Consider the following 115,343-nt stretch of genomic DNA (forward strand, 5'->3'; position numbering starts at 1 on the left):
CCGCTCGGCATGGTCCATGAACAGCACCAGACCGGCCCCGAAAAGCAGAGTGAACAGCCCGCGCATTTTCCCGTCGATCAGCACGAACTGGGCCAGCCATAGCCAGTTGTCATAGGCATGGAGCGGTGTCGCGAAACCGCCAGGCCAGGTATAAGCCAGAAACGGCTGACCGAACCCGACGATATTGGCCGCAAGGATACCCATCACCGCGACCCCACGGGTGAAGTCGAGGCTTTCCAGACGTGAATAGCCGATGGGTTGTTGCGCGCTGGATGCTGGAAGCGGAGTATCCGCTGCGGAAATATCGTCTGCCATACTCTCTCCGCGCCTCAGCGCTGCACGTATCAGGTTATCGCGCGGAGAAAATACCTCTGATCGATATCAGCGGGTGACAATACATCCCTGCCCTGCCGCCTTCAGCGCGTTACACGCCGATTGCGCGGCAGCTCTTGTCGGCCAGCCACCGGCCAATAACCGTGTCAAACGGCCAGCGGGCGCAGTGATTTTGGTTTTGCCGGACAGCACCCCACGGTCACCGATGCGCGACCACAGCTTGTCCGCATTGGCAGCGACGGAGAATGCCCCAAGCTGCACTTTCCAGGGGCCATTCTGCTGCACAGCCGGTGCCGGTTTCGGGGCCGGTTTCGGGGCCGGGGCAGATGGCGGTGCGGCTTCCGCTGGTCTGGGTATCGCCCGCGCCACCGGTTTCGGCGCGGCTGCCGGGGTATGCATAGCGAAGTCAGCTCCGGCATGCGCCGGGCTTTCCGTGCCAGTGGCGCGCATCGCTTCAGCGACAGCCGCCTGAGCTTGTGTCACCGCGGGCATCTCAGGCCGCGATGGCGGCACAGCAACGCTCTCCACCGGTTGAGGCGGGCGTTGGTTTGGCAGCACCGAGGGCACCGCACTGGCGACCTGTGTTTCGGCAGGGACGTCGGCAGCCAGATCGGCGGCTGCCATCTGGCTGGCGCGGGTCGCGTCGGCGTCTTGCCGCATCTTGATGGCCAGCGATTGCGCCGCCTGTCGTTGCGCCAGCGGGACATATTCGTCCATTTGCTGCAACGCTGGCCTGGCCTGCGGCAACCCCGCACCGTTAGCCAGCGTTAGCAAGGCATAGGCACGCTCCCAGTCCTTGGGGACAAGATCGCCGTTGAAGTGCGCGATGCCCAGCAGGTATTGCGCCCGCGGATCGCCGCGACCGGCAGCGGCTTCGATATACGGTATGGCTTCCCGACGCTTGCCATCCTGAAACAGCAGCAGCCCATAGTTATCGGCAGCCTTCAGATGCCCTTTGGCAGCGGCTTGCGCGTACAGCGCCTGTGCCTTTTTAAGATCGACCGCCACTCCGCGCCCAAGGCGATAGGCCTGCGCCATATTGAACAATGCATCGGGATCGCCTTTGGCGGCAGGCTCGCGCCATTCCGCGACAGCCCGTGCATAGTCACCCGCAGACCAGGCATCGACCCCGGCCTTAACATCGGCCAGCGCAGGCTGAGCGGCAAACAGAGACAGCCCGGCTGCGGCGAAAATTGTGTAGTGCCAGATCGGCTTCATTGCGGATGCGCCCCCTCTGATGCGCGTTGCCCGGTCATTCGAGAGACTGGCATAGTGAACAGCGCGTTAGCAAAAGGTTTCTGCCACGCATAATTTTCCCACTTGGGCTGGGAATCCCCTCGTAACGGGCAGGCCCCCGCTGAGGCGGCGTTAACTCAATATTAGGGCTGAAGTGCGATTTCCCTCTGTGGAAGGCGTGCAGTGCGCCTTGGCAAATGGCAATTCAGGGGGAACAGCCTTGCGCGTTCTGGCATTGGCTTCGCAAAAAGGGGGATCGGGCAAGACCACCCTGTCGGGACACCTGGCGGTGCAGGCGCAACGCGCCGGTGCAGGCCCGGTCGTGCTCATCGATATCGATCCGCAAGGTTCGCTGGCCGACTGGTGGAACGAACGGGAGGCGGAATACCCGGCCTTTGCCCAGACAACCGTGGCACGCCTCGCGTCGGATCTGCAGATTCTGCGCCAGCAAGGCTTCAAACTGGCGGTAATCGATACCCCGCCCGCGATCACAATGGCAATTCAGTCGGTGATTTCGGTTGCCGAACTGATCGTCGTGCCCACGCGCCCCAGCCCCCACGATCTGCGTGCTGTCGGTGCCACAGTCGATTTGTGCGAACGTGCTGGCAAGCCTCTTGTCTTCGTAGTCAACGCTGCGACGCCGAAAGCCCGGATCACATCCGAAGCTGCGGTTGCGCTCAGCCAGCATGGCACAGTCGCGCCGGTCACATTGCACCATCGCACCGATTTCGCCGCATCCATGATCGATGGGCGCACCGTGATGGAAGTCGATCCCGAAGGGCGCTCCGCCGCAGAGGTTGCCGCCTTGTGGAATTATGTCTCCGACAGGCTGGAAAAGAACTTCCGCCGTACAGTCTTCGCCGCACCCAATTCGCTGTCAGCCATTCCAGGCATCAATCGCGCGCAAGGTGGCTTCGGCCGCCGCGTTGCCCAGTAACGCGCGCGGGAAGGATCGCCAAATATGGTCGACGCTAACTTCGCCTCGCTCAGTCCCTCGCTGCTCGCTCGCAAGGGCGGTGCGAAACCAGCTATGCGGCCGCAGCACGCGATGATGGCGTCGATGCCGCACGTCGCACCGTCCACATTCTCCGGTAATGAAGAAACGCTGGAAGATCTTGGCTGGAACGACATGGGTGAGGAATCTGCACCCGCGCCCGCGCCCGCCGAACCGATCTATCTCACCCCGGCCCCGCACAATCCAGATGCGGAAGCCGAAGCACAGGCCAACGATCGCGCCGCCGAACGCCAGCTCAACGATCCTGCCAGCGACGTGCGTCGTCCGTTTGTGGTGGAACAGCAGGCCGAACTGGCCCGCGTTGTTGCTGGCATTCGCCATACCGACACCAAGGGAAACAAGCCGGGCAAACGCGTCGCCTTCACTTTGCGACTGGATGCCGAACGCCATCTGAAACTGAAGCTGGCGAGCACGATCAACAATTGCAGCGCCCAGCAGCTTGTGACCGAAGCACTCGATGCACTGATCGCTAAAATGCCCGAAATCGAAACACTCGCTGCTCAAGTCAAGCATCGCTGACAGGATTACCCAAGGGGATAATACCATGATCCGCACCAACCGCACTTCTCGCACGATGGCTCTTGTCGCCGGAACCGCGCTCGCCTCAATGGCGCTCGCCGGCTGCACGACGAAAGCCGCGCCGCGCGCCGATCTGTCGGCCAGTCAGGCCGAACTCGCGCTGAAGAAAGGCAAGGCTGACAAAGCAATCGAACACGCCGAGGCCGCTGTTCTGGCCGATGGGCGCAATCCCACATATCGGGCCACGCTTGGCTCTGCCTATCTCGAAGCGGGTCGCTTCGCTTCGGCGATGACCAGTTTCGACGATGCGATGAAGCTGGGCGATACCAGCCCGCGCACCGCGCTCAGCTATGCCCTCGCCGCCTCTGCCGCCGGGCAACAGCAAAGCGCGCGCGCCGTGCTGATCGACTGGCGCGACAGTATTCCCGCCGCCGATCTGGGCCTGGCGATGGCGCTGGCAGGCGATCCTAATCAGGGGGTTCAGATCCTCGCCAATGCAATCCGTTCTGGCGACAACACCCCGAAAACCCGCCAGAACCTCGCCTATGCCTATGCGCTGGCCGGTAACTGGCAGGCCGCGCGCCTGATGGCGGGGCAGGATGTTCCCGGCGATCAGCTAAACGCCCGGATGACCAAGTGGGCCGCTATGGCGCGCCCGGAAGATGCCAATACACGGGTGGCCACTCTGCTCGGCACCAAAGCCAACGCGGCCGATCCGGGGCAGCCGGTACAGCTGGCATTGGGCAATCACCCGAATGCCGAACAGCTCGCAGCGGAAGCCGCCGCCTATGCCGCGCCCGAGACACAGATGGCGTCCGCGAACGATGCCGTTCCAGTTCAGGCCAGAGCTCCGGTTTCTGAAACCGTGATGGCGCACGGCGGCGGTGAACTTCCCGCACTCAATCGGAGCGCCGCGACGCCCCGCCCGGCACAGGTTGCTAGCGCAGCTCCGGCAGAACCCGCTCCGGCACTCGCAATCGCAGAGCCTCAACCGGCACACCCGCGCACGTTCGAAACGGCTTTCTCAGCCAAAGCACCCGTTGGGGCCAGCGCACCGCAGATGATGGAAGCCGCCGTCGCATTTGCGTCGAAACCGGTTGTCCAGCGGACCCCCGCCCGCTTCGGAGCGGTCGCTCCGAAATCGCAGCAAGATCGCATCGCCAGCCGGAAAGCCCAACTGGGCAACGGCGACCATCTGATCCAGCTCGGCTCGTTCCTCAGCGAACAGGGCGCGCGCCGTGCATGGGGCGTCTATGCCAAACGCTATCCCGAACTGGCGAACTACGACATGGTCATCACCGAAGCGAATATCCGGGGCAAGCACTACTACCGCGTATCGGCAGGCGGCTTTGCCAGCGCAGGCGCCAACAGCCTGTGCTCCACCATGAAAGCGCGCGGTCAGGGTTGCTTCAAATGGGCCCAGGGCAAGCCGTTGCCCGGCGCAGTGAACAACGGCATCCGCATGGCCAGCCGCTAAACCCACCATTCAACAGACCACCGAAGATCGGCCCTTCCCGCTAATCGACCGGGAGGGGCCGATTTCGTTTCAGCCGACTGCGACGCCGCCTTTGTAAAGCGCGGTGACCCGGCCTTGCGTCGGTTGCCCGTCGAACGGGGTGTTGCCAGCACTGGCGGCCATTTTGCGGCGGTCGATAATCCACGGGCGTTCGGGATCGACCAGCGCAACGTCGGCTTCGTACCCGGTAGCAAGACTACCGGCATTGACGCCAAGGATGCGCGCCGGGTTGGTCGCCAGCAATTCGACCGCGCGCGGCAGATCGACGATCCCGTCCCGCACCAGCGTCAATGTCATCGCCAGCAGCGTTTCAGCTCCGGCCATCCCCGGTTCGGCATCGGCAAACGGCAGGCGTTTATCTTCCGGGCCGCGCGGATCGTGGCCGCTGGAAATGACATCTATCGTACCATCAGCCAGCGCCTCTCGCACAGCATGGCGATCATCCTCGCAGCGGAGCGGAGGCGACAGGCGGGCAAAGGTGCGGAAATCCATCGTCGCGAGATCAGACAGCATGAAATGCGCCGGCGTCACACCCGCTGTTACCGCAACCCCGCGCGCCTTCGCAGCGCGCACCAGATCGAGGGCAGCACGTGTCGTCACCTGGCGGATATGGAGCCGCGCCCCGGCCAGTTCGGCCAGCGCGATATCGCGCGCCACCGCCAGCGCTTCGGCCTGCGAGGGCGCAGAAGGCAGTCCCAGCCGCGTGGCGATTTCGCCCGCGGTAGCCACGGCCTTACCCGTCAGACCGGCATCTTCCGCATGGCTGACCACCACCATATCCAGCATCGCGGCATATTGCAGCAGCCGCAGCATCACGCCCGAATCCGCGATCCATCGCCGCCCGGTTGCCACCGCGACTGCGCCCGCTTCGCGCATCAACGCTATTTCAGCCAGTTCCGTGCCCGCCAGCCCGGCAGTCGCCGCTGCAAGGGGATGGACCCACAGGTCCGGTTTCCCGCTTTTGGCGATGAAGTTGACCCGCGCCGGATAATCGAGCGGCGGGTTCTGATCGGGCATCAGCGCCGCACGGGTGATCCCGCCGAAATGGAATGCCTCCTTGTCGATAGCGAAAACGCCCAGATCGACCAGACCGGGGATGACCAGCGCCCCTTTGGCATCGACAATCTCGTCGCCATCGTGCGGACCTTCGAACCCGGCGATGATCCCATCCGCCAGTCGCAGCGCGCCATCGCGCACGCCATCGGCAGTGACCAGCCTGCCGCCGGTAATCGCGAGGGGTCGCGCCTGTTTCATGCCGCGTCTCCCCATCCTGCCAGCCCGCGTCGGCGGCGGGTCAGCACGTCGAGACAGGCCATACGGATCGCCACGCCCATTTCCACCTGCCGGGTAATGATCGAAAGTTCGGCCATGTCGGCTACGTCGCTATCGATTTCGATCCCGCGGTTCATGGGGCCGGGATGCATCACCAGCGCATCGGGCGCTGCCAGTTCCAGCCGCGCTTTGCTCAGCCCATAAAGGTGCCGGTATTCGCGCGGGCTGGGTATGAACTGGCCGCTCATCCTTTCGTTTTGCAACCTGAGCATCATCACCACGTCCGCCCCGGCCAATGCCGCGTCGAAATCGTGGAATATCTCCACCCCCATCGCGTCGACATCGGCAGGCATCAGCGACGGCGGCGCGCAGACACGCACGCTGGCGCCCATCGCCTGCAAGGACAGCATGTTCGACCGCGCCACCCGGCTGTGCAGCACATCGCCACAGATCGTTACCGAAAGGCCCGTGAAATCGTCGGCCGTGTGCCCTCGCTCGCGGAGAGCGTGGCGCAACGCCAGCGCATCGAGCAGCGCCTGCGTCGGGTGTTCATGCTGCCCATCCCCGGCATTGAGCACCGGGCAATCGACCTGTTCGGCAATCAGTTCGACCGCACCCGAACTGCCGTGACGGATCACGATCGCATCGGCCCGCATGGCATTCAGCGTGATCGCGGTATCGATCAGCGTTTCGCCCTTCTTCACGCTCGACTGCGCGGCATGCATGTTCACGACATCCGCCCCCAGCCGCTTGCCCGCAATCTCGAAACTCAACAGCGTGCGGGTGGAATTTTCGAAGAAGGCATTGATGACAGTAAGCCCGGCCAGCAGATCGGTGTGCTTGTCAGCACCACGGTTCATCGCCACCCACTGTTCCGCTTCGTCCAGCAGATAGAGGATTTCATGCCGTTCCAACCGCCCGATCGCCACGAGGTCGCGATGCGGGAACGCCAGTGCGCCCGCCGGGTAACGGCCCGCTGGAACGCCAGCTACCGGATATTTTTCCGCCGATGTCATTGAAGTCATGCCCTTGATCGAGTGAGGTCAGCCGGTCAAGCGGTTTCACACTGGCGCCCACGTCATCGAACCGATAGGCTGGGCGCCAGCTTATCGGAATCAGGGGAATAATCCGCATATGTCGTTTGCCCGCAAGGTCTGGCACCTGCTCGTCGCTATCAAGGACGGGCTTTCGCTGGTCTTCCTCCTGCTGTTTTTCACCGCTCTCTATATGGTCCTGACTGCGCGGCCCAACCCCGGCCATGTCCGCGAAGGGGCGCTGCTGCTCGATCTCGACGGTTCTATTGTTGAGGAAAAAACGGCCATCAATCCTTTATCCGTCCTGCTTTCAGGCGAAGCGCCTGCAGGCGAATTCGATGTGCAGGATCTGGTCCATGCACTCGATACCGCGGCTGACGACGATCGGATCAAGGCGGTGGTGATCGATATGTCGCGCTTCATGGGCGGCGGTCAGGTCGCGATGGAAACCGTTGGCGCCGCACTCGACCGGGTGCGCGCTGCGAAGAAACCTGTGCTGACTTTCGCCACGGTCTATACCGACGACGGCGTGATGCTGGCCGCCCATGCCAGCGAGGTATGGGCCGATCCGATGGGCGGCGCTGTTGTCGCCGGACCGGGCGGCAAGCATCTGTATTACGGCGACCTTCTCAAACGGTTCAAAGTCGATCCGCACGTCTTCAAGGTCGGTACGTATAAAAGCGCGGTCGAACCTTATCTGCGGTCCGACATGTCGGAACCGGCGCGCGAGAACTACACCCAGTTGTACGGATCGCTGTGGAGCGAATGGAAGGCCGATGTCGCCAAGGCCCGTCCCAAGGCGAAGATCGACCAGATTGCCAAAGATCCGGCGGCGTGGGTTCAGGCGGCCAACGGCGATTTCGCTAAGGCCGCGCTCAATGCCGGGCTGGTCGACAAGCTGGGCGACCGGGTCGAATTCGGCAAACGCGTTGCCAAGATCGTGGGCGAAGATCCGTGGAACAAGGATCCGGGTGCATTTGCCAGTGTCGATCTCGATCCCTGGCTGGCCGATAATGAACCCGAAACGCCGGGCAAGCCGATTGGCGTCATCACCATCGCCGGTGAAATCGTCGATGGCGATGCCGGACCGGGCGTTGCCGGGGGTGATCGAATTGCCGGCCTGCTGAACGATGCGCTCGACGACGATCTGGCCGGGCTGGTGGTACGGGTCGATTCGCCCGGCGGTTCGGTTATGGCCAGCGAAGAAATCCGCCGTGCCATCCTGCGTCTGAAGGCTCAGGGAATTCCGGTCGCGGTATCGATGGGCAACCTCGCCGCCAGCGGGGGATACTGGGTTTCGACACCGGGCGACCGGATATTTGCCGAACCCACTACGATCACCGGATCGATCGGCATTTTCGCAGTCGTTCCGACATTCGAAAAGACACTGGCAGATTATGGCGTCTATTCCGATGGCGTGCAGACCACTGCGCTCAGCGGGCAACCCGACCTGATCGGCGGGTTCAATCCCGAAATCGAAGCGATCATGCAATCGGGCATCGAAAACGGATACCGCCAGTTCCTCACCCGCGTCGCACAGTCACGCAAGATGTCGACAGAGGCGGTCGACAAGATCGCGCAGGGGCGCGTGTGGGATGGCGGCACCGCGCGCCAGATCGGCCTGGTCGATCAGTTCGGCGGTCTGCCCGATGCACTCGAATGGGTCGCCAAACAGGCAAAGCTGAAGGATGGCGACTGGCACGCACAATATCTCGGCAAGGAACAGACCCGTTACGACACGATCATCAAGCGGATCGTTCAGGGTGGCGATTCCCACGGCCGCGCAGCCGTTGCGACCGGCCCGGACATGGTCGCCGTGATGGCAGGCCGCCAGCAAGCACAGCTGGCGCAAGTCAGCAGCGATCTGGAACGGCTGATGCGCGCACAGGGAATGCAGGCCTATTGCCTCGAATGCGCGCCCGCCGTGCAACCGCGCAAATCGCGCCCGACGGCACGCTGGCTGGCAACGCTGGCCGCATTGATAGATTGAGACAGACCGAACGCGGATAGCCTCTTGCCATCACCGCAGGGTGATGGCAAAGGCGCCGCTTCGCGAACGCGATGGGCGCGTAGCTCAGTGGTAGAGCACACCCTTCACACGGGTGGGGTCGCAAGTTCAATCCTTGCCGCGCCCACCATCTCTTCAATGACTTAGAAGATATGGTGCGCCATCCCGCGCAGAGCTATTTTCAGGGTAGTGAAAAGCGCTCTTTCGCTACGACAAATGCGGGCGAATTTCTCCCAGTTCTGCTTGATAGCCGCTTTGAGTAAGCCGGTATCCTAAGCCACTGTCGCCGTGGATCAGCTTGGCAGTGCACATTTCTCCTAGCCGATTTCGTACTGAGCCCCCGGTCGTTGTGAATATGAAGTCGCCGCCGTTCCACTTGGGTAGGGCCTCGACCAATGTCCACGCCGGGGCGGAGAGCGGGAACACGTGCGGTCGCTTCGTCATGTAGCTGACGGCCGGTATCTCGACCGCGCGCTGCACCTCGTGGATCCATCCACGATCGAGCCCGGCGACCTCCGACCGGCGCTGGCTGGTCAGTATCAGGAGCCGGACCATGTCCTCGAACGGATAGGCGCGTCCGTCGCGGCCGGAGTGTCAGGCGCTTGTGAATCCGGCCCTTGGAACTGCGGCCCAGGTGCTGTCCTTGCGGAAGAATCGACGCATGCCGTTCAGGCGATACCAGAGGTTGATCTGGCGATATCCGAAGTTCTCGACCACCGCCGCCATGCCGATCCTCAGCAGGTCCCTGGCCGACGGTGTGCGTTTGAGTTGCTGTTCCTCCAACACGAGTGTGCCAACACTGAGGACGCACCCGAAAACGACCGACACGAAGAAGAAGGCGACTGCCATCATCGGGTCGAGCAGGCCCAGCAATGCAGCAGCGGGCAAGACGAGGTAGCCAAGAAGTTCGGCTGGGGGGCCCAAAATGTCCTCAAGCACGATCTGCGGCAAGGCGAGCAAGCCGATGCGTCCGTATCGCGGATTGCCGATCATTCCGCGATGGTGCTGCAGCGTCTCCAGCGCACCCTGCTGCCACCGCGCGCGCTGGTTATCGAGGCCCTGCAGCGCAGCGGGCGCTTCTGTCCAGCAGACGATATCCGGCACGAAGGCGATGCGATATTCGCGTCTGTTATCGCGCATGAAGCGGTGCATCCGCACGACGAGCTCGAGATCTTCACCGACCGTGTCGTGCCGATAACCGCCCATCTCGACCAGCGTCGAGCGACGGAACAGGCCGAACGCGCCCGAAATCAGCGTCAACGTGTTGGTATGGGCATTGGCGACACGGTTCATCAGAAACGCGCGCAGGTATTCGACGATCTGGAAGCGGGGCACCATTTCCTTGGCGATTCCGATCTTCTGGAGCGATCCGTCTTTGATCGTACAACCATTGGCGATGCGGATCGCGCCACCCACCGCGATAAGGCGATCATCATACATGAAGGGCTCGGCCGCACGCAGTAACCCGTCGGGCTCAATGATCGAGTCTGCATCGATGATGCAGACGAGCGGAGTCCGCGCGAACCCGATCCCCGCATTGGCTGCATCGGCTTTGCGCCCGTTCTCCTTGTCCACGACCAACAGGTTCGGATAGCGGCGCGAGCGATAGGTCCCGAGGATTTTGGTGTGTTGTAATGCGGCGATCTGCGTTGCCTGCGCCTCGTACATGTCGAATGAGCGGAGCAGTTCGCCAAGCGTATCGTCTTTCGAGCCGTCGTTGACCACGATGATTTCGTGTTCGGGATACTCCAATGCCAGCAGCGCCTTCACGCTCTGCACGATCGATAGCTGTTCGTTGAAGGCGGGCGCAATCACGGAAATGGGTAACGCGAGGTCGGCATACCGGTGCCAGAGATCGCGCGCGCCGTCGCCCGGCTTCACTCGCGTCAGGAACACCCACGCCGCAATCAGCAATTGAGCCAATGCAACGAGGTTACGAAGCGCAACCACAACAAAACACGTGAATGCAATCCAGACGATACCGGTGGAAAGAGCGTATATGGTTCCAGCCCAGCTCATGCGACAGGAGCCGCCTGAGGTGTAACATCATCGACGGGTTCAAGTTGTTCCAGCGCCTGCTCGGCGCGCAAGCGGACCCATAGTTCGGGGTCGTGGCGCAGCTGGGCGATGGCGGGCACCGCCTTGCGCAGCCCCAGGCGAACGCTCGCCCCGATTGCCTGCAGGCGAACCGCGGGCACAGGGTCCGTAAGGCCTATCATAATCCAGCGCCTTGCCGCAGGATGCCCAAGCCGAGCGGACGCGCGCATCACCGCACAACGAATTTCGGGATCGGGATCGTTGGACGCCTTATCGAGCGTGTCGATTGCCCCCATGTTATCCGACCAACCGAGCGCGTCGATGATCTGCACTCGCCATGCGTCTTGTAGCTCGTCCTCAAGCAGCAATAGCATTTGCTCGGGATAGAGAGGGGCCGCCGATCGCAGCAGAGCGATATCGAGCCGGGTTGGCTGTCGGCACAGCGCATTTAAAAGACGCAGCGTCTCTCGCGGGGGCGGCAGCGCACCATTGGCACCTAGTGCAAATGCGGCTTCCAGCCGGACTCGCGGGCTGCGGTCGCTGGCCATCATTTCCCGCAATCGACCGATACAGGCCTCGCTACCAAACTGCTGCATCGACTGGATCGCGTTGATGCGGCTGGATCGATAGAGGCTGTGCGAAATGCGAAGTGTCTCCCTGAGCACGCCGTCGAGTTCTGCGATTTGCAACAGGCGCGTCCGCTCGCCTCCTCTGAGCAGAGGAAGAATCCGCGATATTGCTTTCAGACGGGCCCGACGGGGCCAGGTGTCGGCTTCCGAAACCTTGTGGCCCGCGACCCGCTGCAGGTAGCTGCGGGTAATCGCCGCATCACGCTCGTCCCGGCGCGCACGGTTTCTTTCCGAGAGGTAACGACGCAGGACAAGAGCGAGAAAGACAATCGTGATCGCGCCGGCGCACAGCGCGGTCGTCACGACAATGTCCTGATAAAAGCTCACTGTGGCTTGAACCGGTACGTCAGCGTCAACATGCCTGCATAGCGGCGATAGCTGTTGGCGCGGTTTTCATAGCTTCCGGCGCCGCTGAGCACGAGGGTATCGCTGACAGGAAGGCGAACGCCCGCCGCCAGACTTCGCAGCTGCCGCAAGCCGTCGGCCTCCGCCTCGGGATAGCTCGCAGCGATCAGGAAGATGGAGGTATCGCGCTCACGTCCGTAATCGAGCCTCACTGACCCGCCCAGGCGATAACCATCGTCGCCGCCGAAAATGTTGATCGCCCGGCCGCTGAGGGTGAAGTCCCGATCGAGCGCAATGCTCAGGCCAGGCTGGAGTGCGGCAATAGTGCCGGTGTCATAGTCGGCGACACGAACATCGGCCAGCACCGCCACGCCGTCACTTACACGTAACTCGCCCCCCGCGCCGACACTCCACCGCTCCAGGAAGTCGGGCGACGGGACCGCTGTTGCAGCGACATATACGACGCCATCGGCGATCTGGTGATCGGTGCGCACACTGATGCGCGTGTCGATTGCAGCGCGCTCTTCTCGCATCACGCCGAACGTGATCGTGTCACCGCGAGATATATCGAGTGCAGCGGCCAGACTCTGGGTGTTCCACGTCTGGCTGAAACCGGCTGCCGTCTTGATATCGGAAATGCCGGCGCTCACCGATATCGCCCTCATGCGAAAGCCTTCAGCCGCTTCTTGCTGTGTAAGGAGCGCGGTCAGCCGGTCAAGTTCGGGATAATCGGGATTGCGGGCCGCAATGGCAGCGGTGGCGCGCTGCGCTGCCGAAATGTCCCCACGCCAATACAGGATATAGGCGCGGGCGAGCGCAACATCGAGATCGTCCGGTGCGAGCCGTGTGGCCTCGTCGATCCGATCCAGCGCCAGATCGAGCTGCCCGGCGCCAGCCTCCACCATCGCGAGCCGCCGCAAGAGATCGGGATCGTCAGGCGACGCGGCAAGCATGGGCAACAGGATTTGCCGTGCGCGCTCGAAGTTGCCTTCGTCACGCGCCTCAGCCGCAGTATTGAGCCTTTCAGCGCGCGAAGTGTCGGGCTCTTGCCCCGCAAGGGGCGCGCTGAGAATGCCGATGAGGAGTGCGAAAATTCGACAGTCGCACTTCATTGTGTGGCTTCGACAAGTCCGGATATGCGAACCAGCAGCTCCTGAGGGATGAAAGGTTTCGTGAGGTATTCTGCGGCCCCGCTCTTCAAACCGGCAACGATGTCCGCTTCTCCATTGCGCGCAGTAAGCATGACAACGGGAATATCCTTCAGGTCGGGGTCCGCTTTCAACGCCGTCAAAACCGCCGGTCCCGACATGATCGGCATCATGGAATCCAGCACGATCAGGTCTGGGCGAATCTCCTTTGCGGTTTCCAACGCCTGTGCGCCGTCGCTCGCCGCAACCACCGAATAGCCAGCCCCTTCAAGACGGAACTTAAGGATCTCGACCAGGATCGGATCGTCGTCAGCAATGAGAATATCAGCCATAATTCGCTCCGGTTTGCGAAACTTATAGCGGGACGAGGTTAAGGCCATCTAAAGCAATGCCTTTTGTATGTCGCCAAGCGCCGACGAAAGCACGAAATCGGTTCATCCCAAGGGCGCAGACGGCATCAGCCGCCCGCGAATGTTTTTCAGCAAGGTGATGACCTGCGCTTCTTCACTTGTTGCGTTCAGTTCGTGCTGGCTGGTGCGACAGTCATCACCGAGTTCCTCCTGCCCGAAATAGGCAGCTACTCCCGCGATCTGGTGTAAAAGGCCCGCGATTTCGCCCTTTTCTTCATCGCTCACCGAACCCTGCCCGATGGCGACTTCGATCGCATGGAGCGCAGCCGCTTTCCTGTCCTCGAACATTGCGCGCAGGCGCAGATCTGTCTCCTCCTCGAAAGGCTCGTCGGCGGGCTGATCCTCGCTGGCCAGGCGTGTGGACCATGTGCCGATCGCGGAAGAAAGTGCATTCATCCGAAGCGGCTTCGCCAGATGTGCCTGCATCCCTGCATCCACACATTTCTGGATGTCGTCGGAATAGGCGTTCGCAGTTACGGCGATGATGGGGAGCGTTCCCTCACTTATACCAGCCGCGCGAATTGCGCGGCTCGCCTGAAGGCCGTCCATCTTCGGCATTTGCATGTCCATCAGCACCATGTCGAAAGGCTTCCCCTCTCGACTGGCTTGCATAACTGCGTCGAAGGCTTCCTGCCCGTCCCGCGCGAGACTACAGTCATGACCACACTTCTCGACCATGGCCATCGTAAGTTCCTGGTTCACTGGATTGTCTTCAGCTACAAGGATCTTCAGCCGGGCCGTGTGGCTGCAATTCTGGACCGGAGGCGACATTGGAACGGACGCGATTTCCCCTTCGCTCTCCTGAAGAGGCAGGCTGAGAATAAAGGTTGAGCCTTTGCCCAGCTCGCTTTCGGCGCGAAGTTCTCCGCCCATCAATTCGGCAAGTTCGGCACTGATTGGAAGGCCAAGGCCGGTACCACCATACCGCCGCGCGATCGTGTCATCAGCTTGGGTAAACTTGTCGAAAATGCTATCCAGACGATCTTTGGGAATACCTATTCCGGTATCGCGGACGGCGATGAAAATCCTGTCCGTATGATCGGCTGGCCGATGGCGGACCGACGCCGAAATCTTGACCTCGCCTTCCTCGGTGAATTTGAGAGCATTGCCAACCAGGTTCAGGACGATCTGCTGCAGACGCATCTTGTCTATCATCACGCGGGCTGGGATCGCCGGGTCGATTTCGAGGGTCAGCTTTAGGGCCTGCCTGTCCGCGACGGGCTCCATCAGCCGCTGGCAGCTTCGAAGCATGTGCCGAAGGTCTGTCGGTTCGCTGGCAATCGCCATCTGCTTGGCTTCGATCTTCGCGAAATCCAGCAGATCGTTCAGAAGCCTGAGCATCGCATTGCCCGAGTCCGCGATCATCTGAAGTCGCCGCTTCTGCTCCGGTACCTGTTCCTCTTCCAGCGCCAGTTCGGTGAAGCCGATGACCCCGTTCATCGGCGTGCGGATCTCATGGCTCATGTTCGCAAGGAAGCTCGATTTCGCTTTATCGGCGGCACGAGCTTCCTCGATCGTTTCGGTCAGCCGCTCGCGCATCAGTGTTTCATCGGTGCGGTCGATGATGACGCCAATGACTGCGGTCAGCTCGCCGCTCTCGTCCGCTTCGATCCGCCCGCGCACCTCGACGTGGCGCAGCTCGCCTTCCGTGGTCAGGAGTCGCGCCTTGAAACTGTACGGCTCACGCGTGGTCATCGCCGTCTCCAGAGATTCCTCAACCAGACCGCGGTCATCGGGATGATAAAAGTCGATGGCCTTCTCAAGATCAGGCGTGTCGCCCGGCTCCAGTCCATGCAGGCGATGGACTTCGTCGGACCAGCGGACCTGATCGGTTACTAGGTCGAGATGCCAGTGGCCGATATGCGCGGTCGCTTCAGCCAGTTCGAGCATGCGGTTATGTTCCGCCAACTCCGCCGTCGCCCGGTTGACCTCTCGCACGACGTGACCTTCACGCCGGAGGAAGATCGCAAGGAGGATGCCGAGTAGCACGGTGATGCTGAGCCCGCTGAAAAGGGCAAGCGCAGGTGCATCGGAAAAGGACCGCTTTTCGAAAGCGCGGAGGCTCGTCCAGCGAAGGGTGAACGGTTGCCCCGCCAAACTGATGGTTTCCGTGAATTCAAATTTAGGGTTATCGGCTACCTCATCGGTCGCGTAGAGGAGCGCACTCGGATCGGTCTTGTCGCCATGGAATACCTTAAGCGCGAAATCCTTGCCCTGTTGCGGGGTCAAATCGGCCAGGAGTTCTTTTGCTACTAGTGGCGAATAAACCCACCTGCCAGTTGGCTGACCGGCTTCATCAAGGATGGGGCTCACCAGCAGAAAGCCTGCCCCCTTGTGCTCATCCTGCACCAGCACGATCGGGCGTGTCAGAACCGGATCACGCCGGGTAGTCGAAAGTGCAATCGCTTCGCGCCGTCCCTCTTCGAAGGCAAGATTCAGACCAAGTGCGGCCAGGTTCTTGGATAACGGTTCGATCCGGTTAATGATGAAATGCTGCTTGCGCTCGACCCGCGGATGCACGTCGAACCTGTCTCCAAACTCACGCGCGAACCGTTTCTTGAAAGCCGGCAGATCATCATCCGCAACCTCCTCAAACAGGCCGAAACCACGCATCCCGGGATAAGCACGCTCCATATCCAGCCGGGCGGTGTATTCGCGCCATTGCGATGGCGTGGCACCGCCATTGACGGTCACGAAAGCGGCACCGCCCTCTAAAGCGCGCTGATAGATTTGCAGACGATGGCGCAAGGCCTTGTCCGTGTTTGCTGCCATCGTCGCCAGGTTGGCTTCGGCTTGATCGTACTCGCGCTCGTAGAGGAATTGCCAAACATAGAAGGTCAGCAGCAAGGTGGCGGCGAGGCTGATCGCGACGAGTGCGCTTGCCCCTTGCAGTGACCGCGCTTGCCAACGCACATCCACCGGCGACCGGTTGGACAGTAGCAGGATGGGCAATACCAGAATCACGCCAAGCAGATCGCCGAAATACCAGGTCAGCCAGTTTCCCAGAACCATCGACGAATCGATCGCGCCGACAATGGCGAGTGTGGAGACCCCCATAGTCGGCGCAATGACGCATGGGAGGATGACGACCAGCAGCAGAGTGATCGCAAGACGTTGAAAATTAGAAAGTTCGATGCCATCTGCGAACCGTCGGGCCATCGACAATCCGGCCAAAGCCTGCAAGCTGGCTCCGACCCCCAACACCGAGGCAATCGCAAACACCCGCCAGTTGTCTCCAAGCGCGGTCGAGCTATCGAAGCCATTCGTGGCATTCAGCAGGAAAGAGCCGAGCCAGATACCGGGCCACAGCCAGCGCCCGCGCATGAGCAAAGCGCAAAGGGCTATGCCCGAAGCGGGCCAGACAATTGTCGCGTAGCCCGGTGGTACAGCCAGCGAGATGCCAATATATCCTCCGACGAAATAGGCGATGGCCAAGATCGCGATATCGCGAAAGAGCTTTAGATGGAGACCATCCTGCCAAGTGGGCGGGTGCTTATCTGTTTGTATCTCAACCATACTATCCCAGACATGAGCGATATCTCTCGATGTGTCACGTATACCGAAGGGAGGTTAAGAAGTGCGAAGGAAGGTTGATCGACATTCCGCACGCATTGACTGGCGAAGCTAGCCAGAGACGACGTGATCGCAAGCGCTGCCTCGCTTCTGAATCGGTAGGGGTTGCTCATCATCATCTGGCCTCATCGCCCGAGCCTGTCGGTGTTCGAAGGCCTCCTCATCTCACGTTCGGCTTGGGTGCTGTGTGCGAGAGCTGCCACATCCTGCCCCAAGGCGTGCCGCACAGGCCCGTAAACCTGAGGTCTAGATATAGTCGCGTTCGGCCTTGGACGGACCGCCGATAAGGTGCGTATCGCTACTGTGCGGCTTTGCCGAACTGCCGTCTCGTGGGATCATGCAGTATTTCCATTGCCCAAATGATCAACAGCCCGTCACTTGTGGCATCATGTAATACAGCGCGATCTACTGAGTATTTGCCTCCATTCTCAGCCAATTGATCTCGCAACAATCAAGACACAGTGATTTTCCATTGAGATCGCGCCAAATCGATCAACTGGTTCCAGAGGCTTTTGCATCGAAGTCGATATCGCCTTTGTAAAGGCGGCGCAGTGTTGCAACCATAGCTTCGAACGATTTGTCCAATGCGATATTGGTATTGTCTGTCGGGGAAATATAGATCGATTTCCCCCTGGGCTCGCGCATCAGAAAGCCGCTTTCCACCAGATGGCCGACTTTCCGATGAAGTGTGCTGATGGGAAGACCGAGGACTTCGGAAAGGGCGGAAAGGTCATATAATTTCCCCTGCAACCTTCCTTGAACCACCGTGCGTATAATCAGGCAATCGACTGGGTTGCCCCACATCCCGGTTTCCATCGCGTAAAAACGATTGAGGCATTCTATGATTTGCGCCTGCACTTCAGCCCGTATGGCTGCGGCTTGTTGCTTGCCTACATCCCGATCACTAACCAATTCTCTGCGCTCCTTTTGGATGTCTGCGCCACCCTGAGTTTCCAGTTTGGAAAGGTCGGTGATTGGAAGCAGAGAGCATTTAGTCACAAACTATCACGGAGTTCAAACACAGCTGAAGGAAGCGCCTGGCGCCTTCCAATTGGCGTCTGGGAATAGGAAGCGGGGCATCATGCCAAAACATATACTCGTGGTAGGCGGCGGCATTGGCGGAACAATGACGGCAAACGGCATTGTTAGCAAATTGTATCCGGAGGTTGCGTCCGGAAAGGTCAAGGTGACCCTGCTGTCGGACAGCCCATGGCACTACTACAAACCGGCATTCATGTATGTCGCCTTCGATATGTTTTTTGAGGGCGAACTGCGCCGTAAACAGCAGGGGTTGTTGCGTCCGGAAATCACCTTCCAGGTCGATAAGGTGATGTCCTTTGATTTTGCCAATTCGAGCGTGAAGACTGCGAGCGGCAAGACGATCGGATACGACTATATCGTGGTTTCGACCGGATGTGTGCCCGCGCCGGAGCGGATTGAGGGGCTCAAAGAAGCCGGTGACTACTTCTACCAATATGACCCCGCGCGCCAGCTTTCGGAAAAGCTGCGTACGCTGGAAAAGGGGCGTGTGTTCATTACCGTAAACTTCCCCGAAACACCCAACGTGCCGCACCAATGTGGGATTGCGCCGATGGAAACCACCCTGATGCTCGACGAGTATTTGCGCCGCAAGGGTGTGCGCGATCAGGTGGAAATCGTCTATACCTATCCGACGGTGTCGCAGCTGTTACGCAATTGCCTGTTCCTTCAGGAAGAAGTCTGCAACGTTCTGCCGCCCATCTTTGAAGAGCGCGGGATCAAATATGAACGTGGCTTTACTCTGGCCAAGGTGGACGCTGAACGAAAGGTCGCGATCTCAGCAGAAGGTGAGGAGCAGGATTTCGATATCCTTATGTCCACTCCACCGATCCGCGCTGTGGATGCCGTGTTGCAGAGCGGCGTCTCGCAAGCACCCAACAACGAGGGGTGGTTGCCAACGAACCGTGATACTCTTCAGCTTGAAGGATATCCTAACGCATATGTCATGGGTGATACGGTCGACCTTCCGATCTCCAAGGCCGGCGGATCGTGCCACAATCAATCTCCGGTTATCGCGAACAACATTGCAGGCGACATCCGACTGGGGAGGACCATCGACGTCTATGACGGCAAGGTTCAGGCGATCGCTCAGATGGGCCTGAATGCGGGTATGCCGCTTTGGTACGACTATGATGAGGACGTACACCCTACGCCTCCGACAAAGGTCGGCGGTCTTATGCGCAAGGCCTTTAACCGCGGGATATATTGGTCTGTCGCGCGCGGTATCGTCTAAAACCCCAAAACTTCAAAAGGGAGGCCAGAATGGCAAATCCTACCAACACCGCAGCGGGCGGACCGCTGATCGAACGGCTTAACCAAGAGAGTGCATTTGCCGATAAGGCGACGGAAGCGGGGTTGATTGACCTTGCAAACAAAGTGGCGCCCCTCATTCAGGGCCGTCGCTTCCACAACGTTGTCGATTTGCTCTCACTTGTTGCCGACGGTGTCGATATGGCCGATGATGCCATGATCCAAAAGATGATGTCTGGCTATGAGGACCTGGTTAGCAACGCGTGGATGCTTTCCAATGCGGTCCGCTATGCGACCAACGAGGCTGGGCAGCAGCCGGTGCCATCCCGCATGGGGTTGCTACGTGCAGCAGGGGATGAGGATGTACGTCGAGGGTTGCATTTCATGATCCAATTCCTGGCCGTGCTTGGGCGACAGACCGCACATGGTGCAGTAGAAGACTGAATATGCCCTCCGCTTCCGGGGCTCTCGCCAGACTCTATCAGCCGCGCATCCGGGAGCATGCCGCCCGGGTGCGGGGGGATAAGCGGCTCGAACGCCCCGATGTGACCGTGACCTGCCGCAGCCCTGTTTGCGGCAGCGCGATCACATTGGACTTGCTCATCCATGATGGGGCCTTGACCGCAATCGGTTGGAAGGGGCGAGCTTGCACCCTCGGAATGGCATCGTTGGGGATCGTTGTCCGCTCGGCCAGCGGACAAACAAAATGTCAGATTGCAGAGGTGGGGCGCAGGCTTTCAGGCCTGTTAAGGGGAGAAGAAACAGAGTTTCCTGAGGCTTGGGCCGAGCTATCGATCTTCTGCGCGGCACGAGAATATCCGACGCGATTTGGCTCTATCGTGCTTCCATTCGACGCGATCGCAGAAGGCTTTGCAAAGGCCAGATAGTTGTAGGCTCAGGACCCATTACTGGCGTCAGTGGTGATCCTGAAGAATCGCGAGACGATAGTCCCCTTTCAACATTTAGGAACCTGAAACCAGACAGTCTTCTGCCTGCCCAAAAGCCGACGGGTGACAACTGTTGAAAGCTGCAATTGTGCCTTTGGAGGAGGAGCCCGGAGCGAAACCAGGCCCCACCCGTGATCGACCAACCGGTACTAGAATTCTCCGATCACTCCAACACGCGCAGTGGTGCTCTTGCCGCCTGCGTAGGAGACTCCGGCGGTAAACGCGAAGGGCTCTTCGGTGTTGGCCCTTGCCGCGATCGAGGCGCCGAAGGCCGCCTGGCCGCGATAGATCGAAGTGTTCGCGGTATAGCTGACCCGGCCCGGTGCCGAGGGCATGGGCGCCGCCGTCAGCGCGGCCGAAGCAGCGATCCCGCGATTGGTCGCGGTCCGCTCGCTCGCTGCCATTTCGTACAGATCGAAGACACTGCCCTCGAGCGAGGACAGGCGCGTATCCATCCCGTCGAACCTGCTGAGGTCGAGGGTGGTCGTGCCCAGATTGCCCTGTGCATCGGTGGTGACGAGCGAGACCGGGCCGGACTGGCGGGCATTGCTTTCGGCGGACGCAATCCCGGCGAAGGTGTAGGTGCTCTCGCCAGAACCGATCGCGACCTGCCCCGCCTGTGTTGCGACCGCCCCGTTGCCGATAGCCACCGCGCCGGTGCCGGTCGCGCTGGCACCGTTGCCGAGCGCGATGGCGCTTTCGCCGATGGCCGAGCTTTCATTGCCCAGCGCCACTGCCCCGGTGCCAGTCGCGGTGTTGTTCGCGCCGAGCGCCACCGCGCCGGTGCCGGTGGCAACATTGGGATCGCCGATTGCGACCGCACCGTCTCCAGAAGCGATATTGCCCGCGCCGATAGACACGGCCTGGCCGTCCTGCGCTTGCGCCTGGTAACCGATCGCGACCGAGCGTTCGCCGCTGGCACTGGCACCCGATCCCATGGCGAGCGCATCCTTGCCCGTGGCAGTGGCGCCGGGGCCGGTGGAGTTGCTTTCGAAGAAGGCGAGCTCGGCGGCATTTGCGTCGGCCATCTTCTGTGCAGCCTGAGCCTCGTTGCGGGCCAGATCGGCGGCGCTCTGTGCCTTCACCGCTTTCTCGAATGCTGCGTCGGCGGCGTCCTGCGCCTCGGCCACGCCGACCGTGGCGTTGTCGGCCGCAAGCTGAGCGGCGCGCGCTTCCTCCCGGGCAGCATCCGCCGTGCTCTGCGCATTGGCAGCGTTCTGAAACGCCTCGTCGGCGCGGGTCTGCGCGGCATTCGCTTCGGTGCGCGCGAGATCGGCTGTGCTCTGCGCAGCGGCGGCAGCATTGGCGTTCGCGGCAATCTGCGTGTCCTGCACGTCGTTCTCTGCCAGCGCCTGATCGGCACTGTCGTGCGCGCTTTGTGCATTGGCGAGGGCCGTGTTGGCCGTGCCTTGCGCCGCATCGGCAGCCTCCTGCGCGTTTGCAGCGGCGGTGGCGTTGTCCGCGATCTGCGTGTCCTGCGCGTCGTTTTCGGCCAGCGCCTGATCAGCACTGTCCTGCGCGTTCGCGGCGTTGGTGAGGGCCGTGTCCGCCGCGTCCTGCGCGGCCTCGGCGGTAGTTTGCGCGGTCCCGGCACTTGTGAGCGCTTGGTCCGCCGTGTCCTGCGCCGCTTCGGCCGTTTCCTGTGCCGTCGCGGCGTCGGAAAGCGCCTGGTCCGCCGTATCCTGAGCGGCATTCGCAGATGACTGCGCCGTCGCAGCAGCGGTGGCCACGGTATTCAGCTGGCCCACGGTCACGGCGTCGCTGGCGTTTACGCCGTCTGCCAGATTAACGATCCGGCGGGTGATCGCGGCATCGTCGGCATCGATATCGCCGTCTCCATCGGTGTCTACCGTGCCCGCTCTCGCGCCCAGCGAGATAGTGTCGTTCTCAGTCGCTAGCGAACGGAAGCCGAGCGCCACAGCGCCGGTGACGTTTTCCTGCACCTCTGAAAACGTGCCCAGAGCGACGGAACCGGAAGCGCCGTCGGCGGCGTAGGCTTCATGACCGAGCGCTACGCTATACATGGCGTCTGCATAGCTGTGTTGACCTGTGGCGGTACTGTAATCGCCGCGTGCTCTGCTGAGCTGGCCTGTCGCGGTGCTGTAATCACCGAATGCCCAGGTGTTCCGGCCCGTGGCGGTGCTGTATGCCCCCCTTGCGTCGGCCCATTGACCCAAGGCGGTGCTGTAATCACCGGTTGCTCCAGCGCTTTCGCCTAAGGCGGTGCTGTCAAGCCCACTTGCCTCGCTCCGGTCGCCTATGGCGGTGCTGTCACGCCCACTTGCCTCGCTGTCCACACCGCATTCAGTCGACCCCGGTCCCGAGCCAATGTTGCACTCTGGGGTAGTATCGGCAGATGCGGGGGCGGCGATGATCGCCAGAATCGTCACGCTGGTGCCGGCAAGGAGGGTGCGGGAGAGTTTCTGGAAGGTGTTCGACATGGGTTTTCTCCGGATGGTACAAAGCAGGTAAGCAGTCGCGCGGTCAGGACGGCCGAAGGTGCGTATCGATGCGCAGAGGACCGTTGCTGCCGCCGGTGACGGGCAGCCGATGGAGATGCGCGACGGTTTCGAACCCCGGCACCTTGGCCGCGGCGATCGCGCGCTCTTCCATCAGGATGTGGGTGGGTTCGGCGGACAGGCTGGGGAAATGGAGGCTCGCCACGGCGGTCGCGTTGCGCTCCGCCATGCCGAGACCGGGGGCCTTGCCGGGCCAGCGCGTCGAGAAGTCCGTGCCTACCAGCAGGATCGCGCCGTCGAGAATGAAGGCCGGTACCAGCGCGTTCGCGCATACGGGCAGCGTGATCGCAGCAGCCAACGACAACAGGCGCGCACCAGAGCACAGGTTTGAAGCAATCACGGCGCGCCCCGAACGTCTTACCCAATCAGATCTGGAGGCATTCGGAAACTTGGTTTCAAGCCGCCCGAATTCCGCTCCCCGGAGCCATTTCGGCCCCTGTTCGGACTGAGACTGCAAAGCCGCTGCGCGTCGCGCAACAAGCGGCTGCCGAGTTGCAACAGCGGATGCTGAACTGCAGAATTAAGCGAATTCTAACGCGGTAAACGCAGTGGTCGGGACATTGGCGGCGCGAAGGTGCTTCCCATCGGCGCGCCAGATTTTACAAGATGGATTTCGCAATCTTTCGTTCCATCCGAATTCGCAGGCAAGATTGATGGGTTTCGAACATCGCTATCCGAAAGTGGAAATGCACGCCGAAGCGCATCCGCGGCTCGGCGGTGGGGTCGCTGTGTGGAAATTCGATGCCCTTCCCGACATGCTCGGCCCCGATTGCTGGGCGGTGGTGGCGGCCCGCCTGCTCCTGTCGCAGCCGTTCGAGCCGGGTCTTGCCGCGGTCCTTGAATTCATCGGGCGCTCGGCGCGCGCCGACAGGGCCTGGGTGCTCCGTTTCAACCAGGATCTCACTACGATGCGAAACACCAACGAATGGTGCGCCAGCGGGATCACTTCGCATGTCGAGGATCTGCAGGACGTGCCCGTCACCATGATCGGCGACATGCTGCTGCCACTCAGGGAGGGGCAGACCTTGGCGATCAACGATGTCGAATTGCTCGGGCGCGGGATGCGCTCGATGCAGCGCGAGTTCCGCTTGCAGGGCATTCGCAGCACGCTGACGGTGCCGGTGATGGCGGAAGAAGGGCTGGTCGCCTGCATCGGTCTCGACTGCAATCGTCAGCAACGCGACTGGACGGAAAGCGAAGTGCACGCCCTCACCCAGATTGCGGCGCTGATCGGCGTCAGCCGGATCGAAGGGGCACCGCTTACGCGCGAGCGAACCGCCCCGGCAAGCAGTGCCTCCGCGCGGCTTTACCTGCGCAGCGGACATTCGGCGCGCGGCGTGGATCCCGAGGAAATCTGCGCGGTCGAGGCCGACGGCAGCGGGACGACAATCCTGCTGGCGAGCGGGGAGACCGTGCCAGACGATCGTCCGTTACGCTGGTGGCATTCGGTTCTGCCCGAACAGATGTTCCTGCGGACCCATCGCTCCGCGATTGCCAATCTGCGCAAGGTGGAGCGTTTTCAGCGTCGTTCCCGGGGGCAAGACCCCGAGCTGATCCTCAAAGGGAGCGAACGGCCCACGCCCGTCGCGCGCAGTCAGGTGCCCGAAGTTCGTCGCCGACTGGGAATGTAGAGATCATCGAGGATGGAAGTAGACTCAGGGCCAATTCAGCAGAAGCAGTTGGTGAAGCTGCATCGGCAGTCAGTATCGTGTACTGCGAACCGCATAACGAAGTTAGCGAACCGCGCCTTTAGGCGAAGGCTGATCTCGCACCAGAGCATCATCGACTACGTCAAACATGGCCTCTCGCAGTCTCGGTGACCTTCGCAACAACGACACCGAGCAAGCCTCAAATGCAGCAGCACTTTCGAGCACGCGGTGGCGCGTGATGCTCAAGGATCAAGGAAATGGCCTGAGCAAGCAGCCCCACCCGGACCAGATCGGTAAGCACGCTATGCCGCAAAGTGTAGAAGGACGTTGTCGAAGGTAGCTCCGCCGCATCGACGGCTCGCTTGATCGGGTACTTCCACGCATCCTTGTTCCATGCCTGACTCAGCCAGTTCCGCCCAAGCCTGTGCGTCCTTTCGTGCGGCAGCGAAAACCTTGTGACCGGTCAGGTCGCCATAGTTATCTATAGGCCCGCGGGTATATCCAACCTTATCCGTGTCATAGACTAGAGCAAAGCCGATGCCCCTTGCACCCCGCCCCGCTCATCGGCGCGTTGAGAGCGGATAAGAGCGCTCCTTCGGGGGGTCGTCGATCAGCCCGGATTGGCTTCTACCCGAGCGGAAATGCTACCAATCCCCTCAAAGTGAGCATCCGTAACACTGCCGGATGCGATTTCATGAACACCGGTAATCGCCCCGCTGGAAACCCACCAGCCAGCCTGCGGTTCGATCTGACGTTCGGCAAGATTTTTCAGCAGAAACCGCACAGCACCAAACGGACCATCCAGCATCGTCGCCGTCGTGGCCTCGCCCACTCTCCGGCCATCGATATCAAGCGAAACGACGACTTGGTCGAGGTCCGCCCAGCGATCCCTTTCCACCCGTTTGCCGATCAGCAATCCGGCATTGTTTCCATGATCGGAAACCGTGACGCACGGACCATCCGCATTTATCTTTGCATAAGGGGACGCGGCCACTTCGATCCCGATGCGGACCTCGTCCACCCAGTCCATCGCTTCGATGCGATCTCTGGGCAGCGGGCCGCCCTTTGGGGCCAGTCGAAGCATGAACTCCGCTTCCACGGCAGCGAAACCGCCATCGAAAATACGAAATACATTGCCATCAGTCCGCTCGGACTGGATAGCATCTTCGAATGCCGGCCCGATCAGTCGATTTGCACCGAGGCTTTCGCTGAGCGGCGGACCGATCTTACCCACCTTCCAGCCGCCGATCGCACGATCCCAAATCGAAATTGCTTCGTCCTGTATCCGATAAGCCGTGGAGAGATCAGCCGGACGCACGCCAGGGTAGGAAGCGATGGGCGTCCATGACCGGCGGGCGTCAACAAACGCATGTGCAATATCGCCCGCTGCGGAATTCATTCGTGTCCCCTGTGGAAGTTTATTCGATAGCTCGACTTTGACGAAAAAGGAAACCGGTGTCAAAACGATTCTGAATTCGTGCTTGCGGATATAATCCGGCGGTGCACTCCACTTCGGCAATGGGTAGCCTATAGGTTGAGTGCAACGATCGAGAAGGATTTGAAAGAATGTCTAAGTCCGGTTCGGCACCGACTATCAATGACGTTGCACGCATTGCCGGCGTGTCGAAGAAAACTGTCAGCAGAGTCATCAATCGATCGCCTCTGCTGAAAGACGCAACACGACAAAAGGTCGAGAAGGTCATTGCCGAGATTGGCTATATCCCAAACCCGCAGGCACGAGCCCTCGCCCTACGCCGCAATTTCCTTCTTGGCCTGCTGCATGACAACCCCAACGCACAAACCGTTCTGAATTTTCAGGAAGGCGTGCTCGACGCAATCCGCGACACGGAATTCGCCCTTGTCGTGCGCCCGGTCGATCGCCACTCGCCGGACATGCTGGAGGATATTCGCAGCTTTCTCGAACTGCAGAGGCTTTACGGTGTGCTTCTGTTGCCACCGATTTCCGAGAACGACGAGCTGGCGCAACTTTGCCGCGAAATGGGTTGCGGCTATGTTCGCATGGGATCGGCCGCACTGGATGAGGCCGAACATCTTGTTCAGTCCAACGACCGGGAAATGGTCGAATCGGTGATCGATTACCTCGTCGAACTGGGACATCGGCGGATCGGGCTGATCGAGGGGCCGACAGGTTTTCGCTCTGCCGCCGAACGCCGGGAAGGCTTCCTGTCGGCAATGAAACGCCACGGTCTCGATGTACCGGACAGTGCGACCGCACAGGGGACATACCGTTTCAATTCGGGCGTCGAGGCCACCAACAAATTGCTGAAAGCCGAGCCGCGGATAACAGCCCTCTTCGCCAGCAACGACGAAATGGCGGCCGGCGCCTATCACGCAGCGAGAGAAAGGGGGATCGAAGTCCCCGGGCAGCTCTCCATCCTCGGGTTCGACAATTCTCCCATTGCCGCACACATCTGGCCACCTATGACAACCGTCGGATGGCCAATCCGCGAAATGGCCAAGGCCGCTGCGTTGAAACTGGTCGATCCGGGATCTGACGGTGCATCGCCGTCCTGCTTCCCCGCGCGCCTTGTCACCCGCGACTCGGTCGCCCCTCCTCCAAAAGAAGGCTAAAACACGAGGTTGAAATGCAGCCCCGTTTCAGTCTAGACAGATTAATGACACCGGTTTCCTAATACTGCGAATCGGAGATAACCGGAACTGTGACAACGCTCAGGCGAGCAAGGAGACTCTTATGAAGATCGCCCTCATTACCGAAAACAGTCAGGCCGCCAAGAACGGTATCATCCACGATGCGCTGACAACCGTAGCCGAGCCGTTCGGCCATCAGGTTTTCAACTACGGCATGTACAGCGCCGACGATGAAGCATCGCTGACTTACGTCATGAACGGCCTTCTCACCGGCATCCTGCTCAATTCCAGGGCAGCCGATTTCGTGGTTACCGGATGCGGCACCGGCATGGGCTCCATGCTGGCATGCAACTCGATGCCCGGCGTGTTCTGCGGCCTTGTCATCGATCCCACCGATGCGTTTCTATTCAGCCAGATCAACGCGGGCAACGCCATCTCCATGCCATATGCCAAGGGCTTCGGCTGGGCAGCGGAACTCAACCTTCAGGATTGCTATCGCAAGCTGTTCGAAAACGAGCCGGGCCTTGGATACCCGAAGGAGCGGGCCGAAGTGATGAAGAAGAACCGAGGAATCCTGACCGATCTCAAGCAGGCATCCTGCCACGACATGCTGACTGTCCTCAAAAACGTAGATCAGAACCTGCTGCGGGCTGCAATCGCCGGAGAGCGTTTTGCCGAGTATTTTTATCCCAATTCGCAGGACGATGCGATCAGCGAGTACCTTCGCAACCTGTAAGTACATGACGTAACGTGGCTGAATATTCGCTCGAAAATTGAGCGCAGCAAGAGAGGGAGAGAAATGTCGACCACCGCCTTCGATTTGACGGGACGGACAGCTGTTGTGACCGGTGCCAACACAGGTATCGGACAGGGCATTGCTGTCGCATTGGCTGAGGCGGGCGCAGATATTGCCGCGGTAGGCCGCAGCGAAGCGACTGAGACCGCCAATAAGGTGCGCGCTCTTGGTCGCCGCTGCGAGCTTATCTCTGCCGACTTATCGTCGATTGCCCCCGTCACGGAGGTGATCGAGAGCGTGGTCGACAAGTTCGGCAGGCTGGACATTCTGGTCAACAATGCCGGGATCATCCGGCGGGAAGACGCGCTTGATTTCTCGGAAGAGGATTGGGATGCAGTGGTGGATACCAATCTCAAGTCGCTCTTCTTCCTCAGTCAGGCGGCGGCCCGCCATATGGTCAGCTGGGCATCGCAAGATGGCGAAAGAGGGAAGATCATCAACATCGCCTCGATGCTGACCTTTCAGGGCGGAATTCGCGTGCCGAGCTATACCGCCAGCAAAAGCGGTGTTGGCGGCCTGACAAAGCTCATGGCCAACGAATGGGCGCCCCGCGGGATCAACGCGAATGCCATCGCGCCCGGCTACATCGCGACCAACAATACCGCCGCATTGCAGGCCGATGAGACCCGCAATCGGCAGATTCTGGAACGTATTCCCGAACAACGCTGGGGCAATCCCGCCGATATCGGCGGAGCGGCGGTGTTTCTAGCCAGCAGAGCAGCGGATTATGTGCAGGGGCATATTCTTGCAGTCGACGGCGGATGGCTCGCCCGATGAACCCATCGTCGAAACTGGGCCATGTCGTGTGCTTCGGTGAACTTCTCCTGCGCCTCTCGCCAGCGCCGGGCACGCCGTTGACGCGGACAAACCACCTCGATCTGCAGGTGGGCGGTGCCGAGGCGAATGTCGCCATCGCATTGGCGAGCCTTGGCGTTCCGGTGGAAATGCTCGGTGTTGTGGCCACCAACCCGCTTGGCCTCCGTGCGGTCGCGGCGCTGGGCGAAGGCGGAGTGGGCCGAAACTTCCTCCGCCACAGCGAAGGGCGCATGGGGCTCTATTTCTTCGAGCCTCCCAGCGGCCCGATCGGAGGCCGGGTAACATATGACCGCGCCGACAGTGCATTCGCGCGTGCCACGCCTAAAGACATCGATTTCGACGGTGCTCTCGAAGGAGCAAGTCTGCTGCACCTTTCCGGCATCACCCCTGCCCTCGGACCCGGTGGAATGGAACTTGCCAAAGCTGCGGTTGAGGCCGCCACCCGATGCGGGGTGCCGATCTGCTTCGATGGCAACTACCGGTCCTCTCTCTGGGAATCATGGGATAGCGACCCACGCACAATGCTATCCGAACTGATCGGCGCTGCCACCATTCTGATCGGTAACCACCGTGACATCTCGTTGCTTCTGGGCCGGACTTTCTCCGGCGATGGCCCCGACAGACGGCGCGAAGCTGCCGAAGCGGCATTTGCAGAGTATCCGGGGCTGGAAGTCATCGCTTCCACTGCCCGCCACGTCGAAAGCACTACGACAAACGGACTGGCTGCCCGCGTCGATCTGCGAGAAAGCCACTGGCAAACCGATGAAGTTCGTATCTCGCCCATCGTTGATCGTATCGGCACGGGCGACGCATTCGCTGCGGGCGTGCTGCTGCGGTGGATCGAAGGTGGAACGGCGCAAGAAATGGCAAAGACGGGCCTTTCGCTGGCGGTAATGAAACATGGTGTTCCGGGTGACACGATTTCCGTTTCCCGGTCAGAGCTGGAATCGTTCAATCCAGCCGGTGCCGATGTCAGCCGGTAAGGGCATAAGCCGGCGCGGTGCCATTGGCGGTGCGTTGGCCGGTGCTGCATTGTTCAATGCCCCTGCCATCGGTGCCGCGACAGGAAGACCCGATCCGCGAACGCTGAATTATCGCGGCTTCATCGACCGCGGCGTATCCGCCTTTCGGGGCATTCGCTATGCCCGCGCGAAACGGTTCGACAAGCCGACACGCGAGCCTCTTCCCAGCAGCGAATTCGTTGCGACCGAATTCGGTCCGCTATGCCCGCAACGCAATCCCATGACCCCGGAGATGAGCGAAGACTGCCTCTTCCTCAATATCTGGTCACCCGATCCGCGCCCACAGGCCCGGCGCCCGGTAATGGTCTATTTTCACGGCGGGGCATACAATTGGGGCTCTGTCACCGATCCCTTGACACAAGGTCCGCATCTTGCCGCCAAGGGCGATGTGGTGGTGGTGAGCGTCAATCACCGGATCAACGTGTTTGGCTACGGATGGCTCTACCCCTTCGGCGAAAAGTTTCGCCACAGCGGCAATGCGGGGCAGCTCGACCTTATTTGCGCGCTGGAATGGATACGCGAGCATATCTCAGCATTCGGCGGCGACCCAAACCGGATGATGGTGTTCGGTCAGTCCGGCGGAGGCGCCAAGATCGCCACCCTTATGGCAATGCCCGAAGCAAGCGGGTTATTCCATTCTGCCGCGACGATGAGCGGGCAACAAGTCATCGGGCAAGGTCCGGCAAATGCCTTGAAGCGAACCCGTGCTTTTATGAGAGAGCTGGGCCTTGGCGACAGCGATGTGGCTACACTCACGACTCTGCCTTACGATCGCCTTGTGGAAGGGCTGGCCGCTACCGACCCGGTGATTGGCGGAGGAATCTACTTCGGCCCGGTCCTCGATATGATTCACCTGCACCGCCATCCCTTTTGGCCGGATGCCGCACCGCAATCGCTCAATATTCCGATGATCCTGGGGAATACACGCGATGAAACGCGCGCATTCATCCGGGCAGATGGCCCTGTTGTGCATGGGCTGGACTGGTCCAACATCGCTGAACGGCTTGCCCCGCAGATAAAAATCGACTTGCGATCGGACTGGGTCGTTTCACAGTATCGCGCCAAATTCCCTGACTGGTCGGCAGAGAAAGTTTTTTACGCCGCCACTACGGCCGGACGGAGCTGGCCCGGACAAGTGATAGAAGCTGACCGACGCGCCGAAGCAGGGGCGAAGGCGACGTGGGTGTATCAGCTCGACCGCGAAAGCCCGCTCGATCCCAAGCGCGGCGCTGCTCATACCGATGATCTTCCCTATGTGTTCGGCACCCTCGCCGCACCTGGCAGCTATTCAGGTACCGACAAGCGCGCGCATGAAATCAGCGACGCGATGATCGCCGCCTTCGCAGGATTGGCGCGTAACGGCGTTCCGGGCCTGAAGGACTGGACACCGTATTCTCTGCCAGACCGCGATACACTGGTGATCGGGCAAGATCGGATCATGGTGCAAAGCGATCCCAGACAATGGGAGCGTGAACTTTGGGCCACCGGTCAGTATATTCAACCGGGAGGGTGATAGGTGAAGCGGTTTTCCCTTGTATTGGCAGGATTCGCGGCAATGGCTCTGCCGGGCCTTGCTTCGGCCCGGTCCGAACCGGCTAAGGCGCAATCTGGCACCATCGAAAGTGTCAATAAGATTATCCTTGTTGGCGATTCAACCACTGCCACAGGAAATGGTTGGGGGCCGATGTTCTGCGCCCACCACACCACCCACCCGACAGCGTGCCTTAATCTCGCCCGCAATGGTCGCAGCAGCGGCTCTTACCGGGCGGAAGGGTTATGGGACGTGGCTCTGCGCGAAATGCAGGTGGAAGGTTATGGCAAAGTCTTCGTCATTATCGGCTTCGGGCACAACGATCAGCCGGGCAAGCCCGGTCGCTCGACCGATCTCGCAGCAGAATTTCCGGCAAATATGCGTCGCTATGTGGAAGATATCCGCTCGGCAGGGGCAATTCCCATCCTGTTCACACCGCTGACGCGCCGCCTTTTCGACGGGGGGGAAGTGGTCCGCGATCTGGACCCGTGGGCCACCACCATTCGCCAGATCGCAACGAAAACCGGCACGCCTCTGATCGATCTGAACGAGCAGAGCCGCGAGATAGTGCAGGCGCTCGGCCCATCAGTTCAGAACATGCTGGCCGAACGTCCGGCCAGCCCCGAAGTCGCTGCTGCGGCTGCTATCGATGGCAAGACCTTACCGGCAGAGACAGGACATCCCGCTTCGCCTAACGTCCCTGCGGACCTCCGCATCGCCAAGATGAATTCACGGTTCGATTACACCCATCTGGGCGAATATGGTGCCAAGCTGTTTGCATCGGTCGTTGCTGCCCAAGTGATAAAGGCAGAACCAGATATCAGGCCGCTCATTCGCCCCTGAGGTCGCTAGTTCTTCTGATCGACCGGATAGGCGATGATGATCGACAACGGCTCATCCCCTATCTGCCTGATGCCCACGACCGCACCTTCATACAGATAGGCGGCCGTGCCAGCGCCAATCGTTTCCGCCACACCATCGGAGACAACAACGCCCCTTCCCGATGTGACGTAGTACACTTCATCGTGCGAAATGGGATGTTCGCCGATCGCTGCCCCCACATCCAGAACGCGGCGCCGGAACTCCATTTTGTGCGGCTGCGGTGCAGCATCGCTGATCCGATATGCCGTCGACATTCCGATCGCACCGTGCGGCGGCGCTTCGCGCACTTTCACATCGTGTTCGGCAATAACCACCATCGGTGGCGCACGGGATACAGCCAGCTCATCATTCGCTGTGCAGCCCGCTAGGGGGGCGAATACAAGGAAGAAAGCGAACCGTCGCTTCACGGATTGGACCGCCTCATTTCGCGATCTCTCGGCGAAAGATGTTCCTGCGCCCCAGCTTTTTGACCGGGCATAACCCCGGACTTGGTTGTCAGGTTGGAGAGATCCCATTCACTTTCGACAAACGATGCGCGAGTCGATTCGAATTTGGGGTAGCCTCCCACTTGTTCCTCCGAATCGATAACCTCTCCCCGCCCCTCAGCGATATAGAACAGGACGCGAATTTCCATTTCGCTCCTGTCCCACGGGCGCGCACCAGCGGTGGCAAGCACGTGGGTTTCAACCTCTGAGGAGGGCAGGATCGAAAATCCCGAAAGGTCATGAAGAGGCTTATCCTGCTCCTTTATTTCGGCGGACGTAACGCCATACCGGCCAAACATCGGCAGCGCGTTGCCATGCCGGTCCACAGCCACGTTATCACGCCCGTAATAAAGGAGGTCACCGACACCGCCGATCATCAGAAAGGGAAGCCCCGGATCGGTGCTGTTGCCTCCGCGCATAACGTTACCAACCGCTGTAAGCCTGCCATCGACCGGCTTATGACCGGCCCATTCGAGGTCCATGAGGTTGTAGTGAACTGCACGATATTGCGGATCGTAGATCAGGTTGTTGATCAAAAGCGCTTCGACACCGCCCTTCAGCAGCGGGGAACGTTCAACATTATGTGCCCATATATTGCCTTCAAAGACGATATCTGTCGCGTTGTCGTGAATCAGCGATCCCTTTGAATGCTCGCCCTTCGGGTGAGTCGAATCGGCGAGCCCCTCGGCAGCGAGATTCGAGCGAAATACGATGTTCCGGCTTGTTCCCTCACGCCATTCTTCCACCGTATCTCCGGTAAAGCGAGGTCCGGAGGCGGACATGTTTTCATCAACTGCCCAGAAAAAGCTGTTGTTTTCAATCAGAACATTGTGCGCGGATCGGGTCGACAACGCGTCCGCTTCCCAGCCCTGTCGTTTGGGAAGGCCGTCACTTCCAACCACTACACGCAGATGCTGAATGATCACGTCATTGGCATTCACATCGATGCCGCCTCGCATAATCGTGATGCCGGGTGACGGGGCAGTCTGCCCGGCAATCGTCACATGCGGTTCACTGACTGTGAGCGTTGAGCGTTCGAGGTCGATCGCCCCGCCCACTTCAAAAACGATGATCCTGGGCCCTTTGGCTGAAATCGCCTCTGCCAGGCTGCCGGGACCGTCTTTGGCCAGAGTCGTGACACGAATGATTTTGCCGCCCGCGCCCCCATCGGTCGGATTGCCGGATTGCGCGATTGCGGAGCTCGCGAACAATGCAAGACATAATGCCAGCAAGCAATTTCCGATAAATTTCATTGTGATTTCCTCTCCTCACATTGCCTTCTTGACAGCAAGGCAGGTATTGAGCAAGAAGAATTGACACCGGTTACCAAAAACCGGATTTAGGGAATTCAGGTGCTTTGGGAGGAGGTGTGGCTATAGCCGCAGCCCATTTCTCCCCCAAAAAGACACCGGTGCCATTTGGAGGAGGATGCAATGAAATTTCTGGTTCCCGGATGGAGCGCAAAGGCCGCACTGCTGGCTGGTAGCGCTCTCGCTTTTTCGACCCCTGCGTTCGCACAGAACGCTGGCAATCTCGAAGGCGATCAAGTTAACGATGCCGCATCCAGTGCATCAGACGAAATCTCGCAAGATGATGATGTTATCGTCGTTTCCGGTTTCCGCCAGTCACTGAAGGCAGCAATCACCGCCAAGCGCGAAGCAGCTGGTCAGGTAGATGTCATCGTCGCCGAAGATATCGCCAAGTTCCCTGACACCAACCTTGCTGAGTCCCTTCAGCGCATCCCTGGCGTTGCAATCGAGCGTGACGCTGGTGAAGGCCGTCAGATCACTGTCCGCGGTCTGGGCGCACAATTCACCCGCGTTCGGGTCAACGGGATGGAGACTATCGCCACCTCAGTCGACGGTGCATCTTTTAACCGCGACCGTGCATTTGACTTCAACGTCTTTGCATCGGAGCTCTTCAACTCGATCGTCGTGAACAAGACCGCGTCGGCGGCGCTCGACGAGGGATCGCTGGGCGCCGTAATCGATCTGAGCACAGGCGATCCGCTATCCTACGGGGCCGGGGTCAAACTCGTGGGATCGGCACAGGCGCGCTACAACGACCTGAGCGAACAGGTCGCTCCACGGCTTGCTGGTCTGTTTGCATGGAATAATGCCGACGAAACCTTTGGGGTTTCGGCATCGGTAGCATGGACCAAGTACGATACGCCCGAATTTGGCAACAACTCCGTTCGCTGGGCTAACAACGCGACTTTCCGCTCTGTAGACGGTGTTAATTGTGCAGCTAACCCAAGCGATTCGGGATGCTCCGAGGTACGTGATGCCTTCCACCCGCGCATCCCCCGCTATGGTTTGGTGAACCACGAACGCGAGCGTCTGGGCGCCACGGCAGCGATCCAGTTCCGCCCCAGCGACCGCACTGATATTCAGATCAATGCGCTCTATTCCAACTTCAAGGAAAATCGCGACGAATATTGGGGCGAAGTGCTGCTGCGTTCCAACGAAAGCAAGATCGATCTCTCAAATTACGTGATCGATGATAACAACAACGTTGTCAGCGCCGATCTCGAAAACGCATGGATCCGGAACGAACGTTATCGCCGCGAAAGCGAGACAGATTTCTACCAGATTTCCGGTAAGATCAAACAGAGCTTCGGTGACAACTTCACAGCTTCGTTGCTGGGTGGATTTTCGAAATCGGATGCGACGATTCCCGTCGAAACGACCATTGTGTTCGATGATCGCGACGGTGTTTTCAGTTACGACTATTCCGACATGAAGTCACCGTTGCTTGTGTACGGAACCGATGTGACCGACCCAAGCAATTTCCAGCTGGCTGAATTCCGCGACCGCCCCAGTTCAGTCGAAAACAAGTTCAAGACCGTCGCACTCGATCTTGAATGGAAGCCGGTTGACGGGCTGACCCTCTCGGCCGGGCCGTTCTACCGTCAGTTCGATTACTTCACCACAAGCGCACGCCGCGACTCTCAGTACTGCTCAGCATTCACCTGCGCTCCCGGAACGTATGGGGCACCGGTAACTGGCGATCTGGCCGAGCTGTTCCAGCTGGGCAAGGCAGGGCAGCCTGCGGGCAATACCAATTCCTGGGTCGTACCGGACCTCGATGCCACTGTCGCATTCCTTGACCTTTACAACATTCCCGCAATCACCCGCGAAGGCGATGTAAGGAGCGTGCAGGAGAAGGTTACCGGAGGTTACTTCCAGACTGGCTTCGAGATCGACAGCGGCGTGCGCCTCACGGGTAACTTCGGTGTGCGTTATGCCCGCACCGAACAATCATCGCAGGGCTTCAACAACGGCCAGTATGTGATGGTCGAACGCACATATGACGACTTCCTGCCCGCGGTTAACCTCAATGTTTTCCCGGTCGACAACTTCGTTCTTCGCGGTGCGATCGCTCAGGTAATTACCCGCCCTTCGCTTGGCTCGCTGACTCCGGGCGGTTCGGTTGATGAGTTCAACTTCCGCATCACAACCGGCAACCCTTTCATCAACCCATACAGAGCATGGAACTACGATCTTTCCGCGGAATGGTATTTCGCACCCGGCGCGATCCTTTCGCTGGCGGGATTCATCAAGGAAATCGAAAGCTTCCCAGTCTCGAACTCGCTGCAGATTACTTATGCACAAAGCGGGCTTCCGCTCTCGCTCCTGACCTCAGGCACACCGGCCTACGATGCAGTCGTCAATGGCACGAACCCGAATCGCGAGTTTGAATTCCGCACCACCACCAATGGCGAAGGCGCGACGATCAAAGGCGTCGAACTCGGACTTCACCTCCCGTTCTCGGTTTTCTCGTCAGGCTTCCTGTCCAGCGTCGGTGTCTTGGGCAACGTGACGTATGTCGACAGCAATCGAGATGTGGAATTCGGTGGGCAGGTTTATGAAACCGCCTTCCCCGGCGTATCGAAATACTCTGCCAATGGGACGCTCTATTACGACAACGGACGATTGTCGGTGCGTGTATCGGGCGCCTATCGCAGCGATTACAACACCGGGGATAGTGGCAATGGTAACTTCCTCGAAGGGTTCGATTCTTCGTTCAATCTCGATGCGGCAGTCCGCTACAAGGTCAACGACTTCCTCGAACTCACGCTTGACGGAAATAACCTGACCGACGCCTATCGTTATCGCTGGGCCGACGACGTCGCTCGCCGCAATTACGAAAACAATCACTTCGGGCGCACCATCATGGCTGGTGTTCGGATTGAATACTAAGCGGTAACAATGGGACATAGGGGCCGCGTATGAGAAGCGATCGCAGGTCACTCCTTTGCGCGGGCCTTGTTCTGTCCGGCACCCTTGCAGGGCGGGCGGTAGCGCAAACCGCGCCACCCTCCGCCAGCGGGGCCCTGCCACCAGGGCTCCCGCAACCCATCGAAACAATTGATCTTTGGCCACATGGCGCCCCAGGTATGCCTGCAACGCCACCGCAAGAAGTGACGACCGAACGATCTTCCGACCGCCTCATCACCGATCGGGCGGTCTCAGGAATTTCGATACCCCGCATGGCGGTTTTCCGTCCCGACCGTCCGAATGGTGCGGCAGTCCTGATTTGTCCCGGAGGCGGGTATCGCCATGTCGTCGTCGACAAGGAAGGATACGAGATGGGGCGCTGGCTATCCGCTCGCGGCTTCACGGCCTTCGTTCTGTTTTACCGATTACCGGGCGATGGATGGGCTGCTGGTCCATCGGTTTCCCTGTCTGACGCGCAGAGAGCCTTGCGCCTGATCCGCCACCGATCCTCAGAATTTGCCATCGATCCCGAACGCGTGGCGGTGATGGGATTTTCCGCTGGCGGGCATTTGTGTGCAGACCTCGCAACGCGTTTCGCGGACACCGTTTACGAAGCGCAGGACGAAGCCGACAGCCTGTCGGCCAAACCGTTCTGCGCGGCACCGATCTACCCCGTAATCAGCATGGTGGACGGAGTGGCTCACCCCGGCTCAAAGGAACTCCTCTTGGGCAGCAACCCCTCGCAAGCGCTTGTCGAAGCGCACTCCCCCGATATGAATGTGCCAGACGATGCGCCCCCCTTCTTCCTGCTCCACGCCGAGGACGACGACGTAGTACCGGTCGAGAACAGCTTGCGGCTCCGCGCATCGCTCAAGGCGCGGGGTGTGGCGGTCGAAACCCACCTGTTCGAATACGGCGGGCACGGCTTCGGCCTCCGCAGGGCAATCGGCAAGCCAGTCGGCATATGGCCTGACTTATGGCTCTCGTGGGCCAAAACCAAAGGTTTCGCATGATGATCGCGCGCAGGGGATTGCTCGCTGGATTAGGCGGCGTTGGGGCTGCAGGCATCCTGCCGTTCCATTCATCCAAAGCGCATGCCAGCGCGGTCGGGACAGGGGGCGATAGCCCCGCCCGGTATCGCCGCGGTTTCGACAACCAGCGCATTCCCGACCTTGGCAATGGCACCTTTCTCAATCCAGTGGTTTCAGGTGACCGGCCCGATCCCTCAATTCTTAAGGATGGGAAGGACTACTACATGACCTTCTCGACCTTCGACGCCTACCCCGGCCTTACCATCTGGCATTCCCGCGACCTTGTGAATTGGCGCCCGCTCGCCCCTGCACTTACGCGCAATATCGGGTCCGTCTGGGCGCCCAGCCTGCATAAGGACGGTGGCCGTTACTTCCTGTACATCCCGGTCAAAGCATCCAAAGGTAACGACATTTTCGTTTCCTGGGCCGACCGGATTACCGGCCCATGGAGCGCCCCCATCTCCCTTGGCCTCCCCGATCATATCGACCCGTGCCACGCCGTTGCCGAAGACGGCAGCCGCTGGTTGTTTCTATCGGGAGGGGACCGGGTAAAGCTGTCGCCGGACAACCTCTCTCTCGCTGGCGAAGTCGAACATGTTTACGATCCTTGGCGTTACCCGTCCGATTGGATCGTGGAAAGTTTTTCACCCGAGGGCCCCAAGATTCACTTTATCAACGGTTGGTACTATATGATCACAGCCGTCGGGGGCACCGCAGGGCCGCCAACCGGCCATATGGTCATCGCCGCGAGATCGCGATCGCTTCACGGGCCATGGGAACACCATCCCGCGAACCCTCTGGTACGCACTTCCAGTATCGACGAAGCATGGTGGTCGCGCGGCCACGCCTCGCTGGTCGAGGCTCCTGATGGCAGTTGGTGGTCTGTCTATCACGGATACGAAAACGGCTTCTGGACTCTGGGTCGCCAATGCCTGCTCGATCCAGTCGAATTCACACCGGACGGCTGGTTCCATATGACAGGCGGCGATCTCTCCTCCCCTATTTCGAAGCCAGCCGGAGGGACCGCAGTTCAACATGGTATGGCTCTGTCCGACGACTTTACCGGCCCTCTTGCACTGGGAAGCAAGTGGTCTTTCTTCAAGCCGGACGCAAATGAAGCGGGCAGAGTGAAAGGCGGTGGAGGGGTATTGCGTCTGGCCGGTAAGGGAGAGGCTCCTTCCAGCGGCTCACCACTCCTGTTAACGGCAGGCGACCGCTCGTACCGGTTCGAATGCGACATCGAACTGGCCCCTGAAGGGCGCGCTGGTCTGATTCTGTTTTATGACGCGAAGCTTTATTGCGGCCTCGGTTTCGACAAGGATCGCTTCGTAACCCATCAATATGGCCGCGAACGCGCGCGCCCTGCCAACCCACATGGCGCCAGCATGCGGTTGCGGGTTACGAACAAACATCATATCATAATATATGATACAAGTGGCGACGGGGGCCAGACATGGCACCGCTTCGATAGGGGGATGGAGGTTTCAGGATATCACCATAACGTGCGAGGCGGCTTCCTGATGTTGCGCCCCGGTCTTTACGCTGCCGGACCGGGCGAGGCGAAATTCCGCAATTTTAAATTCACAGCTTTGGATGACTGAACGGACCATGGGGAAGAGGCCAAATCTGACCAAGACACCCGCGCTGGTGTCACGCAGATCCGTTCTGGCCGGATCACTGGTGCTGGGGGCAGGCGCGATGCTTCCCGCATGTAAACCGATAATGTCGGGCCTGCTGACAGGAGCTGATGCGCATCCTGGCGATTATCCAACCGTTCGCGCTGTCGAATTCATGGGTCGCTATATCGCGAAAAGGACAGGTGGCCGACTTGGCATCAAGGTTTTCGCAGGCGGTCAGCTGGGGAATGAAACCGATACTCTTGAGATTACCAGCTTTGGCGGGATCGATCTCAATCGAGTAAATTTCGCCCCGCTCAACAGCTTCGAACCGATGACACTGCCGTTCTCGCTGCCGTTCATTTTCGATTCCGTTTCCCACATGCGTCGCGTCGTCGACAGCGAAGTCGGTGACGCGGTGTTGGCCTCGCTGGAACCGCACAAACTGATCGGTCTGTGCATCTACGATTCCGGGGCACGCAGCTTCTACAATGCGCGCCACCCGATCACTGTTCCGGCGGATATGAAAGGCCTCAAGATCCGCGTTCCCGCGTCCGATCTTTATATCGCGATGGTCAATGCGCTGGGAGCGAACGCCGTACCCATCCCCTTCAGTGAAATCTATCAATCGCTGGCGCAGGGTGTGATTGATGGCGCGGAGAATAACTGGCCGACCTTCGTAAGCGAGCGCCATTATGAGGTCGCCAAATACCTCAGCCTTACGCAACACCTTCTGACGCCGGAGACGCTCGTAATGAGCAAGGATAGCTGGGATCGCCTGCAACCCGCAGATCAGGCGCTGATGCGCGAAGCGGCAAAAGCCTCAGTGATCGAAATGAGGCGTTTATGGGATATCCGCGTCGCCGAAGCGAAGGCTACCGTGGCCGCATCCCGCGTTGAAGTGAACGAAGTCGAAACACAGCCCTTCGCCGAGCTTATGCGCCCCGTCTGGGACCAATTCATCACTACTCCTGCCCAGAAACGCGTCGTCCAACGCATTCTCGAAATGAAAGAAGGGTAATATGGCTGCGTTCATTTCGCGCATGTTGATTGCGTTCGGCTCGATCGGGCTGCTCGCGATGACAGCTATCATCGGATGGCAGGTTTTCGGGCGCTTTGTGCTTAACTCCAGTCCATCGTGGACCGAACAGGCATCGCTGATCATGATGATCTGGTATGTCATGTTTGCATCTGCTGCCGGCGTGTACGAAGGTTTTCATATCCGTATCGCTCTTTTGGAAGAAAAGTTTGGCGAGCGGGCGCGGCCCCTTCTCCGGTTTGTGGCAATCATCATCGCGGTGATCGGCCTCGTTTTGCTTGTCTACGGCACACAACTTTGCTGGGCAGTCCGCTCGAATGCGGTGCCGTCGCTCGGGATAAGCCGGGCCATCGCTTATATCCCGTTGCCCGTCTCGGGCCTGCTTATGGCGCTGTTCGCGCTCCCGCAGATACTTACCGGACGCCATTCGGGTGACGACACACTTCACGTTGGGGGCGAATAATGGAACTTCTCGTCCTTTTCGGCGTCCTGTTTCTTCTGCTCATCGCCGGAGTACCGGTTGCTTTCTCGCTGCTAGCTGCTTCTATCGCGTGCTTTCTGGCGATGGATATCCCGCCGATCGTGGCTGTGCAGAGAGTGGCCTCGGGGATTAGCGTGTTCACGCTCCTGGCAATCCCATTTTTCATCTTTGCTGGCGATCTCATGTATCGGGCGGGAATTGCTGAACGGCTAGTGCGGGTCGCAGATGCAGCGGTTGGTCGGGTAAGAGGCGGCCTAGGCATCGTCGATGTGGGTGCATCGATGATGTTCGGTGCGGTATCGGGATCGGCAATCGCAAGTGCATCGGCGATCGGGTCGACCATGGTCCCGCTGATGAAGGACAAGGGTTATCCCAGCGACTACGCGGTCAATGTCACTGCAACTTCGGCCATTGTGGGATTGCTGATCCCCCCTTCCCACAACATGATCATATATTCCGCCGCGTCGGGCATCGGAGTCTCGATTGGCGATCTGTTTCTGGCCGGTGTCATCCCTGGCATACTAACCGGGATCATGCTGATGGTGGTTGCCTGGCTCGTGGCGCACAAACGCGATCTGCCGACCGGTCGTTTTCCGGGCTGGAGAGAATTCATCCGTGCCACCGCCTACGCGATACCCGGACTTATGACCGCTATCATCATTATGGGCGGTATTCTCAGCGGTTTCTTCACCCCGACTGAGAGTTCGGCAATTGCAGTAATCTACACGATGCTGATCGGCACTTTCGTTTATCGCAGCCTCGGTTGGAAAGGCACGTGGGAGGCGGCCGGGAAATCGGTCCGCACCGCATCGATGGTGCTGTTCATCATTGCCGCCGCCACGGCTTTCGGCTTCGCACTTGCACTGCTGGAGGTGCCCGCTGCGCTTGCCGCTCTCATTGGCGTGATGACCGACAATCCGATCCTGACCCTTCTTATCATCAACCTGATGCTGCTGGCATTAGGCACCTTCATGGACATGGCACCGCTTATCGTGATCACCACACCGATTTTCCTGCCGGTGGCAATGGGCGTAGGCGTCGATCCGGTTCATTTCGGCATCATCATGATGCTGAACCTAGGCATTGGTCTGGTCACGCCCCCGGTCGGATCGGTCCTGTTTGTCGGCTCCGCCGTCGGCAAGATACCGGTGACTGCACTCGTGAAGACGATCTGGCCATTTTACCTCAGCCTGATCGCAGCACTGGTTCTTGTCACCTTTGTGCCGTCGCTGTCGCTCTGGCTGCCTGCTATGCTCGCGGAATAATCAGAGCGTTACGCCGCGTTTCCAAATGGAAATCACCCGCTGACCGCTTCGCTCGGCTTGGGTGGGTTGCCCCCCCGCAACGGCATTCAGAAAGTCTGCAAAGGCCTTATCGACCGCGGCCTTACCGTCGGCCAGTACACGCCCTGCATCAAAATCGATCCAGCCGGGTTTCGCCCCCGCCAGATGCGAATTCGAAGACACTTTAATAGTGGGAACCGGGAAGCCCAAGGGCGTGCCCCGACCGGTCGTGAACAGTATCAGCGTCGCACCTGCGGCCGCCAGCGCGGTCGAGGAAACGGCATCGTTTCCTGGTGCTTCGAGCAGAGTGAGTCCCGCCCGTTCGGCCACGCCGCCGTAATCGACAACATCGACCAGTGGGGCGCTACCGCCCTTCTGCACCGCGCCCAGCGACTTCTCTTCAAGCGTGGTGATTCCGCCGGCGATATTTCCCGGCGATGGGTTTTCTGAAACGGGCTGGCCCTGTTCGAGGAAGTAACGTTTAAACCGGTTCACCAATTCGCCCGCCGCGCCAAAAATTTCAGCGGACGAGGAGCGCGCGATGAGAGCATATTCCGCGCCGAACACTTCAGGAATCTCAGTCAGAATAAGCTTACCGCCCGACGCGGCCAGACTGTCGCTGAAACGGCCGAGCAACGGATTGGCAGTCAGGCCCGAAAGCGCATCCGATCCGCCGCATTTCAAGCCAACCGTAAGGGCAGAGGCTGGCGCGATCTCGCGTTCCATCGGAGCCAGTTCTTCCACCAGCTCCGCTATGGTCGAAAGCAATTTTTCCCGTTCATCACCAACCGTTTGTGCACGCATGGTACGCACTTTGCCCCGGCTTCTGGCTGGCACCAGTTCGATCAGCTCGTCGAGTTGATTGCTTTCACACCCCAGGCCGACCAGCACGACCCCGCCTGCATTGGGATTATCGCACAGTGCGGCGAGAATAGCCCGCGTTCCGGACAGGTCGTCACCAAGTTGAGAGCAACCGTGCGGATGACCAAATCCGACGATACCATCCAGCCTGCCCCGGTGAAGATCGGCGGCCTCCCTCGCCACCATCTCAACCAATGGGGCGACACAGCCGACCGTCGGAAGAAGCCAGATTTCATTTCGGGTGGCAAATCGGCCATCATTGCGCCGGTATCCGCGCCAGTCACCCAGCGCGACAGCATCGATCTGGCGCTCAGGTGCAGGGGAGAAACTTCCGTAATCCAGTTCACCGGATAATGCCGTCGACAGGTTGTGCGAATGGACATGTTCGCCAGCAAGAATCGCCTGGCTGGCGCGTCCTATACGTTCTCCATAACGGATCACCGGATCGCCATCGGCGTGGTCCTTCAATGCGAACTTGTGCCCTGCGGGAATGTCATCGGTCAGTTTCACCATCACGCCCGCAAGGGGAACGCCCTCACCTGCGCCAAGATCGCGCATCGCAATTCCCACGCTGTCACGCTGATGACAGTGCCAGGCAGCGGGGGCCATCGTATCGTTTCCGATTGGCTGTGCGTTCCTATTCATGTGTAACAAGGCTCTTCAGGCAAGGGTTGAGAGTTGATTTTGATAGGAGGAAAGGTCAGACACCAAAATCTGACACCGGTTACCACGATCGATCGATATTCCGCAATCGCCAACTGATTATCGGCGGGGCCAGAAAAAGTTGAGGATGATAGTAAATGAGCAAGCCGCTGCAATTGCATGAAGACCGACTGTTTCCGGCGGACGCAGGCATACGATCGATTGCGCGCGCATTGTATGCCGAAGTTGCGGAGCTTCCGATTATCAGCCCGCATGGCCACACCGATCCCGAATGGTTTGCCGCGAACGCGCCATTCGGAAACGCGACCGAGTTGCTGCTTCATCCCGATCACTACCTTTTCCGCATGCTTTATTCGCAGGGCATTGCATTGGAAGACCTTGGTATTTCAGGAAGCGATGCAGACCCTCGTGCTTCGTGGCGTCTGCTGGCGGAAAACTACCACCTGTTCCGGGGAACACCTTCGCGCATGTGGCTCGACTGGGTATTCTCAAAGGCGTTCGGTATCGATGTCAGCCTCGATTCCTCGACATCGGATTTCTATTTCGACACAATCACGGAAAAGTTGCAGCAGGACGAATTCCGCCCGCGAGCACTTTTCGATCGCTATGGCCTCGAAGTTCTCGCGACCACCGAAAGTCCGCTCGACACGCTCGATCATCATAAGGCCATCGGAGAAAGCGGCTGGGATGGCAGAGTCATTACCGCCTACCGTCCCGATCCGGTCGTCGACCCTGAATTCGAAGGTTTCGCCGACAATCTCGTCCGTTTGGGAGAACTCAGCGGTGAAGACACGTTGACATGGTCCGGGTATCTCGCCGCCCATCGCAATCGCCGGGAATTTTTCGCTCAGTTCGGCGCGACTTCGACCGATCATGGCCATCCGACCGCAACGACCGCGAACCTTTCCGCCGCAGAGGCTGAAGCTCTGTTCGACCGTGTCAAATTCGGCGGGGCGTCCGCAGCGGACGCCGAACTGTTTCGTGGCCAGATGCTGACGGAGATGGCTGCGATGAGCATCGACGATGGGCTGGTCATGCAGATCCACCCCGGCAGCTTCCGCAATCACAATCTCAAACTTTTCGAGAAATTCGGTCGTGACAAGGGCGCGGATATCCCGACCCGTACGGATTATGTCCATGCTCTGAAGCCCCTGCTGGATCGCTTCGGCAACCGGGCCGATCTCTCGATTATCCTATTTACGCTGGATGAAAGTAGCTATGCCCGCGAACTGGCGCCATTGGCGGGGCATTACCCTTGCCTGAAGCTGGGGCCCGCGTGGTGGTTTCATGACAGCCCCGAGGGGATGCGCCGCTTCAGGTTGATGACCTCCGAAACCGCCGGTTTCTACAATACCGTCGGCTTCAATGACGACACACGGGCGTTTCTTTCCATCCCGGCGAGACACGATGTGGCTCGGCGGATCGATTGCGGCTTTCTCGCGCAATTGGTCGCAGAACATCGCATCGAAGACTGGGAAGCCGCAGAGCTCGCCCGCGACCTCGCCTATAATCTGGCCAAGAAGGCGTATCGACTGTGAGGCTCAGTCCGGAAATCGTCCCGAATATCAAGGACGACATCGATCGGTTCTCTTACGACCGGGATGCTCAGAAAATCGGCATCGTCCATTTCGGCATAGGCGCTTTCCATCGTGCCCATCAGGCATGGTACACCGATCTGGCAATGAGCGCCGGAGACCGGGACTGGGCGATTTGCGGCGTATCAATGCGGTCGCCTGCAGTTGCCGAACAGCTCAACCCACAGTCTGGCCTTTATACCCTGACCGAACGAGCAGGCGAAAGCGCCAGGACACGCGTGATCGGTGCAGTTCGCGAAGTGCTCTTCGCACCCCGGCAGTTCGAACAGGTGGTCGCCCGGCTAGCCGATCCGGCCTGCCAGATCGCTAGTCTGACTGTGACGGAAAAGGGGTACGGTCGCGGCGAAGGCGGTGATCTCGATCTGAAACTGGCGAGCCAGAGCTTTTATCCGATGCTGGGCGAAGCGCTTCGACAAAGGCGCGCGTCTGGCCTTGGCGGGCTTACCATCCTCTCGTGCGACAACCTGGCCGACAACGGTCGTGTGCTTGACCGGTTGATGCGGCAATGGTTGCAGGCCGAACTGCCCGACCTACTAGATTGGTACGAAGCCGAGTGCCGCGTACCGTCCACGATGATCGACCGGATCGTACCGCGAACACGGCCCGAAGACGTGGAATCGCTAGAACGCAGGATCGGCGCTGTCGATGAAGGCGCGGTCTTCACCGAACAATTCAGCCAATGGGTGATTGAAGACGACTTCGCTGGCGGGCGCCCGCACTGGGAAGATCATGGCGTCGAACTGGTGGAGGACGTTGCCCCTTTCGAAACAGCGAAACTTCGCATGCTCAACGGGGCTCACTCGCTGTTGGCCTATTGCGGCCTGCAGGCAGGATATCAATTTGTGCACGAGGCGGTTGCCGACCCGGTTCTGCGCGACCTTGCCGAGCGACTGATGCGGGACGAAGCAATTCCGACGATCGATGCCACACCGGATCAGGATCTCCACGAATACGCCAACCATTTGATGAAACGCTTTGCCGACCCGGCATTGATGCATCGCCTCGATCAGATTGCGATGGACGGGACGCAGAAGATTCCGCAGCGGTGGCTGGATACTGCCAAAAGTGCGCTTCAGCTGGGGCTGCCCATCGAAGCCATACGGTCTGCGTTCGACGCATGGATCTGGCATCTGGCCGACGGTCGGTGGGTCGATGATCCGCATGGCGATGAACTGAAGCGACTTGCCGAACATCGCACCGCAGTGATTGAATATTGCTTGCTCGCGGGGAAAGACGGAGGCCCACTGTGGCCAGGCTATGAAAGTTTGGCTGAGGTGTTTGCCAGTCCGCTTAGCCGATAGGGGCGATTGATACGGTGCCTGGGCCGATGCCATAATCCTGTTGGTTCGCGATAATTCTGCGCTCGAGAACCTAGGTTATCCGCGCTTTTCAACCTTATCCATTCAACTGTGAAATGACCTAACGAAGCATCTTGCAACCCCGAGATGAACTTCTGGCGCACGCGTTCTGCAACTCTCGCGGACGAGTAGTCGCAGATTTGGGGTCACAGTCGCTTTTCAATTCTGTTGATTTGCCTGATCAGGTCGATGCCCAAAGCCTTTCGACTTCGTTTCGCGACCAACCGCCGGGAACGCGCGATAAACCCAGACTGCCGGACAACCTGGCATGGACGGCATCATTCCTCACGCCGAGCCGAAACCCGATCTCGGACGCGGCAATCATGCATTCAGCATATCGCAGGACGGCAGACGTGCGTGTCGCCAGCCCTTTTCCACGCCGCTCGAACCTGAGTATCCCCTCACTGCTTAGAGGTCTAATTTGCAACGGATCGAGATTAAGGATGTCGCACGCATCGGATTGGCTGACATACGGACAGAGTTCCAGCAAGGAAGCGGCATTTCGGTCATCCGAAATGCATGCTCCGATCCGCTCATCAGCCCGGACCAAGATGCGGCTGGATAGGGGAGCGTCTTGGTTTTCGATCATCCGGAAGGCGATGAGACCGTTATGAAGATCTAAGAGAACCCCTCCCCAATCCTTGAATCCGCCACCGTGACGACGCATCGCTGATCGGAGCGTGATGGTTCTCCCTAGGTCGCCGAAGTCCTGCTTGCTTGTAAGCCCTTCCATCCAACCGGCCCATTGCTCACCTTCTATGCGGGGTAGAGGATCCAGGAATGTCACTCCCGCATTCTGTTCACGCGTCAATTCTCGCAGGATCAGAAGTTGGTGCGCCGCATAGTGCGGGGCCCCCAGACTTCTTGCGATCGTGGGAATTGAAATTGAAGAGCGCCAAGCCTTGATGAATGCAACCGCAGCGTCTTCTTCGAACTGCGCACCCCGGCGTGGTCCATCCGAGGTGAAGGAATGCGGTAGCACCTTATGGTCCCTCAGCAGCGCGACCTCAGCCATCGAGACACCTGCCTTCTTCGCGATCTCACTGGCCAGAAGGATGCCACCCGATAGAGCCCCTAGCATTCGACGGCTGCCCAGCCGGGTCTCGGGCAGAGCATTCAGTATCGTAGCAGAGACGGCGGCAGGCACTGACCGGCAATCTGTCAGCCGCTTGAGGGCGGAAATCAACTCCCGTTCGCGACCTTCTTGGAGAAGGGCGTCACGGCGGTCCATCACCGCATGCTGCAGGGAGGATGGCCAGTTCCGCAGAAGTTCATAGCCTCGCGCCGAAACGGTAGCGCGCTCGTAAGGGTCCAGAGTTGCGATTCTTCTGCGACCGGGCGCTTCCGGCGTTTCGGCCGTTACGAGTCCGATGCCCATAATGAGATCGAGAAGATGCGGTTGCGGGAGCGCAGCGAGGGCCGGTGCAAGCACGGCGCGGGCGCGTTCGCGAATTTCCTTATCGATCGACATCAAGTCTGCGAACCCCCGGTAACTGGCAGCGAGGCGCTTCGAGAGGCGCGGTCGCGAGGCTGGACTCACGGGCGTCCCGCAGTGCTCGCAGGTTCCGAGGCCGCGTGCCGTGTTCCAGCGGAGGATAGCGGAACACTCCGCGCACCTATCGACCAGGAGTTCGCGCGTGCTGGAATCGAACGGCAGGTGTCTGCACGACCAAGCACTACGATGGTGTTCGGATCGACAAAGCGCCCCAGGCGCGATCCGACGTCGATCGAGGATCAGATCACTGCGCCGCATAGTGCCATTCCCCCAGCGCACTATGGTCTTGTCATCGTCCACATACGGATGAGTTCGGTCGATGATCGCTTCAGGATCACAGCCCAGGTGATGCGCTAGCCTGGTCTCTTTACCGCTCATGTATTGTCCAATGGTGCCAGGGTGTGCGAGCTCGAGATCGATTTCACCCAAGATCACCTTGGTTCGGCCGAGAGAATTGGCATAGCTTGCTGAAAAGATGAGCCCCGCGAGGCTCTCGCATGCGCGGGGCTTGATTTGAACGACGAGCCGGCGCTCGATCTCGAGCGGATCTGCAGCGAAGCCAACAGTCATCCTCGGCTGCCACGCATCGGGTTGCGGGACACATAGCCGCCCGGGATGGCGAAATTATCGATCGCATATGAGACGTCGTAGGGTTCGACCCGGCTGGCCTGACGCAGCGCCGCATGTTCGACAGCCGACTCGACGATGCGGAATACCCTGCCAATGTGACCTCCCGATGCGAATAGCAGCGCGTTCAGCATTTCGCTGTCCAGAAACCCGGACTGTTCGTTCATCACTCCAGTGGTCATGAGTTCATCGTCGAGGTCCCCGCAGAATCGCTTGAAGTTCGATAGTTGACCACCATCGTGCGCATCGACCGGAGTCAGCTCCAACGGTGCGCCGAGGCGGCTCGCCAGCTGCTGATTGCGTTCGAAGAAAGGCTTTGAATCCTCGTTTCCGGCGAATACGACGGGACAGATGCCCATATCGAGGAAGCGTTTCAGTTCGTCCGTGACGTCCACCTTGTCCCGGCTCTCACGCGCGAGGTGCTGAACCTCATCTACCATGAGTAGTTCGACGCCCCGCTCGCGCATGAGAATATCCGTGCGCCGCTTGACCTCCTCGATGTTTCCCTGTTCCGCATGTGGATCACCGAGCATTCTGAGCAGCTGGACGAAAAGGATCTTGGCGGTGATCCTGACCTCGAGATTGATATAGAGGACCTGGAAGGGATTGGCCTCACCACTTGCGAGGATTGTCGTCTTCATGATGCGTCGGCGGACGGTCTCGAGCGTCTTGGTCTTGCCGGCCTGGGAGACCTGGCTGAGACGTAGCCCTTGTAAAGGCCGTCCGATCCTTCCGAGCGAGCGAGCGTGGAGCACGCCGATGCGCCCGGCGATTGCGAGCTGCGGCCCGTAGGGGATCACGATGTCCGACATGGTGGAGAGAGCCGATCCGGCCCTCTCCACGCTTTTGGCGTCATATTGCGGGTGCAGGTTTCCGGTCTGCGGCTGAAGGCTGATCATGCCGCTTCTCCTTCATCCGCATCATCCCAGTCGTTGTCGTGATCCATTGAGACATCGTCCCAATCGATGGCACTGGCTTCGGGATCGAACTGAAAGCCGCCGTATCCTGTGGGCCGCTTGGGGGGCTTGCCTTTGGCCAGTGCACGCACTCCTGCGTCCGCCCTGCACTGCTCGGCAGCCTCCTGTCTGGCGAGCGCCTCTTCGGAAAGACTGGCCGGGATCGCGAACTTTCTACCGACAAGCTTTTCGACCTGCTGTGACTGGTAGAGGATCGCCATCTGGCGGCGCTGCTGGAACGCGAGCGCGGGCGCCTTTTGATCGATCACGCGCATGGTGCGGACCTTGGATTCCAATCGCTGCTTTTCCGAGCTGAAGGGCTCGTTACGCTTCGCGGCGCAACGGGTGAATTCCTGGTGCTCCCATTCGCTGAGGTTGGCGGTGTAGCGGGGCTGTGTCGAAGGTAGCGTGATCCACTCGTCGGCGAGAGCATCATAGATCTGGATGCTGTCGAGGTTGCCTGGAGAAATGCGTGCCTTGACTTCGAATGTAACGGAATTGTCCTTGCGTTGCCCCCTCTTGGCCTGAGTATGCCCCATATCGTCCAGCAGCCGCGTCACGAGGTCGCGGTCACGGTAGCGAATGCGGTTGTGTTCGACCCCGTCACGGGTCAGCAGGACAGTTACCGTGCGGCCGAGTATCCGCCGGGCCCGGTCGGTATCCTCGAAGATCGGGGTGGCGCGCACATTTGACAGCCGCTGCCAGACGAGCGCGGGTGACTGGCCATCTAGACCCTTCGAGGGCGAGATATTGTGCTGGGTTATTACAGAGCCAACGATTTCCCGCAGCTGCGGCAGGGTGATGCACGGATCCACCAGGTTGTAGCCGGTCTCCCTGGCGCGTTTTGGGTCGACAATGGTGCCGGGAATCTGGGCGAGTGCTTGCTTGAGGAAGCGGAAGAACCGTTCCAGGACCGCCTTGGCCGTCGGCATCTCGATCGGTGGAAGCAGCACGTCGATACCGAGTTCGTTGAAACTATCGATGGTGCTCGGCGCGATCAGGGCTTTCTCGTTGTCTGGAAGGATGCCGCGCGGCTTGCCGAACATCCAACCGAGGGCGGGCATCGACTTCAGCGAATCCTCGTCGATTACGGGCGGCATCAGGCAATCAAGAACGGCCTCGATCGACGTTTCACCGCGATTGGGTCCGGCGTATACGTGCCAGCCGATGATACCATGCGAACGCGCGCACATCAGCGCGACGATCCGAACCTTGCATGCGGGCAGCTTCCAGTCCTCGTCGAAGACGATCGTCTGCTCGAGCGTGGTGGCATCCATCAGCACCACATCAAGCAGATCGTTGACGACCAGGTTCTCGCCCGAGCCTCGATAGCGCCGCTCGGCTTCCTTCTCCCCATGCTTGGCTTTGACAGTGTCATAGCAACGCAGGGCATCCACCCTCTTGTAGAGGGTCTGCTTGCTGGGACACTGATGAGTCGATCCATCCTTTTTGAGCGGCAGGCGGTCAATCTGATCGCTAAGCCAGGAATAGGCGTCCATCACTTGTGCACGCGGGCGGGTCCAGAAATAGAGCGCTGCTTCATGGACGAGCCCATCCACGAAGGGATCGAGCTGCGACCGTCCCTTGGGACGTCCGGCCAGCGATGCCAGGACAGAGGCGTCCTTCCGGCTTTTCACGAGCTTGCTCATCCAGCGGCGCAGGGTGGAAGGGGACGGCTTGGGATAATCGAAGTCACCCTGCTCGGTCCCGTAGTGGTCCTCGAGGAAATCACGGCATTCTCTGTCGGTGCGCTTGACTCCCGATTGCAGCGCACGCTGAGCGAGGTTGGCTTTCCAGCGCGCTTTGGGATTGCGATCGATGATGGCGTGGGGATCCATCGTGGCGAACCGCCCCTGACGCTCCGCGGCGTTTTCGGGTTCGCTGCTGAAACTCGCCTTCCCGATCGCGTAGAGGTCGCGGAGTATGGCGAGAGTGAACGGTTGCTTCTCGCCTGTCTCGGGGTCACGATACTGGAGCGGGCGACGGGTCTGTTCATCGACCAGTTCGATGAACAGATTGCTCTCGTCCCCGCCGCCTTCGATAGGACGGGTCGCAGTGATGCAGGCGCCGCGCCCTTCGATTCTACAACGGCTTCCCACCAGGGTAAGCGGGTGAGAGTTCACCGAGAGGTAGCCGCTCGGGCTCGCCATGGTGCTCGTCCCCGCGGTGGCCATCGTCGAGTTGTCATTATCGTGTTCTGTCATGAGATTCTCGCTTCGTATCTGCGAGGCCGTCCCGGTGCCCGGCCTCTTGGGTTAGGGGCCGGGATCAGTTGTCGTTTTCGTGGCGCAGAAGGCGGATGTCCGGAACCGTGACAGGATTCACGGTCGAAGAGACTGCTGTCTCGCGATCAATCACACCGCGCAGCGGGATTGAGACTACCCTCTGACAGACGAGCGCGTGCGTCTTGGCTCGCGCCACGAGCGGATCGGCATCAAGCACTTCCTCGATGTCGCCGAGAGCCAGCGTAGTTCCGTCGCGCAGCATCTCTTCTACGCGGCACTTTGCGGCTGGATCGATCTGGGTGAACCGGTCTCCGAAAGCCCGATCGACATTGAGCCGATAGCGGTCCGATCCCCTCAGTTGGAAGCCCGTATGCCGTTCTAAGGCCACGCACGCCGATTCGAAGCCGACCTTCGCGTGCCGCATGACCGCTTCGTATTCGGGTGCGTCATAGTAGGATCTATCCGCCTTCAGTTCCCAAGCGTAGATTTGACCGGCATCGTCCACGGCGATGACGTCGGCGAGGTAGGAGGCTTGCTCGTCCTCTGCTTGCCAGGCGACGCGGGCGGTCTGCATGTCGAAATCGACCCAGCGCGGATTCGTCTCCAGTTCCTTCCAGGCGGCGAATTCGTTCGGCCCCGTCCCCGAGACCATGCGGCGCGTCTTCATGCTCAAGCCTGCGAACCGGAAATGCTTCCGGTTCACAAAGGCCATGCAGGGGCTCTGCTGCGTCTCGACGGAGAACGATGTGAAAGGATGCACGGCTTCGGACCGCCCCAGGTCGATCTCCACTGCGCACGAAGCATGGCTTGGATGGGATCGCCGCTCCTCATGAATCAACCGCCGCCTGTCGCCGCAGCCGAGGGGGTCGGGAATGGAGAGCGTGAACTCACCATAGTCGCCTAAGTCATTGTCATTTGCCGGCTTGCCGATCTTGATACGCATACGCACCTCCTTTGTGCGTTGGCATTTAGAAACTGCGTTTCAGAAAGGCAAGAAGATTCGCATTGGCATGTAGAATTTTTCTGTTACCCGAGGGTTATGAATGCTGGACTGGTGTTGAAGTCGCCTTGGGGAAAACACTCTGGCGTGCGAGGGAAAATGGAATGAATCCCGAACCGTCGGCCTTGATGCCTTCAGCTCTACCCGACGCTGACGAAGAAGACTGGAAGCTCCTTTCCCCTCAGCGACGCGACTTGGCGCGGCGACGTATCGATGCGATCGAACGTTGGCGCGCAGGTGAACTCGGTATCGACGAGGCATGTCGATGCGCCGAGGTCAGCGTCAGTCGATTCTACAGGCTCGCGGCTGCTTGGCGCGATCATCCATCCCTCGGATCGCTCGCCGTGCGCCGCGGCTCAGGTGCCGCGGCACGGGCCAGACCATCCAAGGGAGATGTAGTGAATGCTCTCCAAGCCGTGGTCGCCAAGGTCTATCGTGCACATGCTGACGCATCGGTCTCGCAACTGACACGTCTTATGGTAGAGGCCGCTGGTGTGGAGCCGGGGTCGGCGCCGAGCCCGATGGTTCTCCGGCGGATCGTCGAAACTGAAATGCGACGCGTCAAAGCTACTGGAGAAGCCGGTCATGCTCTGCGGTTTGACTGTTCGGCTGTCAGCGCTCCGCAGGCGAATGGACGTCCTTGGATCGTGTTCGCGGTGCTCGATGTCGGAACCAGGATGATCCTGGGATGGCATGTGGCAGAGAACGCCGAGGCTATTCACGGCTACCGTAAAGCAGCGCAGGATGCCCTTGCGAAACTCGGCGACCTTTCTCCCCCGGCCTGGGCGAGGCGATTGACCGAAGTCGAGATCAAGTCTGGCCTCGACAAGAAAGAGACTGCCAAGCTCGTTGAGCGCCTAGACGCCGCTATATCCGGCAACGTGCAGCACGCAGACAGCGATTCTCGCTTCGGTCGCTATTTCAAGAAGCTGGTGGGCGGCAAGCTCGGGCTTCTCACCCTGACACCGGCTCGCACCCTCAGCGGAGACGCCCTGCCTCCGAACGGCGATATGACTCCATGGTCGCGATCGGAGTTGGAAGCGCATCTCGCCCTCAAGGCGTGTGAACACAACGATGAAGTGCTACGGGATAAGAAGGCGATGACCTTAGATGGCCCCGGAGACATCCCAGCCGATGTTCTAACAATCCTGAGGATGGCCTCTGAACCGCAATAATCATATCGGAAGTCAGGCACTTTCCGACACTGGCTCACCCCGCTGAAAGATCGAAACCAGACTGACTGCACCCGCTGCGCTGATTATGATCGCTGATGGCCTCGTTGATGGTATCGAGCGCGAAGCTTTCGCTGATTGCTTCGTCCTGACGCGAAAGGTTGGCCACCGATGACGTCAAAGCGCTTCGGATCTGGAACACGACGCGGAGATCTGAAAGCATCCCACCGAAGGTCTCCGACATGACACGCTGAAGGGAACGTGGATGGCTCTTCAGATCCTGGAGACCATGCCTGCCAAGCGACGGGCGAGCTGCCTTAACATCGTTTGGGCTCAGAAGGAGCGGCCTTGGCTCCGCACCGGCCGAACGCGCGCGAAACAGATCGTCGACCAAGTCTATTACCGACGGAGGCTGCTCGTGATCGAAGGATACCCGATGAGCCAGAATGGCCTTTTCCGGCAACGCGACTGCAACGAGGAGAAGCGGAAAGGTGTCAGGGTGCCCTTTCACTACCAATCGCGGCCACATGCGGCCAACGATGATCCGAGGAGCGCCGTATGCGTCTAACTCTTCAGAGTGCCGCTGGCGTATCCAATTGTAGATCGTAGCGCGCGATGGTGGCTTGATCCCAGCCTCATCACAGCGCTTTTCGATGATCGGTGCTACCTTGGTAAGTTGGGCAGGAAAGCCACCGGCCTCGATGGCTTCATCCGCGATCGCCTTGGCGCGTGGGTCGATCCCGTAATCCCGGCTCGCCTTTCCCCGCTTAGCCACCACGAGCATTTTCGCGTCCCTGTGCTCGCACCATGCGTTCACAAGCCGCTGGAACTGGTAGCGCGTGAGTCCGATTGAGCGGGCGAGACGGATGGCGTCGCTGCCGCTTGGCGTCGGTAGGCTCAGATATGCTTCTATAGCGCCTATTCTGCGCTTGACCTCGGGCACGCGCGCCGGATCGATACCGGCGAAGTCTGGTTCGGGCATTTTTCCACTCCTTGCTTTTGAAATTGCAGTCTCCCGTTCCGTTGGGTTTTCACCTCCCGTTGGGCGGCAGGCTTTCCCGTGCTTCGCGCGAGCGAGGGCGTTGAACGATGAGACGGGTGCGGTAAGAAGTTCGAATGTCGGCACTTCTTCTCCTCGCGGCCGCGGTCGTGCCGGCCGGCGAGTCTTTCATCTGCACCCCAGAAGCCGTGTGGGACGGCGACGGGCCTGTATGGTGTGAAGAAGGCCCACGCATCCGGCTTGCTGGCATTGCTGCGCGCGAGCTCGACGGCTCCTGTTCCGCTGGTCACCCGTGCCCCGCAGCCGATGCGATGGTAGCGCGAAATGCTTTGGTCGAGTTGATCGGCCGACCCACCGGCGCCGGGCGCTACGGTCATGTCCTCGTGGCAGGTCCAGCGATGCGATGTGTTTCGACCGGTTCTGCGGGAGGCGACCGGACAGGCGCGTGGTGCACCTCGCCGAAGTCCGGTGACTTATCTTGCGCTATGGTCCGCGGAGGTTGGGCCGCGCGGTGGGACCGGTATTGGGGGCTGCACGAATGTCGCTAAGGGAATGGAATGATCGGCAAAGCGAAGAGCGCGGTTGGTTGATTAGGCTGGAGTTCGGGTTGGTCGCGACGCTTGTATTGGGATCATTGGTGATTGCAGTTGTGTCTCTCATCTGGGCGGCCTCTGCTTCGGCCCATCCCGGAGGTCTCGCGGCTGACGGTTGTCATAACGATCGCAAGAACGGAGGACGGCATTGCCATCGGGCCGCCGCAACGCGGACCGAGCCGCGTCAGGCGACGAGGGGTGAGGTCTATTACGCCAATTGCACGGCGGCACGCGCTGCAGGGGCCGCTCCTGTGCGGAGGGGGGATCCGGGCTACGCCCGCCATCTCGATCGCGATGGCGATGGAATTGGCTGTGAATAACGCGGGATCGGCATGATAAAGATGAGGGCGGCCTCAATGGAGATGGGCATGATGCGCCAGCCGCCATCGAACGGAAGGGCTTGGCAATGATCGAACCTGATACGCGGCTTGCGTTCTCGGTGGTTGAGAATCCCGGTGTCTACGCATTGCTCATCGGCTCGGGTGTTTCTCGGTCGGCTCAGATACCCACGGGCTGGGATATCACTCTCGACCTCGTGCGCAGGCTCGCCGCAGCCGAAGGCGTAACGGACGAACGGGATTGGGCCGCATGGTATAGATCGAGATTCAAGGCCGACCCTGGATACTCGTCCCTGCTCGATTCACTATCCCTGACAGCAGCGGAACGTCGGTCCGTGCTCCACCACTATATTGAGCCCACCGCCGAGGATCTGAAGGAAGAACGACGCGTCCCCACCCCTGCGCACCATGCAATCGCGAGACTGGTTCGCGATGGCTTCATACGCGTTCTGATCACGACGAACTTCGACCGTCTGATCGAGGGGGCACTGGTGGCGGTAGGCGTCGAGCCGGTGGTGATCTCGTCTGTCGATGATCTTGCCGGTGCCAGCCCCCTTACGCATAACCGCTGCACGCTGATCAAGCTGCACGGCGACTATCTCGACAATCGGATCCGCAACATCGATGACGAGCTCGGTTCGTATCCTGCTGAGTTCGATGCCCTGCTCGATCGAATCTTCGACGAACATGGGCTGGTCGTGGCAGGTTGGTCGGGTGAATGGGACCCTGCTCTACGGGCTGCGTTAACTCGGGCTCCAAACAGGCGCTATCCGCTTTGGTGGGCCATGCATGGCGAACCTTCGTCGGCGACGTCCGATGTGGTTGCGCTCAAGGCCGCCGGCACGATACCGATCGAGGATGCCGACCGGTTCTTCGTCAATCTCGCGGCTGCCGTCGAGACGCTAGCCGCGGCCCGCAGGCCATCTCCGGATACCATCGAACTCTTGCTCGCTACGACGAAGCGCAATCTTTCCGGCCCACAATACAGGATCGCTTTGGCCGATACGATAACTGATCAGACCCAGCGCGTTGTCGCGCACCTTGTCGATGGGGAATTGGCCACCATCGATGGGCAGCCGACATGGGATCGACTCATGGAACGATGGCGGACCATGGAGAGTATGGGGGAACCCCTTGCCCGCGTGGCGGGCCTGGCGGGTCGCTGGGGATCCGGCTCGGAATTTCCGTTGCTCGAGGACGCATTACGCGAACTCATGGCGCGGGCTCCGCAGACTGGAAACTCCGCATTGGTAGGAGTCTCGACCTACCCTGCCTATCTGATCTTGCTGAGCTACGCATTGGGACTGGCTAAGGCTGGAAGGTGGGAAGAACTGCATCGCTGGTTGGACCTTAAGATCGCCCGCCGCGATCGCGAACCGCGGGATGCGATGTTCTCGCTCTTCATGTCATATTGGGACGGTGTCGAAGCCGAATGGTGGAAGCATTGGCCTGGCATGGAGCGGAGAAAGACGGCGTGGGCGGATCATCTCGTAGAAGTGGTCGTCCCATGGCAGCGGGATTTCGGGTTGATGGAGACGGCAGCGCTGGAAAATTACCATATGGTCGAACTGCTGGGCGGTTTTGTGGCGCTGGAAGGCCAATCCGCCGAGGACCTCGCCAAGCTGAGCGAGTTTACATGGATGCCTTTTGGTCAGACGATGTGGAACGGCTCTGCTAGGGAACGCACGCTGGCGAAGCTCGAAGCGCCCGGCCTTTTCGACGATCTGCTTGCCGCAGGGTTCAGCAATGGCTCCAAAGATCATTGGAACGGGGTAAAACGGAACATCGACCTGCTGGCTCGCCGTGTAGGGTTCTGACGAGGCGAACACAGGACTAGGTGCGAGCGCATCTGTGAATGCTCGGCTAGGCGGCTTCCCTGCTTCTACGCTCGACCTCTGTGTAATGGGCCTTGATCTTGCCGGGCGTATGCTTTGAAATGGTGATGCCTCGGGTGACCCGCAGGAAATCCTGACCGTTCAGGTCCTCCCGCGGCACCAGCACGCGTTCCTCGACCCGTATGCGCAGGAGATCATGGCGTCCCAGTGCCGCGTGCCGATAGGCCACGTAGGAGGGGTGATGGACCGTGGAATGGGCACCGGCCCATAACTCGCATGTGCGGTCGTAGAAATCATTCCGGATCGAGCAGATCGGGACCAGCAATTGGCGCCCCTCTTCGTCGGGATCCGTGCAGATGATGTGGAGGTGTTTGCGCCAAGGATCGTTGGCAGGACCTGACGGCATTAGGAGGGTGCCACGCCTGAAGAGATTGGCTGCCATCAGTCGCCTCCGAGGATGTCGGCGAGCGAGCGGCGTTGTTCAATCTCAACGGCTGACCGGTCGGGCTCCGCCATTCCAACTTCCCGCATGATTCGGGCCAGGGGGATCGGCCGGCTGCTGTTCTTTGGATCGTGCCATTCGGGCACGTTGCCGTCCTTGTGGGTCCACATGCTCAGCGCCATGGGTTCCATGAAGCCGACCTTGTCCCAGACGCCTGCGAGCGCTTCGATGTCCGCCTCGCTAAGCTCGTCCAGATCCTCTACGCTCACGCCTTCGCGAAGCCTCAGGGTGTTTTCGTGGCGGCTTTCGAGGAACGCCGACCATCCCTCTGGATCTTCACGCTCACCCTTCGCATAGGCGTAAGTGAGGTCGTTGACCGGTCCGAGCGGCAGCGCAACGCGAGGTTCGAGCAGGATCGGTTCGCCCCAGCGAGCGATGCTTTCGCGATCGCCGAGGTAGACCAGCTTGATCGCTTTGATGAGATCGATGCTGCGCTTGCCGGTCCTGAGGGCGAAGTAGGCGATAACCTGCGCCGCCTTTCGCGGATTGTAATTCTTTGCCCCCATGTCGCTCCCCGATCCGTAGGCCATGGTCAGTCGGCTAGACCCGAAGCGTAAACAAAGCATTAGACGGGCCGGCGACGCATGGCGCATGGCATTGAGCTCGCGGGCGATCACCTTGTATTTTTCCATCACGTTCACTCCTTCAGGTTTCTACCCCTTCGGAGGAAGCGCGATGCGGAGCTGATTGAAATTCACGCTGGCGTGAGAAACGATCTATGGTCAGGCACGCATTTGGTCAGGTTCATGTGCAGGCCGTCTTTCAACATCGGAACGGCGCGTTTCGCACCAAAAATATCATCCATGATGGGCTCACCGGTCGGACCGGTGGGAGCAACGTCGAATGGGGCGAATCCGTCAGCGACGACCAACACCTCGTCGGTTTGTAGGCGAAGTAGCGACGACAGCGGGTGAACGCGATTGCGAGTGAGCCGAAGCGTCTCGCGTCAGGTGTCGATTACGCGGGAAATAGTGCCGGCTGAGCCTGAACTACTCTGCGCAGATTGTCCTCGACGAGTTTGCCCAATTGAATCCGATCGATACCCCGGACACTTTCCAGCCCTGCGAGGCAGTCGTAAGCCTGCCATGGCATGAGCGGATCATCGCCAACGCGCGTGAATGGTGCGTCGGTTTCCGTGAGGACCCGGTCCAGGGGCATCGCCGAAGCGAGCTCTCGTCCTCTTCCGGATCGAAGCATGGCCGGACCGATGGAGAACCAGCATCCCAGGCTAACGGCACGTTCCAATTCCCGCGTCGTCCCGCTGAACCAGTGCAGTATGGGGGTCCCGGCTCCCGGGTGCAGATCCAGCGCATCCAGCACCCTTGAAGCGGCCCCTCGCGAATGGATGCTCATCAAGCGGCCGCCGAGGCGTGAGCACTCGGAAAGGATCCTTTCGAACACCTTGACCTGCAGCTCTAGCGATTGCCGGTGCGCCGGGCTTCCGTCGAGCCCGATCTCGCCGACATATCGCGTTTCCGGTAGCAGGCCACAGAGGAGCGCTACTTCCTGATGGCGTTGTGCGACGACCTCGGGGTGGAGCCCGAGCGCGACCCGCACCCGCTTGCGATCACCGACGAGCTTCGTGGTGCCACGCCAAGCCTTGGGAGTGGTCGTTACGGCAAGCACATAGGTGCCTCTGGCATCGATGCCATCGAGCACTGCACTAGGGTCGGGATAGAGGTCGAGATGGCAGTGGAAATCGATCATGGAACACGTAGGCTCGCGTGCAGCGCTGCGAGTTCGGCGATACCACGGTCGACAACGTCGCGATAGGGCTGGACCTTGCCGACCAGTTGACTGTTCATGGCGCCCCCGATGAATTCGTTGATGCCGCTGGCGCGCACCGTCTCGATCGCGATGGCCACCGAGCGCACGTCGTCGAAGCGTGCATGCTTGCTATCGTTCAGGCTCAAGTCGTCGTATTTGTAACCGTCCGTCGTATCATCGGGATGACCCCAGGCGAGGTAGGCTCCTCGCCTCACCTGGCATGGCACGCAGCGTCCGCAATGCCGGAACCCGGTCCGCGAATAGCGTCCGCAGCTCGTGGAGGCCCCGGCCAGACCGGAAAGAAGACTCTGGTCTGCGCAACCGACGAGCATCTCGCCTTTCGTTGTGGTCTCGTAGGGATTGTTGAGATTGATGCGCAGGCCTACTTCGTCGAGGGTATCCTGAATCAAGCGCAGGAAATACGGATGCGTGGTCCTCGTGCTGAGGGATCCGGTGCGCATGGGCGTCAGAGGCACGTTCTGGCTGATGAAACCGTTCTCGGGGATTCGCAGTTCGACAGGGCTGCCGTCGCGGTGCTTCGCGAGACAGGTGGCGGCCAGAACGCCGAAGCCTAGGAATGCCAGCGAACGCGCTCTTTGCGATCTCTCCGACCGGCCGGGAGGCCGGGCGTGGTGGTTCACCTGAAGGTGGAGGCCCGTCGGCGATATAGAATGCGCGAACCGCTTCTGGGTGTCGGAGTCGCCCTTGGCGATCTGACTGACGAACAGCGGCGTGCGACCCTCCTTCACGACATCGATCGCACCCACCAGGCTGTCCATGCCGCCGGACAATAGGCAGACGAGATCTTCGGAGCGCACCCGTTCCTTGCCGCGACCAGGCGGAACGATGCCGTGCCCTACGAACTCGAGCGACCAGATGTCACCCGACAGGAACCGGAGTGCTTCGGTCAGGCGCCCGCGCTGCGTTTTCCAGAGGTCGGGATTCGTTACCGCCAGGGTGAGCTCGATCTCGCGCGTCCAGCCGTCGGGGCTGCGTTCGCGCGATACCGCTTCGTCGGCAGCGACTGCGGAAAGCGCGAAGGAGGTGAAATCCCAGGCCGCCTCCGATGGACGCAGGCCCTGTCGTCGCAGGGGGCCTGGCACCAGGTCTCCGACGCGCCCTCTCGAGCCGATACGGGAATTGGAATAGAGGTCGAACCGCACATCCGAACCGGGCAGGTCGGCCATGTCCTCGGGAAGGCAAGAGATGGTTGTCATAGGTCGGCATCGTCCTCGAAAACCTCGAAGGTCTGCTGGATGGCATTGTTCGAGATGCGCTCGATGGCTGCCCTACCGACCGTTCCCGCCTTGGCACGCTCGGTCGCATATTCGGCTGCGACGACTTCGCGCACGTAATCCTTCATCTCCTGTAACCTCTCCAGGCCTTCTCCCTTGGTGGGGGCCTTGTCGATGACCGCCTTGCCGACGTCGAGCTCGATCCTGTGCGCGACGTCATGACCGAGGAGCGAAGCCGTCACCTGGTCGATCTGTGCAGGTGTGAGGCTCGTGAGGTCCGGGTTCTGTGTCAGGACCTCCGATAGAGCGCGCGCCGCGGAATCCCGCGTGGCCTCCGCGTCCTGAGTCCCATCGATTGGCCTGATCGCATCAATCAGCGCATCGACCGCCTGATCCGGCGGCAGGCCGGCGAGTGTTTGTGCGTCGATGCCCAGATCTGGCGGGAGAGGAGCGCCGGAGGAAAGCGAAGTCAGTGCGGAATGGAGGCTGCTGGCCGTCCGGGATGACCCACCGAGGCGCCGTGCCGCGTTCCGGCTTCCGCCCATCCCGCCTCTCGAATAGTGACCTAGGCCACGCTTCAGATGGCGTTCCCGATCCGCCCCTCCGCCGGCGAATTTACCGAGCGAAGTTCGAGTCCCGCGCCAACGACCGGGTGGTGATGGATCTGGTGGAGGCGGCTGTTGCTGAGGACTCTGAGGCGGGTTCGGGTTCCCCTGCCCGGGAGGCGTGCCCGGGCCGCCCGGCGGGGACTGGGGATTGGGCTGCGCGTTCGGAGGTGTCTGTTGGGGCGCTGGCCTCGGGGGATCATCCACCCAAGGCGGCACGATGGGGATATCGGGCCCCGAACCAGGCCCCTTGCTTGATGCAGACGTTCCCATCAGCGCTCTCCCTTCATCGCTGCCTGGATCGCCTTGTGCGCAGCGCCTCTCATGTCTTCACGGGCGTTGAGCGAGGTAAGCACTTGCTTTCCCCATTCGGTGTTCGCCAGACGTGGGACCAGCGCTGGCTTGACCTGGCTGGTTGGCACCTCGGCGAAGAACGCGACGACAAGGGATGCGGAAGCCGAGGATTTGTCGGCGAGTGTCTGCATGGCATTGAGGATGTTCGGCGTTCCCCACGAAGTTTCCTGGCGGGCCTTGAGGAGGACCGCATCGGTGACATGCGCTATTTCCTGCGTGGATAGATTGGCGACCTCCTCGTTCACGGTCGTGCTGGCCGAATTCATCTTGAGGAGCATGTCGAGCACGCTCTTGGCATCCGATGACAGCTCGTCTGCTCGCGATATGATCGGATGCGTTTCCCTACTGACGTAAAGGGCACCGCGCAGATCGCGGTCGGCAAGGGTTGGATCGAGGGCGAGCCAGTTGGAATGGAAGGGGTCGTTCCAGGGCTTCTCCAGGGGCGCATCGCCCTCGCCCCGAACATTCTTCTCCTTGTCGGCAAGCAAGGTTGGGTGTCCGTCTTCCGCTTCGTTCACGGCCCTCAGCACCTCGGCGTATGCGTCCTTGTCACCGCACCGTTCGAACAGGAGCAGCTTGACCAGGACCTCTTCGTCGACGTTCACTTCCTGTATCCGCGCCATAGCCATCCGCATCGAGAGCGTGTTGAGGAACCGCTTGATCAGCCTGGGATTGCCTTGGATCTTGGGTGACGTCGTGAGGATCGGTGCGATACGCTCGGCGAGGGCAAGCCTGTTGAGCAGACTTGGTGGGCATTCCCCGATCTGTTCGAGCATGAACGCCTTGTCGACGCGCTTCCCCTCCCACGAGCGTCCCAGTCGTTTGCAGACCGCTTCTCGCATTTCCTCCTTTCTGTTGTCGTCGAGGTCCACTTCGTTCTCGACGAACAGCATCATCAGATATGCCCGCACTTCCTGCGTTCCCAAGGGAGGAACGCGGATGGGGAGTTGAATCAGCTTGTCGAAGTAGTTTGTGACAAGGTCATCGTCGAGTTCGGCCCCATCGAAATGCGAGCGCACGGCCTGACGGATCATGCCCTCGTCGGCTGCTATCACGAAAGCGGTGTGCTTGAGGAACAGGAACAGCCGCATGGCTTCGAGCGTCGCGATGGCGGTCTTGGGCAGGCAGCGGTCGAGATCGTCGATGAGAACGACCAGTGTGATGCCAAGCTCTTCGAGGGTCGCTTCAAGATCATCCCGAAACGCCTGAATGGCCTTTCGAGGTGTTTCTTCGGCTGGTTCGGTCCCCTCCCCGTCTTTCTCCTCGTCGATGAGAGATTCCCCGCCCGAGATGCCCTCTACAACGAAATCCTTCGCTCCCTTGACGTCCTCTCCGGTGACGCTGCCGTCCGTCAGGCCGCTCAATGCTGCCATACCGCCGGCTACGAGGGGGGTCATCGTCCCCATAGTAAAGTAGTCAACTGCTGCTGAGCCCGCGAGGCCTAGCAGTCGCAATTTTTTCACCCGCCTGAGCAGGCCTTTCGCCTTTTCAAGAACAGGCTTGGCTAGAGTGTCCTCCTTCTCGATCGCCTGTTCGACCACCGTTGCGGTAATGGCTTCCATAAGAGCAGCACGGGCATCGTCGTAGTTTTGATAGAGCCATGCATTGAACTCGACGAACCGGACATCGACTTCGTCGCGCCCTTCAAGTGAATTCCGCAGTAACTTCATCATCGAGGATTTGCCGACCCCCCAATCGCCGGAGATACCCATCGACAATGGCTCTCCGCGAGCGCCTACGATCCGCTCAGCGGCGATCTCCGCGACCTGCGAGAAGTTCACTAGGTCGCGAACTGTTTCATTGTCTGACCACATTTTTGGAAACGTCTCCCCTCGGGAGCTACGTTCATACTACCTTAGTTCAACGTCAAGTCGATGACTCAGATATCCCCTGACGATGCCAATGCACCCAAGGGCTTACCAACGCCGAACGGGGACGATCCGTATCGCTACAGAAGCGAACGTGAGCCTTCCTGACACGACCGGATCGCCCTCTACGTAAGCGGGCACGCAGTCTTTAGGATTCGCCACTCGCTTATGGGGTTAGCTTTTCTGATCGCAGCATGGGTCGCGACTCTAACTACTCACAGCTGATCAAGGGGCCGTGTTCAGGCGGCCCGCAATCGGGGATGCACGCCTGCGCAAGTATGCACCTCGACTGTCACGTGGGCATATTCTTCGTGGACGGCCAGTCGTCCAGCATACTCCTCTGGTGCGAGAGGGCGATCGGCGACCAGCGAGACGATAACGGCATAATACCCGGGGCCGACCCGCCAAACGTGGAGATCGTTCACCACCGCATCCCCATCCTCGATCGCTTCGCGAACTTCCGCAAGGCGATCCGGGCCGGCTTCCGCATCGATGAGGACGCTCGCCGTATCGCGCATCAACGACCAGGACCACCGAGCGATAACGAACGCGCCGACGAGACCCATGGCAGCGTCCATCCAGGCCCATCCCAAATAGCGGCCGGCGAGTAGCGCGACGATCGCCATGACGGAGGTCAATGCATCGGCGAGAACGTGGAGGTAAGCGGAACGAAGATTGTTGTCGGTATGCGAGTGCGCGTGGCCGTGATCGTGCGAATGATCATGACCATGATGATGGTGATGATGATCTCCGCCTAGCAGCCATGCGCTGGCCAAGTTGACCAGCAAACCGAGGACAGCCACCCAGATCGCCTCGGAATAGGCGATATTGGCCGGTTCTAGCAGACGCTGAAAGGATTCGAACGCAATACCGATCGCGAAGACCGCGAGAAGCAAGGCGCTCGCGAACCCGGCGAGGTCGCCGACCTTCCCTGTTCCGAAGGTGAAGCGGGGATTGCCGACATGCCGTTTCGCGAACCAGTAGGCGAAGGCTGCCACACCCAGAGCGCCCGCGTGCGTCGCCATGTGGATGCCGTCCGCCAACAGGGCCATTGAGCCGGTCCACAGCCCTGCGGCGATCTCGAGGACCATCATAGCTGCGGTTAGCGCAACGACCCAACGTGTCCGGCGCGCGTGACTGTCGTGGGAAGATCCGAGGAAATCGTGCCGGTGGACAGAGGCATGTGTTCGATCGTGATGCATGGCACTTGTCTACTTGTCGGCTGCATCCTTGGTCAATGGGGCCACTTACCGAGATGTCGGGAGATGCTTCCACAAGGCGCAATGCAGTCGGACAGGTCGAAGGTCAGAACCAGAACCGCACACCGACGACGTAATTGGTCACGCTCGGATCCTCTCCTTCGGCGCGGGCGTAATCCGCGCTTTGCCCGACCCGCCATTCCTGATCGATACCGATGTAGGGGGCGAACTCGCGCGCGAAATGGTATCGCAGGCGCACTCCGGCTTCGATGCTGTCCAGACCCGCACCGATGCCGAGCTTGGGCACGTCCTGCGCGGAGAACGACGCCTCTACCCTTGGCTGGATGACCAGCCGCTGCGTGATGCGCTGGTCGAGTTCCGCCTCCACGCGTGCAGTCAGGTCGCCCTGGTCGGACAGGAATGCAGCTGCATCGATCTCGAAAAGGTAGGGTGCAAGACCCTGGATACCCACGACAGCATAGGTGCGGTCCATCGGGGCAAAGTCCTGCCGGATACCGGCCTGGAGATCGAAGAAGGGAGCGATGGCGCGGCTGTATAGCGCCTGCATTTCGGCGCCTTCGATGTCTTCGCCGAAGCTTCCCTCGCCTTCCGACTTGAACCAGAACTTGTCGAGGTCGCCGCCGTAATATCCCTGCAGGTCGAAGAGATAGCCATCCGAACCCTCGCGGGCACGATATTCAACGCGGTCGCCCTGGAACCAGAAATACTGCTGCCCCCCCTGCTCATGGCGCAGGAGTTCGCGGGCTTCGTCCATCGCCTCGGCGCCCCAGTAGGCATCAGCGGCGTTCGCCGGACCCGAGCCGGCCGAGGCAGGAGGCGGTCCTGAGGGAACTTCCATCGACATGTCGTCATGCCCCATGGTCGAATGGTCCACCTGTTCGCCGGTTGCCTGCCCGTCCGAACCCGGTTCGTGGCTCATGCTCGAGTGGTCCATCGACGAATGGTCCATGGTCGAGTGGTCCATCTGGGAGCGGTCCGTGCCGCTATGGTCATCGGATTGCTGCTCGCTCGGCGCGCAGGCACCTTCGGGAACGGCGTGGCCCATCGCGCGGTGCCGTTCCGCTTCCGCTTCGCACGCGCTCTGTTCCTGTGTCGCGGGGGACGTGGTCTCCCGGCCATGTGCGGAGTGGCCTTGGTGCTGCGCGAAAGCCGGCGACGCCGACCCGGCGAGCAGGATTGCGATCAGATACCTCATCCGCTTTCTCCCACGCGCTGGACGTCCGGTTGGTCGCCCCGCTGCGCCACGGTCACGATCTGGAACATGCCAGCGTGCATGTGATAGAGAAGGTGGCAGTGAAACGCCCAGTCGCCGGGTTCATCGGCGGTCAGGTCGAACTGGGCGGAGCCGCCCGGCTGCACGATGACGGTGTGCTTCTGCGGCTGCCGGTCGGCGGGTGCACCGTTGACCAGCTCGAAGAAGTGGCCGTGCAAATGGATCGGGTGCGCCATCATGGTGTTGTTCACCAGCTTCACGCGCACGCGCTCGTTGTAGGCGAAGCGGATCGGCTGATCGCTGACGGCCGAGAACTTCTTGCCATCGAACGACCACATGTATCGTTCCATGTTGCCGGTCAGGTGGATCTCCATCTGTCTGGACGGCGTCCGCAGATCGTCGTTGGGCTCGAGCGCGACGAGGTCGCGGTAGTTGAGCACCTTGTGCGGCATATCGGCGAGGCCGACGCCGGGATCGCCCATGCGGTCCTGCGGGTTCATCGCCACCATGTCGATGCCCGGTCCGATATTCACGTCGGATGGCAGGCGGGACGTGTCCCGCATGTTCATTCCCCTCATCGACATTCCTGCCATCGCCGCGTCGCTGGACGATGCCTCGCCGCCCATTTCCATGCCACCTGAAGAAGGAGCATCATGACCCATCGCGCTGTGGTCCATGCCGTCCATGCTCCCGCCGGTGCCGCCGCCATGCGAGCCGTGATCCATTCCACCCATACCCATTTCGGCCATGGTCAACAGCGGTGGATCCCGCAGTGCCGGGACCGGTGCACGCGCACCGGATTGGCTGGCGAGCGTCGCCACCGCCATGCCCGAACGGTCCATGCTCTCGGCGACGATCGTGTGCGCTTCGCCGGTCGGTTCGACGACGATGTCGTAGGTCTCGGCCGTGCCGATCTGAAACTCCTCGACCTCGACCGGCCGAACGTTGAGTCCATCGGCGGCCACTACCCAGAACTTCATGCCCGGGATCCGCACGTTGAAGAAGCTCATCGCGCTGCCGTTGATGACGCGGATGCGCACGCGCTGGCCCCGCGAGAACAGGTATTCCAGGCCTTCCTGGGGACCATGTCCATTGGCGAGATAGGTGTATGTCGACCCCGTCACGTCGAGAATGTCGGTCGGCATCATCCGCATCTCCGCCCACATGCGCCGTTCCTCGCCGGTCAGTGGGTAGTCGTCGGTGAGCGTGCGCTGCTGGTAGTTGAAGTAGCCCTCGCCCTTCTTCAGCTTCGACATGATCGTGTGCGGATGCATCGGCGTGAATTCGCTGAGCAGCAGCACGTAGTCGGCGTCGGCCTGCACTGGATCGGGCCCGGCCGGATCGACGATGATCGGTCCGTAGTGGCCCGCCTGCTCCTGCAGGCCCGAGTGGCTGTGCCACCAGTAGGTGCCCGCCTGACGAAGCGCGGGCACCTCGTAGGTGAACGTCTGGCCTGGCTTGATACCGGGGAAGCTCACGCCGGGCACGCCGTCGAACTGAAACGGGACCAGGAGACCGTGCCAGTGGATCGAGCTGTCCTCGTCGAGCGAGTTGGTGACGTTGAGATTCGCCGGCTCGCCTTCCTTCAGCCGCACGAGGGGGCCTGGAACGCTCCCGTTCACCGCGACACCCATCCCATGGCGGCCTTGCACGGAGGATTGACCACGCGCGATGGTGAGATCGATGCTGCGGCCCGACACCTCGTCGAAACCCTGACGGATAGCGGGACCGCTCATGTTGGCTCCGCGGGCCCAGGCCGGCATCGCCAGCGCTCCGGCTCCAAGCACGCCAGCGCTCAACAGCCCCCGGCGTGAAACATTCAGTTCAGACATAGGTCTTGCAACTCCTTCGCCATCGGACATATATACCCCCGCAAGGTATTGCAAGATACCCTGACAGGGTATGAACCCGAAAGGATGATATGTGACCAAGCCCGATATTTCCCGCATCGTGAATCGCCTGCGCCGGATCGAAGGTCAGGTCCGCGGCGTTGCGCAGATGGTCGAGGATGATCGGTATTGCATCGATATCTTGACGCAGGTCCAGGCGGTGAAGGCCGCGCTAGGGCGTGCAGAGAGTGAAATCCTCAAGCGGCATGCGGGCTGCTGTGTGGCTGAGGCCATCGCGAGCGGCGACGCCGAGGAGCAGAAGCAGAAGTTCAGTGAGTTGATCGACCTGTTCGAGAAGGCCAAACGGTGAGCCCAGGGCTACGCTTTCTTGTCTCGCTTATCCTGCTGACGATTGCCCAGCCTGTTTTCGCTCATGGCCCGGAGCAACACGAGAAGGACAAGGCTACGCCCGCCGCCGCGACTGCGAACGCGAATGTGTCTCACGAGGTCTCACCAGCCGTTGGCGCGAAAGATGAGCAAGGGCATCCAACACGATCTGCAGATCATCACGAGGCTCAAGCGGCATCGATCTGGACGAGACTGCACCCGGCCACGGTGCATTTCCCGATCGCCTTGCTTCTGATGGCCGCGCTTACCGAACTTCTGTCGATCTTCAGCCCGGCGCCAGGCTTACGAAGCGCGGTGCGGGTGATGGCCGTGGGCGGTGCCGTCGGTGCCGTAGTCGCGGCGTTCTTCGGGTGGATTCACACCGGACTCTGGTTTGGGGGTGATGCGACGATGCAGTGGCATCGCTGGACCGGCACGGGATTGGCGATAGCGGCCCCGCTCGCGGCGCTACTGTCTCATCGTGCGGACCGCCTTCCTTTTCGGGGTCTGCTGTTCCTGATCGCGATCATCGTGCTCGCTCAAGGGTATTGGGGCGGCGAACTCGCTCATGGATCCAACCATCTGGGATTATGAAAATGCCTATTAGTCGTTACGCTCTTATCTCCATCGGAACCCTCGCGCTCGCAGCCTGCGGAGCCGACGCTGTCCCCGAGGCGGACGAGACTGACCGCGCCGGAGCTACATCATCGATGACGGATGCGGCACCGCGATCATTGGATGTCGTGGACACTGCGGCTGACGGCGCCTCGGCTCCGGCTGCCTCGCAAACGGTCGCTGCGACCACGCCGGATTCCGCACCCCGGACATCTGCCCGAAATTCGGACGATCGTTCATCCACGGCACCGGAACCCGCGCCGAGGCCGGCGGTGCCAAGTCCCACATCCACTATCCCGTCGCCCGATTCTCACGCCGGGCACGATATGTCCGATATGTCGGAACACGAAATGGAAGGAATGCATCAATGAATCCTCGTTCGACCAGGACCGTCCGCCGCTCGCTCGCCTCCTTCGCGACCATCCTCGTCGCGGCGTGTGCCGGCGTCGCCCAAGCGGCCACCTTCACCATGTATCGAGATCCCAATTGCGGCTGCTGCCTCGAATGGGCCGAACATATGGCACAGGGCGAGAAGCACGAGGTGAACTCGGTCGACCATCCCGACATGGGCGTGGTCAAGACCCAGCATGGCGTTCCCGATGACCTGCGCTCCTGCCATACCATGATCGCCGATGGCTACGTGATCGAAGGCCATGTGCCCGCTGCCGACGTCGAGCGGTTGCTCGCGGAGCGCCCGGATGGTGTAACCGGCCTCGCCGTGGCAGGCATGCCGATGGGCTCCCCCGGGATGGAGCATGGCGATCATCGCCAGCCCTATCAGGTCATCGCCTTCGGGCCTGAAGGACGTAGTGTCTGGGCGAGCTATCCAGGGAATATGTGATGAGTGACCGGAAACCCACCAGCGCGTCCGAAAAAGCCGCCACCGTCTACCGGATGGTGATGCCGGACCATGTGTGTCCCTACGGCCTTAAGACGATCGACCTGCTGAAACGTGAAGGTTTCGAGATCGAGGACCATCACCTCGAAACGCGCGAGGAGACCGACGCGTTCAAGGAAAAGCACGGCGTCAGGACCACGCCCCAGACTTTCATCGGCGGCCAGCGGATCGGGGGCTACGACGATCTGCGGGGGCATCTCGGCAAGTCCGTCCAGAGAGAGGACGAGACTAGCTACCAACCGGTGATCGCCATCTTCGGTGTCGCCTTCCTGCTCGGTCTCGGGATCAGCTGGTATGTCTTCGGCAGCATCTTCACCGTGCAGGCGATCGAATGGTTCGTCAGCCTATCGATGGCGCTCCTCGCTGTTCAGAAGCTACAGGACGTGCGCAGTTTCTCGACCATGTTCTTGAACTACGACCTGCTGGCGCGCCGGTGGGTCCGATACGGGTTCGTCTATCCCTTTGGAGAAGCGCTGGCGGGTATCCTGATGGTGGCGCACGCGTTGCCGATCATCTCGGTCCCGGTATCGCTGTTCATCGGCACGGTCGGCGCGGTCAGCGTGTTCAAGGCGGTCTATGTCGACAAGCGCGAGCTGAAATGCGCTTGCGTGGGAGGTAGCAGCAACGTGCCACTCGGCTTCGTGTCCCTGACCGAGAACCTGTTCATGATCGGCATGGGACTGTGGATGGGCGCAAAGGCGCTCGGCTGGATCACGCTATAATCTCCCGGAGTTTTCCATGAGTTCAACCAATCAAACCAGATCGAACGATGGCGCCGGCAATTACTGGCGCTTCATGGCGATGGTCTCGACATCGACCGTCATCATGTTCTTCCTCATGTATGCCAACACGTATGACGCTGATCACATATTCTGGAGCGAGACGCGCTTCTGGATGATGTTCGTGATGGGCGCGATGATGATGGTCGTCATGCTGCTTTTCATGTGGGGTATGTATAAGGACAGGACCAAAAACTTCATCGTCCTCGGCATGGCAGTGGTCGTCTTCGCGCTCGCGCTCTGGCTGGTTCGCAGCCAGACGACCATCGACGACGAGGAATACATGGCAGCGATGATTCCGCACCACTCGATCGCGATCATGACCAGCGAGCGGGCCAGCATCAAGGATCCGCGGGTGCGCAAGCTCGCGCATGACATTATCCTCGCTCAGCGCCGCGAGATCGCGCAGATGAAGTATCTGATCTCCGACATCGAGGAGAACGGCGTGCGGAATGAAAGGCGCCTGCCGGTCGGACTCGAAAGGTCGGGTGGCGTCACGCCGCGAACGGACCCCGCATCCGACAAAACACCTGACGAAGGAGCCGCGCAATGAAGACGGGCCTTTTCCTCATCGTTGGGCTCACTGCGACCCTGGCTGCGTGCAACCAAAATACTGCGATCGGCAACGATCGTGAAGCGCGTCTCGATCCGCCAGCAGGAGCCTCGCCGATCGAACCCGCTTCCAGCGCGCTGCAGAATGTCGCGACCGCATTGGTGAAGCCCGAAACCATGACCGATGCCGACATCGCTGCCATTGGAGGTAAGCAGGGACGCTGCGTGTTCCGGCTCACCGAGGTCGGGTTCCCGACCTTTGTCTACGAACCCGGTGGTCTAGGTTTCATCAAGTTGAACGGAAAGCTCATTCCGGTCGAGCCTGCTGGCTCCGATCGTTTCAATAGCGGCGAACTCTTGGTGACGACGCGGATGCTGGACGGGGAAGGAAATGCGGGATTGTCAGCGCAGCAGCTGATCGTGGTTCCGCCCGGAGCGGGGGACGAGCTCGGTTACAGCGGCTATGTCGACTGCGACCGGTGAAGGCCTTCCGTGCAGCTTATGGCTGAAGGGATCCCCGCCCAATGCCTGAAGTTCTCGGTATCTGAGGGATAAGGCTGTTAATGTGGATCGTGCCCCCGCTTCTCTCGCTCTGGCGGCACGAAGCATTGGCTCCAACCGCGATGGTCATGCCACAATGTCCCTTGCGATGAAGGAGGCAAATGTCACTCCCAGCAGATCGTCCTACTGCGATCGTCTTCGAGACAGGCTTTCTACGATCCGGCAGTCCTTGATCAAATCTCCCTCGCAGGACCGCATCATCTCTTCTAGTTCCTCATGAAGGGATTTAAGATCGGCGATCTTCTGCTGGACGTCTTGCATTTGATGCCTGACAAGGCGGTCGATGTCCGCGCACGGCTTCTCCTTGTGCTCTGAGAACGCAAGTAACTGGCGCACCTGCGCCATGCTGAATCCCAGGCCCCTGGCCCTGCGCACGAAAGTCAGTGTCGCCAGATGGCTGTCGGAATAGTCGCGGTAATTGCTGTCTGTGCGATCCGCAGCAGGCAAGATGCCTTCTCGTTCATAATAGCGGATCGTCTCCGCCTTTGTGCCGGTGGCTTTCGCGAGTTCTCCGATACGCATCGCTTGACCTTGTAGTTGCTACAAGGTGCATATGTTCTTGCGACTCGAACGTTGCAAGGAGAGTGGCATGGCGAAGTCCTGTTGCCAGACGCCGGAACCTGACACCGCCGCGCACAACGATCCGCGCTGGCGCCGCGTCCTGTGGATCGCACTCATCGCTAATGCCGCCATGTTCGTGGTGGAGATGGTGGCTGGTGTCGCTGCTGATTCCCGTTCGCTCCAAGCCGATGCGCTCGATTTCTTCGGCGATGCCGCGAACTACGCGATCAGTCTTGGCGTTGCCGGGATGGCGCTCGCATGGCGGGCCAGAGCTGCCTTGGTAAAGGCAGCGACCATGCTCGCGTTCGGTATCTGGGTGATCGGCTATGCCATCTATGGATTGATGGCGGGTGCCGATCCGGAGCCGGTAACGATGGGAATGGTCGGCACGCTGGCTCTGGCGACGAACGTGATCGTCGCGCTCATGCTCTTTCGGTTCCGAGATGGCGATGCGAACATGCGGTCGGTATGGATCTGCTCGCGCAACGACGCGATCGGAAACATTGCGGTTCTCGGCGCCGCCCTTGGGGTATTCGGAACGGGCCAAGCGTGGCCCGACCTGCTGGTCGCCTCGATCATGGCCGCACTAGCCCTCTGGGGCAGCGTGGAGGTGTTCGGGCATGCGCGTCAGGAACTGGGTCATGGATAGCGGCGCTATTCCCAGCAAGGATGCATTCCTAGCAGAAGAATACCGACGCGCAGCAAAGGCTTCGGACGAGCAGAATTTCGACGGAGCTTGGCACCATCTTGAGCGGGCCCACGTGGTTGCCCAAGATCGCTTGGGACCGCACTGCGCCTCGCATTTGCGTATGCTGAAGCTTGCGTGGAGGACGCGTGATTGGCGCGAACTTCCCGGTCAGATATTCCGACTTTCCCTTGCCCCCATCGGCAACATCACCGGAAGACTTCCAACCGGAAACAGTGGTCGTTCGAATGTAAGCGCATTCGCCCGGATGGAAATAGAGCCGGAAATCAGGCGTGTGCTTGGTCAATCGCCGTGTGGTGATGATCGCACGCCGAAGAAAACCGATGCGTAAATCGATGGTATTGTTATGAAATCACATGCCACCTGGCGAGATAGTTCTTTCGCAGCCGAACCTCCGCTGCTACCGGACACGCGATGACCCGGCTCTTCGCCCGCTCCCTCTTGCTTCAGCTGATCACGCTGTGCACTGCATTCGGTGTGCTGTGGGCTCCGGTGGCGGAAGCGGCCGAATGCGCGGGAGAGCCTCCGGTAGCATCTCAGCTCGAGCAGCACGACGAGCCCGGTGATGATGACCGTGGCCCGGAGAAGCACAGCGTCTGTGCGCATGGCCATTGCCATCATGTTTCGCAGGCCATCGGGCGATCGTCTGACGCCTATACCTCGGGCGCGGTCATGGGTGCCCTGCGCGCTGGCGACCAGCCCTCGTTCGCGTCCAATCTGACCGAACTGGCAACGCCCCCTCCTCGCGGCTGACGTTCGCCGCGCGTCGGACCTGTTTTCCGATGCCGAACTGAACGTCAGCAGAGGAATACCCATCCATGTTCGCTATATCGTGGCGAGCAGCCCCCGTCTGGGGGCTGATACTCGCCCTGTCCACGGGACCGGCCAGCGCGCAGGACCCGCGTGTCGTCACGCTCGACGACGCCCTTGAACTCAGCGGGGTCGCCGCTGAGGCCGATACCGCCACCACCAACCCCCGCCTCGTGGGGCCCCGCGCTGAAACAGACGCGGCGGTCGCGCTTGTCGATCAAGCCCGTCTCCGGCCTAATCCCGAAGTGTCCTTCGAGGTCGAGAACGTCGCTGGCAGCGGGGCATTCTCGGGTCTCCAGTCTACCGAATATACGCTCTCCGTCGGCCAGCGTCTCGAACTCGGCGGCAAGCGATCTGCGCGGATCGGTGTGGCCGAATCCCAGGCCGAACTGGCATCTCTCAGGGCCGACCTTACCACGGTCGAACTGGGACAGCTGGTGCGCGAGCGATATTTCGCAGCTGCTGCCGCAGCCGCCCGGGTCGAACTCGCGCAGGACGTGGTCGCGCGAAATGAAGAGCTTGCCCGAATTGCCGGTGTCCTTGTGGAGGTCGGCCGCGAGCCGCCTTTGCGCGCATTGAGGGCGGATGCGGCCCTTGCCGAAGCGCGCGCGCGCCTGGTTGAGGCGGAGGCGGAGAGCCTGTCGGCTCGGACTGCGCTCGCTGCTCTATGGGCCGGCAGGGAAGCGCCATTCGTCTCGGCGCAATTTCCGGTTATCCTTCCGCCCGCTTCCCTTTTGACCCAAGCAGCGGAAAGCCTCACCTATAGGGTCGCGCGAGCCGAGAGCACCGCTGCAGCGGCGGAGATCGAGCGGCAGCGGAGCCTGCGTATTCCCGATCCCACGGTCTCCGCAGGCGTGCGGCGCTTCGAAAAAAACGGCGATAATGCGTTCGTCGTTGGCGTTTCGATCCCGCTTCCTTTTCGCGATCGAAACCAGGGCAACATCGCTGCTGCCGAAGCTCGGCTGCGCGCAGCGAACGCTCGCGAAGCCGTGGCCCTCGCGGATTACGAGCAGGCGGTCGCCACGGCCCGGGCCAGGTATCTTGGTGCCGAAGCGCGCGTCGAGACCCTTTCGCAGACATCGCTCCCGCAGGCGGAGGAGGCACTGCGCCTCGTTCGCATCGGATATCGCAACGGACGTTTTCCCCTGATCGAAGTTCTCGCGGCCGCAGAGGCACGCGACACGATCCGCGAGGCGCTCATCGCCGCCCGCGAGCAGAGGGGCCTGGCCGCAGCCGAACTGATCGGGCTGGCCGCACAGTGAAGGATATATCAATGACACGCAGAAAGCTGGCGATCCTCGTCGGTATCGTGATCGCAATCGGCGCTATGGCGTTGATATTCTGGCCAACCTCCGAGGTCGACGACCATGCAGGTGAAGATGACCATGCGCAGGAAGAAGCTGCGACCGAGACACCTGAAGGGGTGATCACGCTTAGCGAAGAGCAGATCAGCGAGGCCGGGATACAGCTGGCCTCCGTCCGGTCTGGAGCCGCTGTCGAGCTTGTCTTTCCGGCGACTGTCGCGGCGAACCCCACTTCCACCGCCCGCATCGACGCCCGCGCTTCGGGTGTCGTCCGCTCGGTGGGCAAGACGCTGGGCGACTACGTTGCACGCGGCGAGACCGTAGCGCGCATCGAGAGCGCGGATGCCGCCGCGCTTGCCTCGCAACTCAGCACGGCACGGGCCCGGGTGACCGAGCTGTCTTCCGCCTACGAACGCGAACGGCGTTTGTTCGAGGAGAATGTCACGGCCCGCCAGGATCTGGAAGGCGCGCAGGCCAATCTCAGCGTAGCCCGCTCGGAATTGCAGCGGGCGCAGGCCGCGGTAGCGGCAGCTGGGGTCAGCGGCGACGGGCGTTCGCTGGCAGTCACCTCTCCCCTGGCTGGCAGGATCACCGCGGCACCGATTGTGCTCGGGGCCTTCGTGGAAGCCGGCGAGGAACTCTACCGCGTGGTCGATCCCAATGGACTCCAGATCGAGGTGGCATTGCCTTCGGCCGAAGCCTCTCGCATCCAACCTGGTGACGAGGCGGTGCTGCTGGTCGGCGACGGTCGGGAAATCGGCGCCCGGGTTCGTTCGGTCACGCCTTCGCTCGATCCGGAGAGCCGCAGTGCGACTGCGGTCCTGTCGTTATCACGCGGCGTTCCGGGGCTTCAGCCGGGTGCCTTCCTTCAGGCACGGATCAGGCCTTCGGGCGAAATCGACCGCGACCGCATCGCAGTGCCGGAAGACGCTATCCAGGTGGTCGAAGGACGCGACGTGGTCTTCGTCCGGACGAAGACCGGCTTCCAGGCTCGCGACGTGGAGCTCGGGACACGATCCGCTGGTCAAGTGACGATCCTTTCCGGTCTTCAGGAGGGATGGCGGATCGCTGTCACCAATGCCTTCCTGCTCAAGGCCGAACTCGGGAAGGAGGGCGCGACCCATGGTCACTGAGACTCACAACGAGCCCGCCGTGGCAACCCATGCAGATACGGGCAGTCATCGCCACGGTTTGATCGGGGCCATCCTCGACATTGCCGTGCGGTTCCGCTGGGCTGTGATCGTCCTCACCGTCTTCGCAGCCATCTACGGCGCCATGAACCTTTTGCGCCTTCCGATTGATGCGGTGCCGGACATCACCAACACGCAGGTGCAGATCAACACCAGCGCGCCTGCCCTCTCTCCCTCGCAGGTGGAGACGCAGGTGACCTTCCCCATCGAGACCGGGCTTGCCGGGATCGAAGGGCTGGAGATGACCCGCTCGATCTCGCGTAACGGCTTCAGCCAGGTCACCGCGATCTTCGAAGAAGGCACCGACATCTACTTCGCACGGCAACAAGTGAACGAACGGCTGGCCCCGATTGGTGCGTCGCTGCCGGAAGGAGCGGAGCCCACGATGGGACCGATCTCGACCGGCCTGGGCGAGGTGCTCATGTATACGATCGAATACGAGTATCCGGGAGGTCGCGATGCGCCCAAGGGTGGTCGAACAGGCTGGCAGTCGGACGGGAGCTTCATCACCGAACGCGGTGATCGCCTCAACACCGAGGTCGCCAAGGCAGCCTATCTTCGCACGGTGCAGGACTGGGTCGTTGCTCCGCTCATGCGCTCAATTGACGGCGTTGCCGGGGTGGATTCGATCGGCGGCTATGAGAAGCAGTTCCTCGTCCAGCCCGATCCTGCCCGTCTTACGGGCTATGGCCTATCGTTCGACTCCCTGATCGAGGCCTTGGAAGCGGCAAACCTCGCTGAAGGCGCCAACTTTGTCGATCGTGCCGGAGAGGCTCTGCTCGTCCGCGTCGATGCGCGTCTTGGGGGCACTCAGGACATCGAACAGGCGGTGGTCGCGACCCGCGAGGGCGTTCCGATCCGGATCGGGGATGTCGCCTCGGTTCGCATCGGCGGCGACCTCAGAACCGGCGCTGCCTCGCTCAATGGCGAGGAAGCGGTCGTTGGAACGGTCCTGATGCGCAGCGGCGAGAACAGCCGCACCGTGGCTGCCGCCTCGGCCGAGCGACTGGAAGAAGTCCGCGCCTCGCTCCCTGCCGGAGTGGTCGCCGAGATCGTCTACAACCGCTCGTCGCTCGTCGATGCGACCATCGCCACGGTCGAGAAGAACCTTGTCGAGGGCGCGCTTCTGGTGATCGCAGTCCTGTTCCTGATGCTCGGCAATATCCGGGCAGCGATCATCGCCGCATTGGTCATTCCGATATCCATGTTGATGGCAGCGGTGGGAATGAACAGGCTTGGTGTCTCGGGCAATTTGATGAGCCTCGGGGCACTGGACTTCGGCCTTATCGTCGATGGCGCAGTTATCATCGTCGAGAACAGCGTCGCGCGGCTCGCCGCCAGGCAGCACCGCGAAGGTCGATTGCTCCGCCTCGGCGAACGGCTGACGGAGACACGGCTGGCTGCACAGGAGATGATCAAGCCGACCGTCTACGGTCAAGCGATCATCCTCTTGGTCTATGCGCCGCTTCTCACCTTCACGGGGGTCGAGGGCAAGACGTTCTCACCCATGGCCATCACGGTCATGCTGGCACTCGCCTCCGCCTTCGTGCTGTCCCTGACCTTCGTGCCGGCGATGATCGCGGTGCTCCTCAGTCGCAAGCTGACCGAGAAGGAGGTCAAGCCCGTTCGGATGGCGAAGGAACGCTATGGCCCGGCGGTGCGCCGCGCCATCGCACGTCCCTGGCCGGTGATCGGTGCGGGCGCCGGGCTCTTCGCCGTAGCGGCTTTCGTGTTCACCTTCCTCGGCAGCGAGTTCACACCGCAGCTGGATGAACGCGACATCGCGGTTCAGTCGCTGCGGATACCGTCGACCTCGCTCGAACGATCGCTCGCCATGCAGAGACAGGTGGAGGACAGGCTCGAGACCTTCCCGCAAGTCGAGCTGGTTTTCTCGCGCACCGGCACGGCCGAGGTCGCGAGCGATCCGATGCCGCCGAACGCGTCCGACGCCTACGTGATCTTGAAGCCGCGCGAAGAGTGGCCCGATCCCGACCTGTCGAAAGATGAACTCGTCGCACAGATGGAGGAGTCGCTCAGCGGTCTGGTGGGCAACCTCTACGAATTCAGCCAACCCATCGAACTGCGCTTCAACGAGCTGATCGCGGGTGTTCGCGGCGACGTGGCGGTCAAGCTCTACGGAGACGACCTTACCGCGCTGACCCGGTCAGCCGGAGAGGTGGCCGAGGTGTTGCGCGGCGTCGAGGGTGCTGCCGACGTCAAGGTCCAGCAGGTCACTGGCTTTCCTACGCTGGACATTGCCTTCGATCGCCCGACGATCGCCCGATACGGTCTGACCGTGGAGGAGGTCGCACAATCAGTGGCTATCGCGCTGGGTGGTCGTCCGGCGGGACTGGTATTCGAGGGGGACCGCCGCTTCGATGTCGTCGTGCGGCTCGAGGATGCGACCCGGGACGATTTCGATCAGCTCGGCGCTCTGCCCGTAGTCCTCGAAAACGGGGTAACGGTCCCGCTTCGCACGCTGGCGGATTTCCAGGTGGTAGATGGTCTCGCCGAGGTTCGCCGGGAGCAGGGTCGCCGATTGGTGATCGTGTCGGCGAACGTGCGCGAACGCGATCTCGGCTCTTTTGTTGAGGAGGCCCGCGCAGGTGTCTCCGAAAGCGTCGAATTGCCGGCCGCATCCTTCATCGAATGGGGCGGGCAATACCAGAACCTCCAGGCCGCGCAGGCGAGGCTCGCCCTCGTCGTTCCGGTCTGCTTCGCGCTGGTGCTGCTGCTCCTGTTCATGGCGCTCGGCGGGTGGGTTCCGGCACTCGCGGTCTTCAGCGCGATTCCGATGGCGCTGGCAGGCGGGGTCTTCGCGCTTGCCTTACGGGGGATGCCGTTCTCGGTGTCCGCCGCAGTGGGCTTCATCGCCCTATCGGGCGTCGCGGTATTGAACGGCCTCGTGATGATGACCGCGATACGCCAGCGCCTCGATAAGGGAATGCCTCTCGATGAGGCGATCTCCGATGGCGCATTGGCGAGGTTGCGACCGGTGCTGATGACAGCGTTGGTGGCTTCGCTCGGCTTCGTGCCTATGGCCCTTGCAACCGGCACTGGCGCGGAAGTCCAGCGTCCGCTGGCCACTGTCGTGATCGGCGGATTGATTACCGCGACCGCGCTTACGCTCTTCGTCCTGCCCGCGATCGCGCGGCTCGTGCTCAATCGATCGGATGATGAGCGCAGCTGGCGCGAGAAGTGGTGGGATCGCCTGCGTCGAAACGTGACCAGCGACGAGCAGCGCGAACTGACGGACATCGTATGATGGTCCAAGAAAGGAGAATACGATGTTGAAGATAGACGAAGAGAACGGACTGCTGCGGATACGCGCCAGCGGCCAACTCGAAAGCTCGGACTACGATGACTTCGTGCCTCGGTTCGAGCAGCTTGTTGGGCGAAAGCCCGGCAAGCTGCCGATGGTAATCGAACTCGCGTCCGATTTTGCAGGCTGGGATCGGCCCGGACTATGGCGCGACCTCAAGTTCGACGCGAATCATCAGGACAGCTTCGGCAGGATCGCCATCGTCGGCGATGCGAAATGGGAGGAATGGGGCACCAGGCTCTCCGATCCTCTCATCCGCGCCGAAATGAAGTTCTTCGAGCCCTCCCAGCACCAGGTTGCCGAGAACTGGGCCCGATCCGGGGAGGATACGGCATGAGTGGCGACCATGATATCGATCTCGGTTCGGCCGGGAAGCGCCGGACGCTGTGGATCGTGCTCTGGCTGAACCTCGCTATCGCGATCGGGTTTTTCGTCGTCGGCTACTTCGCGGATTCGAACGCACTCTTGGCGAACGGGCTCGACAACTCGTCCGACGCGATAGTCTATGCGCTTAGCCTGCTCGCGCTGGCTCGCTCGCGCGTCTGGCAGCGTGGTGCGGCGCGGTTCTCCGGGGTGATGCTCCTGGTATTCGCGGCAGGTGTCATTGCCGATGCCGTGCGTCGATTCCTGGAAGGCTCGGAGCCAGGTGGATTCATGATGCTCGCGATGGCGGCAGTCGCAGCCGTGGTGAATCTGATCTGCCTGCGGATGCTCCAGCGGACGGAGGACAAGGATGTCAGCATGCGCGCAGCGACGACCTTCAGCTTCAATGATTTTATTGCCAATGGCGGGATCATCATCGCGGGCATCGTCGTGATGCTCACCGGCGCTAATTGGCCCGACCTGGTCGTAGGCGTCGCTGTGGCATGCATTGCCCTTTATGGCGGCATCCAGATCCTGCGCGATGCCCACATGGACATCCATGACGAGGAAGGGAGCGAGCATCGGAAGGGGGATCAGTTCCGGACATGAGCAATCAACACACACATGGTGGGCATGGCGGCCACAGTCACGGCGAGGAGAACCTGAGTGATCGCCAGCTGATCTTCGCGGTCGCGATCAACCTCTTGCTCACGCTCGCGCAGATCGTCGGCGGGATAGTCTCGGGTTCGCTGGCTCTCATTGCCGACGCCCTTCACAACTTCAGTGACGCCGCCTCGCTCGGCCTCGCGTGGTTCGCCCGAAGGACCGGCAGGCGTCCCGCCGACAGACGGATGACGTTCGGTTATGCGCAGGGCGAGGTCGTCGCTGCGCTCATCAACCTGACGACGCTGCTCATCATCGGCTTCTATCTGCTCGTGGAAGCGATCAACCGCTTCGCCGATCCGCAACCCATCGAAGGATGGACGGTGATCGCCGTTGCGGGCGTGGCATTGGTGATCGATCTGGTTACCGCTTTCATCACCCACCGCGGCGCCAAGGACAGCATCAACATGAAGGCGGCGTTCCTTCACAATGTGTCCGATGCCATGGCCTCGGTCGGGGTGATCGTCGCCGGGGTCCTGATCCTGCTATACGATCTCTACGTGGCCGATCTGGTCATCACCGTCATCATCGCCGCCTATGTGATCTGGCAGGGGCTATCGTTGATGCCGCGCACGGTCCGCCTGCTGATGGGTGCGGTGCCCGACGACGTCGAACTGCGAGAAATCATGGACGAACTCGAGGCGATCGATGGCGTCGAGAGCATCCACCATCTACACGTCTGGAATTTGGGAGAGCACCGCCGCGCCCTCGAGGTCCACATCGTGCCATCCCGCCCGTCACTCGAGCGGTTCGAAGAGCTGAAGCGAACGGTGCGGCTGCGCCTCTCCTCCCGGTTCGGTATCGAACACACGACGCTGGAAGCCTGCCTCGCGACGGACTGCGACGAGAGACTGATAGCCCAAGCCGGGCATTCCGGACGCGTATCCGTGGATTGAACTCGCACGTGAAAAGCACGGGCGGCCGGAACCTATCTTTTCGATGCGGTATTACTTGGCGGCTTCGGAGAGGAAGGTCGCCAGCCTCTGCACGGCTCCTCGCTCTGCCCTGTAGGTGACTGAGCGCCCTTCTTTCGTCGAAGAGACGAGCCCCGCGTTCCGCAACACCGACAGGTGAACAGAGGTGTTGTTGGGCATGGTGTCGGTCTGTTCAGCAACCTCGCTGGACGTGATGCCGTTCGCCGCTCGCGCTATGGCCAGAAATATCTCCAGCCGGGTCGGCTGGGCCAAGGCACTGAGTTTCGCGACGGCATCCATCTTTTCCATTCTCCTGCTGATAGCGTCAGCGATCCCTACCGACAAGTTAATTCAATACTTCATTACCTATTGAAGTATTTTCTGTTCATGCTATGTGCCGTGTCACGAGGCGCTGGTAGGTCCAGTGCGGAACGTGGGGAGCGGTGCGATGAGCGATACCGCAGAATTCGAAATCGACCCTTATTTCGAGCAGGCTCCGGTGGACTGGGCGCTCGATCCTCTCGAGGACAGGAGTGGAGGCATGTTGGCTGTTCACCGTGTCGCGCTCGTCCGGATCGCATGCGTGGCTGCAGAAACCGGCGCCCGAATGCAGCGGGACGGCTTGGCGAATGATCCCGTCGGCTGGATGGTCTCGCCGCGCGAGCTCTTCGAAGGCCGCGCGCCGATCGAAGCCTGCATGGAGCGCAGCGCCTGTTCGAAGGCGATCCTTCTTCATGGCTTGGGTTTCGGCCTCGACGCCGATCCGGCAGTCATCGATCGATTGCTCTTCGACCATTCGGCATCCTTGGAGACCGGACGTGGTTGAACCGGCGCAGTCCGACATCCGGCAGCTCCGCCGTGTCGATCTTCACGTAGGTGAAACAGGCTTCGGGGATCCGGACGATCCTCAACGCGTGGCGGCCGTTCTGGATGTGGAGACCACCGGGCTCGACCCTGAAAGCGACAGGGTCATCGAACTGGCGGTAAGACGCTTCAGGTATGATCCCGGCGGGCACATTACCGAGATCGGTCGGGCATGGTGCTGGCGCGAGGACCCTGGCGTCCCCCTGCCCGAAGACATCATCCGGATCACCGGCATCACGGATCAGGACCTGATCGGTCGGCGGATAGACGACCGGGTCGCGACCGATATCATATCGTCGGCCGATGTCGTCATTGCGCACAACGCTGCCTTCGACCGTCCCATGGTGGAGAAGCGCCTCACCGACCTGCCGATCAAGCAGTGGGCTTGCTCCTGCGTGGAGATCGACTGGGCCGCCGCTGGCTTCGAAGGCAGGTCGCTCGGCTGGCTCTGCGCGCAAGCAGGATGGTTCTATGATGCGCACCGAGCGCAGGGGGATGTCGACGCGCTCATTCAGCTTCTGCGCCATGAGCGGACCGATGGTCGTCCGCTGCTCTACGAGCTCGATGGCAGCTCTTCATGCGATAGTTTCGTTATCGAAGCGGTCGGCTCGGCCTTCTCGACCAAGGATGCTCTGCGGATGCGCGGCTACCGCTGGAATCCGAAGACGCAGGTCTGGTGGCGTGAGGTCATGGAATTCCGCCTTCTCGAGGAACAGGCGTGGTTGGCCAGCGAGGTCTACGCGAGCGGAAAGGGTGCCCGAGCCCTCGGCCCCCGTCTCACGCGCCGAGACGCATACAGCCGCTATCGCCTCGATGGTGCGGACTGATCGATACCCCAATAAATTAGCTCAGGAGAACCGAACATGGCGAGGAAACCGACACAGCGAAAAGTTGCCGGCAAGCAGGTCGCGCAAGCGACGCTGCCGGACGGCCTGATGAACGCCGCACCGGTTCCCTACCCGGTGGCGGACACCAGCATCACCGCACTGCAGGTGTATCACAATCCTGATCGCCGACCGTCGGGCGACGGTCCTTGGAACAACGAGGCGGATAAGGTCTCCTGGATCGACAACGAGACCGGCCTCGGCTGCATCATGCTTCGCCAGAAGAACGGGACGATCTCCGGATATGTGGGGGTGAGCCCAGACCATCCGCTCTTCGGCTTCGAAGCGGACGCCGTGCCGGTCGGCGTCTCCAACACGGTCCACGGCGGCGTGACCTACGGCAAGGCATGCGAGGTCAACCGGTTCGCTCGCGTAGCATGGGGTGAGCCGCGTCAGGAACGCTACACGGTATGCCACACGACTTGGGTCAGGACGGTGCAGGACTATCGCACGGTGCAGACCACAGAGGACGAGTTCCACGAGGATCTGTGGTGGTTGGGTTTCGACACCGATCATCCGGGCGACCTCGTTCCCAACGGTCGATATGGCGAAGGTCGCAAGGGTGACGTCTATCGCGATCAGTCCTTCGTCTACGCGAACTGCATCGAACTGGCGCGAAAGTTGAAGTCGATGATCGAGAAGGGTTCGAACAGGGATAATCCGATACGCGAGCCGCTCGGCCTTCCGGCCCCCTCCGAACGCCACGGTGAGTAATGGTCAGCTCGTTTCGCCCTTTCGGTGCCAGTAAGGAACGCTACGGCGATGATCGGCATCCCGATCTACCTTGGGGATACTGGATGGTTTCGAGCGGATCGGTGCCGGGAGAACCGCCGTTGGTCGATGAGGACGGCCGTGAGTGGGGATCGGTGCGCGAAGCATTCTGGATTGATCGCCTGGGGCTGCCTTCCATCCATTCCGGTTGGATGAACGCGATCATGGAGTTCATGGGGAGCTACCTCGCTATTGCCGACGGTCGCTTCGTGGCACCAGAAGAGCGGGTCCGTGATATCTTTCTTGGTGACGGTCACCTCGATCAGTTCTTCCGAGCCTACCTACTCGCAGCTGGGCTAGTGAGCGACACGGACGGAAGGCCGACGCCTGAAGGGCGCTCTGTGCTGCTGATGCTAATTGCTACGCGCACGCGAGAGGATGCCGAGGAAGAGATCGGTCTGGACTGGATTACTGCGAACCGGACAAACTCGGGTAATTCCGATCGGAGGGAAGCCGCCGAACAGGTGGAAAGGCGTGAGCGGGTCGCTGCGCGCATGGCGCATCGCTTCGTGACCGATACGATCGGAAATGAGCCGGCCGTGAAACTGATCGGCCTGCGGATCACCCGGGAGATCCCGGTGCGCAGCACCCTGTGGACGATGACTTGGCCTGATGGCGACCGTCTCGCGCGCGACCAGTTCTACCTCTGGCTGCTCGAACGCATCGATCGCTGGGATGACTGGAGCGAGCTGGTGACGCGCCACGGTGCGCGCGCCTTGACCGAACACTTCATGAAGCTAGCTTTCTGCGATCGTCTTCCCGCAACCTCATTTTGAACGACAGCCAAGCCGGTTGTGCATTAAATCCTGTCGCTATTGTTCCTGATTTGATCCCGGCCTATCTAGCAGGGATGGGCAAGAATATTCTCATATTCTCAGATGGAACTGGGCAGTTCGGGGGTCTTAGGCCGGACCAGCGTCTGTCCAACATCTACAAGCTGTATCGTGCAGCGCGCCCTGGCGTGGATACTGACATAGACCCAGCGACGCAGGTCGCCTACTACGATGCTGGTCTCGGCACCGGCGAGGCAGGCGCGAGTTGGCCCCAAAAGATCTCGCGTGTCTTCGGAGCAGCGTTTGGGACCGGTATCAGCGACAACATTGCTGACTGCTATGAGGCGATCATCAAGGCGTATGAGCCTGGCGACCGCGTCTATCTGTTTGGTTTCAGTCGGGGCGCATACACGGCACGATGCGTGGCTAATGTCATGAACTTGTGCGGCGTCCCGTCGCGCATGCCTGATGGATCACTAGTTCCCCGTGGCGGCCACGCTCTTCGAGAACTGGCTACGGAGGCCGTGTTCGAAGTCTATGAGCACGGCTCTGGTCACCCCCGCGAGAAATACGAGAAAGAGCGGGAGGAGAAGGCGCGACGCTTCCGGGCGAAGTATGACTGCACGGGCTTTGGGCAGGACGGCGAAGAGCAGGGCAACGTGGCGCCTTACTTCGTCGGCGTTTTCGACACCGTTGCCTCGTTGGGCGCAGGTCGTGCGCTGAGTATCATCATGGTGAGCCTGGTCCTCTTCTTAGCGCTCACGGTCCTCGCCGTGCTAGTCTGGGAGTCCGTGTTGCTGACTGCGGCGTTCGGCATCCCGGTCCTTTGGATCGGATACAAGCTGCTGACTACCCGCCTGCGCCAGCGCAAGGTCATTTGCGACTGGCCGAACCCGGGGGACAAGAAGGTCCACTATGCCGTCTGGCGGATGAAGAATTACGACCGTTTTCTCGATACCAACGTGAAATATGCTCGCCATGCCCGCGCCATCGATGAGAACCGGAAGCACTTCCCGGTTGCAGGTTGGGCCTATTCGCATGATGTTCAGCGAATGGAAGGTCTGGATCCGCCGTGGTTGCGTCAGGTCTGGTTCGCCGGAAATCACTCGGACATCGGCGGCAGCCATCCGGAGGATGAGTCCCGCTTATCTGACATCGCGCTCGGTTGGATGGTCGAGCAACTCGATGAACTCGAGCATCCGATCCAGCTCGATCGGAACCGACTGAGGCTCTGGCCCGATCCCTTCGGCATGCAGCACGACGAAAGGAAAGCGCTCGCGGAAGCAGCCTGGCAGCGATGGCTGCCCAAGAAATTCAGGATCACCTGGCCAGAAAGCCTAAGACAGGTCCATCCTCAAGCGGACCTCCATCCGACAGTGCTAGAGCGGCTAGCCGGCGGCCTCGTCACGGAACACGATATGCCTCGAAGCTACCGCCCTTTGCAGTTGCGCGACCATCATCTGGCGAAGAAGCATTTTTCACCGCCCGCGCCTGAGGCCCGTTGAGAACCTCCAAGGATGATAGCCCCTCAGGTTCACTGGAGGCAGGGTAAGGTTGAACCAACAAATCCGGCATCCGAAATGGCGCGCCCGGCAGGATTCGAACCTGCAACTCCAAGCTTAGAAGGCTCGTGCTCTATCCAGTTGAACTACGGGCGCGCGCTGCGGAGGCGCATAGCGTGCTTTTCGCGCAGCGCAAATCGGCATAGAGCGCGAACATGGCAGAATATCTCACCCGCGTCGAAGGCGATGCTGTGGCACCGCGGCATTTTCGCTATTACGATTTCATCATGGCGGCTTTCGTCGCGATACTTTTGCTGTCCAACATCATCGGTGCGGCGAAGCCCAGTTTCGTGACTCTGCCAGACGGCACAGAGTGGTCGTTTGGCGCGGGCGTGTTGTTCTTCCCGTTGAGCTACATAATCGGTGACGTGTTGACCGAGGTATACGGCTTCGCCCGCGCGCGCCGGGTGATCTGGACAGGGTTTGCCGCACTGGCCTTCATGGCCTTCATGGCATGGGTGGTGGTCGCCTTGCCCCCGGCCAAAGACTGGCCCGGACAAGAGGCTTACGAATTTGTATTCGGCAACTCGTGGCGCATCGTGCTGGCATCGATGGCTGCGTTCTGGGCGGGCGAATTCGCCAATTCGATCGTGCTCGCCAAAATGAAAGTGTGGACCGGCGGGAAAAAGCTGTGGAGCCGCACCATCGGTTCGACCATCGTGGGCCAAGGGTTGGACAGCCTGATCTTCTACCCCCTCGCGTTCTACGGGCTGGCCGGATGGCCGCCGGAACAGCTTATGCAGGTCGTTGTATCGCAGTGGGTTATCAAAACTATGTGGGAAGTCTTGCTGACCCCGGTGACTTATCTGGTGATCGGCACTCTGAAGCGGCGCGAAGGGGTGGATGTATATGACACCACCACCGACTTTTCCCCATTCGGCAAATCCAAAGGCTGATTGCAGCTCACCGACATACACGGCATGCGGATAAAGAAAGGCCGGACCTTGCGGCCCGGCCTCTCCCCTCTCCAACTGGAAATTCCGCTTTAGAAGTTGAACCCGATCCCGATGCCATAACGGCGCGGATCGAGGGTAAAGATGTTGGTGAAGTTACCCGACGATGCATCGGTGACATACAGGCCGGTGACCGAGCTGTCGTCAAAGATGTTCTGGATATACCCACGCACGTACCAGCGTTTGTCCGGCCCGTTGAGCTGGATCTGTGCGTTCGCCTGAACGAACGGTGCGATCCGGTTCACGTTGCCGTTGAACACGTTGCCGTACTGCGTACCCGTCATCGCGATGTCGAAGCGGGGAACCAGCGTGACACCGCCACCGAACTCGGCGGTGTACTGTACACCTGCCGAAGCCTTGAACTCAGGCGCCTGCGGCAGTGCATTGCCCTTCAGATTGACTTCGACACCGGGGCTGAGCACCTGGATGCCACTACCCGTCGGGATATTCGCCTGGAGCGCCGAGCAGACGCTGAATGCCCCCAGCGAAGCGAGGCCCGAATTCGGCCCGAACGATGTCGGCCCCTGCAGCCCGAGATTGGAGTTGAACCCGGTGACGTATGCCGCAGCCAGTCCGGCTGTAGGCGCTGTTACCGCGCACAGCGACGCATTGGTGAGGTCCTTGATAATCACAGCATTCGGATCGCCGCCGCCCGGATCACGCGGATTCGAGAAGTACTGATCGCCAGCCACTTCGGTATGAAGATAGCTGAAGCCGAGATTGATCATCCAGTTCCGATCGGGCCGGATGACCGATTCAAGCTCAAGCCCCCAGATATTGGCATCGATATTGTCGTTGACCGAAGTCCGCGCAACGATGCGGCTGAGCTGAAGGTTCTTGTATTTGTAGTAGAACGCCGTTGCGTTGAGCTGCAACGCTCCATTGGCGAAGGTGTTTTTGCTGCCGATTTCGAAAGCATCGATGTTTTCCGGCGAAAAACTCTCTGGCACAGCGAAGACCGGCGCAAGCGGTGGGTTGATACCGCCCGATTTATAGCCACGCGAATACGATGCATAGAGCAGGTTGTTCGGCGTGATCTGGAAATCGAGCACCGCACGTCCGGTGATCTCGTTGAACGACACGTTCCGCTGTTGCACGAGTTGCTGACCCGGAGTCCCCGCGTCGGCATCGTACAATCCACTCGGCCCGGTCAGAGGCACAATCGGTGAATCAAACGGATCGCCATCGTTGGAGAACGGGTTAAAGAAGTTGAAGAAAGTCGTGCGCGCAGTGACTGATTTCTTGTCACTGTTATAACGCAGGCCGCCGGTCAGCTTCAGCCGATCGCTGATATCGTAATAGACTTCACCGAAGATACCATAGCTATCCAGTTTGAAGTCCATCGTGTTGTTACGATAATACGAAGGCCCAAAATACGAAGGCGGCAGACCTGCCCCCGCGGCCGATACCGTGCCGACGACACCCGAAGCCCAATCCAGCCCGAACGCATTTACGAAGTAGCTGTTTTCTTCCACCGTCGTGGTCGCATAGATACCGCCGAGCAGGAAGTTGAGCGGCCCGTCGAAGTCACTCGACAGGATCGCTTCACCCGACCACGAGGTCTGCAACTGGTTTGAGCGGTCATATGCCAGCGGTACACTGCTGCAGTTAGCAAAACCTTCGTATGCACCGCGACCATCGGTGCGCGGCTCAGAGGTGCACAGCTCGCCAGTCGGGCCGTTCGGAGTCAGCGCATCATAAATCGGCTGAAAGTATGCTCCTAACGTCGGCGACTGGGTGAGCGCCGCCAGGGTTGCAAGGCCGGTGGCGAAGCCCGTGCGGTCCTGAACGCCAAGGTTGTAATCCTGCGAGGAATCGACGTTGGTATCCTGATAGATACCTGTCAGCGACAGGTTCATCGCGCCGAAGTTCTGCGACAGATGCGCCTGAATCTGCAGTTCGTCGGCGTAATATTTCGGGGTGTAGGCAGTGTAGACCTGCCGCACATCCGAAGGTTCGACCGAATTGGCATACACGTCGTTGACGTCATAAACGCTACCGAGTGCAAGCCCCTGAAGTGCAGCAGGAATACCTGCAATGCGGAAGAATTCAGTGGATGACAAAATCGACGCGAGGGTCGAATTGCCGTTGGTCTTCTCAAATGCGCGCTTGGCGTTCAGACAGCCGAGCACCCCGGTGGGATCGCGCTGACACATCTGTTTCTGAATCCGCATACGATCATCGTCTTCGCGGAAGTAATATCCCATCAGATCGAATGTCGTATCCGCGCTGGGTTCCCAGCGGAACGATCCGCGCACCGCGTACATGTCGCGACCGTCGATCCGGGTATTGTCATACAAGTTGTCGGTATAACCATCGCGGTTGAGGTAAAAGCCTGCTACGCGAACACCCATCGTATCGCCGATGGGCAGGTTGATCATGCCCTTCGCCTTGATCGAATCGTAATTCCCGTATTCGGCATCGCCCGAAACATGGAAACCCGACAGATCCGGCTTCGCCGTCACGACGTTGACCACGCCCGATGTCGCATTGCGACCGAACAGCGTGCCCTGCGGCCCACGCAGAACTTCGACACGTTCAAGATCGAAATACTCGGTTTCGAAAATACGTGTTCCGAACAACGGCGAACCATTGGTGTGGATCGCTGTTGCACTGTCGCAGGTCACGCCCACGCAAAGATCGCCAATGCCGCGGATCGTGAAGCTGGCAGAGGTAAAGTTACCTTTGGAGAACGAAACGTTCGGCAGAGTCAGCTGCAGATCGCTGGCATTGTCGATCTGCTGCGCTTCCAGTGCTTCGCTGCTGAATGCGCTGACGGCGATCGGTACGTTTTGCAGCGCTTCTGAGCGACGCTGCGCCGTGACCACGATAGTCTCCCCCAGCGACGCAGCAGGCTGTTGCCTGGCTGTATCGTTAGACTGCTCGGTGGTCTGGTCGGAAGTGGTATCCTGAGCTGCGGCAGGAAATGCTGCGACAGACGCGCAGATTCCTGCAAGCAGGGCAAACTTTACCCGCATAGTTCCTCTCCATGTTGGCGGGCCACTTTTTATGGCCTCATTCCCAAGATGGAAGCTACGTCAATTTCACACGAAAGTGCAAGCGAAGGTTTATTGTTTCGAACAAACGGTACGCAAGATTTCGGATATTTCGCAGCCTGCCGGCGGAAACGCTATCGAGTTGACGTTACGGAAAGCGGGTATTCCCTCGAACGTGGCTGGTTTACCACATTAACATATCAAATTGTGGAATGCCTTTTTCGGCAGTCCGGTCAGGCGATATCGGCGCTGTTCGCTATCTGGGTAATGCCGCGTTTGCCGGTGGAATCACGGCCCAGTTGCACAATCACATCGATCACCGATGCGGCATAAGCGATCGTGTCGGAGCGGGTCAGCCCAATCCCGGTTTGCATCACCATCAGCGAAAGCTGTTCCAGAGCCCCGGCCAGACTGTTGGCGTGAATCGTGGAAAAGCTGCCGGGGTGCCCGGTATTGATCGCCCGCAGGAAGCTGACGCTTTCCGCCCCGCGCAATTCACCCAGCACAATGCGGTCCGGGCGAAGGCGCAACGCAGCCTGCAATAGTTCGTTGGCGGTCACTTTCGCTTCGCCCAGTTCGCCCTTCACCGCTACCAGACCGACGCCATTTTCGCCTGGCATCCGCAATTCGGGCGTATCCTCCACCAGCACGACGCGCTGATCGCGTGGAATCTCGCCTAGCATGGCGTTGAGGAAGGTCGTCTTGCCGGTGCTGGTGCCACCGGAAATCAGGATCGTTCTACGCTGACGTATGGCTTCGCGAAGATAGGCGATCGGTTGCTGGCGGGGATCGGGCATTTCAGCCTGTTCGGCGGCCAGAAGCGGTCCGGTATCGTATGCGTCGAGCGGAAGGTCGAGCCGACGATGCCGCCGGATCGCCATGACCCAGTGCTTGCGCGCGGCAGGTGGGCCACAGAATTGCACACGCGCACCATCGGGCAATGTTGCCCCCAGCAACGGGTGCTCGCGGTTGATGCCCTGATGGCTGACGCGGGCGACCTGTTCGGCCAGCCGCTGTACCAGACGGTCATCGATCTCTGGCGCTTCGATCCGCTGCATTCCGGGGTACGCAGCATCTTCCACCCACACTTCGCCAGGCCGGTTCACCATGATTTCCGTCACCGTATCCCGTTCGAGCCACTGGCGAAACGGCGCGAGATAGGCGTCGAGATAGACGCTACGTTCGCTTGCGGTACCCGCTGGCAAAGGATGAACGTCTGCCGCCATCGATTTACCTGACCGCAGCAACCTGACTGAAGTCGAGATCGCGGGCCGTGAACACGCGGATCGGTTCGCCCTGTCGCACGCGGACAGTCGGGCTGATCTGGCCATCCTGCTGCAAGGCGGTGCTGGCGGCGCTGGCTCCACCGCCCAGAACGACCGAGGCACCACCGGTGGCCAGTCCCCCGATCACCGACAACAGGATCGAAGACCCGAACCGCTTGAAGAAATGGCTGTTCACTTTGCCCGGCAGACCGGCCGTCCCATCGAAACCGACCGCAGGGGATGCCAGACTAACGGAAGCGCCGTCGGGTCGGATCAACCGCGTCCAGATGACATAGGCCCGGCGTTGCCCACCTTGCAGGCCAGACTGGTATTGCCCGATCAGGCGGCTTGAACGCGGCACCAGCACACGGGTGCCGTCGAAACTACGCACGTCCTGGCTCACCACCGCGCGGACATAGCCGGGGACATCGGTATTGATGGCGGTTTCCAGCACCGCCGGGATCAGTGTGCCTTGCGTCACTGTGGTTTGCGGGTTGACCATCGCCTTGGCCTGAGCAGGCGCGCCGCCGACACCGCCGATCTTGCTGGCAAAGTCAGATGCATTGCCGCCACCAGTTGCACCGCCCGCCACCGGGCTTTCCGGCTTCGCGTTCAGCATGGGCGATGTCAGGTTGCTGGCGTCGAATACCAGCGTCGGCGATGAATAGGGATTGGCCTGACTTTCCGGCATCGGCTGCGCTGCCAGCACCGGCTGTGGTGCGGGGTCGTTGCGCGGCATGTTCATCGGCTGCGCCTCTGGCTGAGGCGCTGGCGTGATCGCTTGCGGTGGAACGGCCGGTGCCGGGGCGGCTTGCTGTTGCGCCGCCGGTGCCTGCTGTGCGGCAGTCTGTTCCTTATCCGTGCGCGCAGCATTCATGCCCCACAGTGTCACCGCACCGAGCAAACCGACCAGCGCCACGCCCGCGGCAAGGCCCAGCCCGTCGGACTTCCCCTTGCGCTGAGTGACCGCGGGAAAGGCATTGCGGCTGGCGAGATCGATAATCTCGGCCGATTCCCGTTCACGCGGATCGGTGTCCGGTGCATCGGCGGCGGAGCTTTTCGATGGCAAACGCATGGCAAAGCGCATCAGTTGTTCTCCCCGGCAGGCAGGTTCTCGCTTCGGGCCAATGCGGCCTCGTTACGCAAAGGTCTGGGCGTTCGCTCCGGCCCGCTGTTGACCAGCGTGGCGCTGTCTTCGCCCGAACGCAGGATGATTTCGCGTGGCACCCCTTCGACCACGATCACATCGCCCCGCACAGTGAAGTTCACCGGGCCTTCAACCCCCTTGTAATCCGTCACCAGAATGGCTGGCACGGGTTCCCCGCTATGCCATTGCAGGAATGTCGCGTTGCCATCGTCATAGGTGCGCGCGGGCAGCAAGGCGCGGTCGCCCGTCCCCGCCCATGCGAAATTCAACTCTGCCGGATCGACCACAGCATAAGGATCGCTAGCCGCGGCGGTTTCGACAGCGTTCGGCGCTTGCGGAGTAACGGCTGCCTGACGTGCAGGCTGTTCGCCCTCCGGTTCCTTAGGATACGTGAACCGCAGGACATAGAGCGGATTGGCGCGCGGGCTGGCGACGAGATCGAACAGGTAAGTGTGCCGATCGGTCACGACAGTCATATTGGTCCGCGCCGTGGGGCTGAGCGGTTTGACGAACAGCAGGTTGGCGCGCTTGTTCGGCGTGACCTGCCATGCAGTCGAATCCCCGATGGCGACGTTTTCGATATGCTCGTCTTCGGCAAAAGCGATAGTCGCCTGCACCTTGGTGCGCCCTTCGATGCGGACAACTTTGGCCGGATCGTAGAGCCGTTCCACCAGACGCGGGTCGCTGGCCAGCGCAGGGGCCGATACAGCGGCGAGCGCAATGGTCGAAGCAAGCGCGGAAATCAGCGCGCGGTTCATTTCACATTCTCCGTCTTGCGCGGCGCAGGGGCACGGAAACGACTGCCAATGCCGCGCGCGCGCGAAATGGATGAGGGTTCGCCCCGTTGCTGTCCGCTTGCCGAGGCCGGTGCCTGATTGATAACGACTGTGTCGCGTCGCCCGACGCCGCCTGCCGAGGGGCTGTCGTTCGCAGCCGGTGCTGTGGCGAACGCGGAAACGGGGATGCGTCGTTCTGCTGCACCCGATGTCGCCTGTGCCGCAGTTGCTTGTACGGGAGCGGCAGTGGCGGGAACATGCGACACCGGGGCGGCATATCCGTTGCGCCCATCGGCGCCCTTTTCCGGCACCAGCCCGAACACGCGCCAGCCGGAAACCATCGTTCCGGCCACTTTCAGTACCATTATCATCAGCGCGACATGCACCGCGCCGACCAGGAAAAACGCCATTGCCGCTTGCGGATCGATCTGCCCCGATGTCGCCACCAGCGCAGCCAGAACCGGCACTGCCAGTTCCAGCATAACACTGCCCGCCAGCACCGCGAACAGCGGCGTAATCGCCAGCATCACCACGCCTTTCAGCCATCCGGTGAACAGTCCGCGTGTGCCATCGAACAGTGCCATCACTACGAAAATCGGTCCGAGTGCGACCAGCACCGCCAGCGCGATCCGGGCTGTGACCAGCACACCTACAGTTCCCAGCAGGAACAACATCGCGCCAAGCCACATCATCCCTTCGGGTGAAAAGGCAGATACCTCGGCCTTGCCGCCCTGCCCTGCCTGCTGGATTGCCGCGAACACGACATCGATTTTCTGCGCGAAGACTTGCGTGGCGGAACCTTGCGCGCCGGTGATGATCGTGGCCAGTTCATCCGGCCCGCCAATGGCAAGGTTCCACACCACCCGACTGTAGGCGACCCAACTGGTCACGAATGTCAGCACCAGCCCCAGCAGGATCATGCGCGGGGTCAGCGAACGGACGCCCAGCCCGCTACGCCCCAGCAGCAGCGAAATCGCGAAGAACGCGACATACAGCGTCAGCAGGATGGTCAGCACAGTCAGCAGCGCACCGCCGGGGGCGAACATGCGGCCGAACGCCTGCGCGGTGGTTTCGCCCGCGATGCAATCGACCGCGCGCAGCGCCGCCGCGACGCCGCCTGCCGCGTTACCGGCGGCCTGATCGCAGGCCACGCTCATTCGGCAGCCTGACGGAACGGAACATCGTCCGCCCCGCCCTCCGTCTCTGCAATAGATGCACCGCCGGGCCATGCATGGCCGGTCAGCGCAGGGAACCAGTCTGCGGGCGCGTCGCCCACTGCATCGCGCAGCAAGTCGAGCCGCCGCACAGTGCTTTCACGGCCCGACAGGATCGTCAGCACTTCGGGCGCACCCGACAAGTCGAGCCGCACAACAACGCTGGCATCGGGCTGGCGGATCAGGAAGCAGCGGCTGTACGCGGGCAAGCTACGGATCAGTGCCAGTTCGTGACTGGTCAGCCCGAACCCGTCGCAGTAATCTTCCGCCCGCGCGCGGCTGTTGGGCATGAACACCATCGTCGCGGTCTGTTCGACCAGCGCAGTGGAAATCCGGCTCTCCAGGGCATCGCGCGCCGACTGTGTGGCAAACCCGACCAGCGCGTTGCGCTTACGCAAAGTCTTCAGCCAGTCGCGAATGCGGGCGGCGAACACTTCATCGTCGAGCGCCTTCCACCCTTCGTCGATCAGGATCATCGTCGGCTTGCCATCCAGCCGTTCGTCGATCCGGTGGAACAGGTACATCATCGTCGGCGTCCGCAAGCGCGGATTTTCCAGCAGCGCCGTCATGTCGAAGCCGAGTGTGCGGACATCGAGATCGAGCTTGTCGTCGGCATTATCGAACAGCCAGCCGTGTTCCCCGCTGCCGATCCACGCCCCCAACCGATCTGCCAGATCGCCCGGTTCGGGTCGGCGTGTACCCGACAGCAATTCGCGGAAATGGCGCAGGCGCCGCAGCGAAGGATCGTTGGCATAAGCCGCATCGACGGCAGCCGTGATAGTCGAAAACTCTTCCGGCCCGTCCGCCTTCAGCAAGACTGCCAGCCAGTCGCGCAGGAACGCCCGGTTGGTGGGCGTATCGGGCAAAGCCAGCGGGTTGAACCCGGTTGGCTCTCCGCTGGCAATCCGATCGTACCGCCCGCCGATGCCGCGAATAAACAGCTCCGCTCCGCGATCCTTATCGAACAGGATCGTTCGCGGATTGAATTTCTGCGCCTGCGCGGCGAGGAAATTCATCACCACCGTCTTGCCCGAACCGCTTGGCCCGATGACTGAAAAGTTGCCCAGATCGCCGTTGTGAAAATTGAAGAAAAACGGGGTACTGCTAGTCGTCTGCAAAAGAGTGACCGCTTCGCCCCAGTGATTGCCCTCGGCCTGCCCCAGCGCCATGCCGTGCAAACTGCCGAAGCTGGCCATATTCGCGCTGGAGATCATCGCCCGACGCACCAGATAGCTTTCGTTGCCGGGGAATTGCCCCCAGAACGCCGGTTCCAGATTGGTATCTTCGCGCACGACGATCGCACCGGTATCGGCCAGCGATGCGGCGCAGGCGGCAGTTGCTTCATCCAGTGCAGGCAGACTCTTTTCGCGGACCAGCACTGTCAGGTGATGATCGCCGAAGCCGACTGCTCCATTGCCCAGCGCATCGCGCGCAGCCATCATGTCGGCCCGCTCCGCCATTGCTTCCTCGTCGGCGGATTTGAGACGACGGATCGCCAGATCCATCCGCTCGCGCGCGGTAGTCCGTTCTTGTGGAGCGTAGCTTTCCGAAACGATCATTTCAAACGGCTGGCGCAACAGCGCATCGAGCAGGCCGGGGCTGGTCGCGTCGGGATAATCCTTCAGGCTGAGGATCGCTGCGAAATCGGGATCGCCCGACCCGCGCAGCTCCATCGCGTCCAGCCCGAAACTGGCCCGGCGATAGGGCAACATCTGACCAATGTCGGTCTGATCCGCCGGACGCCTTACCGGACGCATTTCGCCATTGTAGAGCGCGCTGAGCAGTTCGAGCAGTTCGTTGTTGGTCGCTCCGCTCGGCCCTTCGTAATCGCCCAGAACCGCCGCGCCATACGCTTGCAGCGATGCGGCCAAGCCGGTCACAGCAGCTTTCAGAGCGCGCACATCTTTGGGATCGGCCTCGACATCGTCCTGCCCGCGGCGGTTCCACAATTTGCCCATACGCTCGGCCAGACCGGCCTTGCCCCGCGCAGGGCGGCGGATAATCGTGACGAACTGATCGTTGACGAACAACGAACCGCCCGCCAGCCGTTCCTTCCACCGCCGGTCGATATGCGCGGCCAGCGGATCGGCAAATTCGCTCTCCAGCTCGATCTCCACCCGGCGGCGGATCACATGGTGATACATCACGAACCGCGCATCGAGCGTGGACCGCAACATCACTTCGCGAGTGGTCGCGTGGGCGTTCAGCGCTTCGCTGTCTTCGGTTTCGAACAGCAGGCCGGGCACCTGCAGCGCAGTCATCACGCTGCCATCGCGCAACAGCACGGTGTTGCCATCGATCAGCCGCGCATAGGGTAACCGGTCGCCGGCGCGGGCTTCCTTCGCGCTCCAGGCGGCAGCTCCGATCCACTTGCTCATCGACCCACGATCCCTTCCGGCCTGGTCATGCCGCGTAGCTGTTGCAGCCCCAGCGCTTCCAATTCCTGACGCGCGGGCATTTGCTGACCTTCGTCAGCCACAAATCGAAGAAGCGCGGTTCGCGCATACAGGCGAAATAACCGAACGTGTGAAACACCAGCGCGGCGGGCAGCGCCCACCAGCTGCCGGTGATGAGAAACAGTTCGGTCGTCAGCGCGAAATTGATGATAAAATAATTGTACGTCACGCCAGCGAACATCTGCGGGCGAGTCAGCGCGCGATGGACGGGGTGGCGGACGAGTTCCATCGGATCAGCCCCCGGCCGCGCCCTGAATGCCGGCAACGATCGTGCCCGCACCGAACAGGATGAATACGCCGATAATCACCGTTGCGCCAAAGCGCCAGTTGAGCCGCCCGGTCAGCATCATGAAACCGACCGCCGCCACAGCCATCACCGCAACGGCTGTGGCAACGTTGCCCAGCAATGTCCCCTGCAACCAGCCGAGCGCAGCGACAATCGGGCCAGACCCCTGCGGATCGGCACCTTGCGCGAATGCAGCGGTAGGGCTTGCCAGAAGAGCCAGCGGGATCAAACGGGTAACGACACGCTTCATATTCTATTGGCCCCCTCGGGAATGGTTCGACAGTCGCCCCATGATCGCGGCGACATATTGTTGGGTTTCACGAATACGCGGGATACCATTGGCGGCAGTCACCCGCCCCGGCCCCGCATTGTAAGCGGCCAGCGCCTTTTCCAGATCGCCACCGAACCGGTCGAGCTGTTCGCGCAAGTATCGCGCCCCGCCTTCCAGATTGGCAAACGGATCATGCGGGTTCACGCCCATCTCGCGGGCAGTACCTGGCATCAGTTGCGCCAGACCGCGCGCACCGACAGGCGATACCGCGTCTGGACGCCAGCGGCTTTCCTGCCACACCAGCGCTTCTATCAACGCAGGGCTGAGATCGAAGCGGCGCGAAAGTTCCGCCACTTTCGCAGCATAAGTCTGCGGCACAGCGCCCGCCTGCCGTGCAGCGTCGGCCACTGCCTGATCGGGCACAGTGAAATCGGCAGAAAGTTCGACGATATCGGGGACATGGCCGCTCGCCACATCGGCAACAGCCCCATTGGCAAGCGCGCCGGAAACCCAGCGTGCACCGTCACCATCGATCTGCATGACGTCCGCTTTCGCCGGAATGGCGCAAAATGCCAGAACCACAGCGAAAGTGAGGCGTCCCGCATGTGCGAGAATCATCGTACCCTCCAGCCCGCTCAATGCTCACTGTAAATGACACTGCGGTGACAGCAAGCTGATTACGAAGACAGATTTCGGTCATGAAACGCAAAGGGCACCCCGAAGATATTCGGAGTGCCCTGTTTTAGTCAGTTTTCAGCCTGTCTGGCATTCGCGGTCCGCTATCCGCTGTCCGCTCGTCAGTCTTCAACCGCCGATATCCAGCCGCGAGTTCTGCCAGGCAGCCATGCGACGAATGCGATCAGCGGCTGGCTGTACGATGCACCGTTTCGAACGTACCCGCATCGAGTGCGGCCAGCGCCTTGCGCGCCAGAACGCCCGCCTCGACCCACTGACCATGCGATGTTTCGAGCATATAGGCACTGTCCCGAGACAACACGCGCTGGAACATAGTGCGCGCGGTGGTCTTGTCCCCCTGCCGCGCGTAGGCAACGCCCAGGTTGATAAGGCGTGCCGGATCGCTCGCGTCCAGCGCATCGTTGCTTTCAATTCTTGCGATGGCAGCGGCGCTGCGCCCTGCCGCCATCGCGTCATATGCCACATCGACCTGCTCCATCGTAGCGACAGCACCCTGCGCCATCATCGTCAGGCCGATAATCGTTCCAACAGCCACTTTCCTTCTCCCAATTATTCACATTGTGAGAGGAAATTGCGCGTCCCGGCGATAAACTGCAACATAAATGAAACAATGTCATTGAATTGCAATATTCAGTGACGGACCGCGCCAAATTGACCCGCCAAAGGCAATGATTACGCCAATCGCGCACTGGTTGGACGGGGCCATTCAGAGCCTCTCTTCAATTGTCATATTTGTCATTTATCGCAGTTCTTTACGCAAATATTTCAATCGGTCACATTTGCAAACAAACTGTCACCCAGCCCCCGTAGCTCGCGAGTCGCGACAATCGATCGCATCAATCGATTCTGTGATTTTCCGGTTTTTGAGGGGACCGTTTACCGTGACCAACTTCCAGCGCACACTTCTGCTCGGCTGTGGCCTTGCCGCTCTTTCCGGCTGCGGGCCCGATGGCGTCGCTTCGCCCGGCACATCGGGCAACGTCAACGTCGATATCACGAACCCGGCACCTACGCCTGCTCCGTCGCCGACACCTACGGCCACCGTCAAACCCGCCGGCGCCTGCCCCACACTGACCAACGACGGCAGTGTCGAACTGAAGGATCAGGGCACGATCACCGGCCCGACCGGTGAATACCGGATTTGCGAACTGCCCAGCCTGATCAAGAAGAGCGTCACGCTGCCGAAGGTGACGGGCCTGCTTTACGCGATGAACGGCCGTGTCGACGTGGGCTGCGACGGTGGTTTCAAGGCGCCGACCGCTGGCGCGCCTTACACTTCCACCACGGTCGGCTGCTCCACTCCGCTGGAGGCCGATACCAACGTAACGCTGTCGATCGATCCGGGCGTCATTCTCTATGCCCGCACCGGCCAGTCGTGGATCGCGGTCAACCGCGGCAACAAGATCAACGCCGTCGGCACCGCCAGCGCACCGATCATCTTCACCAGCCAGGACAACGTCGCGGGGATCAACACTGACTCCTCCATCGGTCAGTGGGGCGGCGTGGTGCTGCTGGGCCGTGGCAAGATCACCGATTGCGATGTCGGCACGACCGCAGCGGGCACTTGCGAACGCGACACCGAAGGCGCGGTGAACCTCGCCCGATTCGGCGGCAACGACGACACCTACAACGCCGGTACGATGAAGTACTTCCAGATCCGCTATTCCGGGTTCGTGCTCAGCGCGAACAAGGAACTGCAGGCGCTGACGCCGGAAGGCATCGGCTCCGGCACGGTGATCGAACACTTCCAGTCGCACAATAGCTCCGACGACGGGATGGAACTGTTCGGCGGTGTCGTGAACATCAAGGGCTACGTCGCAACCGGTGCGGATGACGACAGCCTTGACGTCGACACCGGCTCACGCGCCAGTCTGCAGAACGTGCTGCTGATCCAGCGTCCGGGTCAGGGCGACGCGCTGATGGAAATCGATTCCAACGGCAAGGAAACCGAAACTCCGCGCACGAACCTGAAAGTGGTCAACTTCCTTGGCCTGCAACTTTCGACCAGCCCCAGCAACGAAGGTGCCGATAAGGCGGCCACGCTGTTCCGCGGCAATGCCGATGTCACGCTGTACAACGGTGCGATCATCACACCGCAAAACGAATGCATCCGCATGACATCGAACACCGACAGCGCCAACCGTGCGACGCTGACGGCGCGTTCGGTCGTGCTTCAGTGCAACAGCACCAAGTATATCGGCGACGGCAGCGGTTCTGCTCCGTTCACCGCCGATCAGGTGAAGACCGCTTTCGGTGCCGGTGCGAACAACAACAGCGACACCTTCACCAACACCCTGACGATGACTTTCGTCAACGGCGCGAACGAAGACGCGATCGTCACCACCGACCCCAGCACGCTGTCGAGCTTCTTCGCAGCGGCGCCGTCGCCGTATCACATCGGTGCGGCATGGTCGGGCAACACCGCCTGGTACAAGGGCTGGACCTGCGACAGCTCCTACGCCGATTTCGGCAGCGGTTCTGCCTGCACTTCGCTGCCGACCACCTGATCGGCTGCAACCCGAGCACAGGGGGGCGGCCGCCGCAACGGCTGCCCCCTTTTTCGATGATCGCGATTTTTAGGGGGAACCAGATGTCCACCACCCTGCGGCTGGCCGGAGCGCTCCTGCTCACCAGCGCGCTGACTGCGCCGGGCCTTGCCCACGCGCAGACCGCGCCCGAACAAACCGACCCGAGTGCAACCCAGCCGGGCGACACAACGGCAAGCGATACGCCTGCCGATCCCGGTGCGACCAGCGCCGACAGCGCCCCGCCGCAGGACGATCTGGAAGTTTCGATCCCCGGCGGCAGCGAAATCGTCGTCACCGGACGGCGGTTCCAGAATATCGAGCGTAGCTCAAATCAGGTCGTCTCCGTCCTGTCGAGCGCCGAAATCGCGCGTACCGGCGAAGGCAATATTGCGGGCGCACTGGCGCACGTCCCCGGTCTCAGTCTGGTCGGCAGCGGGTTCGTCTATGTCCGCGGGCTGGGCGATCGTTACTCGCTGGCCCTGCTCAACGGCCTGCCCCTGCCCAGCCCCGAACCGCTGAAACGCGTGGTGCCGCTGGATCTGTTCCCGACCGGCGTGATCGCATCGTCGCTGGTGCAGAAAAGCTATTCAGTGAACTATCCGGGTGAATTCGGTGGCGGGGTCATCAACCTGACCACCAAGGCGACACCCAATCAGCCGTTCCTGAAGATTTCCGCCGGGATTTCGGGCGATACCTTCACCACCGGCAATCTGGGCTACACCTATTACGGCAGCAAGTCCGACTGGTTGGGGTATGACGACGGTTCGCGCAATCCGCCCCCGGCGTTGCAAGACTATTTCGATAAAGGCCTGCTGATCGGCACGGACGATGTCAATTCGACCGCTATCGCCCGCGAACTGGTGGGCTGGCGCAACGCCGTGATCCAGCAATACGATCACACCCCGGTCAATGTGTCGGGCAGCATTTCAGCGGGCAAGACCTTCCCGCTGGGCGATCTCGACCTCGGTGTGATCGCAGCGGCCGGATATTCGAACAAGTACCTCACCCGCGAAATCCGCCAGCAATTGTCGCAAAGCGCCGACCTCAACTCGCTGGAAAAGGATTTCCGCCAGGTCAGCACCGATCAGCGCACTACTGTCAATGGCTTGCTCGGCTTCGGTCTGGAAGGCAACGGCAACAAACTGCGCTGGACCACGCTGTATATCCACGACACGCTGAAGAAAGCATCGCTCGCATTCGGGCAGCGGCCCGCGCAGAACGGCGACACCGACTTCATCGATCAACGCACTGCGTTTTACGAACGCCAGTTGTTCGACACGCAAGCGGTGGCGGAGCTGGAGCTGACGCCCGAACTGCACCTCGATGCACGCATGTCCTATGCCAACAGCAAGCGTAAGGCGCCGGGCGAGCTGACATTCGAATATGTCCGCACCAATTCGGATGCGGACCCGTTCGGCCAGTATTTCGTGAACCGGCTGAACAACGGCAACGGCGGCGATGCCGGGATCACCTTCTCCGACCTGAACGAAGATCTCTATGCCGCCGGGCTTGACCTCAGCTATCGCGCGACACCGTCGCTCTCGCTGACTGGCGGACTGGCCTATTCGGATACCAAGCGTACCAGTTCGCGGCGCGATTTCCTGTTCCTGGCTCCGAACGAATGGCTGGGCAGCCCGTACACCGTAACCGCCATCGGCATGTTGCGGCCCGATCTGCTGCTGTCGCCCAGCGTGATCGATGCATTGGGCATCACGATGATCGAAACCGATCCGGGTACGCCCAAATTCGGCGCAGGTCTGACCACCAAGGCCGGGTATCTCAAGGGCAACTGGCAGGTGACCGACAGCATCGCGATCGATGCCGGTGTGCGCTACGAAGACGGTTCGCAGTTCACCAAACCGATCCCGGTATTCGTATCGGTGCCGCCATCGGTGCCCGAAGCGACGTTGAAACGCAGTTACTGGCTGCCTGCCGCCACGCTGACGTTCGATCTGCAAAACTCCATGCAGATCCGCCTCAACGCATCGAAGACGATTGCCCGCCCGCAGTTCCGCGAACTGATCGCGCAACCGTATTACGACCCGGAATCGAACCGCCCCTATCGCGGCAACCCGTTGCTGGTCGATAGCGAGCTGTTCAACGCCGAAGCGCGATACGAATGGTATTTCGCCCCCGAACAGCGCATATCGCTGGCCGGGTTCTACAAACATATCGACAAACCGATCGAAGCGTTCGTAACCGGTATCGATCTGCTGACCAGCTATGCCAACGCGCCCAAGGCCGATCTTTATGGCGGCGAACTGGAAGTGGCAAAATACTGGCCGCTTCAGAACATGGGCGGGGATTTCTTCGATGGCCGCCGGGTCGTGACGATCCTCAACTACACCTATACCAAGTCGAAACTGAAAGTCGGCGCCGACGATACCGTGTCCGTATATGGCGCGGCATCGACTATCGCGACCGACTATTTCCGCGACGGTGCGCCATTGACGGGCCAGTCGGACCATATCGTCAACCTCCAGCTCGGTCTGGAAGATACCGACCGGCTGTCGCAACAGACGTTCCTGCTATCCTACGCCAGCGACCGTGTGGTCAGCCGCGGGCTCAACGGCAGCCCGCCGCAACCCGACGTGATCGAGCGGCCCGGTGTAAAACTCGATTTCGTATGGCGCGAAGGGTTCACGTTGTTCGGTGCCGGGATGGAAGCCAAGTTCGAAGCCCGCAATATCTTCGGGCAAGGTCATCAGGAATTCCAGCAAGCAGGCGACAACCGGATCGATATCAATACCTACGACGTGGGCACGACACTGGCGTTCACGCTGGGTATCGATCTGTAACACCGGCTATATTTCGGAACCTCCCAAACTTCGGGCCGCCTTTCGGGGCGGCCCGTTTTTTTGGATGGGCACCAGCGATGGCGTGGGCAACTTCTGGAGAAGAGCCCGCTTCCGAAGGCTCCGATCCGCTAGAGAGCCAGACCCCGGTCCAGGGGCCGCCCTTGCCCCCACCACAACCGCCGCGATAGGCAGAGAACCGTCAGTCTATGGATTGCTTCACTGCGTTCGCAATGACGAGGGGGAGACGTGTGACCACCTCACACCGTCGTCCCGGACTTGATCCGGCCCCCCCCCCCCCCCCTTTTTCTTCCAGCGCAGTGCAGGGGAAAGCTGGCCCCCGGCTCGATGGCCGGGGTGACGGCGCAATGGAAGCGGCCGATTGGCGGACCGCCATGCCCTGCCGCTCCCTCCACGTCATTGCGAGGAGCCGCAGGCGACGTGGCAATCCATGGACCTTACCTCACTCCCTCACAGCCGCCGCGATGGGCGGGAACGTCGGGTGGAAGCTTGTCACACGAAGGCGCGAAGGCACGAAGTGGTTTTGGTTCAGGGTGGGTTTGGTTCAGGGGTAGGCTAGCGCTGTCGATGGTTGGCTAATACTATCGCACACGCCCGCCCTTCGTCATTGCGAGGAGCGTAAGCGACGCGGCAATCCATGGACCAAACCTCGTCTCCTCCACAACCGCTGCAATGGGCACCACCGCCCCACCTTGGATTGCTTCGCTGCGTCCACAATGACGAAAGAGTGGATGGCGCACCGGATCAGATCCGCGGCGCCGAATAATCGGGCGAACCTCACCCTCTATGGCGCGTCGAAAACGTAACCGAGCGAGCGCACTGTGCGTAGCGGGTTGCCTGCCCCGGCGGTCTTCAGCGCGCGGCGCAAGCGCCCGATCCATACGTCGACCGTGCGCGCATCGATGGCCGGTTCCTGCTTGCCCAGCCCGGCAATAATCTCTTCTCGCCCCATTACCCGGTTCGCGTTTTCCGCGAAGAACCGCAGCAGGCGGAATTCGTTTGGCCGCAACACAATCGGTTCGCCCAGCCAACGGGCCTGCAATGCAGTCATGTCGATGGTCAGATCGCCAATCTCGAACCGCTGTGCCGCGTGCCGCATCTGGCGATGGGTCTGCACCGCCAGCACCCGGTCCAGTATTGCTGTGCGGTCCACCGGGCCGACGATATAGTCGTCTGCCCCGGCCCGCAGCGCACGGCGGCGATCTTCGGGGTCGTCTTCTTCCAGCACCATTGTCACGTGCGCTTCTGTCAGGCGGGGATCGGCGCGCAGGCGGCGGCACATTTCGAGGCCCGCCAGATCGTCCATCACCCAATCGACGAAGGCCCGCACCGGCCCTTCGACCAGCCGTTTCGGCCCGTCGGGATCGAGCCGGTCGAACGTGTATCGGGTGCCGTCGTGGACGAAATCGTCCATCGTTTCGACAGCGTTTCCAGTCACGAAAATATTGACCACATCCATGTCGTGTGAGTCCCCTTGGTCCCACACCGATTGCCGCGCCGATGTGACGCGTTCGTGACTATTGTTACGCGCTCTCCTCTGCTTTCCCGCTCCCCCGCAACTGGCGGGAATAGAACCAGCCGATGCCAATCAGGCTGAAGCCCAGCGCCATGAACGAAGCGATCCGCGCCAGCCCGCCCAGCCCGGCGGTATCGACCAGGAATACTTTGGCCACAGCCAGCACCATCAGCACCAGCGAACCGATCCGCCAGCTGCGCTGCTGCGAGCGGGCACCCCACCACAGGAACCCGACCGCCAGCACAATGCCGAGCAGCGAACGCAGCAGGTCTTCGCTCTGCCCCATCGTGCCCGCCACCGGCAGCGATCCTGCGAACAGATGGCGCAGCTCGCTCAACGCATAAAGCGCGATTACCGCCATCGCCGCGGCATCGGCGATCCAGCGCAGAAATGCGGGGGACTGCGGCAGATGGCGGCGCACAAACAGGATCGTTAGCAGGCCGACGGCATAGGCAGGCAGCAATGCATCGATCACCGGCAGAGTGCCCACCGCCTGTTCCGCCCACAGCGGATTGTGCAGCATCAGTGTGAACCAGCCGAAATGCGCCAGCCCCGCCAATGCCAGCGACAGCGCAGTGCGATGCCAGCTTTGCCGTGTGGCCAGCCATGCCGCGCCCAGCAGTATCGCTTCCCACACTGTGCGCTGCATCATCCCGGTGGCCACGAAGTCCGCCCCCGCGACTGCCGCGAAGGCATGGCGATAGGCGGTGTGGAGCGCGACTGTGCCGGCAACCCCCAGCGCCATCATGGCAGCGCGGCGCGCAGCCCCATCGTTTCGCAGCGCCGTGGCCAGTGCCACTGCCAGCGCAACGACCAGCGGCACGATATGCAGCGCCACGGTCTTCAGCGCAGGCAGGTCGCCCGATTGCAGCGGGATGCCGACCAGCGCCTCCACCCCGCCATCCAGCCAGTGGATCAGCGCCGGTATCGCCCACAGCGCCGCAATGCCCAACAGAGCCGCCAGCGCACCCGGCCTCGGCAAACGCCATGCAATCAGTGAGGCGACCAGAGCGACACTCCACGCCAGTGCATCGGGCGGCAGCACTTGCGCCACGGCGATATATCCCGCCAGCGCCGCAAGCGCTTCGCTTGCCAGCCGCCAGCGACCGGGGCTTCCGCGCCATGCCAGAACAGCAAACGCCGCCGTCACCGCCAGCCAGCGGAGCAGGTCTGGCCAACCCGCCTCTGCGTTCATGCCGATGGCGCGCTCGATCTCGTTGACCATTTCCGGGAATGGTTGCGGCAGGAACAGTGCCAGCAGCAGGCCGACAATCGCCGCACCGCGGGCAATCGCCAGCCAGCCACTTTCCAGCCGCCGCAAGCCGAGCACCCCGGCGACCAGCACCGGCGCGACCACCGGGGCCGCCCATGCAGGCAGCACCATCAGCCCCGCCACTCCCGCCAGCGCAGTGGCCGATGCACCTGCACCCACAACTCGGCGCGTGTGCGGCGCAGGGTTCCACCCCAGCCACACCGCCATTGCCGGGATCAGTGCAAGCGCAAAGCTCGCCAGCGCCAGCAGCGGCTCGCTCTCCCCACGCAGGAAATGGCCGAACTGCCAATACGATGCAGCCGACAGGCCCAGCGCCACGCCGCTCGCCTGTGCGAAATCGATAGTGCGGCCATGCCCGCGCCAGATCTGCGCCAACGGCACCGCAGCGAACAGGATCGCCAGCACAGCCGCAACAGAGGCAAAACCGGTCGCCGCCGGATCGGGCCACATGCTCAGCAGAGCAACGCCCACTGCCGCGGCGACGGCATTGCCTTCGCGCATCGCCGGACTGCGCCAGCCAAACCACGCCAGCGCCGCGCCCAACAACAGGTACAGACCCCATTCCAGCACGCCATAGCCGCCCTGATGGACCAGTGCGGCCAGTTGCAGCGCGGCAATCGCCGCCGCGCCCACGCGCACCAGCCAGTGCAGCCGCCCGCTCCCGCCGGTCAGCGTCGGCAGGATCCCGCCTAGCAGCACGAGATAGATCCCCAGCACCACCAGATCGCCACCCCGTGGCGCCGCGCCCAGCAACAACAGAGCGCCCCAGCCCAGCCCTCCTGCCAGCGATGCCATGCCCAGCCACACACGGTCCTGCTGCTTGCCCGTCAGAGTCAGCCCGGCGGTCACCAGCCCGAGGTACAGCGTCAGCAGCGGCAGGTTCGCCTCTTCCCCGCCGACCAGCGCGGGCGCGGCAAATCCGCCGACCAGCCCCAGCACCGCGCAAGGCAAGCCAAAGCGGTACGACAGCGCAATCGCCGCTGCCGTCACCAGCGCCAGCCCCACGAACGCCAGCGTCGATCCGATCAGCCCGTATTGCGATCCGGCCAGGTAGAACGCGGCATAGAGCGTCGCCAGCCCGGCCCCGGCCAGCGCCTGCGCCACACGCGGATCGGCCACCCGGTCGCGCCAGCGATTGGCCACTTCCGCCCCGGCGATCAGCGCCAGACCGAACAGCCCGGCCAGCACCACCCGCACCGGTGGCGTGAGCAACCCGGCATCGATCGACCAGCGCACAAGGAAGAACCCCGCCACCGCCAGCGTGACTCCGCCCGCCCAGATCGGCAGCAGGCGCCCGAACAAATCCTCGAAATCGAACGAAGGCCGCCAGTTGAGCACGTTGCGGAGCAGGCTGTCAGCGACCGGTTCATAAGACGCGGAGGCCTTATTCGTCTGCTCCGACGCAGCAGAGGCGGTGACAACGGGCGCCGCATCGCGCGCCACACGCGGTATTGCCGAAGGGGCCGGCTGCGCGGGCTGCACAGGTGGCACCGCCGGTTGAGCCAGTTCCGCTCCCTCACGCGTTTCTTCCGCCGCATCTGCCAACGGAGCGGCCGCAGCCCCCCGCCCCCACGCCACACGCTCGGCCTGCAAACGGGCAACCGTCAGCTCAAGCGCATCGACGCGCCGCCACAGCCACGCAATCGCACCGGCCAGCAGGGCAAGCAGCAAAATATCCATAAACCGCAACAATCTCCGTTTGCGCCCATCATTAGCTACAAACGCCGGGTTGGAAAGCGTTGTGGCGCGGGTCGCCCTCGGAGAAAGTTTTATTTTACAATAAAAAGATTCATGGTAGTAATAAATAACATTTGTTAAAATTAATCAATTAACTATCGGTATATTTACCCATAATATATTTATTTATAGCAGCATCAGCTGCAACTGCAGCGATGCCAACTAAAGCAGAACCAACGGTAGATCCGTCAAGCTGGGTTATGGCGAGCGATTTTCCGCCCATAAATCAGGCAATATCGAACATTACTTATGAATTGACGGTAAACCGGCAGGGCAAACCTGATCGCTGCACGATTGTTTTCAGCAGCCGTTCGACTGAACTCGACGCCGCAGTGTGTGGGGGCGCCATGAAACGGGCGCGTTTCCGTCCGGCAAAAGACCGCAACGGTGCTCCTGCGTTCTTTGTCCGACGGGAACGGATCAATTTTGTTGCCGACAAAACCCAGGCAGGTGAATACAAGAACGAAGATGCGGACATCGTCATATCGCTGCCCGATGTCCCTCAAAACAACAGCTATATGACCGAAGTACTGTTGACGATGGCAGGCGATGGCACACTGAGTGATTGCGCCATCCGACAAAGCAACGCCGCCCCTGCGCTCGACAAACTGGCATGCGAAGTGGCCAGCAGCCCGCAGATTGCGGCGCCGATACGCGACGGCAATGGCAACACGGTTCCGGGCATCCGCAACTATTACGTCGGGTACAGCAACGCCCCGACAGTGGGCGCAATCAGCCGGTAAAGCAGCTCAGGCACAACCGGCGCGGCGCACTTGCCATCGCCAGAAAACGGGGGAGGCATCGGCGCGCGCCTCCCTTCCAATCGGCGCCACCGACACCGGCCCAATAACCGGATCGGGGCGCAATAGCGCGTACACTATATCGCCAAAAATACACACCATTTACCATCTATCAACTCATATCCACTAAGTAAGCTGAGTGCTTACGTGGATAATACTTGCGATTTTGGCAGTAAATGCCGCAACTTTCGTCAGTTTCTGGCGCGACAAAGTCTATGCAATCAACGGCACACGACGTATTCCAGAAGCCGACCTGCTGAAACTGGCCCTGATCGGCGGCACCCCCGGCGCATTCCTCGCCCGCCACATGTTCCGCCACAAGACCCGCAAGGAACCGTTCTCAACCTACCTGCAACTGATCGCGGTTATCCAGCTTGGCGGACTGATCGGTTTCTGGTTGATTTGATTTTTTGGGTGTAGGTGGATTTACGTTTTGCCTTCCAGTTCTGCCAAAAACGAACCCATAAACGCCCACCATTTCTGCGGACAATTGCTGACTCATGCTAAATAGCGATCTGACCATCCGATAAAACTGGACTTGCTGCAAAGGCCCTTAGCACGATCTGGGATCAAACATCGATTCCTACGTCAATGGAAACCGGACCTCGATCAATCTACAAAGAAATCTTCGTCGACGCGTTTCACTTGGACAGCTCGACTCACCCTCACTCCGATGCCGAATTCGATCATTAATTCGGCCAGTAGATCACCGTCGATTAAAATTACACGCTGCGGGAGATTCTCAACATATTCGAGGGCCTGCTTGCTGAATGTACACGTTGCAACAAAAACACCCTTAGTCGCTCCAAAACCAATCAGACTGCCAACGAAACCTTGGACGGCAGGCCGCCCGATCGTCTGATCGGGACTATAGCGTTTTGCCTGAACATAAATTCGATCCAGACCGAGACGGTCTTCATCGATAATCCCGTCAATACCGCCATCACCTGATTTACCGAGGCGGCGGGCTGCGTTATCGTGCGAGCCACCGTAACCCATCCCGACGAGCAATTCGACAATCAGGTACTCAAAGAACGTAGGGGTCTGATCCTGAATGCGGGCGAGGAGGTCCGCCTTGAGCGCTTTGATCAATATGGAACTGGCGGCATCGATTTGTTCTTCAGGTGTAACGTCAGAAGCCGCCGACTGTTCTTCGGCGAAAACTTGGACTCCACCTTTGCTCGAATTACTCTTGTTGTAAAATTCGAGGAACTGAGGAAATGTCTTGAGCAAGTCCACATCGATCCGCTCTGGTTTTTTCGCCAACAATGCCTTGCCGGCATTAGAAGCGACAAAAACACCTCGTGATGGGCTGTCAATCAAGCCCGCCTTGGCCATGTAAAATTTTGCCCAATGCAGCCGATTGTGAAGAAGCATCTGCTTTCCGCTAGGCAATAGCTCCTCTCGTTCGTCTTCGGTTAGGCCGAATTGATCGGCGATTTTTTCCGAAGCGATTGGAATTCTTGTCTCACCTTGTGCGGCGACTTGTAAGACGGGCAACATCAGTGTCTGGTAATCAGGAATGGCCATACCAACTGATTAGCGAATTGATGGGGATCGGCAATGCCCCTAACCTCGTCAATGATAAAAGCGATAGCCAATTGTGTCCCCAAACACCCCCTACCCATGCGCCCCGAACTGGTGCGCGATGGCGGCGCCGATGCGTAAATTCAGCGCGTGGGCGGTTTCTATCGGGTCGATATAATCGCGGTGGATCGCGGCGTATCCTTCGTTGTCGCCATCGGGGTAATCGCCCGGTTCGGCCACGGCATAATCGGCCAGCGTGGCCACCTGCGCGGGATAGGCACGGCGTAACTGTTGCAGCGCGTCTTCGATCCGCAGAGTGAACACCATTTCCAGCACATCGTCGCGGCTGATGTCGTTGGCGCGGGCGAATACCGGGATACTCACCGCTTTCAGGAACATATGCTGCAACAGCGCCAGCCGCAGAGCCTGTAGCACGCCGATTTCGCGGCGCACGTGCTCGCGCCCTTCCATCGGGGCTTCGTCCGGCACATGCGACAGCAGGCGGTGCAGCTTCAGCGCATCGACCCGCAGGCGCGATGTCAGGCGGCGGAAGACGCCCGCGCGATCATCCTTGGTCAGGTATCCGGCCAGCGCCTCGCACGCGGGGGCCAGCGCCTCTTCGGTGCCGCGATAGGTGCGGCTGGCCCAATAGGCCGAATTGAACAGTTCGCCATACGCCGCCACGGTCTTGATGCTGGCCAGCGCATTGGCCGCCCGCACCAGCCGCACCATTTGCCGCCCGCGCGCGCTGGATGCCAGCAGCGCGCCGAGATCTTCGTAATTTCCTTCCGCTGCGCTGCCGAAACCGGAAATGACGTTCACCGGATAGCCGAGCTGTTGCAGGATCGCGTTATGCGGGATCGCGCGGATCTGGCGCAGGCTCATATCGCGGTCGGCCGACAGGTCCGACTGGCGGCGGCTTTTCCGGCTGCCGGTTTCGTTGAGCATTCCCAGCCCGAACGCAGTGATCGCGCGACTGTATGTCTTGCTTTCCAGATGATCGCGCTGATCCTCTTTAATCGCACGATAGAAATCGAGCGAGAGGTCGGTGCGGCGATAGAACGGATCGATCGCGGCATCGACATCGGTCTGCGCCGGGCGCAGTTCGGCAATCCTGGTCAGCGTGGCCAGCGCGAGTTCAGGCGTAGCGAAAAACAGATATCCGTCGCCCCCCTGAAAGCTGACCTCCGGTTCCAGCCGGATGCCTGCGCGCACGAACCGTCGCCGCGCCCACGGGCTGAGCGGCCATTCGAGCCGGTCGGCCATGCTGGTCGGGTGCGCGCCGCGCCCCATGCTCTCGCCGTGGGTATTGAAAATCAGCGCGGCGGTGTCGGTCAGGCCGTTTGCCTCCATCGCATTGGCCAGCCGCCCCTGCAACCGCTCGATCGCCAGGCTTGCGGGAATTTGCCCAACAAAGCGCCCGGCATCGGAAAACCCGGTCTGAATGCACACGCGCCCGCGCTGGCGGGCGTAATCGGTATAGGCCTCCTCCCGCATCAGCGCGTCGAGGAAGCGGCCGCCATGTTCCAGCGCGCTTTCGGTTTCGAACAGTGGCGAAACATCGACCTTGTCCGCGATGCCGAACAGCCGCGCGAAATAGAGTGCGGCCAGCACAGTGGCAGGCTGTTCGCATTCGGCGATCAACATGCGGATCGGAGTATCGGCATCGATGTGATGCAGAATCTGGGCCATCGCCAGAAACTGGCGAATGGCGGAAGAGCTTTCGATGGCCAGCGCCGCGAAGTTGGATCGCAGCGGGCGCACCTCCGCCAGCATCTGCCGCAAAGTGGCCAGCGCGCCGCGGCTCGCCACGTCGATCTGCTGCCCTTCCGGCAGACGGCTGCGGATCGCGTTGTGGAGCTGGCTCGAATTCACGCGGAAATGGATCCACCCCATTCCCAGCCCATCGGCCCGCATCGATGCCGCCAAAGTCCGCAGGGCAACCGCGCGCTCCCCACCGGCATCGCGCGCCTCGTTTTCCAGCGCATCGATGATCGGGGTGAGCGAGAGCAGCTTGTTGGGATCGTCGGCCGTCAACCGGTCTGCCGCAGCGGAAAGATCGGCCGGATCGACCAGTTCCCGCGCAAAATCGGCGCAACGGGCCTGTGTGTAGTGGATTGCCCCGTGTAATGTGGCTAATAACGGGTGCTGTTCGTCTATTTTTTTCAGATTTTCTGCAAAGCGTTCTAATCGCTTGGCTTTTTCTTGCAATCTGAAGGTGATAGAGGTGTGCCACTTGATGTCGGTGCGGCCATCCATATCGTACCCGACCCAGGTGGCGAGGCGAAACGGCAAGGCATCGAATTCGTGCCATTTATCAGGCCATTGCTGCTGTGCATGGCTCAGCAAACGATGCACAATTGTGTCCCGCGCATCTTGAGCATTGGCCATCGCGCGCAATGCGCGGTCGTGTTCGTAAGAAAGCGTGATCTCCGGCCTGTCGTTGCCTGGAACGCACACGCTCGGTCCGATTTCCCCTTCCTGCCCAGCAGCTTGCGCGACGGCGTCGGACTGGGCCGGGGTCATCAGGAAGGTCGGATGCGCGGTGAAAACAGCGTGGAGCTGAGGGTTCTGCCAGCGGTCAGAAAACTCAGCGAAATCCGTATCTTGCGTCACCATAGCAGCCAATGCGACCGGTGCCGACATCGGCTCCACCAATCGCCGCAGCCGTGCCGCCCGGCTCTGCAAAGCATCGCACTCCAGCTCCGCCACCAGCCCGGCGACATCATTCAGCGTCAGCTCGCCCGCCTCAATTTGTCGTGAAATATCAAGCGAAAGCTGGAACACCGGATTGAACATCGGCGTCTGCGCGGTGCGTTCATGCGCCGCCTGTAGCCGTTCAACGAGATCGGCCACCCGGGTCATCGACCAAGGCTCGCTGCTTCGTGAGCCAGCGCCTGTATCATCGCCGGATCGGGCGCCCCCTTGGGAGAAACCCAACTTCCTCCGACACATAGCACCGGATCGAAAGCCAGCCATTGCGGCGCGGTGTCGAGCCCGATGCCCCCGGTTGGGCAGAACTTGCACTGCCCGAACGGTGCGGCCAGCGCCTTCAGCGCGGGCAGTCCACCCGAGGCCATTGCCGGGAAAAACTTGAAATGATTCAGCCCCAGATCGAGCCCGCGCATAATGTCTCCCGCGTTGGCGATACCCGGCAGGAACGGCACACCCGACGCCACCGCAGCCTTACCAAGCGGTTCGGTCAGGCCGGGGCTGACGATAAATTCGCTTCCCGCATCAATGGCTTGCTGCAACTGTGTGGAGTTGGTTACCGTTCCCGCACCGACAATCGCCCCATCAACCGACTTCATCGCCTTGATCGCATCGAGCGCAGCGGGGGTGCGGAGTGTAACTTCCAGAACTTTAAGGCCGCCAGCAACCAGAGCACGGGCCAGCGGCACTGCATGGTCGATATCGTCGACGACGATCACCGGGATCACCGGGGCGGTACGCATGATGGTTTCGATATCGCTCATAATTTCGGGCATCCATGCTGGCGGACAAAGGCGGCAGCCGCGCCAAAAAGGCCGGGCTGCGGGTGAGTTATCAACTTGACCGGGATCGTCCCCATCAGGCTGTCGAAGCGCCCCTTGGCGCGGAACCGTTCGGCAAAACCGGACTGTGGCAGCAGGTCGCGCAGGCGGTAACCGAGCCCGCCGGCGATCACCACGCCGCCAAACCCGCCCTGCGCCAGCGCGATGTCGCCCGCGACGCTGCCCAGCGACAGGCAAAAACGATCGACCGCCGCAGCGGCAAGGCTATCCTCGCCCTTCATCCCGGCGGTCCAGATCGAAACATCGTCCATATCGGCAACGGCGCGCTTCTCCAACGCAGCAAGTGCCTGATAGATATCGACAATACCTGGCCCCGAGACAACTCGCTCAACTGAGACACGACGGTGCCGCTTGCGTAAGCGAGCGAGGATCGTGTCTTCGATATTGTCGAGCGGAGCGAATTCGATATGGCCGCCTTCGGTCGCCTGTACGCGGTATTCGTCGCCTGATC

General features: G+C 60.8%; 98 protein-coding genes and 2 tRNA genes (2 of these 100 cut by a window edge). 51 read left to right on the forward strand and 49 right to left on the reverse strand.

The window, feature by feature from the left end:
- Both CV013_RS00315 and CV013_RS00320 read right to left on the reverse strand, forming a co-directional pair.
- Positions 1-315, reverse strand: the start of a protein-coding gene (locus CV013_RS00315) for a DUF418 domain-containing protein (protein ID WP_102153281.1). Its footprint begins 954 nt before the window's first position; 315 of the gene's 1,269 nt are visible here — the first part of the coding sequence; the start codon lies at positions 313-315; the stop codon falls past the left edge of the window.
- Positions 316-381: 66 nt separating this feature from the next.
- Positions 382-1,551 (reverse strand): SPOR domain-containing protein, encoded by a 1,170-nt coding sequence (locus CV013_RS00320; RefSeq protein WP_102153282.1) that lies wholly within the window; start codon positions 1,549-1,551, stop codon positions 382-384.
- A 238-nt stretch (positions 1,552-1,789) separates the two neighbouring features.
- Between CV013_RS00320 and CV013_RS00325 the strand changes: the two genes are divergently transcribed.
- The 3 genes from CV013_RS00325 to CV013_RS00335 are packed head-to-tail and all read left to right on the forward strand — an operon-like array spanning position 1,790 to position 4,580.
- Complete coding sequence (locus tag CV013_RS00325; RefSeq protein WP_102153283.1) at positions 1,790-2,506, forward strand: ParA family protein; 717 nt, start codon at positions 1,790-1,792, stop codon at positions 2,504-2,506.
- A 24-nt stretch (positions 2,507-2,530) separates the two neighbouring features.
- Positions 2,531-3,103 (forward strand): hypothetical protein, encoded by a 573-nt coding sequence (locus CV013_RS00330; protein WP_102153284.1) that lies wholly within the window; start codon positions 2,531-2,533, stop codon positions 3,101-3,103.
- Positions 3,104-3,128: 25 nt separating this feature from the next.
- Entirely contained in the window at positions 3,129-4,580 is a 1,452-nt protein-coding gene (locus tag CV013_RS00335) for an SPOR domain-containing protein (protein ID WP_102153285.1), read from the forward strand.
- Positions 4,581-4,649: 69 nt separating this feature from the next.
- Here CV013_RS00335 and CV013_RS00340 read toward each other — a convergent pair whose 3' ends face one another.
- Both CV013_RS00340 and CV013_RS00345 read right to left on the reverse strand, forming a co-directional pair.
- A complete protein-coding gene (locus CV013_RS00340) occupies positions 4,650-5,873 on the reverse strand; it encodes a dihydroorotase (protein ID WP_102153286.1) in 1,224 nt (407 codons plus the stop codon).
- Positions 5,870-6,916, reverse strand: coding sequence for an aspartate carbamoyltransferase catalytic subunit (locus CV013_RS00345; protein ID WP_190276558.1), 1,047 nt, complete (start codon positions 6,914-6,916; stop codon positions 5,870-5,872). The genes CV013_RS00340 and CV013_RS00345 overlap by 4 nt, the downstream gene beginning before the upstream one ends.
- A gap of 109 nt (positions 6,917-7,025) precedes the next feature.
- Here CV013_RS00345 and sppA point away from each other — a divergent pair, with 109 nt between their 5' ends.
- Both sppA and CV013_RS00355 read left to right on the forward strand, forming a co-directional pair.
- Positions 7,026-8,915 carry a signal peptide peptidase SppA gene (gene sppA, locus CV013_RS00350; protein WP_102153288.1) on the forward strand — a complete coding sequence of 630 codons (1,890 nt, stop codon included), beginning with the start codon at positions 7,026-7,028 and terminating at the stop codon, positions 8,913-8,915.
- Between the two features lie 73 nt (positions 8,916-8,988).
- Positions 8,989-9,063 (forward strand) — tRNA-Val (locus tag CV013_RS00355).
- Positions 9,064-9,527: 464 nt separating this feature from the next.
- Here the strand turns inward: CV013_RS00355 and CV013_RS00365 are convergent.
- The 6 genes from CV013_RS00365 to CV013_RS00390 form a co-directional block, all read right to left on the reverse strand.
- Entirely contained in the window at positions 9,528-10,952 is a 1,425-nt protein-coding gene (locus CV013_RS00365) for a glycosyltransferase family 2 protein (RefSeq protein WP_102153290.1), read from the reverse strand.
- Positions 10,949-11,926, reverse strand: a complete 978-nt coding sequence (locus CV013_RS00370; protein WP_102153291.1) for a HEAT repeat domain-containing protein — start codon at positions 11,924-11,926, stop codon at positions 10,949-10,951. The genes CV013_RS00365 and CV013_RS00370 overlap by 4 nt, the downstream gene beginning before the upstream one ends.
- Complete coding sequence (locus CV013_RS00375) at positions 11,923-13,056, reverse strand: YaiO family outer membrane beta-barrel protein (RefSeq protein WP_102153292.1); 1,134 nt, start codon at positions 13,054-13,056, stop codon at positions 11,923-11,925. The genes CV013_RS00370 and CV013_RS00375 overlap by 4 nt, the downstream gene beginning before the upstream one ends.
- Positions 13,053-13,424, reverse strand: a complete 372-nt coding sequence (locus tag CV013_RS00380; protein WP_102153293.1) for a response regulator transcription factor — start codon at positions 13,422-13,424, stop codon at positions 13,053-13,055. The genes CV013_RS00375 and CV013_RS00380 overlap by 4 nt, the downstream gene beginning before the upstream one ends.
- A gap of 102 nt (positions 13,425-13,526) precedes the next feature.
- Positions 13,527-17,018, reverse strand: coding sequence for a CHASE domain-containing protein (locus CV013_RS00385; RefSeq protein ID WP_102153294.1), 3,492 nt, complete (start codon positions 17,016-17,018; stop codon positions 13,527-13,529).
- A gap of 549 nt (positions 17,019-17,567) precedes the next feature.
- Entirely contained in the window at positions 17,568-18,074 is a 507-nt protein-coding gene (locus tag CV013_RS00390; RefSeq protein ID WP_198591812.1) for an IclR family transcriptional regulator, read from the reverse strand.
- Positions 18,075-18,156: 82 nt separating this feature from the next.
- Between CV013_RS00390 and CV013_RS00395 the strand changes: the two genes are divergently transcribed.
- Together CV013_RS00395 and CV013_RS00400 are read left to right on the forward strand one after the other, a co-directional pair.
- Positions 18,157-19,347 (forward strand): NAD(P)/FAD-dependent oxidoreductase, encoded by a 1,191-nt coding sequence (locus tag CV013_RS00395; RefSeq protein ID WP_102153295.1) that lies wholly within the window; start codon positions 18,157-18,159, stop codon positions 19,345-19,347.
- A 29-nt stretch (positions 19,348-19,376) separates the two neighbouring features.
- Positions 19,377-19,808 carry a DUF1641 domain-containing protein gene (locus CV013_RS00400; RefSeq protein ID WP_102153296.1) on the forward strand — a complete coding sequence of 144 codons (432 nt, stop codon included), beginning with the start codon at positions 19,377-19,379 and terminating at the stop codon, positions 19,806-19,808.
- Positions 19,809-20,460: 652 nt separating this feature from the next.
- On the opposite strand, the gene CV013_RS00410 is transcribed toward CV013_RS00400, so the two are convergent.
- Together CV013_RS00410 and CV013_RS00415 are read right to left on the reverse strand one after the other, a co-directional pair.
- A complete protein-coding gene (locus tag CV013_RS00410) occupies positions 20,461-22,752 on the reverse strand; it encodes a YadA-like family protein (RefSeq protein ID WP_102153298.1) in 2,292 nt (763 codons plus the stop codon).
- Positions 22,753-22,795: 43 nt separating this feature from the next.
- Positions 22,796-23,128 (reverse strand): hypothetical protein, encoded by a 333-nt coding sequence (locus CV013_RS00415; RefSeq protein WP_123639992.1) that lies wholly within the window; start codon positions 23,126-23,128, stop codon positions 22,796-22,798.
- Between the two features lie 355 nt (positions 23,129-23,483).
- On the opposite strand from CV013_RS00415, the gene CV013_RS00420 reads away from it, so the two are divergent.
- A complete protein-coding gene (locus tag CV013_RS00420; RefSeq protein WP_102153300.1) occupies positions 23,484-24,461 on the forward strand; it encodes a LytTR family transcriptional regulator DNA-binding domain-containing protein in 978 nt (325 codons plus the stop codon).
- A 628-nt stretch (positions 24,462-25,089) separates the two neighbouring features.
- Here CV013_RS00420 and CV013_RS00425 read toward each other — a convergent pair.
- Entirely contained in the window at positions 25,090-25,713 is a 624-nt protein-coding gene (locus CV013_RS00425; protein ID WP_232806538.1) for a 2-keto-4-pentenoate hydratase, read from the reverse strand.
- Positions 25,714-26,045: 332 nt separating this feature from the next.
- Between CV013_RS00425 and CV013_RS00430 the strand changes: the two genes are divergently transcribed.
- The 6 genes from CV013_RS00430 (at position 26,046) to CV013_RS00455 (ending at position 32,097) form a co-directional block, all read left to right on the forward strand.
- Positions 26,046-27,071, forward strand: a complete 1,026-nt coding sequence (locus CV013_RS00430) for a LacI family DNA-binding transcriptional regulator (RefSeq protein WP_102153302.1) — start codon at positions 26,046-26,048, stop codon at positions 27,069-27,071.
- 121 nt (positions 27,072-27,192) lie between these two features.
- The gene (locus CV013_RS00435) at positions 27,193-27,825 is read left to right on the forward strand and encodes an RpiB/LacA/LacB family sugar-phosphate isomerase (protein WP_102153303.1); all 633 of its coding nucleotides are present in this window, start codon (positions 27,193-27,195) and stop codon (positions 27,823-27,825) included.
- 63 nt (positions 27,826-27,888) lie between these two features.
- On the forward strand, positions 27,889-28,662 hold the full coding sequence (gene kduD / locus CV013_RS00440; protein ID WP_102153304.1) for a 2-dehydro-3-deoxy-D-gluconate 5-dehydrogenase KduD: 774 nt from the start codon (positions 27,889-27,891) through the stop codon (positions 28,660-28,662).
- Positions 28,647-29,684: a sugar kinase gene (locus CV013_RS00445; RefSeq protein WP_102153305.1), complete on the forward strand. Its 1,038-nt coding sequence runs from the start codon at positions 28,647-28,649 to the stop codon at positions 29,682-29,684. The genes kduD and CV013_RS00445 overlap by 16 nt, the downstream gene beginning before the upstream one ends.
- A complete protein-coding gene (locus CV013_RS00450) occupies positions 29,671-31,236 on the forward strand; it encodes a carboxylesterase/lipase family protein (protein WP_102153306.1) in 1,566 nt (521 codons plus the stop codon). The genes CV013_RS00445 and CV013_RS00450 overlap by 14 nt, the downstream gene beginning before the upstream one ends.
- Before the next feature lie 3 nt (positions 31,237-31,239).
- Positions 31,240-32,097, forward strand: coding sequence for a rhamnogalacturonan acetylesterase (locus CV013_RS00455; RefSeq protein WP_198591813.1), 858 nt, complete (start codon positions 31,240-31,242; stop codon positions 32,095-32,097).
- Between the two features lie 5 nt (positions 32,098-32,102).
- On the opposite strand, the gene CV013_RS00460 is transcribed toward CV013_RS00455, so the two are convergent.
- Together CV013_RS00460 and CV013_RS00465 are read right to left on the reverse strand one after the other, a co-directional pair.
- Positions 32,103-32,453 carry a cupin domain-containing protein gene (locus CV013_RS00460; protein WP_102153308.1) on the reverse strand — a complete coding sequence of 117 codons (351 nt, stop codon included), beginning with the start codon at positions 32,451-32,453 and terminating at the stop codon, positions 32,103-32,105.
- An 86-nt stretch (positions 32,454-32,539) separates the two neighbouring features.
- Entirely contained in the window at positions 32,540-33,874 is a 1,335-nt protein-coding gene (locus tag CV013_RS00465) for a pectate lyase family protein (protein ID WP_102153309.1), read from the reverse strand.
- Between the two features lie 180 nt (positions 33,875-34,054).
- Between CV013_RS00465 and CV013_RS00470 the strand changes: the two genes are divergently transcribed.
- From CV013_RS00470 to CV013_RS00495, 6 genes are read left to right on the forward strand one after another with little or no spacing between them, the layout of a single operon-like run.
- Complete coding sequence (locus tag CV013_RS00470; protein ID WP_102153310.1) at positions 34,055-36,823, forward strand: TonB-dependent receptor; 2,769 nt, start codon at positions 34,055-34,057, stop codon at positions 36,821-36,823.
- 29 nt (positions 36,824-36,852) lie between these two features.
- Positions 36,853-37,854 (forward strand): alpha/beta hydrolase, encoded by a 1,002-nt coding sequence (locus CV013_RS00475; RefSeq protein ID WP_102153311.1) that lies wholly within the window; start codon positions 36,853-36,855, stop codon positions 37,852-37,854.
- Entirely contained in the window at positions 37,851-39,473 is a 1,623-nt protein-coding gene (locus CV013_RS00480) for a family 43 glycosylhydrolase (protein WP_102153312.1), read from the forward strand. The genes CV013_RS00475 and CV013_RS00480 overlap by 4 nt, the downstream gene beginning before the upstream one ends.
- Positions 39,466-40,509 (forward strand): TRAP transporter substrate-binding protein, encoded by a 1,044-nt coding sequence (locus CV013_RS00485; protein ID WP_232806539.1) that lies wholly within the window; start codon positions 39,466-39,468, stop codon positions 40,507-40,509. Before CV013_RS00480 ends, CV013_RS00485 begins: the two co-directional genes overlap by 8 nt.
- A 22-nt stretch (positions 40,510-40,531) precedes the next feature.
- Positions 40,532-40,990 carry a TRAP transporter small permease gene (locus tag CV013_RS00490; RefSeq protein ID WP_223805370.1) on the forward strand — a complete coding sequence of 153 codons (459 nt, stop codon included), beginning with the start codon at positions 40,532-40,534 and terminating at the stop codon, positions 40,988-40,990.
- Positions 40,990-42,273 (forward strand): TRAP transporter large permease, encoded by a 1,284-nt coding sequence (locus tag CV013_RS00495; protein ID WP_102153314.1) that lies wholly within the window; start codon positions 40,990-40,992, stop codon positions 42,271-42,273. The genes CV013_RS00490 and CV013_RS00495 overlap by 1 nt, the downstream gene beginning before the upstream one ends.
- On the opposite strand, the gene CV013_RS00500 is transcribed toward CV013_RS00495, so the two are convergent.
- On the reverse strand, positions 42,274-43,797 hold the full coding sequence (locus CV013_RS00500) for a UxaA family hydrolase (protein ID WP_232806540.1): 1,524 nt from the start codon (positions 43,795-43,797) through the stop codon (positions 42,274-42,276).
- Positions 43,798-43,952: 155 nt separating this feature from the next.
- Between CV013_RS00500 and uxaC the strand changes: the two genes are divergently transcribed.
- Both uxaC and CV013_RS00510 read left to right on the forward strand, forming a co-directional pair.
- Complete coding sequence (gene uxaC / locus CV013_RS00505; protein WP_102153316.1) at positions 43,953-45,353, forward strand: glucuronate isomerase; 1,401 nt, start codon at positions 43,953-43,955, stop codon at positions 45,351-45,353.
- Complete coding sequence (locus CV013_RS00510; protein ID WP_102153317.1) at positions 45,350-46,711, forward strand: mannitol dehydrogenase family protein; 1,362 nt, start codon at positions 45,350-45,352, stop codon at positions 46,709-46,711. The genes uxaC and CV013_RS00510 overlap by 4 nt, the downstream gene beginning before the upstream one ends.
- A 238-nt stretch (positions 46,712-46,949) precedes the next feature.
- On the opposite strand, the gene CV013_RS00515 is transcribed toward CV013_RS00510, so the two are convergent.
- The 4 genes from CV013_RS00515 to CV013_RS00530 form a co-directional block, all read right to left on the reverse strand.
- Positions 46,950-48,833 (reverse strand): hypothetical protein, encoded by a 1,884-nt coding sequence (locus tag CV013_RS00515; RefSeq protein ID WP_102153318.1) that lies wholly within the window; start codon positions 48,831-48,833, stop codon positions 46,950-46,952.
- Positions 48,830-49,789: a TniB family NTP-binding protein gene (locus CV013_RS00520; protein WP_102153319.1), complete on the reverse strand. Its 960-nt coding sequence runs from the start codon at positions 49,787-49,789 to the stop codon at positions 48,830-48,832. The genes CV013_RS00515 and CV013_RS00520 overlap by 4 nt, the downstream gene beginning before the upstream one ends.
- Positions 49,786-52,050 (reverse strand): integrase, encoded by a 2,265-nt coding sequence (locus CV013_RS00525; protein ID WP_102153320.1) that lies wholly within the window; start codon positions 52,048-52,050, stop codon positions 49,786-49,788. The genes CV013_RS00520 and CV013_RS00525 overlap by 4 nt, the downstream gene beginning before the upstream one ends.
- A 64-nt stretch (positions 52,051-52,114) precedes the next feature.
- Positions 52,115-53,014 (reverse strand): hypothetical protein, encoded by a 900-nt coding sequence (locus CV013_RS00530; protein ID WP_102153321.1) that lies wholly within the window; start codon positions 53,012-53,014, stop codon positions 52,115-52,117.
- A gap of 161 nt (positions 53,015-53,175) precedes the next feature.
- On the opposite strand from CV013_RS00530, the gene CV013_RS00535 reads away from it, so the two are divergent.
- Complete coding sequence (locus tag CV013_RS00535; protein WP_102153322.1) at positions 53,176-54,246, forward strand: hypothetical protein; 1,071 nt, start codon at positions 53,176-53,178, stop codon at positions 54,244-54,246.
- A 34-nt stretch (positions 54,247-54,280) separates the two neighbouring features.
- Here the strand turns inward: CV013_RS00535 and CV013_RS00540 are convergent, their stop codons facing one another.
- A complete protein-coding gene (locus tag CV013_RS00540; protein WP_102153323.1) occupies positions 54,281-55,225 on the reverse strand; it encodes a hypothetical protein in 945 nt (314 codons plus the stop codon).
- Between the two features lie 134 nt (positions 55,226-55,359).
- Here CV013_RS00540 and CV013_RS15990 point away from each other — a divergent pair, with 134 nt between their 5' ends.
- The 3 genes from CV013_RS15990 (at position 55,360) to CV013_RS00555 (ending at position 57,991) form a co-directional block, all read left to right on the forward strand.
- A complete protein-coding gene (locus tag CV013_RS15990) occupies positions 55,360-55,791 on the forward strand; it encodes a hypothetical protein (protein ID WP_102153324.1) in 432 nt (143 codons plus the stop codon).
- On the forward strand, positions 55,782-56,156 hold the full coding sequence (locus CV013_RS00550; protein ID WP_223805369.1) for an excalibur calcium-binding domain-containing protein: 375 nt from the start codon (positions 55,782-55,784) through the stop codon (positions 56,154-56,156). The genes CV013_RS15990 and CV013_RS00550 overlap by 10 nt, the downstream gene beginning before the upstream one ends.
- Before the next feature lie 86 nt (positions 56,157-56,242).
- Positions 56,243-57,991 carry an SIR2 family protein gene (locus CV013_RS00555; RefSeq protein ID WP_102153325.1) on the forward strand — a complete coding sequence of 583 codons (1,749 nt, stop codon included), beginning with the start codon at positions 56,243-56,245 and terminating at the stop codon, positions 57,989-57,991.
- Between the two features lie 46 nt (positions 57,992-58,037).
- Here CV013_RS00555 and CV013_RS00560 read toward each other — a convergent pair whose 3' ends face one another.
- The 9 genes from CV013_RS00560 to CV013_RS00600 all read right to left on the reverse strand — a co-directional run bounded on the left by CV013_RS00560 (position 58,038) and on the right by CV013_RS00600 (position 68,605).
- Positions 58,038-58,451 (reverse strand): hypothetical protein, encoded by a 414-nt coding sequence (locus CV013_RS00560; protein WP_102153326.1) that lies wholly within the window; start codon positions 58,449-58,451, stop codon positions 58,038-58,040.
- Positions 58,451-59,143, reverse strand: coding sequence for a Panacea domain-containing protein (locus tag CV013_RS00565; RefSeq protein ID WP_102153327.1), 693 nt, complete (start codon positions 59,141-59,143; stop codon positions 58,451-58,453). The genes CV013_RS00560 and CV013_RS00565 overlap by 1 nt, the downstream gene beginning before the upstream one ends.
- A 325-nt stretch (positions 59,144-59,468) precedes the next feature.
- A complete protein-coding gene (qatD, locus tag CV013_RS00570) occupies positions 59,469-60,218 on the reverse strand; it encodes a Qat anti-phage system TatD family nuclease QatD (protein WP_102153328.1) in 750 nt (249 codons plus the stop codon).
- Entirely contained in the window at positions 60,215-61,465 is a 1,251-nt protein-coding gene (gene qatC / locus CV013_RS00575) for a Qat anti-phage system QueC-like protein QatC (RefSeq protein WP_102153329.1), read from the reverse strand. Before qatC ends, qatD begins: the two co-directional genes overlap by 4 nt.
- A gap of 26 nt (positions 61,466-61,491) precedes the next feature.
- On the reverse strand, positions 61,492-62,058 hold the full coding sequence (gene qatB / locus CV013_RS00580) for a Qat anti-phage system associated protein QatB (protein ID WP_102153330.1): 567 nt from the start codon (positions 62,056-62,058) through the stop codon (positions 61,492-61,494).
- A gap of 332 nt (positions 62,059-62,390) precedes the next feature.
- Positions 62,391-64,286 carry a KAP family P-loop NTPase fold protein gene (locus CV013_RS00585; protein WP_102153331.1) on the reverse strand — a complete coding sequence of 632 codons (1,896 nt, stop codon included), beginning with the start codon at positions 64,284-64,286 and terminating at the stop codon, positions 62,391-62,393.
- Between the two features lie 293 nt (positions 64,287-64,579).
- On the reverse strand, positions 64,580-65,542 hold the full coding sequence (gene dmeF, locus CV013_RS00590) for a CDF family Co(II)/Ni(II) efflux transporter DmeF (protein ID WP_102153332.1): 963 nt from the start codon (positions 65,540-65,542) through the stop codon (positions 64,580-64,582).
- A 103-nt stretch (positions 65,543-65,645) separates the two neighbouring features.
- Positions 65,646-66,755 (reverse strand): copper resistance protein B, encoded by a 1,110-nt coding sequence (locus tag CV013_RS00595; RefSeq protein WP_102153333.1) that lies wholly within the window; start codon positions 66,753-66,755, stop codon positions 65,646-65,648.
- A complete protein-coding gene (locus tag CV013_RS00600) occupies positions 66,752-68,605 on the reverse strand; it encodes a copper resistance system multicopper oxidase (protein WP_102153334.1) in 1,854 nt (617 codons plus the stop codon). The genes CV013_RS00595 and CV013_RS00600 overlap by 4 nt, the downstream gene beginning before the upstream one ends.
- A 91-nt stretch (positions 68,606-68,696) precedes the next feature.
- On the opposite strand from CV013_RS00600, the gene CV013_RS00605 reads away from it, so the two are divergent.
- The 6 genes from CV013_RS00605 (at position 68,697) to CV013_RS00635 (ending at position 72,316) form a co-directional block, all read left to right on the forward strand.
- Positions 68,697-68,972 carry a metal-sensitive transcriptional regulator gene (locus CV013_RS00605; protein ID WP_102153335.1) on the forward strand — a complete coding sequence of 92 codons (276 nt, stop codon included), beginning with the start codon at positions 68,697-68,699 and terminating at the stop codon, positions 68,970-68,972.
- Complete coding sequence (locus tag CV013_RS00610; protein ID WP_102153336.1) at positions 68,969-69,583, forward strand: DUF2231 domain-containing protein; 615 nt, start codon at positions 68,969-68,971, stop codon at positions 69,581-69,583. The genes CV013_RS00605 and CV013_RS00610 overlap by 4 nt, the downstream gene beginning before the upstream one ends.
- Before the next feature lie 388 nt (positions 69,584-69,971).
- The gene (locus CV013_RS00620) at positions 69,972-70,445 is read left to right on the forward strand and encodes a DUF411 domain-containing protein (protein WP_102153338.1); all 474 of its coding nucleotides are present in this window, start codon (positions 69,972-69,974) and stop codon (positions 70,443-70,445) included.
- Positions 70,445-71,224, forward strand: a complete 780-nt coding sequence (locus tag CV013_RS00625) for a glutaredoxin family protein (protein WP_223805367.1) — start codon at positions 70,445-70,447, stop codon at positions 71,222-71,224. The genes CV013_RS00620 and CV013_RS00625 overlap by 1 nt, the downstream gene beginning before the upstream one ends.
- A gap of 79 nt (positions 71,225-71,303) precedes the next feature.
- Positions 71,304-71,834 carry a DUF305 domain-containing protein gene (locus CV013_RS00630; protein ID WP_223805395.1) on the forward strand — a complete coding sequence of 177 codons (531 nt, stop codon included), beginning with the start codon at positions 71,304-71,306 and terminating at the stop codon, positions 71,832-71,834.
- Complete coding sequence (locus CV013_RS00635; protein ID WP_102153339.1) at positions 71,831-72,316, forward strand: DUF6692 family protein; 486 nt, start codon at positions 71,831-71,833, stop codon at positions 72,314-72,316. The genes CV013_RS00630 and CV013_RS00635 overlap by 4 nt, the downstream gene beginning before the upstream one ends.
- 201 nt (positions 72,317-72,517) lie before the next feature.
- Here the strand turns inward: CV013_RS00635 and CV013_RS00640 are convergent, their stop codons facing one another.
- Positions 72,518-72,916 (reverse strand): MerR family transcriptional regulator, encoded by a 399-nt coding sequence (locus CV013_RS00640; RefSeq protein ID WP_102153340.1) that lies wholly within the window; start codon positions 72,914-72,916, stop codon positions 72,518-72,520.
- 67 nt (positions 72,917-72,983) lie between these two features.
- On the opposite strand from CV013_RS00640, the gene CV013_RS00645 reads away from it, so the two are divergent.
- The 9 genes from CV013_RS00645 to CV013_RS00685 all read left to right on the forward strand — a co-directional run bounded on the left by CV013_RS00645 (position 72,984) and on the right by CV013_RS00685 (position 82,209).
- Complete coding sequence (locus tag CV013_RS00645) at positions 72,984-73,604, forward strand: cation transporter (protein ID WP_102153341.1); 621 nt, start codon at positions 72,984-72,986, stop codon at positions 73,602-73,604.
- A complete protein-coding gene (locus CV013_RS00650) occupies positions 73,597-73,992 on the forward strand; it encodes a DUF3703 domain-containing protein (RefSeq protein WP_102153342.1) in 396 nt (131 codons plus the stop codon). Before CV013_RS00645 ends, CV013_RS00650 begins: the two co-directional genes overlap by 8 nt.
- 83 nt (positions 73,993-74,075) lie before the next feature.
- Positions 74,076-74,414 carry a hypothetical protein gene (locus tag CV013_RS00655; protein WP_102153343.1) on the forward strand — a complete coding sequence of 113 codons (339 nt, stop codon included), beginning with the start codon at positions 74,076-74,078 and terminating at the stop codon, positions 74,412-74,414.
- Positions 74,415-74,479: 65 nt separating this feature from the next.
- Complete coding sequence (locus tag CV013_RS00660; RefSeq protein WP_102153344.1) at positions 74,480-75,733, forward strand: TolC family protein; 1,254 nt, start codon at positions 74,480-74,482, stop codon at positions 75,731-75,733.
- An 11-nt stretch (positions 75,734-75,744) separates the two neighbouring features.
- Complete coding sequence (locus CV013_RS00665) at positions 75,745-76,908, forward strand: efflux RND transporter periplasmic adaptor subunit (protein ID WP_102153345.1); 1,164 nt, start codon at positions 75,745-75,747, stop codon at positions 76,906-76,908.
- A 58-nt stretch (positions 76,909-76,966) separates the two neighbouring features.
- On the forward strand, positions 76,967-80,230 hold the full coding sequence (locus CV013_RS00670; protein WP_123640009.1) for an efflux RND transporter permease subunit: 3,264 nt from the start codon (positions 76,967-76,969) through the stop codon (positions 80,228-80,230).
- A 22-nt stretch (positions 80,231-80,252) separates the two neighbouring features.
- Positions 80,253-80,624, forward strand: coding sequence for a SpoIIAA family protein (locus CV013_RS00675; protein ID WP_223805366.1), 372 nt, complete (start codon positions 80,253-80,255; stop codon positions 80,622-80,624).
- A complete protein-coding gene (locus CV013_RS00680; RefSeq protein ID WP_102153347.1) occupies positions 80,621-81,259 on the forward strand; it encodes a cation diffusion facilitator family transporter in 639 nt (212 codons plus the stop codon). The genes CV013_RS00675 and CV013_RS00680 overlap by 4 nt, the downstream gene beginning before the upstream one ends.
- Positions 81,256-82,209 carry a cation diffusion facilitator family transporter gene (locus tag CV013_RS00685; RefSeq protein ID WP_102153348.1) on the forward strand — a complete coding sequence of 318 codons (954 nt, stop codon included), beginning with the start codon at positions 81,256-81,258 and terminating at the stop codon, positions 82,207-82,209. Before CV013_RS00680 ends, CV013_RS00685 begins: the two co-directional genes overlap by 4 nt.
- A 51-nt stretch (positions 82,210-82,260) precedes the next feature.
- On the opposite strand, the gene CV013_RS00690 is transcribed toward CV013_RS00685, so the two are convergent.
- The gene (locus CV013_RS00690; protein ID WP_123639991.1) at positions 82,261-82,536 is read right to left on the reverse strand and encodes an ArsR/SmtB family transcription factor; all 276 of its coding nucleotides are present in this window, start codon (positions 82,534-82,536) and stop codon (positions 82,261-82,263) included.
- Positions 82,537-82,675: 139 nt separating this feature from the next.
- Here CV013_RS00690 and CV013_RS00695 point away from each other — a divergent pair, with 139 nt between their 5' ends.
- The 5 genes from CV013_RS00695 (at position 82,676) to CV013_RS00715 (ending at position 87,024) form a co-directional block, all read left to right on the forward strand.
- Positions 82,676-83,053, forward strand: coding sequence for a hypothetical protein (locus CV013_RS00695; protein WP_102153350.1), 378 nt, complete (start codon positions 82,676-82,678; stop codon positions 83,051-83,053).
- Positions 83,046-83,918 (forward strand): 3'-5' exonuclease, encoded by an 873-nt coding sequence (locus CV013_RS00700; RefSeq protein ID WP_223805365.1) that lies wholly within the window; start codon positions 83,046-83,048, stop codon positions 83,916-83,918. The genes CV013_RS00695 and CV013_RS00700 overlap by 8 nt, the downstream gene beginning before the upstream one ends.
- A 36-nt stretch (positions 83,919-83,954) precedes the next feature.
- Entirely contained in the window at positions 83,955-84,689 is a 735-nt protein-coding gene (locus tag CV013_RS00705; protein ID WP_102153352.1) for a hypothetical protein, read from the forward strand.
- Positions 84,690-84,808: 119 nt separating this feature from the next.
- A complete protein-coding gene (locus tag CV013_RS00710; RefSeq protein WP_123639990.1) occupies positions 84,809-85,522 on the forward strand; it encodes a hypothetical protein in 714 nt (237 codons plus the stop codon).
- Positions 85,519-87,024 (forward strand): DUF2235 domain-containing protein, encoded by a 1,506-nt coding sequence (locus tag CV013_RS00715; protein WP_198591814.1) that lies wholly within the window; start codon positions 85,519-85,521, stop codon positions 87,022-87,024. The genes CV013_RS00710 and CV013_RS00715 overlap by 4 nt, the downstream gene beginning before the upstream one ends.
- 76 nt (positions 87,025-87,100) lie before the next feature.
- Here CV013_RS00715 and CV013_RS00720 read toward each other — a convergent pair.
- Positions 87,101-87,177: transfer RNA gene (locus tag CV013_RS00720), tRNA-Arg, on the reverse strand.
- Positions 87,178-87,236: 59 nt separating this feature from the next.
- On the opposite strand from CV013_RS00720, the gene CV013_RS00725 reads away from it, so the two are divergent.
- Complete coding sequence (locus tag CV013_RS00725) at positions 87,237-87,977, forward strand: queuosine precursor transporter (protein ID WP_102153355.1); 741 nt, start codon at positions 87,237-87,239, stop codon at positions 87,975-87,977.
- Between the two features lie 89 nt (positions 87,978-88,066).
- On the opposite strand, the gene CV013_RS00730 is transcribed toward CV013_RS00725, so the two are convergent.
- The 10 genes from CV013_RS00730 to CV013_RS00775 all read right to left on the reverse strand — a co-directional run bounded on the left by CV013_RS00730 (position 88,067) and on the right by CV013_RS00775 (position 99,676).
- On the reverse strand, positions 88,067-91,012 hold the full coding sequence (locus CV013_RS00730) for a TonB-dependent receptor (protein ID WP_102153356.1): 2,946 nt from the start codon (positions 91,010-91,012) through the stop codon (positions 88,067-88,069).
- A 251-nt stretch (positions 91,013-91,263) separates the two neighbouring features.
- On the reverse strand, positions 91,264-92,256 hold the full coding sequence (gene virB11, locus CV013_RS00735; protein ID WP_102153357.1) for a P-type DNA transfer ATPase VirB11: 993 nt from the start codon (positions 92,254-92,256) through the stop codon (positions 91,264-91,266).
- 4 nt (positions 92,257-92,260) lie between these two features.
- A complete protein-coding gene (locus CV013_RS00740; RefSeq protein ID WP_223805364.1) occupies positions 92,261-93,382 on the reverse strand; it encodes a TrbI/VirB10 family protein in 1,122 nt (373 codons plus the stop codon).
- On the reverse strand, positions 93,382-94,200 hold the full coding sequence (locus CV013_RS00745; RefSeq protein WP_102153358.1) for a TrbG/VirB9 family P-type conjugative transfer protein: 819 nt from the start codon (positions 94,198-94,200) through the stop codon (positions 93,382-93,384). The genes CV013_RS00740 and CV013_RS00745 overlap by 1 nt, the downstream gene beginning before the upstream one ends.
- A complete protein-coding gene (locus tag CV013_RS00750) occupies positions 94,197-95,375 on the reverse strand; it encodes a type IV secretion system protein (RefSeq protein WP_102153359.1) in 1,179 nt (392 codons plus the stop codon). Before CV013_RS00750 ends, CV013_RS00745 begins: the two co-directional genes overlap by 4 nt.
- On the reverse strand, positions 95,372-97,810 hold the full coding sequence (locus CV013_RS00755; RefSeq protein ID WP_102153360.1) for a VirB4 family type IV secretion/conjugal transfer ATPase: 2,439 nt from the start codon (positions 97,808-97,810) through the stop codon (positions 95,372-95,374). The genes CV013_RS00750 and CV013_RS00755 overlap by 4 nt, the downstream gene beginning before the upstream one ends.
- Positions 97,811-97,835: 25 nt before the next feature.
- A complete protein-coding gene (locus CV013_RS00760; protein ID WP_102153361.1) occupies positions 97,836-98,117 on the reverse strand; it encodes a type IV secretion system protein VirB3 in 282 nt (93 codons plus the stop codon).
- 4 nt (positions 98,118-98,121) lie between these two features.
- A complete protein-coding gene (locus CV013_RS00765) occupies positions 98,122-98,424 on the reverse strand; it encodes a TrbC/VirB2 family protein (protein WP_102153362.1) in 303 nt (100 codons plus the stop codon).
- A 3-nt stretch (positions 98,425-98,427) separates the two neighbouring features.
- Positions 98,428-99,063: a lytic transglycosylase domain-containing protein gene (locus CV013_RS00770; protein ID WP_190276556.1), complete on the reverse strand. Its 636-nt coding sequence runs from the start codon at positions 99,061-99,063 to the stop codon at positions 98,428-98,430.
- A 241-nt stretch (positions 99,064-99,304) separates the two neighbouring features.
- Positions 99,305-99,676 (reverse strand): hypothetical protein, encoded by a 372-nt coding sequence (locus CV013_RS00775; protein WP_102153363.1) that lies wholly within the window; start codon positions 99,674-99,676, stop codon positions 99,305-99,307.
- Positions 99,677-100,022: 346 nt separating this feature from the next.
- Between CV013_RS00775 and CV013_RS00780 the strand changes: the two genes are divergently transcribed.
- Both CV013_RS00780 and CV013_RS00785 read left to right on the forward strand, forming a co-directional pair.
- The gene (locus CV013_RS00780; protein WP_102153364.1) at positions 100,023-101,648 is read left to right on the forward strand and encodes a hypothetical protein; all 1,626 of its coding nucleotides are present in this window, start codon (positions 100,023-100,025) and stop codon (positions 101,646-101,648) included.
- Positions 101,649-101,731: 83 nt separating this feature from the next.
- On the forward strand, positions 101,732-104,467 hold the full coding sequence (locus CV013_RS00785; protein WP_102153365.1) for a TonB-dependent receptor domain-containing protein: 2,736 nt from the start codon (positions 101,732-101,734) through the stop codon (positions 104,465-104,467).
- 802 nt (positions 104,468-105,269) lie between these two features.
- Here the strand turns inward: CV013_RS00785 and CV013_RS00790 are convergent.
- Together CV013_RS00790 and CV013_RS00795 are read right to left on the reverse strand one after the other, a co-directional pair.
- A complete protein-coding gene (locus CV013_RS00790; protein WP_102153366.1) occupies positions 105,270-105,944 on the reverse strand; it encodes a response regulator transcription factor in 675 nt (224 codons plus the stop codon).
- Positions 105,945-106,008: 64 nt separating this feature from the next.
- Positions 106,009-108,954, reverse strand: coding sequence for a DUF2339 domain-containing protein (locus CV013_RS00795; RefSeq protein ID WP_102153367.1), 2,946 nt, complete (start codon positions 108,952-108,954; stop codon positions 106,009-106,011).
- A gap of 257 nt (positions 108,955-109,211) precedes the next feature.
- On the opposite strand from CV013_RS00795, the gene CV013_RS00800 reads away from it, so the two are divergent.
- Positions 109,212-109,754 carry an energy transducer TonB gene (locus CV013_RS00800; protein ID WP_102153368.1) on the forward strand — a complete coding sequence of 181 codons (543 nt, stop codon included), beginning with the start codon at positions 109,212-109,214 and terminating at the stop codon, positions 109,752-109,754.
- Positions 109,755-109,950: 196 nt separating this feature from the next.
- A complete protein-coding gene (locus tag CV013_RS00805) occupies positions 109,951-110,217 on the forward strand; it encodes a DUF1294 domain-containing protein (protein WP_102153369.1) in 267 nt (88 codons plus the stop codon).
- A gap of 203 nt (positions 110,218-110,420) precedes the next feature.
- Here CV013_RS00805 and CV013_RS00810 read toward each other — a convergent pair whose 3' ends face one another.
- From CV013_RS00810 to glk, 4 genes are all read right to left on the reverse strand, one after another.
- Entirely contained in the window at positions 110,421-111,341 is a 921-nt protein-coding gene (locus CV013_RS00810; protein ID WP_102153370.1) for a restriction endonuclease, read from the reverse strand.
- A gap of 90 nt (positions 111,342-111,431) precedes the next feature.
- The gene (locus CV013_RS00815) at positions 111,432-114,203 is read right to left on the reverse strand and encodes a phosphoenolpyruvate carboxylase (RefSeq protein WP_102153371.1); all 2,772 of its coding nucleotides are present in this window, start codon (positions 114,201-114,203) and stop codon (positions 111,432-111,434) included.
- Positions 114,200-114,814, reverse strand: coding sequence for a bifunctional 4-hydroxy-2-oxoglutarate aldolase/2-dehydro-3-deoxy-phosphogluconate aldolase (gene eda / locus CV013_RS00820; RefSeq protein ID WP_102153372.1), 615 nt, complete (start codon positions 114,812-114,814; stop codon positions 114,200-114,202). Before eda ends, CV013_RS00815 begins: the two co-directional genes overlap by 4 nt.
- Positions 114,811-115,343, reverse strand: the 3' portion of a protein-coding gene (gene glk / locus CV013_RS00825; RefSeq protein WP_102153373.1) for a glucokinase. 451 nt of this gene lie beyond the right edge of the window; 533 of the gene's 984 nt are visible here — the last part of the coding sequence; its start codon lies off the right edge, out of view; it ends in the stop codon at positions 114,811-114,813. The genes eda and glk overlap by 4 nt, the downstream gene beginning before the upstream one ends.

The organism is Tsuneonella flava, assembly GCF_002870965.1.
Lineage (GTDB): Bacteria > Pseudomonadota > Alphaproteobacteria > Sphingomonadales > Sphingomonadaceae > Tsuneonella > Tsuneonella flava.

Excerpts from the sequence above, each read along its gene's own strand:
- CV013_RS00320 (WP_102153282.1), bottom strand. The coding sequence starts at position 1,551 with ATGAAGCCGATCTGGCACTACACAATTTTCGCCGCAGCCGGGCTGTCT.
- CV013_RS00330 (WP_102153284.1), top strand. The coding sequence starts at position 2,531 with ATGGTCGACGCTAACTTCGCCTCGCTCAGTCCCTCGCTGCTCGCTCGC.
- CV013_RS00335 (WP_102153285.1), top strand. The coding sequence starts at position 3,129 with ATGATCCGCACCAACCGCACTTCTCGCACGATGGCTCTTGTCGCCGGA.
- CV013_RS00340 (WP_102153286.1), bottom strand. The coding sequence starts at position 5,873 with ATGAAACAGGCGCGACCCCTCGCGATTACCGGCGGCAGGCTGGTCACT.
- CV013_RS00345 (WP_190276558.1), bottom strand. The coding sequence starts at position 6,916 with ATGACTTCAATGACATCGGCGGAAAAATATCCGGTAGCTGGCGTTCCA.
- sppA (WP_102153288.1), top strand. The coding sequence starts at position 7,026 with ATGTCGTTTGCCCGCAAGGTCTGGCACCTGCTCGTCGCTATCAAGGAC.
- CV013_RS00365 (WP_102153290.1), bottom strand. The coding sequence starts at position 10,952 with ATGAGCTGGGCTGGAACCATATACGCTCTTTCCACCGGTATCGTCTGG.
- CV013_RS00375 (WP_102153292.1), bottom strand. The coding sequence starts at position 13,056 with ATGAAGTGCGACTGTCGAATTTTCGCACTCCTCATCGGCATTCTCAGC.
- CV013_RS00380 (WP_102153293.1), bottom strand. The coding sequence starts at position 13,424 with ATGGCTGATATTCTCATTGCTGACGACGATCCGATCCTGGTCGAGATC.
- CV013_RS00385 (WP_102153294.1), bottom strand. The coding sequence starts at position 17,018 with ATGGTTGAGATACAAACAGATAAGCACCCGCCCACTTGGCAGGATGGT.
- CV013_RS00395 (WP_102153295.1), top strand. The coding sequence starts at position 18,157 with ATGCCAAAACATATACTCGTGGTAGGCGGCGGCATTGGCGGAACAATG.
- CV013_RS00400 (WP_102153296.1), top strand. The coding sequence starts at position 19,377 with ATGGCAAATCCTACCAACACCGCAGCGGGCGGACCGCTGATCGAACGG.
- CV013_RS00410 (WP_102153298.1), bottom strand. The coding sequence starts at position 22,752 with ATGTCGAACACCTTCCAGAAACTCTCCCGCACCCTCCTTGCCGGCACC.
- CV013_RS00420 (WP_102153300.1), top strand. The coding sequence starts at position 23,484 with ATGGGTTTCGAACATCGCTATCCGAAAGTGGAAATGCACGCCGAAGCG.
- CV013_RS00430 (WP_102153302.1), top strand. The coding sequence starts at position 26,046 with ATGTCTAAGTCCGGTTCGGCACCGACTATCAATGACGTTGCACGCATT.
- CV013_RS00435 (WP_102153303.1), top strand. The coding sequence starts at position 27,193 with ATGAAGATCGCCCTCATTACCGAAAACAGTCAGGCCGCCAAGAACGGT.
- kduD (WP_102153304.1), top strand. The coding sequence starts at position 27,889 with ATGTCGACCACCGCCTTCGATTTGACGGGACGGACAGCTGTTGTGACC.
- CV013_RS00445 (WP_102153305.1), top strand. The coding sequence starts at position 28,647 with ATGGCTCGCCCGATGAACCCATCGTCGAAACTGGGCCATGTCGTGTGC.
- CV013_RS00450 (WP_102153306.1), top strand. The coding sequence starts at position 29,671 with ATGTCAGCCGGTAAGGGCATAAGCCGGCGCGGTGCCATTGGCGGTGCG.
- CV013_RS00460 (WP_102153308.1), bottom strand. The coding sequence starts at position 32,453 with ATGGTGGTTATTGCCGAACACGATGTGAAAGTGCGCGAAGCGCCGCCG.
- CV013_RS00465 (WP_102153309.1), bottom strand. The coding sequence starts at position 33,874 with ATGAAATTTATCGGAAATTGCTTGCTGGCATTATGTCTTGCATTGTTC.
- CV013_RS00470 (WP_102153310.1), top strand. The coding sequence starts at position 34,055 with ATGAAATTTCTGGTTCCCGGATGGAGCGCAAAGGCCGCACTGCTGGCT.
- CV013_RS00475 (WP_102153311.1), top strand. The coding sequence starts at position 36,853 with ATGAGAAGCGATCGCAGGTCACTCCTTTGCGCGGGCCTTGTTCTGTCC.
- CV013_RS00480 (WP_102153312.1), top strand. The coding sequence starts at position 37,851 with ATGATGATCGCGCGCAGGGGATTGCTCGCTGGATTAGGCGGCGTTGGG.
- CV013_RS00485 (WP_232806539.1), top strand. The coding sequence starts at position 39,466 with ATGACTGAACGGACCATGGGGAAGAGGCCAAATCTGACCAAGACACCC.
- CV013_RS00490 (WP_223805370.1), top strand. The coding sequence starts at position 40,532 with ATGTTGATTGCGTTCGGCTCGATCGGGCTGCTCGCGATGACAGCTATC.
- CV013_RS00495 (WP_102153314.1), top strand. The coding sequence starts at position 40,990 with ATGGAACTTCTCGTCCTTTTCGGCGTCCTGTTTCTTCTGCTCATCGCC.
- CV013_RS00500 (WP_232806540.1), bottom strand. The coding sequence starts at position 43,797 with ATGAATAGGAACGCACAGCCAATCGGAAACGATACGATGGCCCCCGCT.
- uxaC (WP_102153316.1), top strand. The coding sequence starts at position 43,953 with ATGAGCAAGCCGCTGCAATTGCATGAAGACCGACTGTTTCCGGCGGAC.
- CV013_RS00515 (WP_102153318.1), bottom strand. The coding sequence starts at position 48,833 with ATGACTGTTGGCTTCGCTGCAGATCCGCTCGAGATCGAGCGCCGGCTC.
- CV013_RS00520 (WP_102153319.1), bottom strand. The coding sequence starts at position 49,789 with ATGATCAGCCTTCAGCCGCAGACCGGAAACCTGCACCCGCAATATGAC.
- CV013_RS00525 (WP_102153320.1), bottom strand. The coding sequence starts at position 52,050 with ATGACAGAACACGATAATGACAACTCGACGATGGCCACCGCGGGGACG.
- CV013_RS00530 (WP_102153321.1), bottom strand. The coding sequence starts at position 53,014 with ATGCGTATCAAGATCGGCAAGCCGGCAAATGACAATGACTTAGGCGAC.
- CV013_RS00535 (WP_102153322.1), top strand. The coding sequence starts at position 53,176 with ATGAATCCCGAACCGTCGGCCTTGATGCCTTCAGCTCTACCCGACGCT.
- CV013_RS00540 (WP_102153323.1), bottom strand. The coding sequence starts at position 55,225 with ATGCCCGAACCAGACTTCGCCGGTATCGATCCGGCGCGCGTGCCCGAG.
- CV013_RS15990 (WP_102153324.1), top strand. The coding sequence starts at position 55,360 with ATGTCGGCACTTCTTCTCCTCGCGGCCGCGGTCGTGCCGGCCGGCGAG.
- CV013_RS00550 (WP_223805369.1), top strand. The coding sequence starts at position 55,782 with ATGTCGCTAAGGGAATGGAATGATCGGCAAAGCGAAGAGCGCGGTTGG.
- CV013_RS00555 (WP_102153325.1), top strand. The coding sequence starts at position 56,243 with ATGATCGAACCTGATACGCGGCTTGCGTTCTCGGTGGTTGAGAATCCC.
- CV013_RS00560 (WP_102153326.1), bottom strand. The coding sequence starts at position 58,451 with ATGGCAGCCAATCTCTTCAGGCGTGGCACCCTCCTAATGCCGTCAGGT.
- CV013_RS00565 (WP_102153327.1), bottom strand. The coding sequence starts at position 59,143 with ATGGAAAAATACAAGGTGATCGCCCGCGAGCTCAATGCCATGCGCCAT.
- qatD (WP_102153328.1), bottom strand. The coding sequence starts at position 60,218 with ATGATCGATTTCCACTGCCATCTCGACCTCTATCCCGACCCTAGTGCA.
- qatC (WP_102153329.1), bottom strand. The coding sequence starts at position 61,465 with ATGGCCGACCTGCCCGGTTCGGATGTGCGGTTCGACCTCTATTCCAAT.
- qatB (WP_102153330.1), bottom strand. The coding sequence starts at position 62,058 with ATGGGCGGAAGCCGGAACGCGGCACGGCGCCTCGGTGGGTCATCCCGG.
- CV013_RS00585 (WP_102153331.1), bottom strand. The coding sequence starts at position 64,286 with ATGTGGTCAGACAATGAAACAGTTCGCGACCTAGTGAACTTCTCGCAG.
- dmeF (WP_102153332.1), bottom strand. The coding sequence starts at position 65,542 with ATGCATCACGATCGAACACATGCCTCTGTCCACCGGCACGATTTCCTC.
- CV013_RS00595 (WP_102153333.1), bottom strand. The coding sequence starts at position 66,755 with ATGAGGTATCTGATCGCAATCCTGCTCGCCGGGTCGGCGTCGCCGGCT.
- CV013_RS00600 (WP_102153334.1), bottom strand. The coding sequence starts at position 68,605 with ATGTCTGAACTGAATGTTTCACGCCGGGGGCTGTTGAGCGCTGGCGTG.
- CV013_RS00620 (WP_102153338.1), top strand. The coding sequence starts at position 69,972 with ATGAATCCTCGTTCGACCAGGACCGTCCGCCGCTCGCTCGCCTCCTTC.
- CV013_RS00625 (WP_223805367.1), top strand. The coding sequence starts at position 70,445 with ATGAGTGACCGGAAACCCACCAGCGCGTCCGAAAAAGCCGCCACCGTC.
- CV013_RS00630 (WP_223805395.1), top strand. The coding sequence starts at position 71,304 with ATGGTCTCGACATCGACCGTCATCATGTTCTTCCTCATGTATGCCAAC.
- CV013_RS00635 (WP_102153339.1), top strand. The coding sequence starts at position 71,831 with ATGAAGACGGGCCTTTTCCTCATCGTTGGGCTCACTGCGACCCTGGCT.
- CV013_RS00640 (WP_102153340.1), bottom strand. The coding sequence starts at position 72,916 with ATGCGTATCGGAGAACTCGCGAAAGCCACCGGCACAAAGGCGGAGACG.
- CV013_RS00645 (WP_102153341.1), top strand. The coding sequence starts at position 72,984 with ATGGCGAAGTCCTGTTGCCAGACGCCGGAACCTGACACCGCCGCGCAC.
- CV013_RS00650 (WP_102153342.1), top strand. The coding sequence starts at position 73,597 with ATGGATAGCGGCGCTATTCCCAGCAAGGATGCATTCCTAGCAGAAGAA.
- CV013_RS00655 (WP_102153343.1), top strand. The coding sequence starts at position 74,076 with ATGACCCGGCTCTTCGCCCGCTCCCTCTTGCTTCAGCTGATCACGCTG.
- CV013_RS00660 (WP_102153344.1), top strand. The coding sequence starts at position 74,480 with ATGTTCGCTATATCGTGGCGAGCAGCCCCCGTCTGGGGGCTGATACTC.
- CV013_RS00665 (WP_102153345.1), top strand. The coding sequence starts at position 75,745 with ATGACACGCAGAAAGCTGGCGATCCTCGTCGGTATCGTGATCGCAATC.
- CV013_RS00675 (WP_223805366.1), top strand. The coding sequence starts at position 80,253 with ATGTTGAAGATAGACGAAGAGAACGGACTGCTGCGGATACGCGCCAGC.
- CV013_RS00680 (WP_102153347.1), top strand. The coding sequence starts at position 80,621 with ATGAGTGGCGACCATGATATCGATCTCGGTTCGGCCGGGAAGCGCCGG.
- CV013_RS00685 (WP_102153348.1), top strand. The coding sequence starts at position 81,256 with ATGAGCAATCAACACACACATGGTGGGCATGGCGGCCACAGTCACGGC.
- CV013_RS00690 (WP_123639991.1), bottom strand. The coding sequence starts at position 82,536 with ATGGAAAAGATGGATGCCGTCGCGAAACTCAGTGCCTTGGCCCAGCCG.
- CV013_RS00695 (WP_102153350.1), top strand. The coding sequence starts at position 82,676 with ATGAGCGATACCGCAGAATTCGAAATCGACCCTTATTTCGAGCAGGCT.
- CV013_RS00705 (WP_102153352.1), top strand. The coding sequence starts at position 83,955 with ATGGCGAGGAAACCGACACAGCGAAAAGTTGCCGGCAAGCAGGTCGCG.
- CV013_RS00725 (WP_102153355.1), top strand. The coding sequence starts at position 87,237 with ATGGCAGAATATCTCACCCGCGTCGAAGGCGATGCTGTGGCACCGCGG.
- CV013_RS00730 (WP_102153356.1), bottom strand. The coding sequence starts at position 91,012 with ATGCGGGTAAAGTTTGCCCTGCTTGCAGGAATCTGCGCGTCTGTCGCA.
- virB11 (WP_102153357.1), bottom strand. The coding sequence starts at position 92,256 with ATGGCGGCAGACGTTCATCCTTTGCCAGCGGGTACCGCAAGCGAACGT.
- CV013_RS00740 (WP_223805364.1), bottom strand. The coding sequence starts at position 93,382 with ATGCGCTTTGCCATGCGTTTGCCATCGAAAAGCTCCGCCGCCGATGCA.
- CV013_RS00745 (WP_102153358.1), bottom strand. The coding sequence starts at position 94,200 with ATGAACCGCGCGCTGATTTCCGCGCTTGCTTCGACCATTGCGCTCGCC.
- CV013_RS00750 (WP_102153359.1), bottom strand. The coding sequence starts at position 95,375 with ATGAGCGTGGCCTGCGATCAGGCCGCCGGTAACGCGGCAGGCGGCGTC.
- CV013_RS00755 (WP_102153360.1), bottom strand. The coding sequence starts at position 97,810 with ATGAGCAAGTGGATCGGAGCTGCCGCCTGGAGCGCGAAGGAAGCCCGC.
- CV013_RS00760 (WP_102153361.1), bottom strand. The coding sequence starts at position 98,117 with ATGGAACTCGTCCGCCACCCCGTCCATCGCGCGCTGACTCGCCCGCAG.
- CV013_RS00765 (WP_102153362.1), bottom strand. The coding sequence starts at position 98,424 with ATGAAGCGTGTCGTTACCCGTTTGATCCCGCTGGCTCTTCTGGCAAGC.
- CV013_RS00770 (WP_190276556.1), bottom strand. The coding sequence starts at position 99,063 with ATGATTCTCGCACATGCGGGACGCCTCACTTTCGCTGTGGTTCTGGCA.
- CV013_RS00785 (WP_102153365.1), top strand. The coding sequence starts at position 101,732 with ATGTCCACCACCCTGCGGCTGGCCGGAGCGCTCCTGCTCACCAGCGCG.
- CV013_RS00790 (WP_102153366.1), bottom strand. The coding sequence starts at position 105,944 with ATGGATGTGGTCAATATTTTCGTGACTGGAAACGCTGTCGAAACGATG.
- CV013_RS00795 (WP_102153367.1), bottom strand. The coding sequence starts at position 108,954 with ATGGATATTTTGCTGCTTGCCCTGCTGGCCGGTGCGATTGCGTGGCTG.
- CV013_RS00800 (WP_102153368.1), top strand. The coding sequence starts at position 109,212 with ATGGCGAGCGATTTTCCGCCCATAAATCAGGCAATATCGAACATTACT.
- CV013_RS00810 (WP_102153370.1), bottom strand. The coding sequence starts at position 111,341 with ATGGCCATTCCTGATTACCAGACACTGATGTTGCCCGTCTTACAAGTC.
- CV013_RS00815 (WP_102153371.1), bottom strand. The coding sequence starts at position 114,203 with ATGACCCGGGTGGCCGATCTCGTTGAACGGCTACAGGCGGCGCATGAA.
- eda (WP_102153372.1), bottom strand. The coding sequence starts at position 114,814 with ATGAGCGATATCGAAACCATCATGCGTACCGCCCCGGTGATCCCGGTG.